The 93,150-nt window shown below is 43.5% G+C and carries 80 protein-coding genes, 2 tRNA genes and 5 pseudogenes; 54 read left to right on the top strand and 33 right to left on the bottom strand.

All coding sequences use genetic code 11. The features are described 5' to 3' along the window. The first annotated feature begins 6 nt into the window (after window positions 1-6). From D908_RS23195 to D908_RS0119430, 5 genes and pseudogenes are all read left to right on the top strand, one after another. The gene (locus D908_RS23195; protein WP_114813728.1) at window positions 7-63 is read left to right on the top strand and encodes a DUF645 family protein; all 57 of its coding nucleotides are present in this window, start codon (window positions 7-9) and stop codon (window positions 61-63) included. A 213-nt stretch (window positions 64-276) separates the two neighbouring features. Beyond that, window positions 277-816 carry a histidine phosphatase family protein gene (locus tag D908_RS08925; protein ID WP_005524732.1) on the top strand — a complete coding sequence of 180 codons (540 nt, stop codon included), beginning with the start codon at window positions 277-279 and terminating at the stop codon, window positions 814-816. Between the two features lie 198 nt (window positions 817-1,014). Next, window positions 1,015-1,257: a hypothetical protein gene (locus D908_RS08930; protein WP_000107461.1), complete on the top strand. Its 243-nt coding sequence runs from the start codon at window positions 1,015-1,017 to the stop codon at window positions 1,255-1,257. A gap of 318 nt (window positions 1,258-1,575) precedes the next feature. Continuing rightward, window positions 1,576-2,532: a hypothetical protein gene (locus tag D908_RS08935; protein ID WP_005524728.1), complete on the top strand. Its 957-nt coding sequence runs from the start codon at window positions 1,576-1,578 to the stop codon at window positions 2,530-2,532. A 165-nt stretch (window positions 2,533-2,697) separates the two neighbouring features. Further along, window positions 2,698-3,110: pseudogene (locus D908_RS0119430) on the top strand (GNAT family N-acetyltransferase). 136 nt (window positions 3,111-3,246) lie between these two features. Here D908_RS0119430 and D908_RS08940 read toward each other — a convergent pair. From D908_RS08940 to D908_RS08950, 3 genes are all read right to left on the bottom strand, one after another. After that, complete coding sequence (locus D908_RS08940) at window positions 3,247-3,564, bottom strand: CcdB family protein (RefSeq protein WP_000077451.1); 318 nt, start codon at window positions 3,562-3,564, stop codon at window positions 3,247-3,249. Beyond that, complete coding sequence (locus D908_RS08945; protein ID WP_001260796.1) at window positions 3,564-3,809, bottom strand: type II toxin-antitoxin system CcdA family antitoxin; 246 nt, start codon at window positions 3,807-3,809, stop codon at window positions 3,564-3,566. The genes D908_RS08940 and D908_RS08945 overlap by 1 nt, the downstream gene beginning before the upstream one ends. A 235-nt stretch (window positions 3,810-4,044) precedes the next feature. Beyond that, window positions 4,045-4,281 (bottom strand): RNA recognition motif domain-containing protein, encoded by a 237-nt coding sequence (locus tag D908_RS08950; RefSeq protein ID WP_005524717.1) that lies wholly within the window; start codon window positions 4,279-4,281, stop codon window positions 4,045-4,047. A gap of 245 nt (window positions 4,282-4,526) precedes the next feature. On the opposite strand from D908_RS08950, the gene D908_RS08955 reads away from it, so the two are divergent. From D908_RS08955 to D908_RS08975, 7 genes and pseudogenes are all read left to right on the top strand, one after another. Continuing rightward, window positions 4,527-5,015: a GNAT family N-acetyltransferase gene (locus tag D908_RS08955; RefSeq protein ID WP_001271730.1), complete on the top strand. Its 489-nt coding sequence runs from the start codon at window positions 4,527-4,529 to the stop codon at window positions 5,013-5,015. Window positions 5,016-5,159: 144 nt separating this feature from the next. Then, window positions 5,160-5,576: an antibiotic biosynthesis monooxygenase family protein gene (locus D908_RS0119425; protein WP_005524714.1), complete on the top strand. Its 417-nt coding sequence runs from the start codon at window positions 5,160-5,162 to the stop codon at window positions 5,574-5,576. 45 nt (window positions 5,577-5,621) lie between these two features. Then, on the top strand, window positions 5,622-5,972 hold the full coding sequence (locus D908_RS08960) for a DUF3147 family protein (protein WP_005524712.1): 351 nt from the start codon (window positions 5,622-5,624) through the stop codon (window positions 5,970-5,972). A gap of 152 nt (window positions 5,973-6,124) precedes the next feature. Next, window positions 6,125-6,766, top strand: a complete 642-nt coding sequence (locus tag D908_RS08965) for an FMN-binding negative transcriptional regulator (protein WP_005524710.1) — start codon at window positions 6,125-6,127, stop codon at window positions 6,764-6,766. A 153-nt stretch (window positions 6,767-6,919) separates the two neighbouring features. Next, window positions 6,920-7,527, top strand: a pseudogene (locus D908_RS0119420) (glutathione S-transferase family protein). A gap of 180 nt (window positions 7,528-7,707) precedes the next feature. Further along, window positions 7,708-8,361: a LysE family translocator gene (locus D908_RS08970; protein WP_005524704.1), complete on the top strand. Its 654-nt coding sequence runs from the start codon at window positions 7,708-7,710 to the stop codon at window positions 8,359-8,361. Window positions 8,362-8,514: 153 nt separating this feature from the next. Continuing rightward, window positions 8,515-9,393, top strand: a complete 879-nt coding sequence (locus D908_RS08975) for a DMT family transporter (protein ID WP_050557230.1) — start codon at window positions 8,515-8,517, stop codon at window positions 9,391-9,393. Between the two features lie 508 nt (window positions 9,394-9,901). Here the strand turns inward: D908_RS08975 and D908_RS22540 are convergent. Both D908_RS22540 and D908_RS22535 read right to left on the bottom strand, forming a co-directional pair. Next, window positions 9,902-10,327 (bottom strand): aminotransferase class IV, encoded by a 426-nt coding sequence (locus D908_RS22540; protein ID WP_235047359.1) that lies wholly within the window; start codon window positions 10,325-10,327, stop codon window positions 9,902-9,904. A 17-nt stretch (window positions 10,328-10,344) separates the two neighbouring features. After that, window positions 10,345-10,707, bottom strand: a complete 363-nt coding sequence (locus tag D908_RS22535; RefSeq protein ID WP_235047358.1) for an aminotransferase class IV — start codon at window positions 10,705-10,707, stop codon at window positions 10,345-10,347. A gap of 80 nt (window positions 10,708-10,787) precedes the next feature. On the opposite strand from D908_RS22535, the gene D908_RS08980 reads away from it, so the two are divergent. Further along, entirely contained in the window at window positions 10,788-11,141 is a 354-nt protein-coding gene (locus D908_RS08980) for a MerR family transcriptional regulator (RefSeq protein WP_005524700.1), read from the top strand. A 46-nt stretch (window positions 11,142-11,187) separates the two neighbouring features. Here the strand turns inward: D908_RS08980 and D908_RS08985 are convergent, their stop codons facing one another. After that, window positions 11,188-12,096 (bottom strand): LysR family transcriptional regulator, encoded by a 909-nt coding sequence (locus D908_RS08985; protein WP_005524699.1) that lies wholly within the window; start codon window positions 12,094-12,096, stop codon window positions 11,188-11,190. Between the two features lie 179 nt (window positions 12,097-12,275). On the opposite strand from D908_RS08985, the gene D908_RS08990 reads away from it, so the two are divergent. Further along, complete coding sequence (locus D908_RS08990; protein WP_235047357.1) at window positions 12,276-13,418, top strand: MFS transporter; 1,143 nt, start codon at window positions 12,276-12,278, stop codon at window positions 13,416-13,418. Window positions 13,419-13,535: 117 nt separating this feature from the next. Here the strand turns inward: D908_RS08990 and D908_RS08995 are convergent, their stop codons facing one another. Continuing rightward, window positions 13,536-14,087, bottom strand: a complete 552-nt coding sequence (locus D908_RS08995) for a TetR/AcrR family transcriptional regulator (protein ID WP_005524694.1) — start codon at window positions 14,085-14,087, stop codon at window positions 13,536-13,538. A 97-nt stretch (window positions 14,088-14,184) separates the two neighbouring features. Here D908_RS08995 and D908_RS09000 point away from each other — a divergent pair, with 97 nt between their 5' ends. From D908_RS09000 to D908_RS09010, 3 genes are all read left to right on the top strand, one after another. After that, window positions 14,185-14,637 (top strand): HPP family protein, encoded by a 453-nt coding sequence (locus D908_RS09000; protein WP_001089479.1) that lies wholly within the window; start codon window positions 14,185-14,187, stop codon window positions 14,635-14,637. 236 nt (window positions 14,638-14,873) lie between these two features. Continuing rightward, the gene (locus D908_RS09005) at window positions 14,874-15,335 is read left to right on the top strand and encodes a carboxymuconolactone decarboxylase family protein (RefSeq protein WP_005524692.1); all 462 of its coding nucleotides are present in this window, start codon (window positions 14,874-14,876) and stop codon (window positions 15,333-15,335) included. Window positions 15,336-15,375: 40 nt separating this feature from the next. After that, window positions 15,376-16,098 carry a helix-turn-helix domain-containing protein gene (locus tag D908_RS09010; RefSeq protein ID WP_172462070.1) on the top strand — a complete coding sequence of 241 codons (723 nt, stop codon included), beginning with the start codon at window positions 15,376-15,378 and terminating at the stop codon, window positions 16,096-16,098. Between the two features lie 164 nt (window positions 16,099-16,262). Here D908_RS09010 and D908_RS09015 read toward each other — a convergent pair whose 3' ends face one another. The 3 genes from D908_RS09015 to D908_RS09025 form a co-directional block, all read right to left on the bottom strand. Then, window positions 16,263-17,249: a sulfate ABC transporter substrate-binding protein gene (locus tag D908_RS09015; RefSeq protein ID WP_000916097.1), complete on the bottom strand. Its 987-nt coding sequence runs from the start codon at window positions 17,247-17,249 to the stop codon at window positions 16,263-16,265. A gap of 313 nt (window positions 17,250-17,562) precedes the next feature. After that, entirely contained in the window at window positions 17,563-18,090 is a 528-nt protein-coding gene (locus D908_RS09020; protein ID WP_005524688.1) for an RNA methyltransferase, read from the bottom strand. 332 nt (window positions 18,091-18,422) lie between these two features. After that, window positions 18,423-20,228: an amidohydrolase gene (locus tag D908_RS09025; protein ID WP_005524686.1), complete on the bottom strand. Its 1,806-nt coding sequence runs from the start codon at window positions 20,226-20,228 to the stop codon at window positions 18,423-18,425. A gap of 439 nt (window positions 20,229-20,667) precedes the next feature. On the opposite strand from D908_RS09025, the gene D908_RS09030 reads away from it, so the two are divergent. From D908_RS09030 to D908_RS09040, 3 genes are all read left to right on the top strand, one after another. Then, window positions 20,668-21,093: a hypothetical protein gene (locus D908_RS09030; RefSeq protein ID WP_005524684.1), complete on the top strand. Its 426-nt coding sequence runs from the start codon at window positions 20,668-20,670 to the stop codon at window positions 21,091-21,093. Between the two features lie 214 nt (window positions 21,094-21,307). Beyond that, window positions 21,308-21,703 carry a VOC family protein gene (locus tag D908_RS09035; protein ID WP_005524681.1) on the top strand — a complete coding sequence of 132 codons (396 nt, stop codon included), beginning with the start codon at window positions 21,308-21,310 and terminating at the stop codon, window positions 21,701-21,703. A 101-nt stretch (window positions 21,704-21,804) separates the two neighbouring features. Continuing rightward, a complete protein-coding gene (locus tag D908_RS09040; RefSeq protein ID WP_005524679.1) occupies window positions 21,805-22,344 on the top strand; it encodes a hydrolase in 540 nt (179 codons plus the stop codon). A 71-nt stretch (window positions 22,345-22,415) separates the two neighbouring features. Here D908_RS09040 and D908_RS09045 read toward each other — a convergent pair whose 3' ends face one another. Further along, window positions 22,416-22,595: a hypothetical protein gene (locus D908_RS09045; protein WP_000866093.1), complete on the bottom strand. Its 180-nt coding sequence runs from the start codon at window positions 22,593-22,595 to the stop codon at window positions 22,416-22,418. 493 nt (window positions 22,596-23,088) lie between these two features. Here D908_RS09045 and D908_RS09050 point away from each other — a divergent pair, with 493 nt between their 5' ends. Next, entirely contained in the window at window positions 23,089-25,866 is a 2,778-nt protein-coding gene (locus tag D908_RS09050) for an alkaline phosphatase family protein (protein WP_032467607.1), read from the top strand. A gap of 42 nt (window positions 25,867-25,908) precedes the next feature. Here D908_RS09050 and D908_RS09055 read toward each other — a convergent pair whose 3' ends face one another. Continuing rightward, window positions 25,909-26,754, bottom strand: a complete 846-nt coding sequence (locus tag D908_RS09055; protein ID WP_005524676.1) for an AraC family transcriptional regulator — start codon at window positions 26,752-26,754, stop codon at window positions 25,909-25,911. Between the two features lie 121 nt (window positions 26,755-26,875). Between D908_RS09055 and D908_RS09060 the strand changes: the two genes are divergently transcribed. From D908_RS09060 to D908_RS09080, 5 genes and pseudogenes are all read left to right on the top strand, one after another. After that, entirely contained in the window at window positions 26,876-27,409 is a 534-nt protein-coding gene (locus tag D908_RS09060; protein WP_005524674.1) for a carboxymuconolactone decarboxylase family protein, read from the top strand. A 455-nt stretch (window positions 27,410-27,864) separates the two neighbouring features. Then, window positions 27,865-29,984 (top strand): annotated as a pseudogene (gene nrdD / locus D908_RS09065) (anaerobic ribonucleoside-triphosphate reductase). Window positions 29,985-29,988: 4 nt separating this feature from the next. Beyond that, a complete protein-coding gene (gene nrdG / locus D908_RS09070; RefSeq protein WP_005524669.1) occupies window positions 29,989-30,456 on the top strand; it encodes an anaerobic ribonucleoside-triphosphate reductase-activating protein in 468 nt (155 codons plus the stop codon). Between the two features lie 119 nt (window positions 30,457-30,575). After that, window positions 30,576-31,757: an amino acid aminotransferase gene (locus D908_RS09075; protein WP_000457370.1), complete on the top strand. Its 1,182-nt coding sequence runs from the start codon at window positions 30,576-30,578 to the stop codon at window positions 31,755-31,757. Between the two features lie 57 nt (window positions 31,758-31,814). Next, complete coding sequence (locus D908_RS09080; protein ID WP_005524667.1) at window positions 31,815-32,495, top strand: ATP-dependent zinc protease family protein; 681 nt, start codon at window positions 31,815-31,817, stop codon at window positions 32,493-32,495. Between the two features lie 33 nt (window positions 32,496-32,528). On the opposite strand, the gene D908_RS09085 is transcribed toward D908_RS09080, so the two are convergent. The 4 genes from D908_RS09085 to fruB form a co-directional block, all read right to left on the bottom strand. Then, on the bottom strand, window positions 32,529-34,367 hold the full coding sequence (locus D908_RS09085; RefSeq protein ID WP_005524665.1) for a sensor domain-containing diguanylate cyclase: 1,839 nt from the start codon (window positions 34,365-34,367) through the stop codon (window positions 32,529-32,531). 136 nt (window positions 34,368-34,503) lie between these two features. Further along, window positions 34,504-36,240 (bottom strand): PTS fructose transporter subunit IIBC, encoded by a 1,737-nt coding sequence (gene fruA / locus D908_RS09090; protein WP_005524663.1) that lies wholly within the window; start codon window positions 36,238-36,240, stop codon window positions 34,504-34,506. Window positions 36,241-36,258: 18 nt separating this feature from the next. Continuing rightward, window positions 36,259-37,212 carry a 1-phosphofructokinase gene (gene pfkB / locus D908_RS09095; RefSeq protein ID WP_005524661.1) on the bottom strand — a complete coding sequence of 318 codons (954 nt, stop codon included), beginning with the start codon at window positions 37,210-37,212 and terminating at the stop codon, window positions 36,259-36,261. An 11-nt stretch (window positions 37,213-37,223) separates the two neighbouring features. Beyond that, window positions 37,224-38,366 carry a fused PTS fructose transporter subunit IIA/HPr protein gene (fruB, locus tag D908_RS09100; RefSeq protein WP_005524659.1) on the bottom strand — a complete coding sequence of 381 codons (1,143 nt, stop codon included), beginning with the start codon at window positions 38,364-38,366 and terminating at the stop codon, window positions 37,224-37,226. Between the two features lie 328 nt (window positions 38,367-38,694). Between fruB and cra the strand changes: the two genes are divergently transcribed. From cra to D908_RS09120, 4 genes are all read left to right on the top strand, one after another. Beyond that, window positions 38,695-39,675 carry a catabolite repressor/activator gene (gene cra / locus D908_RS09105; protein WP_000171129.1) on the top strand — a complete coding sequence of 327 codons (981 nt, stop codon included), beginning with the start codon at window positions 38,695-38,697 and terminating at the stop codon, window positions 39,673-39,675. Between the two features lie 165 nt (window positions 39,676-39,840). Beyond that, a complete protein-coding gene (locus tag D908_RS09110) occupies window positions 39,841-40,980 on the top strand; it encodes an exonuclease SbcCD subunit D (protein ID WP_005524658.1) in 1,140 nt (379 codons plus the stop codon). A gap of 1 nt (window position 40,981) precedes the next feature. Beyond that, window positions 40,982-44,023, top strand: coding sequence for an AAA family ATPase (locus tag D908_RS09115; protein ID WP_005524656.1), 3,042 nt, complete (start codon window positions 40,982-40,984; stop codon window positions 44,021-44,023). A gap of 173 nt (window positions 44,024-44,196) precedes the next feature. Further along, window positions 44,197-46,185, top strand: a complete 1,989-nt coding sequence (locus D908_RS09120) for a hybrid sensor histidine kinase/response regulator (RefSeq protein ID WP_167733108.1) — start codon at window positions 44,197-44,199, stop codon at window positions 46,183-46,185. A gap of 82 nt (window positions 46,186-46,267) precedes the next feature. Here the strand turns inward: D908_RS09120 and cqsA are convergent, their stop codons facing one another. The 3 genes from cqsA to clcA all read right to left on the bottom strand — a co-directional run bounded on the left by cqsA (window position 46,268) and on the right by clcA (window position 50,102). After that, window positions 46,268-47,437 (bottom strand): alpha-hydroxyketone-type quorum-sensing autoinducer synthase, encoded by a 1,170-nt coding sequence (gene cqsA / locus D908_RS09125; RefSeq protein WP_005524651.1) that lies wholly within the window; start codon window positions 47,435-47,437, stop codon window positions 46,268-46,270. Window positions 47,438-47,633: 196 nt separating this feature from the next. After that, complete coding sequence (locus D908_RS09130; protein ID WP_032467605.1) at window positions 47,634-48,596, bottom strand: TDT family transporter; 963 nt, start codon at window positions 48,594-48,596, stop codon at window positions 47,634-47,636. 99 nt (window positions 48,597-48,695) lie between these two features. Continuing rightward, the gene (gene clcA, locus D908_RS09135) at window positions 48,696-50,102 is read right to left on the bottom strand and encodes a H(+)/Cl(-) exchange transporter ClcA (RefSeq protein ID WP_005524647.1); all 1,407 of its coding nucleotides are present in this window, start codon (window positions 50,100-50,102) and stop codon (window positions 48,696-48,698) included. 481 nt (window positions 50,103-50,583) lie between these two features. On the opposite strand from clcA, the gene D908_RS09140 reads away from it, so the two are divergent. Next, window positions 50,584-51,573 (top strand): CobW family GTP-binding protein, encoded by a 990-nt coding sequence (locus D908_RS09140; protein WP_005524645.1) that lies wholly within the window; start codon window positions 50,584-50,586, stop codon window positions 51,571-51,573. A gap of 65 nt (window positions 51,574-51,638) precedes the next feature. Here D908_RS09140 and ylqF read toward each other — a convergent pair whose 3' ends face one another. From ylqF to D908_RS09165, 5 genes are all read right to left on the bottom strand, one after another. Continuing rightward, window positions 51,639-52,583, bottom strand: coding sequence for a ribosome biogenesis GTPase YlqF (ylqF, locus tag D908_RS09145; protein WP_000247907.1), 945 nt, complete (start codon window positions 52,581-52,583; stop codon window positions 51,639-51,641). Window positions 52,584-52,956: 373 nt separating this feature from the next. Next, entirely contained in the window at window positions 52,957-55,296 is a 2,340-nt protein-coding gene (locus D908_RS09150) for a sialidase family protein (RefSeq protein ID WP_005524643.1), read from the bottom strand. A gap of 422 nt (window positions 55,297-55,718) precedes the next feature. Then, the gene (gene nagA, locus D908_RS09155; protein WP_005524641.1) at window positions 55,719-56,855 is read right to left on the bottom strand and encodes an N-acetylglucosamine-6-phosphate deacetylase; all 1,137 of its coding nucleotides are present in this window, start codon (window positions 56,853-56,855) and stop codon (window positions 55,719-55,721) included. A 3-nt stretch (window positions 56,856-56,858) separates the two neighbouring features. Next, a complete protein-coding gene (locus tag D908_RS09160; RefSeq protein WP_005524639.1) occupies window positions 56,859-57,722 on the bottom strand; it encodes an N-acetylmannosamine kinase in 864 nt (287 codons plus the stop codon). Continuing rightward, window positions 57,710-58,432 carry a putative N-acetylmannosamine-6-phosphate 2-epimerase gene (locus D908_RS09165; protein WP_005524638.1) on the bottom strand — a complete coding sequence of 241 codons (723 nt, stop codon included), beginning with the start codon at window positions 58,430-58,432 and terminating at the stop codon, window positions 57,710-57,712. The genes D908_RS09160 and D908_RS09165 overlap by 13 nt, the downstream gene beginning before the upstream one ends. 214 nt (window positions 58,433-58,646) lie before the next feature. Between D908_RS09165 and siaP the strand changes: the two genes are divergently transcribed. The 7 genes and pseudogenes from siaP (at window position 58,647) to D908_RS09200 (ending at window position 65,809) form a co-directional block, all read left to right on the top strand. Next, window positions 58,647-59,612 carry a sialic acid TRAP transporter solute-binding subunit SiaP gene (siaP, locus tag D908_RS09170; RefSeq protein ID WP_005524636.1) on the top strand — a complete coding sequence of 322 codons (966 nt, stop codon included), beginning with the start codon at window positions 58,647-58,649 and terminating at the stop codon, window positions 59,610-59,612. 50 nt (window positions 59,613-59,662) lie between these two features. Then, window positions 59,663-60,184: a TRAP transporter small permease gene (locus tag D908_RS09175; RefSeq protein WP_005508754.1), complete on the top strand. Its 522-nt coding sequence runs from the start codon at window positions 59,663-59,665 to the stop codon at window positions 60,182-60,184. Window positions 60,185-60,192: 8 nt separating this feature from the next. After that, the gene (gene siaM / locus D908_RS09180; RefSeq protein ID WP_005516627.1) at window positions 60,193-61,476 is read left to right on the top strand and encodes a sialic acid TRAP transporter large permease SiaM; all 1,284 of its coding nucleotides are present in this window, start codon (window positions 60,193-60,195) and stop codon (window positions 61,474-61,476) included. A 38-nt stretch (window positions 61,477-61,514) separates the two neighbouring features. Continuing rightward, complete coding sequence (locus D908_RS09185) at window positions 61,515-62,411, top strand: dihydrodipicolinate synthase family protein (protein WP_000736954.1); 897 nt, start codon at window positions 61,515-61,517, stop codon at window positions 62,409-62,411. Window positions 62,412-62,540: 129 nt separating this feature from the next. Beyond that, window positions 62,541-63,377 (top strand): MurR/RpiR family transcriptional regulator, encoded by an 837-nt coding sequence (locus D908_RS09190; RefSeq protein WP_001052936.1) that lies wholly within the window; start codon window positions 62,541-62,543, stop codon window positions 63,375-63,377. Between the two features lie 192 nt (window positions 63,378-63,569). Further along, window positions 63,570-64,720: pseudogene (locus D908_RS09195) on the top strand (N-acetylneuraminate epimerase). Between the two features lie 9 nt (window positions 64,721-64,729). Then, window positions 64,730-65,809 carry a YjhT family mutarotase gene (locus D908_RS09200; RefSeq protein ID WP_005524631.1) on the top strand — a complete coding sequence of 360 codons (1,080 nt, stop codon included), beginning with the start codon at window positions 64,730-64,732 and terminating at the stop codon, window positions 65,807-65,809. Window positions 65,810-65,922: 113 nt separating this feature from the next. Here the strand turns inward: D908_RS09200 and D908_RS09205 are convergent, their stop codons facing one another. Beyond that, complete coding sequence (locus D908_RS09205; protein ID WP_005524629.1) at window positions 65,923-66,597, bottom strand: DedA family protein; 675 nt, start codon at window positions 66,595-66,597, stop codon at window positions 65,923-65,925. Window positions 66,598-67,243: 646 nt separating this feature from the next. Between D908_RS09205 and D908_RS09215 the strand changes: the two genes are divergently transcribed. Both D908_RS09215 and D908_RS09220 read left to right on the top strand, forming a co-directional pair. After that, window positions 67,244-68,866 (top strand): methyl-accepting chemotaxis protein, encoded by a 1,623-nt coding sequence (locus D908_RS09215; RefSeq protein WP_005524627.1) that lies wholly within the window; start codon window positions 67,244-67,246, stop codon window positions 68,864-68,866. Window positions 68,867-69,185: 319 nt separating this feature from the next. Beyond that, window positions 69,186-70,808, top strand: coding sequence for a methyl-accepting chemotaxis protein (locus D908_RS09220; protein ID WP_005524626.1), 1,623 nt, complete (start codon window positions 69,186-69,188; stop codon window positions 70,806-70,808). 63 nt (window positions 70,809-70,871) lie between these two features. Here the strand turns inward: D908_RS09220 and D908_RS09225 are convergent, their stop codons facing one another. Together D908_RS09225 and D908_RS09230 are read right to left on the bottom strand one after the other, a co-directional pair. Then, on the bottom strand, window positions 70,872-71,669 hold the full coding sequence (locus tag D908_RS09225) for an EAL domain-containing protein (RefSeq protein ID WP_000244524.1): 798 nt from the start codon (window positions 71,667-71,669) through the stop codon (window positions 70,872-70,874). A 393-nt stretch (window positions 71,670-72,062) separates the two neighbouring features. Next, window positions 72,063-72,698 (bottom strand): hypothetical protein, encoded by a 636-nt coding sequence (locus D908_RS09230; protein WP_000923235.1) that lies wholly within the window; start codon window positions 72,696-72,698, stop codon window positions 72,063-72,065. A gap of 388 nt (window positions 72,699-73,086) precedes the next feature. Between D908_RS09230 and D908_RS09235 the strand changes: the two genes are divergently transcribed. Together D908_RS09235 and D908_RS09240 are read left to right on the top strand one after the other, a co-directional pair. Next, complete coding sequence (locus D908_RS09235; RefSeq protein WP_001065872.1) at window positions 73,087-73,632, top strand: cytochrome b; 546 nt, start codon at window positions 73,087-73,089, stop codon at window positions 73,630-73,632. A gap of 12 nt (window positions 73,633-73,644) precedes the next feature. Beyond that, window positions 73,645-74,199: a YceI family protein gene (locus D908_RS09240; protein ID WP_005524624.1), complete on the top strand. Its 555-nt coding sequence runs from the start codon at window positions 73,645-73,647 to the stop codon at window positions 74,197-74,199. A 125-nt stretch (window positions 74,200-74,324) separates the two neighbouring features. Here D908_RS09240 and focA read toward each other — a convergent pair whose 3' ends face one another. Further along, a complete protein-coding gene (gene focA, locus D908_RS09245) occupies window positions 74,325-75,776 on the bottom strand; it encodes a formate transporter FocA (protein ID WP_005524622.1) in 1,452 nt (483 codons plus the stop codon). Window positions 75,777-75,992: 216 nt separating this feature from the next. Here focA and D908_RS09250 point away from each other — a divergent pair, with 216 nt between their 5' ends. Further along, window positions 75,993-76,898 carry a LysR substrate-binding domain-containing protein gene (locus D908_RS09250; protein WP_001270754.1) on the top strand — a complete coding sequence of 302 codons (906 nt, stop codon included), beginning with the start codon at window positions 75,993-75,995 and terminating at the stop codon, window positions 76,896-76,898. A 175-nt stretch (window positions 76,899-77,073) separates the two neighbouring features. After that, on the top strand, window positions 77,074-77,571 hold the full coding sequence (locus D908_RS09255) for a DUF1097 domain-containing protein (RefSeq protein ID WP_005524620.1): 498 nt from the start codon (window positions 77,074-77,076) through the stop codon (window positions 77,569-77,571). A 126-nt stretch (window positions 77,572-77,697) separates the two neighbouring features. Here D908_RS09255 and D908_RS09260 read toward each other — a convergent pair whose 3' ends face one another. Further along, window positions 77,698-79,329 carry an ATP-dependent endonuclease gene (locus D908_RS09260; protein ID WP_005524618.1) on the bottom strand — a complete coding sequence of 544 codons (1,632 nt, stop codon included), beginning with the start codon at window positions 79,327-79,329 and terminating at the stop codon, window positions 77,698-77,700. A gap of 262 nt (window positions 79,330-79,591) precedes the next feature. Between D908_RS09260 and D908_RS09265 the strand changes: the two genes are divergently transcribed. From D908_RS09265 to D908_RS09275, 3 genes and pseudogenes are all read left to right on the top strand, one after another. Then, complete coding sequence (locus D908_RS09265) at window positions 79,592-81,334, top strand: bifunctional metallophosphatase/5'-nucleotidase (protein ID WP_005524616.1); 1,743 nt, start codon at window positions 79,592-79,594, stop codon at window positions 81,332-81,334. Window positions 81,335-81,834: 500 nt separating this feature from the next. Next, a pseudogene (locus D908_RS09270) lies at window positions 81,835-82,790 on the top strand (TerC/Alx family metal homeostasis membrane protein). Between the two features lie 289 nt (window positions 82,791-83,079). After that, the gene (locus tag D908_RS09275; protein ID WP_000035886.1) at window positions 83,080-83,268 is read left to right on the top strand and encodes a hypothetical protein; all 189 of its coding nucleotides are present in this window, start codon (window positions 83,080-83,082) and stop codon (window positions 83,266-83,268) included. A 154-nt stretch (window positions 83,269-83,422) separates the two neighbouring features. On the opposite strand, the gene D908_RS09280 is transcribed toward D908_RS09275, so the two are convergent. After that, window positions 83,423-83,989, bottom strand: coding sequence for a PhnA domain-containing protein (locus tag D908_RS09280; protein ID WP_000102408.1), 567 nt, complete (start codon window positions 83,987-83,989; stop codon window positions 83,423-83,425). Between the two features lie 192 nt (window positions 83,990-84,181). On the opposite strand from D908_RS09280, the gene D908_RS09285 reads away from it, so the two are divergent. After that, window positions 84,182-85,264, top strand: a complete 1,083-nt coding sequence (locus tag D908_RS09285; protein ID WP_000421300.1) for a site-2 protease family protein — start codon at window positions 84,182-84,184, stop codon at window positions 85,262-85,264. 64 nt (window positions 85,265-85,328) lie between these two features. On the opposite strand, the gene D908_RS09290 is transcribed toward D908_RS09285, so the two are convergent. Further along, entirely contained in the window at window positions 85,329-85,514 is a 186-nt protein-coding gene (locus tag D908_RS09290; RefSeq protein WP_005524613.1) for a hypothetical protein, read from the bottom strand. 266 nt (window positions 85,515-85,780) lie between these two features. On the opposite strand from D908_RS09290, the gene D908_RS09295 reads away from it, so the two are divergent. Further along, window positions 85,781-86,116, top strand: a complete 336-nt coding sequence (locus D908_RS09295) for a hypothetical protein (RefSeq protein ID WP_005524611.1) — start codon at window positions 85,781-85,783, stop codon at window positions 86,114-86,116. A gap of 57 nt (window positions 86,117-86,173) precedes the next feature. Here D908_RS09295 and D908_RS09300 read toward each other — a convergent pair whose 3' ends face one another. Both D908_RS09300 and D908_RS09305 read right to left on the bottom strand, forming a co-directional pair. Beyond that, on the bottom strand, window positions 86,174-88,531 hold the full coding sequence (locus tag D908_RS09300) for a fatty acid cis/trans isomerase (protein ID WP_032467602.1): 2,358 nt from the start codon (window positions 88,529-88,531) through the stop codon (window positions 86,174-86,176). Between the two features lie 151 nt (window positions 88,532-88,682). After that, the gene (locus D908_RS09305; protein WP_000034183.1) at window positions 88,683-89,915 is read right to left on the bottom strand and encodes an L-lactate MFS transporter; all 1,233 of its coding nucleotides are present in this window, start codon (window positions 89,913-89,915) and stop codon (window positions 88,683-88,685) included. Between the two features lie 476 nt (window positions 89,916-90,391). On the opposite strand from D908_RS09305, the gene D908_RS09310 reads away from it, so the two are divergent. From D908_RS09310 to D908_RS09330, 5 genes are all read left to right on the top strand, one after another. Then, on the top strand, window positions 90,392-90,934 hold the full coding sequence (locus D908_RS09310) for a DUF3332 domain-containing protein (protein ID WP_005516641.1): 543 nt from the start codon (window positions 90,392-90,394) through the stop codon (window positions 90,932-90,934). 202 nt (window positions 90,935-91,136) lie between these two features. Continuing rightward, the gene (locus tag D908_RS09315; protein WP_005524605.1) at window positions 91,137-92,522 is read left to right on the top strand and encodes a transporter substrate-binding domain-containing diguanylate cyclase; all 1,386 of its coding nucleotides are present in this window, start codon (window positions 91,137-91,139) and stop codon (window positions 92,520-92,522) included. Window positions 92,523-92,646: 124 nt separating this feature from the next. Beyond that, window positions 92,647-92,721 (top strand) — tRNA-Gly (locus tag D908_RS09320). A gap of 13 nt (window positions 92,722-92,734) precedes the next feature. Continuing rightward, a tRNA-Thr gene (locus tag D908_RS09325) sits at window positions 92,735-92,810 on the top strand. 114 nt (window positions 92,811-92,924) lie between these two features. Next, window positions 92,925-93,150, top strand: a 226-nt coding sequence (locus D908_RS09330) for a GTP-binding protein (protein ID WP_005524604.1), incomplete at its 3' end; no start/stop codon positions are given.

The raw sequence follows: 93,150 nt of genomic DNA, 5'->3' as shown, positions 1-93,150 counted from the left end.
TTTGGTATGCCAACCTCACAGCTTTTGGCGTTGGACGTGTGTTTGTGTGATGCTTTTGCGTAAAATGCCTTTCAAGCAAATGTGTTAAAAAGCCATTGTGAAACAATAGGCTATGAAGCTAACAAACGCCTCAAGAGGGACTGTCAACGCGCGGCGTTTCCAGTCCCATTGAGCCGCGGTGGTTACGGTTGTTGTGTTTGAGTTTAGTGTTAATGCGTTGCCAGCCCCTTAGGCGGGCGTTAGCCCAATCCGGTAAAAATGGAGATTTAGAGACGAATGGAAGTCGTATTTGTAAGGCATGGCGTGCCTGACTACTCGTTATCTGACGAGCGAAAAATGAGCCAACTTGAAAAAGATTATGCTCCTTTACATCGAGACCACATACATGAATTGCACGCTGTTGCTCAAGAAATTCAACTCGAGAAAGCAGAAGTGATCATATCTTCACCGTATACAAGAGCTCTTCAAACTGCAGAAATTATAAACCGTAAACTCGGTTTAGAACTCTTTGTTGAACATGACCTACGTGAGTGGCGAGCGGACTTGGACGGTGGCTATGTAGATCTTCAAGAAAGAGATCGCCGTTGGCATGAGTATCGCGCTTCACTGAAAAATAATGCAGAGCCTAATAATGTCCCGTATGAGTCTTGGATAGTACTTAGAAACCGCGCTGAAAATGTGTTATCGCGATACAAGCATTATTCTAAGATAATAGTCGTATCTCATTTCAATGTGTTTGAAAGTTTGGCTGGCCATCAAGATAACGGTATCGGTTGCGGAAGTTATCGTTCGCTAACGTTGAATAAATTGGGCTAACAAAGCGTTTAAGACGGATTCACAACGCGTGGCATTTTTAGTTTAATTTGGCTTTAGTGTTTATGGCACAATAGGTTAGCTGCGGTGGTCGCGTTGTTCACCACTTAACGCGGCGTTAGCTCTCTTTCAAAGTTCATTGTGGAGTCAAAAGTCCAAGCTGGATTTGAAGTTCTTTTTAGCGATATTTCAGGAGATAGTATGAGCACAAGGTTTTGTGAAAAGTGTGGGAAGAACACTGAACATAAAGAGGTGATGAAGCAAAAGCCATCGAAGTACGGTAAGTCCAAAAGAGAGCAGTTCAAAGCATTTCTAGATGGATTTTTTAGTAGTTCGGCAGCCTCTTTACCTGGTGGCGTTTCGTTAGAATTAACAGATAGATATGTGGTTTGTGCTATCTGTGGCAGCGCAACTTTAGAAAATCATGGTGAACAATTTCAATAACCTATTCGCCAAGCAGAGAGCTAACAAACGCCTCAAGAGGGACTGTCAACGCGTGGCGTATCCAGTCCCATTGAGCCGCGGTGGTTATGGTTGTTGTGTTTGAGTTTAGTGGTTTGCGTTGCCAGCCCCTTAGGCGGGCGTTATGCATTTTAAGCGCTCTCATCACAATTCGCAGAGCACATCACGCTTCTATTATTGCGCTCAATTTCATACAAAAGTAGTATCATAAGGGCGATTTTGCTCTATGACACTGATATAGTTACTACTTTAGTTCGTTGCTATATCAGTCTCAAATCAGTATGACTTTGAGGTTTAACAATGGAACAAGAAAAGTACTTAGGTTATATAAAGTACGATGGTGAGTTAGTAGAAGACGGGTTAATGGATGCCAGAAGACAAGCTAAAGCTCTACTCGCATATGATGGCGCAATTAGAGAGCTTATTTCTAAACAAGCACCAGACTTGAAGCATATTGATTTTGAAATTCCAATGAGGGTCCAAAAGGGTTCTTGGGAAGCTTTAGTTCCAGAAACAGTTGCTGGGTGGGCGCAAGCTGGACTTGGGGTTGTTGCGACCGCTTATTTTAGTAAAGCTGCATCAAAAATGGCTGAGAAAGATTTTGAGAACTTCGGCTTCACCTCAATATTCTCGAAAGCACTAGATGGGTTAAAGTGGTTTGCACGAATCAGCAAACATCTAGGAGAAACGGGTAAAAAAGATCTTTCCAACCTTAAGTTTAAAAATAATAACGAACTTATCGGTATTCCCAACAATAGTGGAGAGTACATATATGTTCCAAAGCCTGCGTTAGATCTTTATCTAGATTCCAACTCAAAATTGCTAGAAGAATTGGCTCGTAATATAGCTGAAGGACGCTCGTTAAAAATTGGAACATACAGCGATGGGGTTAAGGACGAAGTTACTATTGGTAAACAAGACAAAGCAATCTTCTGTAAGGATGACGGTGAAGATGACGATGAAGTCTTAGTTTTACCTGAGCTAGTGCATGGTGCAACGGTTGTGATTGAAGGCGAAGTTACGAGGGAAAATAAAACATCCAACTCCTTAGGCTTTAAATATTTAGGGCACATTCTTACTGCTTATCCTGATGTGGGTAGTGTCGTTAAATATAAACCTCTTTTGTTTTTGCGCTGTAAGCTAGTCGGTACCGTTAGCCGTTTAGATGAAAAAGGTCGAATTGCAGCGAAACGACCAAAACTTATTGTGTCCTACTTGGAAGCGCTCGAACAAACCAACGGTGACCTATTTAGCTAAATGCATAACAAAGCATTTAAGAGGGATTCATGCCGCGTGGCATTTTTGGCATGCGGTGAATTTTGGTGATTAAGGTGGTTTGCGGAAAGCTGTTTTAGGCGGCATTCACCCCTTAACGCAGCGTTATAAGCAAGTTGAACTTTGGGCTTTAAAGGAAAGTAAAAAATGGAAGTTGAGTATTTTGTAAATCGCCCAATTACGCTAGAGCAGTTTGTTGACCTCCTCAATCAGACAACGCTTGGAGCTAGACGTCCAACCGATAATCACGAATGTATCAGTGGGATGTTGGCACATGCAGATTTGCTTGTTTCAGCTTGGATTGGTGAGTGGCTTGTCGGTATTGCTCGTTCGGTGACAGATTTTCATTACTGCTGTTACTTATCGGATTTGGCTGTCTCGGAGCAGATCCAGTCGAAAGGTATTGGTAAAGAATTGATCCGACAGACTTTCGCTAGTCTTAAAAAGGTTGTAAGTTGATTTTGTTATCAGCCCCACAAGCAACAGAATACTATCCAAAAATTGGTTTTAAGCAGCATAACAGCGCATGGTTAATGTCGGATTTAGAAGAGCTGCTGTAACGTTGGTATCTTGCTTATAACAAACGCCTCAAGAGGGACTGTCAACGCGTAGCGTTTCCAGTCCTATTGAGCCGCGATGGTTTCGATTGTTGTGATTGAGTTTAGTGGTATGCGTTGCCAGCCCCTTAGGTGGGCGTTATATGCCAGTAATCAAAAAGTCGATAGCAGCGATAATCTCATCTCTGAAAGTGCTTAAGTCTGCGACTGGCTCAACTAAGATTTTGGTCGGTACACTTGCCATCTGTTGAGTAAGAATGACAAAGTCACCTTGTTCAATATGGATCGTTGGACACAAATGGCTTGGTGCTTTCTTTTCTAGTAAACCAAATGGTGTAAGTGGGATCACCAATCGAGAATTTAGCGTACTGAGCAGCTCACTTTGTACGTCAACAAAATAGGGATAAGCGGTAGACGTACTTTTGTCGAGATTTTCGTAAAGGGTAAATTGAGACATCAGAACACTCGGTATGAATCAGAAAAAAGGCCATGTTTCTCAGTAAGTTCGTTACAAGCTTCAATGGCTTCGGCATTTTGATCTAGCCATTCAGCTTTCAATCGAGAGGAAACTTCTTTTTCTAAGGCTTTTTCCATCGTAGCGGATAGATTGATATTAAGGCGTTTAGCTTCAGCAAGTAACTCACTGTTTAAGCTAAGATTGGTAGCCTTTTTGGGTGCTTGTGTACTAAACGTGGTTCTCATGAAGTTACTCCGTGCGCATTTTAAATGCGCATTGATTATAGTGGTAAAAATGGCATATAACAAACGCCTCAAGAGGGACTGTCAACGCGCGGCGTTTCCAGTCCCAATGAGCTGCGGTGGTTATGGTTGTTGTGTTTGAGTTTGGTGGTAATGCGTTGTCAGCCCCTTAGGCGGGCGTTATCCAGTTTTTGGGGCAATAAAAAACCAGCATTTTCAGCTGGCTTTAGAATTTGTTTTATTGAGCTGCTTTGACTCGGATCTTGCTTTTGGCAACGTTTGCCATATTCAGCGCTGCAATTGCAGTTTTTGCTTCTGAAGCCTCTGGCATTTCGACGAAAGCAAAGCCTTTCGATAGACCGGTTTCTTGATCCAAAACGAGAGTGCATTCGGTCACAGAGCCGTGTTCAGAAAACAGTTTACGAATGTCGTGCTCAGTTGTGGTTCGAGTAAGGTTGCGAACTAAGAGTTTCATAATTGTCCGTTGATGTAGAAATAACGGTGAGGATTGTCTCAGCAAAGACCGTTGCCACCAAGAGATAGTTTGGTTTTACTGTAAAATAGCAGCATTTAGGGCAACCAACTGCATAACAAGCGGCTCAATAGGACTGTCAACGCGCGGCGTTTCCAGTCCTATTGAGCCGCGGTGGTTACGGTTGCTGTGTTTTAGTCTAGTGTTATGCGTTGCCAGCCCCTTAGGCGGGCGTTATAGGGATGTAAATGTCAGCAGAAATCAAAAGGGTTGATAAACACGATTGCCTTGATTTAATTGGGATCTTCATTGAACTTGAGCAGTACTATTTCGGTGATAAGGCTGCATCAGAACAGGACTTAGCCAACTATCTTAGTCATCAAGTATTTTCTGAGCACTCAGGCGTAAAAGTGAACGCAGCCTTTGAACACGATAAGGTTTTGGGTTTTGCAACTTACACAATAATGTTTCCGGCACCAAAATTATCAGGCCAGATGTATATGAAAGACCTGTTTGTATCTTACTCTGCTCGTGGTAAAGGTATCGGACTTCAATTGATGAAACACTTGGCTTCTATCGCTATTACTCATAACTGTCAGCGCCTAGATTGGACAGCAGAGAGTACGAATCCGACGGCAGGAAAGTTTTACAAATCAATCGGAGCCAGTTTGATTAGAGAAAAAGAGTATTACCGCTTTGAAGGTAGTGATTTGAATAAGCTGGCAAAATCCCTATAACAAACGCCTCAAGAAGGACTGTCAACGCGTAGCGTTTCCAGTCCCATTGAGCCGCGGTGGTTATGGTTGTTGTGTTTGAGTTTAGTGTTATGCGTTGCCAGCCCCTTAGGCGGGCGTTATAACCACGGTATACATGGAGTATTTATGATAGCAAGAGAATGGAAATCTACTTGCCCTAAAGAGTATGAAGAAGGATTTATTGCATACCTGTATGAGACAGGAATCAAAGATACATCCAGTACACAAGGTTTCCTCGGTGCTCAAATCCTAAATCGAGATTTAGGTGAGAATGCTGAAATAACGTTGTTGACCTATTGGGAAGATCTTGAATGTATCAAAGCATTTTCTGGTGAAGATATCATTGTCGCTAAATTGTATCCAGAGGATGAGAGGTACAAATTGAATCCAGATCGTCATGTTAGCCACTATGAAGTTCGTGAGAACATGTGGTTAAGAGGGACTGCCAACGCATGGCGGTTTCAGTTTAAATCAGCATTTGTGGTTACGGTTGTTATTTTGAGTTCAGAGTTTTGCGTTGTCAGCCTCTTAACCGGGCGTTAGGTTAAACAAGTTAAATCCAGAAGTTATGAGAAAGGAGATCTGATAATGCTTTGGATTGTCATTAAGTGCCTTACCACCGCCGCCATAGTTGTGTTGGTTTCTGAAGTTGCAAAAAGAAGCGACAAAATGGGGGCTTTGATCGCTGCTTTACCGACAGTGACAATATTGGCGTTGGTTTGGATGTACATAGAAGGGCAGGGAAACAGCAAACTTTCAAATCATGCTTTTTATACTTTTTGGTATGTGTTGCCAACATTACCAATGTTTCTGCTCTTTCCTTATCTACTAGCCAAGTATTCTTTTGGGTTTACGTTACTAATCAGTTGTGTAGTTTCGCTTTTTTGCTTCGGAATTACACATGTAGTGGTAAAGCAATTTGGGATAAATTTGCTGTAGAAAAGTTTAGCCTAACAAACAGCTCAAGAGGGACTGTCAACGCGTGGCGTTTCTAGTCCCATTGAACCGAGTGGTTACTGTTGTTGTGTTTGAGTTTAGTTGTGGTGCGTTGCCAGCCCCTTATCCGGGCGTTAGCATTCAAGGAGAGAAATTTGTATATTCCAGGGAAGTTTAAACAGGAAAAAATTGAAGAACTCGTGGGGTTGATACGCGAATATCCATTCGCAACAGTCATTACTTTATCTGAGGCGGGGATTGATGCTAATCATCTTCCGTTATGTCTGATGGAATTGGATGGGGAATTATATTTAAAAGGGCATATAGCTAAGGCTAACTCACTTTGGCAAAGCACGGAGCCACTATCCGAAGCACTAGTGATTTTTAATGGCCCCAACACCTACATATCCCCGAACAATTATCCGACTAAGAAAGAAAATGGTAAGGCTGTTCCCACGTGGAATTATGTTGTTGTACATGTGAAAGGAAAAATACGGTTCATTCATGATCCTCAGTGGATAATTGGAGTTCTTGAGCGGTTAACTTCCGAGCATGAGCGAGAGCAGGTAGTACCGTGGTCGATGTCGGACGCCCCTGAATCATATATTCAGAATATGCTATCAGCGGTAGTTGGTATTGAAATTGCCATAGACTCCCTCAGTGGTAAATGGAAGTTGAGTCAGAACCAGTCAGAGATAAATCAAAAAGGTATTGTCGATGGTCTATCGTCGAAAAGTGATACCAATTCGCAAACCATCGCTTCAATGATGTGCACTAATCTTCAGCAAGAATGCTAACAAACGCCTCAAGAGGGACTGTCAACGCGTGGCGTTTCCATTCCCATTGAGCTGCGGTGGTTGCAGTTGTTGTATTTGAGTTTGGTGGTAGTGCGTTGTCAGCCGCCTTAGGCGGGCGTTATGTGTTTTTGAGTGTACAAAAGGAGATTTGTAGTGAAGGTTTATGGAGATATCCAATCTGGAAACTGTTACAAGGTCAAGCTGTTGCTTGCTTTCTTAGGCATTGAGCATGAGTGGTGTCACGTCAATATTTTAAAAGGTGACACAAAAACAGCTGAGTTTTTATCCATTAACCCAAACGGAAAAATACCCGTAGTTGTTTTGGATGATGGCTGTTGTTTGTCAGAGTCGAACGCAATTCTTGGCTATTTTGCAGATGGTACAGCGTTGATCCCTAGTAACAAATATGAAAAGGCTAAATGTACGAATGGTTGTTCTTTGAACAATACAGTCATGAGCCATTTATTGCAGTGGCCCGTTTTATCCAAAAATATCAAGGTATGCCAGAGTCAAGGTTAGAGGAATATCACGCCTTACAACCTGGAGGTAATAAAGCCTTATCAATAATGGAAAGTCGCTTAGCTCAAACGGATTATCTTGTTGGTAAGCAACTCACGATTGCTGATATTGCACTGTACGCTTATACGCATGTTGCAGATGAAGGTGTTTTTAACTTATCTGATTACCCCAATATTCAAGCGTGGTGCAAAAGACTCCAAGAGCAAGCAGGCTACGTTGGTATGGCGGAAACAAACACATAACAAACGCCTCAAGAGGGGCTGTCAACGCGTGGCGTTTCCAGTCCCAATGAGCTGCGGTGGTTTTGGTTGTTGTGTTTGAGTTTGGTTGTAGTGCGTTGCCAGCCCCTTAGGCGGGCGTTATATTTTTATTTGGTTTTTATGGGTATCAAATCAACCACTATGGGTTGAAGGGAACGTGAAATGGATGTCGGTTTAACGAGTATTTTTGTTACAGTAGCAGTTGCTCATTTTCTTGCATTATTGAGTCCAGGGCCTGATTTTGTTTTGGTTGTAAAAAGTGCCATTCGCAATAAAGGGAAAAATGCAATTGGTATTGCAGTCGGTATCGCCCTAGCAAATGCTGTATACATAGGTCTTTGTCTGGTTGGTGTAGGCTCCATCCTCGCTGCATCAGTTTCAATCATGATTGCCTTAAAAATTGTTGGCGGTTTATTTCTCATTTATTTAGCCATTCAAGCATTAAAAGCACGAGGAAGTTCGTATGAAACATTTGAGGTTTCAGGAGCAGAAGGTGCTTCTACTCATTCGAGCTCTTTCCATTATGAATTAGTCACAGGCTTTATGTCTGGCATACTAAATCCTAAGAATTTGTTGTTTTACTTAAGCCTGTTTACAGTTGTCCTGACTAACGATGTTAGTTTCAGTTTTAAGTTAGGCTTAGGTATATGGATGACGCTTGTTGTGTTCCTCTGGGACGCAGCCATCATATTTCTACTCTCAACCAATAAAGTTCGAAGTCGTTTTACAAAATTGGCCTTCTATATAGATAAGGTCACTGGCGCTATCTTAGGACTTATTGGCTTTACAATTGTAAAGTCGGCTATAGTGCGTTGAAAAATATAACAAACGCCTCAAGAGGGACCGTCAACGCGTGACGTTTCCAGTCCCAATGAGTTGCGGTGGTTATGGTTGTTGTGTTTGGGTTTAGTGGTAATGCGTTGCCAGCCCCTTAGGGGGGGCGTTATGTTCCTAATAGGCATTTATTTGATGAAGACAGTAAATACAAACATCCAGACGATAGGATATACCGTCACAGCTCTAATTGCGTTTGCTGCAAATTCTGTGTTGTGCCGAATTGCACTGAAAGATGATGTTATTGATGCATCAAGTTTTATTGCAATTCATCTCTTATCTGGCGTTTTTATGTTTTTAGTTTTATTGAGTTTTAAGGCTAAGCAATCAGCAAGCACTCCCGACAAGAAAACGGGTAATTGGAAAACCGCATTAACGCTATTTATTTATGCTACTGCATTTTCATATGCGTATATCTCGTTGGATACCGGGACAGGGGCGCTGGTTTTATTTGGTGCCGTTCAGCTTACAATGATAGCTACCAGTGCCTTTAAGGGAAAAAGGTTGCATATATCTGAGTGGCTAGGGGTTCTCATTTCATTTTCAGGTCTTGCTTACTTAGTCTATCCAACGCTAACTACGCCTAGTCTCTCTGGATTTATTTTAATGGGGTTGTCGGGTATTGCCTGGGGAATGTACACATCAGTTGGTCGCGGTTCAACTGACCCGATGAGAGATACTGCCTCTAATTTCAAGTACACAGTTCCTTTAGTAGTAGTTTTGGTTTTAATTACTTTTCCAGCAATAAATATTTCATTTTATGGTGTGGTATTGGCTGTTATTTCAGGCGCACTTGCTTCAGCGCTCGGTTATACGATTTGGTATATTGCATTACGTGGATTATCAGAGGTTGAGGCTGCGGTTGTTCAATTATCAGTTCCTGTTATAGCGGCAATTGGTGGTGTTTTATTTGTCTCGGAATCTATCAGTATACGGTTGGTTATCGCATGCATACTTGTGCTTGGTGGAATTTTTACTGTCTTAATCAGTCGTTGGAAGTTTGTAAAGAAGTGAACATAACAAACGCCACAAGAAGGACTGTCAACGTGTGGCGTTTCTAGTCCCAATGAGCCGCAGTGGTTACGGTTGTTCTGTTTGAGTTTGGTGGTAATTCATTGCCAGTCCCTTAGCCGGCGTTATATTTTTATTTAGTTTTTGTGGGTATTAAATCAACTGTAATGGATTGAAGAGATCGTGAAATGGATGCCGTTTTAACGAGTATTTTTGTCACGGCAGCAGTTGCTCATTTTTTGCATTATTTATTCTAGGAACAGATTTTGTGTTAGTTGTAAAGAGTACCATTCGTAATAAGGGAGACAATACGATTGGTATTGCATTCTGTATAACTCTGGCAAATGCTGTATACATAGTCATTTTTCAGTTAGTGTTGGCTCTATTCTCGCTGCATCAGTTCCAACAATAGTTGTTAGGCGTTTAGAATGAAATGATTAATATTCAGCGTATATTTTATCTATACGCTGAATATTTTCATGGGTTTTTATATTTTGTCTAATAATGCAGATTATTCAGGTTCATAATCGTAAGCCTTACGAAGTATTGAAACTAGTTGATCTGAACTTTTGAATTTATTTGATGAAATTTCAGTAACACATATGCCCGGAGTCCATGAGTTCATAACTACAGCTCCTTTTAGTTTTGAAAGTTGATTCAGGTCAATGGATTCACAACGCTGTGGAATATTTAGCTTAGTTAACTGTCGTTTAATTATTGCCATCATTGTACCTTCGAGCATATCAGCTTTTGGCCAGATAACGCTTTCCCCATCCCAAAAAGCCAGATTCCAAATAGTTCCTTCACTTAGATTGCCGTTTTTATTTATAAATACAGCGTCGTCAAATCCTTGTCGTTTGGCCTGATGTAAGTAGTAGGTTTTGCCTATTTCTCCTACATGTTTAATTTCAGGTAATGTTCTTTCATGGTGAATCACGGCTAATCGAAGTGGGCCTAACGGACCATTCTCCGGAGGCTGGTACGGATGAGTATTGCGGGCTCACTGTGCATACTCTCAGTGGTAAATTCACCTTTAGGTGAAAATATGGTTATGGTAATGGATTGATTTTCAGGACCATTTTTAATAGCCAAGTTAATATGAGAAAGCACAAGATCATCAGATAATGCTCTTCCGTAGAGTTTTATGGAAGCAATGCGTAGTCGGCCTAAATGTAAATCAAGTCCCTTTATCCTTTTGTTTCTAACCTGTAGAGCAGTAAAATGCGCGAATCCTGAAAATGCTAAATTTGTCATTTCAGAACTTGGTACAAGTTGTCCATTTAATAAAGTTTGGTAGGTAAAAATTGAAGTTGTCATTATATTAAATCCTAATTGAACAAATTTTGTTTCGCTAATAGCATAAGCCCTCACAGTGCTGTGAGGGTCAAGGGGATAGTGTGAAAATAGGTGAATTGTCCAAGATAACGGGTATAAGCGTACGTATGCTTCGTTACTATGAAGAGCAAGGGTTGATTAAACCCAAGCGGTCTATTGTTGGATATCGAGAATTCGACCAGAGCGAAGTATGTACACTTGAAAGGATCAAATTACTCAGCTCTGCGGGGATGACTTTAGCCACTATTTTACAGTTTTTACCTTGTGTGAGAGGAGAAGAGCCAGTTATTGAACCTTGTGATGAACTTAGAAATCTCTTGCATGAGCAAGTTAGAATTTCTGATAAAAAGGCGATGGAACTGGCTGAGAGTCGAAAAATACTTGATAGGTTTTTACATGAAATAGAGCGACACTGAATCAGTGCCAGCCAGCAAACGAAGTTGTATAGTTTTCATTAAGTTATTAGTTCAAAGTTTTTCGCCCCCAAAGGAGTATAAGGGCTTCTCGTAGCACGGTAAGTTTGGCCGAACGTTGGCGTGATGGTGGATACAGCAAGTGAAAGCTATGAGCTTGTGGGCGAAAATCGGTTAATACTTCCTTTAACTCACCATTAGCTAGCTTATCAGCTATTACGCAGCGAAGGACTTGAACGACACCTAGACCTTGAAGCGCTGCATCGATCAGTGGATCACCATGATCAAAGCATACATTTCCAACTAACTGTCTATATTCTATCCCCTTGCCATCTATCCGAAATCTCCATGGAAGAGTGTTGGTTTGACCACGCGCTTTAACGTGTAAGCAGTTAAAATTTCTCAACTCATCAGGATGATGTGGGATTCCCTGTTTGGCCAAATATTCAGGGGATGCAACGGTCACCCATTCGGCATCTTGTAATGCAAATGCTACTAAACGTTCGTCGTCTATGCTGCCAAACCGCAACACAGCGTCGTAACCTTCATCAAACACGTGTACTTTTTGATCGGTTAACGATAATTCAATACGTAGGTCAGGATATCGTTCTGTTAATAATTTAACGACGGGCATTACTAGTGAATGTGAGAGAGCTGAAGGGGCGCTCAATTTTAAGCAGCCAACTGGTGTGGTTTTACTGAACTTTAATTCACTGTGAGCTTCTTCGAATCCGTAAATTAGTGGCTGGATACGCTTCATAAACAGCTGCCCGTCTTCTGTTACTCTAACTTGACGAGTACTTCGATGTATCAATTTTGCTCCAACTTGAACTTCCAGCCTGTTCACTGCTTTTGAAATACCCGGTTGGGTTAAGCCTAAGAGATTAGCCGCTTGGGTAAAGCTACCGAGTTCAACAACTTTTACAAAGCAACGAGCAGCATTTAAATCTAGTTCCATAATTTAAGTTATTAAACTCTTAACTTTGATTTATTTATCCCATCATAATTTATAAGTGATACTGGTCAAATCGTTTTATTTCATGAGTAATGACTATGAGATCTAGATTACCCGGTAGCATTTATTTATTGAGTGTTGGCATATTTTTGATGGTCTGTTGTGAGCTACAAGTGCTTGGTATGACTCAACAACTAACATACGACTTAGACATTTCCGTGGCAAAAGTGGGCTATTTGGTTTCTGCCTTTGCTGCAGCAATGGCGATTGGTGGACCAATTCTGACGTTACTGTTTAATAAGTTACCACCCAAAACTTTTGTAATTCGTTTGTATGGTGTGTTTGTATTCGGCGAAATAATGGGGGCACTCACACATCAATATTGGGTATTGATGTTATCGCGTTTGATTACGGGAGCTGTTGCAGGTGCCTTTTTCGGTGTTGCGATCAGCATGTGCCAGCAATTAACTGACAAAACACGTCAGCTTGACGCGGTCGCTTTGGTGCTGTCAGGCATTATGTTGGGAACAATTATTGGTCTGCCTATGGCCAAAATAATTTCAGAATCGTTTGCATGGCCAATGAGCTTTTACATTTTGGCTTTGCTTGCTGTGATCTTTGCTATTTTATCTGCTCTTAAGTTACCAAATATTCAACCTGAACAACCGAGAGCTGTGCAGCAGGAGATTGCAGCGTTAAAAAATGCCAAATTATGGTGGTTGTACGCGACTAGTTTTTTTGTAATCAGTGCTGCATATGCACCGTTTAGCTACATTGTTCCAATGTTGTCCGACCATTCTTCGATGTCGCAACATTCAATCACTCTTCTATTGTTGGTGTATGGTATTGCTATGTTAGTGGGCAACCAAATTGTCGCTAAACTCGCAACCAATCATGCAAAAGGAGTGATCATTACCGGTTTATCTCTAGTTAGTGCTGCTTTGGGTGTGTTCTATCTACTTGGTCATAATCCATATATTGCGAGTGCGGCCACATTGGCCATAGGTTTCTGTGGAGTTAGTTTAAATCCCGCGCTTGTTGCTCGAATTATGCAACTTCCGCAAGGGCAACGTACCTTTACCCATACTGTACATTCCTCACTGATCACCATGGGTATCATGTTCGGAAGCTTTATTGCAGCATTAGGGTTAGATCTTGGTTTTTCTGTTGTATCGCCGTTGTTAGTCGGTTTGGGTTTTGCGTTTGTCGCAATGTTGATAGTGCTGCGTACACCCCCATTACAAGTAGAGAATGTACACATTGATGCACCTTCTGAAATAGATATTTGTCCTAACAACCAGTGCAAGTTTTGGAGATGCCGGTGAACGTTACACAAGTGTATGAACTAAAAAGCATTGAATAAACAACCTTAATGGGACTGTTAATGCACCACGTTTTCAGTCCCTGTAAAGTATTTATCGCTGGTTAGTTTTAAGCTGACGCTAAACGTAAAACAAGCTGAGTACATCAAGGCATTTTGAAGTCACTTCTTTACCGTTACCGCTTAAATGGGCAGTAACAATTGCCCCTTCTTTCATAATGCAGATAGCATCAATCAACTTGTTATCAGAGTTTTTAAGGTGTTGTGCAATGAGTTCTCGAATCTGTTCTTTGTGGTAATGACAGAACCGCAATATATCACTGTTCAAATCGCTAAATTCAGCAGACGTATTAATAAAAAAACATCCCCTAAAGTCCCCTAAAGTGGGCTCTTGGTTTTCGAACCAGCTTGCCAATGCCGAAAATAATTGATGGATAACTTCTTTATCAGATTGAGTGCCAGATAGTTTGCTATCTAACCAAGAACTAAATATCTCATGTCGTTGTTGTAAAGCGGCTAGTATCAAAGCCTCTTTACTGGGAAAGTGAGAATAAAGAGTGCGTTTTGCTACGCCTGATATGGATAGTATTTCATTGATTCCAATGGAATTTATCCCATTTTTATAAAATAGGCTTAATGCTGTATCTATGAGTAACTGACGTTTAGGGTTCATCTGTTTTCTCCTTTTTAAAAGAGATATTGGCAAAAGTAGACCACTTTGTCTACATTGTTGCATGTAGACAAAGTGGTCTACCAATAAGGGAATATATATGAACAGTACGGTTATTTCGATTTTTGCGGGAGTGGGTGCCTTCTTGGCAATTGGGTTGCTTACTTTTTTAGATTCCACATTAACTAATGTTGCGTTGCTTATGGCACCATTTGGCGCGACAGCTGTGCTTGTATTTGGTGTTCCAGATAGTCCTTTAGCTCAGCCGAAAAATGTGATTTTTGGTCATTTGATAACAGCTTTTGTGGGGATATTTTTCACTCAATTTATTGGTGTGTCACCACTCTCATTGGCTTTGGCTACTGGGATTGCAGTGAGTGCAATGCTGCTTACTAAAACAACGCATCCGCCCGCAGGAGCAAACCCATTACTTATTATGTTAGCTGGGCAGAGTTGGACTTTTCTTGTAACACCAGTTTTATTGGGGGCTGTCTTAATTGTGTTAGTCGGTAAGAGTATGCAGGTATTGCATAAGCAATGGGTCAAAAACTGAGAGCTGAAAAAAGACACAGTAGGGACTGGCCACATTTAGGTGCTTGCAGTCCCTATTTGGTGAAGTGGCTACAGTTTTATGTATTGAGCATTCTAAATAGAGTGCTATCTCTTTAATTGTTCAGTGGATGTTTCTATACATTTATGAGTTGAACTTACGCAATGTCGGAATTATTCAATACTGGTTTTGCGCGAAAAGTTATCGTGATTCATAACAACCATAAAAGGAGACAAAAGATGGCTTTACGTGCAAATTATATGGGGGTAGCACCCAAAGCAATGCAGATTCTTATGGAACAAGAAAACTATTTACGAGTGCAGTTCCAAAATTCAGAAACGGTGACCGTTTCTGTATGGGAACTCATTAAACTGAGAATCTCACAGATTAATCAATGTGCTTTCTGTATTGATATGCACAGTAAAGATGCGATTGCTCAAGGGGAAACTCCAGAACGTATTATTGGTTTAAATGCATGGCGTGATATGCCATTGTATTCCGATATAGAGATAGCCTCGCTGGAGTTTGCCGAACATTTAACTAGCGGTAAAGCGGTAGATGATCGGAGTTATCAAAAAGTACGCGATACATTGGGTGAGCAAGCTTTAGTTGACTTAACGATTGCCATTAACGCGATAAATAGTTGGAATCGAATTGTTAAAACATTTAAACCAGAGGTAGGCAGCTATAAGCCACAATAGAGAGGCCAATCCAGAATTTGATTTTCAGCTGTCCCGACCTGTGGGACAGCTTTCTGTGTTGATACAAGGTATATGGTCTGCTTCTGTGCCTGATTTTCGAACCGAACCCATCACAAAATCTCTTTATTCTGATGCAGGCAGTGGGCTTCTATTCCATTTGGCTGGTGAAGTAAAAATAGGTGACAAGTGGCTCCCTCAAGGCATTGTCATCTTGCCTATCAATAAAATATCCGAAAAGGTCACCCTTTCACCCGGATCTCAGCTGGCTGGCTTACGTTTTCTTCCTGCTATTGGTTATGGTCTTGTAGAGCAGCATTTTACTAGTCCCACGTTATTAACCTCTGATATTGGTCATCTTCATGAACTCGATGTCCTTTACGCTACGCTACAACTTGAGACAGAGAATCAAGGTCGAATTGAGATGCTTCATAAATGGGCAAGTAAGAGTTTCCAACGTAGCAACATTATTCCCAACACCCTCAAACAGGTTCTGGAATGCATCGAACATGATGCGACGTTACAAGGTGTAGATGAACTGGTTGCATTGAGTCAGAGACAAATTGAACGGCTTTTTAAACATTGGATGGATATTTCGCCAAAACAGTATCAGCGTATTTTAAGAGTTCAAAGAACAGTCAACTATTTACGCCAAAACAAAGGCGCTAGTCTGGTGGATGTTTCGCAACAATTTGGCTTTAGCGATCAAGCTCATATGACGAGAGAATTTCGTGCAATTGCCTGTATCACGCCTGGGAAAGTATAGATTAAAGGACACCTAAGCATATGTGACCCTTGTGTGATCTATCCAAGCAATCAGGGTTTTATTTAGTTATCAGCAAGTAAGGTAGCAATTAAAAATTTAACATTAATTGCTACCACATTGATTAATGTAATCCAAGAATTAAAGAAGAGAGTATCTGCCAGTAGTTATTTTTGGCTTATTTGATCAAATATTCCACCTTGAGAAAAATGGACTTTATGTGCATTTTCCCAACCATTAAATAGTTCGATAGTGAATAAATTTAAGCTTGGGAATAAATTAGAATATTTTTCTGCAATATCTTTATCTCTCGGGCGATAGAAGTTTTTAGCTGCAATCTCTTGGCCTACAGGAGAATACAAGTATTCAAGATAGGCTTCTGCAACCTGCCTAGTGCCTTTTTTATCTACAACTTTATCTACGATAGCAACGGTAGGCTCAGCAAGGATTGATACACTTGGAACAACAATCTCAACATTGGCATTATTGAGTCTATTTATAGCAAGCAAGGCTTCATTTTCCCATGTGATTAATACATCACCAATCTGGCGTTCAATAAATGTATTGGATGAGCCTCTTGCACCAGTATCTAAAACTTTTACGTTGTTATAGATCGTCTTAACAAATTGCTTTGCCTGATTTTGATCTCCTTGGTTTTTCTGTAATGCGTATCCCCAAGCTGCTAAGTAGTTCCATCGAGCTCCCCCCGATGTTTTAGGGTTTGGGGTGATGATATCTATATTTTCTCTCGTTAGGTCATCCCAGTCTTTGATATTTTTCGGGTTACCTTTTCGAACGAGAAAAACAATAGTAGAAGTATATGGTGCTGAGTTATGTGGTAAGCGCGCTTGCCAATTTTTTACGATTTTTCCGGTGTTAGCAATTGCATCAATATCTTGTGCCAATGCAAGAGTTACCACATCAGACTCTATCCCATTGATGACTGAGATTGCTTGTTTTCCTGAGCCACCATGAGATTGCTTGATTTGGATACTTTGCTTGGTTGTATTTTCCCAATGCGTTGCAAAGGCCTGATTGTATTCTTGATAAAGTTCACGTGTAGGATCATAAGAAACATTAAGTAAAGTAATGTCTTTCGCAATGACATTATTAACAAAAGCTAATGTCGATAAAGTAAGCAGTAATTTCAGCATAGGTAAATCCTTATATGTGCGTAGTTGAAATCAAGTTAGCACATCTCTTATTCTTAAATCACTTGAATTATGTGATTTTATATTTCTTTGCGTTATATGCAGTGTCAGGCCGATACATAGATATCGAGTGGCCGTCAGTGGGGGGTATTTTAAAATCAATCAGTTGATTGTTATTGATTTTTTATGTTCATCGAGACTATTTCTGCTAAGAAATTCGATTCATTTAAGAGCATTGCTAATAATGCGGCCTGTGCATACAAGCCGCTTGAAAATCAGATGTGAAAGTAGTTGTAACTTTTTAGAGAGGAGAAGGTTAACTGATGGAAGTTAACTCTTTTACTTTTAAACGATTTTTGTTGTCACGATTCGCGAGCACTTGCTCACGGTCATCTATTGCCCCTAGAGATTTTGCCATGCGGTCGTACATTACTACGTTAACCGTTGCAGCGAGGTTCATACAACCATGTGTGGGGACATAAACGACGTGATGTGCTTTGTCGACCACGTCTTGAGGTAGGGAACCATCTTCAGGGCCAAACAGATAAATCGCTTTTTCAGGGTGCTCAAAGTGAGGTAGCGCCGTTGCGCCAACAACCAGTTCCACGCATACAATCTCTACGTCCTGATCGAGACCTGCTGTGAGATCAACCATTTCCACTAAGTCGATTCGCTCTTGAATGTTTTGCGTATCCGTTTGAAATCTTGCAGCACGATTGTAGCGGGTACCGTTATAACGTACTTGAGTTGCGCTATAGCAGCCAGCCGCGCGCATTACAGCGCCAACATTGGTGGGGCTTTTGGGGTTATGCAGTCCAATTATGACCGTTGACTGTGTTGTCATTTCTGTTGTTCTACTTCTGTATTGCTAAAATTCGAGCATAACGCCCGCGAATGGTGGGATTATCGCTCTAACAAAGGCGAAGCGCTAGGTCAGAGAATGTTTTTACTCTTCTTGCCAAAACCATAAGCTCAATAATTCACTTCAACAACGCAATCAATGACTCGAAGATGCTTACTTTCGATGAGGTTTTACCTAGATCAGGCAATGGGTTGAACAGAACTTCTGGTGAGTGAGATGCTGGTGGACGAAATTTAGGGATATACAGGAAGTTTGGAGCTGGAATTTGGCAGATAGGAGAGGTAAATCCCTATCTGCCTTTTCAATGGTGAAATTTAGTGCGCGTGGTGCAGCATGCCTGCTGAAATCATTGCTGTTGTGGCAATGGCCTGACAACGCACTGAATCAATACAACTTCCAAGGTTTGCATTGGTTTTTTCATCACGCTTATAGACAGTTTGGCCTTCCTTGATCGTTTCAAGTATTTGGATATCTGCCAACGTCTTAGGATCGGCTTTCAATGGGTTATCCGAAAGGATCACCAAATCTGCCAATTTTCCCACTTCTAGAGAGCCTTTATTTTTCTCTTCTTTGTATTGTGTGGCCGCCCAAAGCGTCTGGGCTTTTAACCCATCGATAGCTATGACTTTTTGCTGGGGGCCAAGCACTCTACCAGTGCGACTGATTCGGTTCACTGTCGCAGAATAGACGCGCATAGAGTTGGGTAATGCAACCGGTGAGTCATGATGAGAGGTGTATATCATATCGAGCTCGCGAGCCCATCCTGTTGGTGAAATGTTTTGCGCACGCTCACCACCAAGAACTGAATCCATATGCCAATCTCCCCAATAGAAAGTGTGCATTGGGAAGAAAGAGGGAAAGACGCCTAATCGTTTAAAGCTTTCAACCTGATCTTTGCGTGCGGTCTGAGCATGAATCGCCACAAATCCTCTGTCTGGTTTTCCGTGCATCTTCTCACTAGCTTCAATGCCTTTGAGAAGTTGGTCAATTGCTGCATCGCCATTGACGTGCGTTAACAGCTGCCAACCTTTGCTCTGAGCTAGCGCAATATACTCAGCTGCTTTCTCATCGCTCATGCTTGGGTAGCCTTTGTAACCCTGTTTTTGTCCTACAGGCGGTACGAGGTAAGGCTTGGTCAACCAAGCGGTTTTCCCTTGTGGAGAACCATCGAGGTTTAGTTTGGCGCCAGCGACACGAAAACCATTGGTGTACTGACTCGAATAATAAGGGGGAACAATTACATCTTGCGCAATTTGAATGTCGGGGTAAGCCGCAACATCAATGGGGAGCTTATGCTGCAAGGCCAAGTTGTACATGGTTTTTACCGCAGAACTTGATGCTCGGCCTTCTTGAGCTGTGGTGTAACCAAAGCTGGAGTAGAGTTGCATGCCCGCTTTGAAAATGGCTTCATTTTCTTTGTCATTCAGTTTTGAGAATAAAGGCAGCAATGTTCCAAAAAAGGCAGTTTCTTCTAAAACACCATTTGGTGTTTTGCCATCTTCTTCGCGGCGAATTTTCCCGCCATCGGGATCTTTCGTTTCGGCAGTAAAACCCGCAAGCTGTAGAGCCTTACTATTCAAAGTTGCTAAGTGACCTGACTGGTGGATGATAAGTACAGGAATATCCTTAGATACCTCATCGAGTTCTTGGCGGGTAGGATGCCTTTGCTCAGCCAGTTGTGAATCATCATAACCAAAGCCGATGATAATGCCGTGTTTCGTATTTTCAGGTTGACTCACCCAATCTCTCAGTTCTTTCTGTAATGAAGTGATATTACGCACATCGCCATCGGGGGCCGCTAACAGATTGGCCGAAAGTGCTTGAATTCCGGTATTGAACACATGACCGTGGCCATCAATGAAGCCAGGGATCAGGGTGTTACCATTCAGATTCACAACTTTGGTATTGCCATCACGTAGTTTCATGATCTCTGATTCTTTACCTACGGCCAGAATGCGCCCATTCTTCTCCGCCAATGCTTCAACGGTTGGCATCACATCATTAACGGTAATGATGTCCCCACCGATATAAATGGTTTGAGCATTGGGCTTTGTTGGACTTGTTGCTTGAGCGAGCGTGCTTACACTCAAACAGGCTACAGCAATTGGTAGAAACTTCATCGGGCTACTCCCAGTGAGTGATGTAGAGATAATGAATGGTTTTACATTAGTGTAGGTATGAACCCTGCGTAGAATTGTACTGTACTCACGCTGTTGCATTTGGCGTAAGCGTCAAAGTTCTTAAAAGCATCATCAAAGAAAAACGAATAAGTGATCACTTTTCAAACTCATGAGTTTGAAGGGTTCAATTAAGTCAAGAAATTCGCGTAATTTTGATTGCATGCTTCACAGCTTTAACTTTGTGGTATGTGTTTACTTATTGTAGTTATGTAAAATTCACATCTAAGCGCTTAGATGTGAATTGTTATAAAACAACATGCTCAATTCTGGCTTTCTAGTAGGCATTACCCTAATGAATAAAGAGAGTTTGGATTGTATATCCAGTCTCCTGCTTTATAGACCTTTAAGCTGGGCGATTTTTATTACTAAAGGATAAAATATGCATATAAAAAAAGTGGGATTACTTTTAGCCTTTACGCTAACTGGATGTCAGAGTCCTGAAGTAGTAGATGCTGGATATACATATGTCCCCAAACAGCTACATAGTAGTGTGATTGAATATTTAAAGAGTGAGGAATTTACTAACCTAAGTAGTCCTGAGGAATCGTATTACTTTAATGAGTCAGAATCATTAGTTGAAGTTACTCTAAATGCCGAAACAGATATGATGTTTGTTACACCATATCTTAGAAATGATCTTTTGAACGCTCTTTGCTCTGGTGATGATGAGTGGTCAATATTCATGCGAAACACAGGCTTAGGCGTTAAATATATTCTAAGAGACTCTTTAAAAAGGAAACAAATAGGGCCATGGAATACAGATGCCTGTGAATATTTAGAGAAAAATAAATCCAGTAGTGCATGAAAACTGAATAAAGATTGTAGTAATTGTTAGTTTAATGCTCAACAAACATATCCCCCAAAGTGATTGTCTGGGGGATATATTACCTTTGGTAATTTTACTCTCTTTAATCGTTTCATTCCTAAAATTTGGACGTCTTAATTTACCCGCTGATATTGTTGCATATGAGTTGCTAGTTTAGAGTGGTATCCAGTCTATAAAAAAGGAAGGGATAACAATGGCATTAACTAAAGGCATTCACCACGTTGGATTAACGGTTTCTAAACTTGAAGAAAGTGCAAATTTCTTTGTAGATCTTCTTGGCTGGAGTGAAGTGAAAAGAAACCCAGATTATCCGGCGATCTTCGTTAGTGATGGAAAAATAATGCTCACTCTCTGGGCCTCCCAAGTTGAAACTCCAACGAGCTTTGATCGCAAAACAAATGTCGGATTACATCATTTAGCCCTAATGGTTGAGAGTGAAGCTCAGTTACATACAGTGCATGAGCAATTAAAGAAGGCGAATGTTCATATTGAGTTTGGGCCTGAGTTAGTGAGGGAAGGTCCGGCAAAGCACCTCATGTGCTACGAGCCTAGTGGTATTCGAATCGAGTTCTTCTGGGCTGGAATGTAAAGGTTGTAATGAATCTGGTTTAAAACGCAGTTTGTTTTGAGTAGGAAATTTTATAAACCACTGCATGATGCAGTGGTTTTCATGTGAAATCAGGACTCTGTATGCTCAATAAACAAGACACTGGCCTTATCCTAGTGGATATCCAAGGTAAATTAGCACGTTTAGTTTCCAACAGTGATGAGGTCATCTCCAACTGTAAAAAACTCATTCAAGGGGCCCAAGCACTAGGATTACCGATAGTTTGGTTAGAACAGAATCCAGACAAATTGGGTGGTACTTGTGAAGAGCTAAAAGTGCTGCTCAGTGATCAACAGCCAATAGCGAAATTTACCTTCGATGCGTGTGGCGAACCAAAATTTAATCAGGCCATTCAGGCTTCAGGTAAAAAGTCTTGGCTGATTTGTGGGATTGAAGCCCATATCTGTGTTTATCAAACCACCAGTCATTTGAAACATATGGGGTATGATCCCCATCTCGTGATCGACTGCATTGCCTCTAGAATCGAAGCAAATAAAACTCTGGCAGTAGAAAAGCTGGTTCAGCAGGGCGTAAGCATTACTGGATTGGAAATGTGTCTATATGAAATGGTGCAAGACTGTCGAGCCACCGAGTTTAAAACCATACTGAATTTGATCAAATAACCGGAAATACTCGCCTGAATCAGACTGGCTCTACCAGAAATATTACTGACTGTTAGAGCCTAATTCTTTCCTTAACTGAGTACTAGCTCGCCATCTTCATTAATGTATAAGTGAGCTTGGTGGTTTTCTATCAACTCAACAGCGCAGATAGGTGTAACGGGAAAGAGTTCTCCTTTCGCGTGAAAAATGGGTTCATCCCAGAAACTGTCTTTATAGCTACCCGCTTGATCAAATTGAATGAGAACTTTCATAACTGCTTCCCTAATAAAACAAGGTGAGTTACTTAAAAGTAGAAAAGGTTGACATGTAACGTAAACGTTAAAATATGAAAGTTAAGGTTGCTAAATTGCACTGTGTAATTTTTATAGTGATGAGCTAGTCATTTTATTTATCTGATTAATATCGACAATTTTCATGAGGAATGTATCAGTATTTATGCCATTTGTTGGCTAGCGAGTGACAACAGAAGGAGTGTGAAGGGTGACTCAACTTTCAGTTTTTAAGTGCTACAAAACAGTTTCAATAAGAAAGAGAGATCGAATCCGAATTCCTAAAACTTGAGTTGATTCATTGAATTATCGCAGGCAGAGTATTTACCCCTAAAGCCTTAACATCTCTCACTCTTCTGATATTGGAATGATAATGAACTCGCCCAAAACACATCAATGGAAAAAACTGCCCTTAGCGATTGCCTTCGGGCTTCTGCCGTTTTCGGTCAATGCAACGGTTGAATCTATACCTGTTGTGGGGAGTGTTTATAACTCAGCGCAAGTTTTCAAAAAACAAATCGTTAACACGTTGAGCTACTCTACCGTTTTAACACGTGATACAGCTCTTTTCACAATCGCGGGCATTACCTTAGACAGTTACATTCTAACGCTACCACTGGATGTTAAGACCAAAGCTCGGGTTATTAAGCAGATCTCAGACCCGACATATGCCATTCCGCTGGGATACTTTCTTTATCAGTACTATGACCGTTACAGTGGAATGGCACCGGACGATCAATTCAAAAGCTATTTATCAAGTGTTTATGATGAACAGGTATTGAAAGGCTTTGAGCACAGCCTTTACCAACTTAGGGAAGAAGTGAAGAGTGAGCAGACCTCTCATGTGAAAGATCAAGCCCACCAGGAAGGGATCAAAGTCGATAGCCAATTCATTGCTACTATGGTGACCTTGTATGACGCACTCGTCCAAATCGGTGAGTGGCGAGATATAAAACAGTTACCAGCACAGTATCAATATTTATCCAACACCGATGCTGATAAAGCATTAGTTGCAAAAATCCAACCGCTGGTGGTGGATATTCTTCGCCAGACGGCCCATGGTATGGATGAGGGGGAGATGAAAAACGCACTCCTCGGTGTATTGGAGGATGCGAAACCAGAAAATGCGGATAAAGTTAATAACAAAGCGCAAGCGATCACGGTTAGCTTGATTGATTTTGTACGTTTGAATGTTCTAAAAGGCTATCGGCAATATCTCTATCAAGAAGAGCGTACAGCACGTTTGCAAGAGTGGTTGATAGAGAATTTAGATAATAATCCCGAGCAACTGGTCGCTTTCTTGCAATCACAGCAGCAGCGCCGTTTTGCTGTTCAAGTCACTGTCGATGGATTACAACAAGGTCTATTAGAAGGCTTGGTTGATCCGCAAAAGCCGTTTATCAAACTGGCTTACCAAAAACATCAGCAAGCAGATCAATTCATAAGCAAATTAGCGACCGAACAGCCAGAACACGAGCAGCAAGTGCGATTTATGGAGGTGCTTGCTGAGCAACCGTATCATGATCCTTACTATTTGCCATTTTTTAAACAGCTCTATCAGAACTACCGTTCAAGCATTGCGCAAGTAGGTATCTCATCAACACCAACTATCAGTGTGCGCAATTTACCGATCATCAAAACAGGGGCCAAAGTGTCAGGGGCTGGTGGAACGGGCATTCCCAATTTCCATTTTGTGGATCGTCAGCAAGATCGTGCTTATTACTTTTTTGGTAACGACGCCTTACAGCTCGATCGCTTAGTCAATGAACAAGGCGTTCGAACTATGTTTGATCGACTCGATTATTTCAAAACGCTCAACTGTAACGGGCAATATGACTGGAATGCACATGTTACATATGACGGACTCATTAACCTCGGCGCAGGTGAAGCACTGCGTGATTTTGGTGAAAAACGTTGTTTACGAGAGCTGAATGAGAGGGCGCAAGCGGAGTTGAAGTTAACAGAGCTTCGCTCCGATTTAATCGAATCCGTCCAGGCATATCGAAATACAGCAAAATGGGCGTTAATGACCCGAGTGACTCTGAAGCAGCGTCTTGGGCAAAAATTGAAAGAGTACGCTGAACTTGATATTCACGGCATGCCAGATTACACCTTGATTTATAACCCATGGCCTGACCATTTTGCGCACTTTACGGGGCCGTTTAGTGATGAAGTAATTATGCCGACCGGTGAATTAAATCGACTTGATTACTGGTTAAGAGAAACCGAGGCAGCTTACAAGAAAGCGGGAATTTATGATCGCACACTATGGGGTATGGCGGGTGATCATGGACTCGCCCCGGTTTATTACTCGCTCAATCCTGAAAAGCAAATCTTTGAACCTCTACAAAAGAAATTGGGAGTTCAGATCGTGGTGGATAAGATCTCTTCCGATGAAGGTGAAGGCCCTAAATTAACTAACGCACTCAATGCACCGAGCTATAAAGCCGTTGATGTGGTGGTGGCTTCCACTGCGGGGGGAAATTTCATGCTGGACTTTTTCAACTCCGCCTCTGGTTGGGCAACACAGCCAGTTTTTCATGAACTGACTCAATGGAAGCCAATAAACAGTGCTAAGCCAATTGATGTTATCAACGAAAGCATGATTCGCTTAGGCGACACACTGGACTACTTAGTGGTGAGAGAAGCGTCCTGCACGATTGGTGATTGTGCTGTGCGTGTGATTGGCATGCGAGATGGAGAAAGAGTGGATGAAATTATCCGCCAAGTGGGTGATAAACGGTTTTACTCTGCAGTAGAAGGCAAGCCGCAGCTATTGGATGTACAGGTTTTGAATCCATATCTTCCTGCACCTACAGCTCAAGAGTTTGAAAAGTTTGCACAGCTCGTGGATAAGTGTCTTTATCGAGCTCAGGAATCTGATATCGCCAGTTGGTGTGATGAATCAGAGTGGCGTGCACTCACGCGTTATACCCCTCGTCCAGATTCTGTAAATCAGTTAGCGGCTATTTATGAAGAGGATCGTGCTGGAACAATCAACCTCTTCCCGCGTGAGGGCCTTGGCTATAACACCAAAGTGCCAGGTCGTCATGCTGGTGAAAGCTATCTGGAAAAAGATGCATTTCTTGGTTTTTGGGGAACACCTATTGGGCGTAACCATGCTGCTTTGCAAACAGAGCAAAATGGCTCACTAGCTCCCACTCTTTATGAATATTTAACTGGTGAAACGGTTGTAGTGGGTGAGAATGGGTGGGGATATCCCTCACTGCTGAATAAACTCAACATCCAATAGTCCATCCCCCTGAAATACGAGAGTTTCAGTTGAACCAACAGTTTATTCTGTTGGTTCAATTGCCTCAGTACCTATGTTTTTCTGGTGTTGTAGCCAGCGTGTCGGGGTTAAACCAAACTGACGTTCAAAAGCACGAGAAAAAGCGACTCCACCACTGTATCCCACCTCTAAAGCAATAAATTTAACTGGCTGACCTGCCAACAATAGCTGCTGTGCGAGTAATAAACGTGACTCTGTCACGTAGCTTAGCGGTGGTTGGCCGATCACCTGATGAAAGCGAGCCGCGAATTGGGCTCGAGACATTCCCGCGAGTTTAGCCAAGTCTACAATTGTCCACGGTGTATCTGGGTTGGCATGAATCGCTTCGATAGCTTTGGCGAGTTTGGGATCCGTCATTGCCGCAAGTAGGCCCGACTCGCACAGATTGTGTTCGACCAAATGGCGTAAAAGCAGCAGTAAAAGTAAATCCAGCAAACTGGCGACAACAGCATTATGAGCATAGCGTTGGGAGAATGCCTCATCAAAGAGCAAGTTGATGGTTGGAGCAAGCCCATCAAGCTTGGCTAAGGGAATGATTAGGGCGTCTGGCAACGCGCGAAATAGGGGAGAGTCACGAAAAGTCAGTCGAGCACAGACCAAATCACAACCACTGAAATGCAGAGGCTGAAGGCGATGATGACGACCGCGAGGGTAGACGATGAGTGTGGGTTCACTGATGGTTTGTACCGAGCTGCCGGTTTGATGGAGCGCCAATTCACCACGGCGTAATAAGTGAAGTTGCCCACCATTCGCGTGCTCTTCACTCTCTGAGCTTTGGCAAAGATTGCCTGAGAAAAATAGGCTGGCTTTCGGAGCTGCATGTTGAATCAAGCTTGATAGTGCATCCATAAGATAAGACGTATTGTGTGTATTTGTGGATGTTTAGTGATAATTCGTATTTTCAATTGTGTCAATATGCACAGCGTTAATTCACTGAAACACACAAATCACAAACATAAAGGAGCTTATCATGAGCCGTATTACCCCTGTATCAAACCCACAAGGTGAAGCTGCTGCAACTCTTAATGCCATCAAACAAAAAATTGGCATGGTTCCGAACCTGTATGCGACAGTCGCGCATTCTTCAACGGTACTGAATGCTTACCTAGCATTCAGCGAAGCACTAAACCAAGGTCGTTTGACAGCTAAACAACGTGAACTAATTGCTCTGGCAGTTGGTCAAGCTAACGCATGCCAATACTGCTTGTCTGCACATACCATGATCAGCCGCAGCACTGGTCTTTCTGATGAGCAAATCATTACTGCACGTCTGGGTTCTGCTGAAAATGCACTCGACAATGCTTTGGTGAAGCTAGCCGTTTCTCTGGTAAAACAACGTGGCGTGATCACCGATGAACAACTGTCAGAAGCACGTACACAAGGTGTGGATGAAGGTCTGGTATTTGAAGTATTAGCACAAGTGAGTGCCAATACTTTCACTAACTACGCCAACCATGTAGCTGGTACAGACATTGACTTCCCAAAAGTGAATGTTCAACTGTAAGCTAAATTGGTTTGAATATGAGAGGGCACCCAAGCGGTGCTCTTTTTCATTTTGTGCAACCGATAAAGCACAGTTTTCAATGTTTGGTAACACTCCTTCAAAAATGAGAGATTAATCCGTATAAGAAACGTTAAATGTTTTCCTCTCTCAGCAAGATAAAGCATCAGTTCGCAGTGATCACTAAGCGGCAGCAATAAGCCGACTAAGGTTTTTGCAGCGTCAATTCGTTACATCACAAAAATCATCGTTTTCATCATTTCTTTCTGGTTTGAGATCTTCTGCAATAAGATCGAATTGATCTTGTTCATTGGTCGGTTTTCGTTGATCTAAATCAATACTCTCACTTGACGCATTTCGTTAAATACGCCACAACATATAGTGTCAGTCGCAGAATAATTAGCCCTATATAGTGTATTTGTGGATAACTCTGTGAGTATGCTGGGTAAGGAGAAAAGGTGAAACCTATCGTAATCAAGCGTGATGGCTCAAAAGCCCCGTTCAACAGGATCGTATTCAAGCTGCTGTGGAAAGTGCAGCGGACCATGCGGATCAAGAAATCGCCATTTATGCCCTCAATGTCGCGCTAGCGGTTGAGCTTAAGCTGAAAGGTTACGAAGAGGTACACATCGCCGAAATTCAAACGCTGGTAGAGAACGAGCTAATGCAAGGCCCGTACAAAGCATTAGCTCGTTCATACATTGAATATCGCCATGATCGTGATGTTGCGCGTGAGAAACAGAGCAAGCTAACTCAAGAAATTGAAGGTTTGATTCAAGAGAGCAATGCGGATTTGCTCAATGAAAATGCCAATAAAGATGGCAAAGTGATCCCAACTCAGCGTGATTTATTAGCTGGTATTGTTGCTAAGCATTACGCTAAAACCCGCATTCTTCCACGTGATGTCGTACAGGCGCACGAAGAGGGTGACATTCACTATCACGATCTTGATTACGCTCCTTTCTTCCCGATGTTTAACTGTATGCTGATTGATCTCAAAGGCATGCTGACACACGGTTTTAAAATGGGTAATGCGGAGATTGATACGCCTAAGTCAATTTCAACCGCAACCGCAGTGACTGCGCAAATCATTGCTCAAGTGGCAAGTCATATCTATGGTGGTACCACGATCAACCGTATTGATGAAGTTTTAGCGCCTTACGTGACCGCAAGCTATGAAAAGCATCTAGAGATTGCTCGTGAGTGGGATATCCGCAGCCCTGAAGAGTTCGCTAAAGTGCGCACTGAAAAAGAGTGTTACGACGCTTTCCAATCACTGGAATATGAAGTTAACACTTTACACACGGCTAATGGGCAAACACCGTTCGTTACTTTCGGTTTTGGTTTAGGAACGAGTTGGGAATCCCGTTTGATTCAACAATCGATCCTGAAAAACCGTATTGCTGGTTTGGGCAAAAATCGTAAAACAGCGGTATTCCCTAAATTGGTGTTTGCGATCAAAGATGGCTTGAACCATAAAGTGGGTGACCCGAACTACGATATTAAACAACTGGCGTTGGAGTGTGCTTCTAAGCGCATGTACCCAGACATTTTGAACTACGACAAAGTTGTAGAAGTTACAGGGTCATTTAAAACCCCAATGGGTTGCCGTTCATTCCTGAACACCTATGAAGAAAATGGTGAGTTGATCCATGAAGGGCGTAATAACCTTGGCGTGGTGAGCTTAAACTTGCCGCGTATCGCACTTAAAGCAAAAGGCGATGTGAAGAAGTTTTACGCACTGCTCGATGAAAAGCTGAAGTTAGCACGTCGTGCATTGGATACTCGCATTAACCGTTTGGAAAACGTGAAAGCCCGCGTTGCGCCAATTCTGTATATGGAAGGTGCGTGTGGTGTACGTTTAAAAGCTAACGATTCAATAGCAGATATTTTCAAACATGGCCGCGCATCTATTTCTTTAGGCTACATCGGTGTCCATGAAACCATTATTGCGCTGTTTGGCCAGCAAACGCATGTTTATGATGATGCACAACTGCGCGAAGAAGCAGTAAAAATCATCCAGCATCTGCGAAATGCAGTTGAGCAATGGAAGAAAGAAACAGGCTACGCCTTTAGTTTGTATGGCACACCAAGTGAAAACCTGTGCAGCCGTTTCTGCCGTATCGATGCCAAACAGTTTGGTGTGGTAGAAGGGGTAACCGACAAAGGTTATTACACCAACAGTTTCCATTTAGATGTGCAGAAGAAAGTAAACCCATACGACAAGATCGATTTCGAAATGCCGTATCCAGAAGTGTCGAGCGGCGGTTTTATTTGCTACGGCGAATTCCCGAACATGCAACGCAACGTTGAAGCACTCGAAAATGTGTGGGACTACAGTTACCACCGTGTACCGTATTACGGAACTAACACACCGATTGACGAGTGTTATGAGTGTGGTTTTACGGGCGAGTTTGATTGCACAAGTAAAGGCTTTGTTTGTCCACGCTGTGGCAACCATGAACCAACGAAAGTTTCTGTGACACGCCGTGTGTGCGGATATTTGGGCAGCCCGGATGCTCGTCCATTCAACGTAGGTAAACAGGAAGAAGTCAAACGCCGAGTAAAACACCTGTAACACTATGAATTACCATCAATATTATCCGATTGATGTGGTTAACGGTCCGGGGACACGCTGCACGCTGTTTGTCTCCGGTTGCGTGCATCAATGCAAAGGATGCTACAACCAAAGTACTTGGTCATTGTCATCAGGGCATCCTTACACCCAAGAGCTTGAAGATCGTATTATCGCCGATTTGAATGATACTCGGATCAAGCGGCGCGGGCTGTCACTTTCCGGAGGCGATCCTCTTCATCCAGCTAACCTTGAAGCTGTACTTAAACTTGTGCGTCGGGTGAAAGAGGAGTGCCCGACCAAAGATATCTGGTTATGGACTGGGTATCAGTTGCATGAGTTAAATGAGCAACAAAAGCAGCTCTTGCCTTATCTGGATGTGCTGGTGGACGGTAAGTTTGAACAAGCTCTGGCCGATCCCATGCTTGAATGGCGAGGAAGTGCCAATCAAATCATTCATCATTTCAAGCTGTAATCAAAATGGAAAAGCGCAGCCGTCTTTCTGCTGCGCTGTACTCAAAAATCCCTTTCTGTTTTTGCTCATCTGGTTTAACTTGAAGGTCGTTACTTGGATTTCAAAGGGTTGTGACTTTCATGTTTGCTCATTTACCAGCACCAGTTCTAGATCCCATTCTTTCGCTCTCCGTTGCCTTTCGAAACGATCCACGTCCAGAAAAAGTGGATTTAGGCATTGGTGTATATAAAAACAGTCTTGGCGAAACGCCTATCATGCGTGCGGTTGCGATGGCGCAAGATAAAGTGGTTGCAAGCCAGAAAACCAAATCCTACGTGGGTCTTGCAGGTTGTGAAGAATTCAACCAAAGCATGATGCACCTGGTGTTGGGTTCTACACTGGATAGTGAGCGTACTATTGCCATTCAAACTCCGGGAGCGAGTGGCGCGTTACGTATGCTCGGTGACTTAATGAAAGTTGCTCAGCCTGAAACCACAGTGTGGATTACAGATCCAAGCTATGTGAACCATAAACCTGTGATGGAAGCCGCAGGCCTGAAAGTACGGTACTACCGTTACTTCAGCCGTGACACCAAAATGGTTGATGCTGAACAAATGCTGGCAGATTTAGCGCAAGCGGGCCCCAAAGATGTAGTTTTGCTGCATGGTTGTTGCCATAACCCGACAGGCGCGGATATCGATTTTACTGCTTGGCAAGCGATCACGGATTTAGCGCAGAAAAACGGCTTTATTCCTTTTGTTGATATTGCTTACCAAGGATTTGGTGATGGTCTGGATCAGGATGCACAAGGCTTACGTTATATGGCTGAACGCATGGAAGAAATGCTGATCACCACATCGTGTTCCAAGAATTTTGGTTTGTACCGTGAACGAACCGGTGCCGCGATTGTAATTGGTAAAAATCAACAGGATGTCACCAATGCGCGTGGCAAAATGCTCACCTTGGCTCGTTCAACGTATACGATGCCGCCCGATCATGGTGCTGCTTTAGTCAAGACGGTGTTAAGGGACGAACAGCTAACGGCTATTTGGAAGCAAGAGCTGAGTGAAATGCAGCAACGTTTGTTAAGTCTGCGCAAAAATTTGTGTAATGAGTTGAGAAATCAACACAATACGCGACAATTCGATTTCATCGAAAGCCACAGAGGGATGTTTACTGTACTGGGCTTTTCGGCGGAACAGATGAGTCGTTTACGCGAGGAGTTTGCGATTTATGGCGTTGCAGACGGACGTATCAATATCGCAGGGCTCACTGAAAAAGACATCCCATACGTGGCTAATTCGATTATTCGAGTGTCATAAAAGAAGATGACAGAATCATACCCAATCAGGAAGGGTGGTATTTGATTAGGTGAAAATATGAGTCAACCACTAAAGTTGTTAGTGTCTTTAATGTTAAGTAGCGGGTTGGTGGCTTGTGCCACCACACCAACGACTAATGTATCCGAGCAAAAGCCGGAAACTTCTGAACAGCAAGTCAAGCCAGTAGAGGAATCAGCGGAAACGGCTTCAGCTGATGACACCACTTTGGCTGAGATTTTACCTGTTCTGGAGCCTGCACATACTCTGGAAACAGAAGATAAATCGAAGGGCGATTTTTCCACAGCGAAACGCACTTCCGATGGCAAAATCATTCTGGGTGAGAAAGAGTGGGCATACATTCCGGGCTTAAAAGAGAGTTTTAAAGCGCGTATTGATACCGGTGCAACAACTTCTTCAATCAGTGCAGTGGACGTTGTTCCTTTCGAACGGGATGGACAGGACTGGGTGAAATTCCGCATCGAGCATGACGATATTCGCAGTGAGGAAATGAGCTTGCCTGTCGAGCGCTGGGTGAGAATTCGTCAGTCCAGTACTGATAAAACGCAACGTCGTGCTGTTGTGGTGGCGTGGATTCAGATTGGTGATTTGAAAGAGCAAACGGAGTTTACGTTGGCAGATCGCACACACCTCACTTATCCATTATTGCTTGGTCGCAGTTTCTTTAAGGATGTAGCGGTGGTGGATGTGTCACGTCGCTTTATCCATGATAAGCAATAAACAGCATTCAAGCCTCTGTTATCAGAGGCTTTTTTATCGCAACAACATTTGATGAGTTAATTTTTCAAAGACTCGTTTAACACTTTCGATTTTTAATTGAATGGTAGGGAATTTTGGCTGTTGGCGGAGTTCACTGAGCACGGAAGGTATGAGTTCGGGGGTTAATGCTTTGGCGAAATACCAACCTTGTACTAAATCTATTCCAGCAGAACGTAACCAATCCACATCCTCTTGTTCTTCAATGCCTTCCACAAGTAGTGCGATGTTCAATGAATCTGCGGTACCTTTAATCAGTCTTAACAGCGCAGCAATATGCCCATTGGCTGAAACACCATGTGCAAATTGCCGATCTACTTTCAACAATTGGCTATCAATGTTCTTGAGCGTTGCGATGTTCGACATGCCGGTACCAAAGTCATCAATCGCAATGTTAAACTCAGCCTGACGCAAAGTGTTGATGCGCTCGAAGAGGATGCGATCTTCAAGCGGAACCCCACTTTCAGTAATCTCCAAGGTAAAGAGGTTGGGACTCAGACCATATTTTTCGGCAATCGTCAGTAGCTGATTGGTTAACTGGTTGGTCTGCAAAGTGGTTCTAGAAATATTGGTCGATATCTTAGGTAAAGTGAGGCCTGAAGCTCGCCATTGTGAGATATGCTCGCACACTTTCTTGAATATCAATAAATCGATGGCTGGCACTATCCCATTGATTTCAATGAGTTCAAAGAGCTGATGTAAAGGTACGTTTTGAAATTGCGGATTATGCCAGCGAAGTAATGCTTCAAATCCCACAAGCTCACCGCTCGCAATGTCAATCTGCGGCTGGTAATAAGGTGTAATGTAATTATCAAGGCTATCGGTGTGCAGACAGGCTCTAACGGCCATAATCATGGCATTGTTACAGTCGGCTTGCTCGTAGTGTACGTTTGCGATACCCGCTTTATTCCATTCATGTGAGGCCAATTCAGCAAGGTCAAGTAGCGCTACCGAGGAAGACTGGCCGGAGCTTGAACAAGTGATACCGATGTTAACGGTGATGGAGACCAGAGTGTCTTTGATTGGGATTGGTTCACACAGTGTTGCGAGCAGACGTTCTACATCGCTGCGTTTGTCTTCTCCAAACCAAGCAAAAGCAAAATTGCCCTCGCCAATGTGAGAAAGCAACGTCCAATTAGGGAAGCTTCTTAAACGTTGTGACATAGCTAATATCAGTGAGTTTTTCACTTCATTGTCGTAAATAATGCTTAAGTATTTCATCTTTTGAATATGTGCCGTGCCCACAAACACCTTTTGATCGGGATTAAGGTTGATCTGAGCTTGAAGGCGGCGGATGAATCCGAGTCGGTTTGGTAATTGGGTCACTTCACAACGATATTGGCTGTAGAGAATATGCGTTAAATAAGTGCTGAGACTGCGGAGAATGACGATGATTTCATCGGATATTTGCAGTGGTTTAGTATCCATGATCCAAAGTGTTCCAATCGCAAAACCCGTTGAGCTGAAAATCGGCGCAGCGGCATAAAACCGAATCTGTGGCGCACTTTGTACGAGAGGGTTATTGATAAAGCGAGAGTCTTTCAGCGTGTTTTCGACATAGAAAATATCTTGGTTACAATCCACAGCTGCGGCACAGAAAGCCCCTTCGCGAGGTAGGCATGAAGCTTCGATGCCGTAATGAGCTTTGATCCAAACTGTGTTGTTATCCACCACACTGACACCGCCAAAGGGTGTCTTACATAACTTGGCGAGCAGATTAACCAACGAGTGAAGCTCGGATTCTCCTTCTTCGATCACAGTGAGGTAATGTTCAAGCTCTTGAACACGAAGTTGTTCGGATTGGTTTGCACTAACTTCATAAGCTCTACTTTGCATGGTGGTCTTACCGCTGACTGAAGAAAATTAACTTAAGTTTAGTCGGTAATGGTTTCTGTGATGTTCTTAAATTGGATTTATCAAAAACAGAAAAGCCAGTGGGTTTCCACTGGCTTTTTGTCATCTCAGGTGAGGATTAAGCGGTAACTACTTTCGCTTGTGCTGAGCGTTTCACCATAGCGTAACCGAAACCTGTGATCGCAGTACCGACGGCAATCGCAACTAAGTAAAGCAATACAGGGCTAATGGCATTTGGAATCAAGAGTACGAATAGACCACCGTGCGGAGCCATTAGTTTTGCACCGAACAGCATAGAAAGCGCACCAGTCACTGCTCCACCTGCCATACAAGCTGGGATCACGCGCATTGGATCTTTCGCTGCAAAGGGAATAGCACCTTCAGAGATAAAACACAGACCCAGAACAAACGAAGCTTTACCGGCTTCACGTTCACTCGCTTCAAATTTATCTTTTGCGATGAAGGTGGCAAGCCCCATACCCAAAGCTGGAACCATACCTGCTGCCATGATGGCGGCCATTGGTGCATAAGTTTGCGAAGCAAGCAGACCCACACCAAAGGTGTAAGCGGCTTTGTTCACTGGGCCACCAAGGTCGAAACACATCATAGCACCCAGCACAATACCCAGAAGAACTGCGTTAGCTGAACCCATGTTGTTGAGGAAGGTTGTCATGCCAGACATGATGCTGGACATTGGACCACCCACCACATAAATCATCACAAGACCCGTGAATAAGCTCGCGATGAAAGGAATGATCAGGATAGGTTTAAGCGCAGCCATTGACTGTGGAAGTTGGACTTTATCCGCAATAAATTTCGCACTGTAACCTGCTAAGAAACCAGCCACGATACCCCCAAGGAAACCCGCACCAGTTGAGCTGGCGAGCATGCCGCCAATCAAACCAGGAGCCAATCCGGGACGGTCGGCAATCGAGAATGCGATGTAACCTGCTAAAACTGGGATCATTAAAGCGAACGCAGATCCACCACCAATTTGCATCAGAGCAGCAGCTAAGGTGCCTTCTTCTTTAAACGCTTCGATACCAAAAACGAAAGAGAGCGCGATAATAAGACCACCTGCAACCACTACTGGCAGCATGTGAGATACGCCCGTCATCAAGTGCTTGTACACACCTTTTTTCTCTTCTGTTTTTTCGCTGCTGTTGCTATTTGCTGTACTAGAGAAGGTTTTGGCTTGAGCAAATGCGTTGTTGATCTCTTGCGCCGTTTTTTTCAAAGCTAAACCTGTGCTGGTTTTGTAAAGCTGTTTGCCGTGGAAGCGTTCCAAAGGTACATCAATATCGGCCGCAATGATCACCAAGTCCGCTTCCGCGATATCTTGATCACTCAGTTGGTTTTTTGCACCCACTGAACCACGAGTTTCAACTTTGATTTGGTGGCCTTGACGCGTAGCTTCAGCTTCTAAAGCCTCAGCCGCCATAAAGGTGTGAGCAACACCCGTAGGACAAGCAGTAATAGCGACGATTTTCTTAGCAGTCACAGTGGCTGTAGTAGGGGATTCATAGCGTGTTACTTGATCAGCACTCAGTTCAGTAGCTTGTGCGGCTGCTTGAGTAAGGTAAGCCACAGGATCAGAAGTGCAAGCAGAGATAGTGCTTTGATAGACTTTTTTATCCACAAAACGTTGAGTATCCAGCGTGCTATTGGTAGCGAGTACCACAAGATCAGCGGTACGAATCTCGTCTTCAGTCAGGGTTTGACCTGAGATCACCGAGGAGTGACACTCAATGGCGGCTTCCCAACCTAATGTTTTACAAGCTTGCTGCAACAAACCTGCAGCGATGATGCTGTTAGCAACGCCACTTGGGCATGCGGTTACGATGGCTATTTTCATATTCACGACCTTCTGTCCTTAGGCACTCATCACAGGATGAAGTGCGGATATTTTGATTTGTTGTTGTAGAGTATTGAGTTGATCCCTATCGCTGATACCCACACCGACTTGCGTTACCGCAAGGGCAGATAGGGCAGTAGCGAAACGAAGCAATTGTTCTTTTTCCATATGTTGCATGTGTCCCCAACATAAGCCGGCAACAAGTGTATCGCCCGCTCCGACAGTGCTGACCACGTGCATTTTGGGTGGTTTGGCATGTAGCCATTCATTCTGGTTTAGCCACATCACACCCTCAGCTCCCATGGAGATGACGATGTTTTCAATCTCTTTTTGTGCCAGTTCAGATGCCGCATGTTGGCATTCCGCTAATGTCGACAGTTCGCGACCACACCATTGGGCGAGTTCTTCATCGTTAGGTTTGATGAGCCATGGTTTGGCATCCAACCCTGCCATCAAAGCATCGCGGCTACTGTCGAAAAGCACCTTCTTATTCATGCTACGCAATTGGGCAATCCATCCTGCGCAGCGTTGCGGTGATATTCCTTTTGGCAGACTCCCAGCGAGAACAAAATAATCATGATCTTGTGCTAAACGCAGTAAGGTTGCTTCAAAGGCTTCAATATCAGTCTGGGAGACTGAAATGCCGGGGAAATTGATATCACTGACAGCGCCATTTTGTTCAACCAATTTGACATTGATGCGTGTGGCTCCTGCAATACGGATGAACTCATCACGCACCCCAAGTTCATCAAACAATTGGCAAAACAGCTCTTGATTATCACGGCCAAGAAAACCGGTAACAGTCACATCAGCACCAAGCTCACTCAGTACTTTCGCAACGTTGACGCCTTTACCAGCCGCATGGAGGGAGCTTTGCTCTACCAAACTCACAGAGCCAACATTGAGCTGAGCCATACTGCCAGTTAAATCCAGAGCCGGGTTCAAGGTTATAGTGACAACTTTATTAGTCATAACGCTGCTCCTTAACCTTCACCTAAGCCTGCATTAATCGCAGCACCTATGGCTTGTAATGCAGCATCGGCATCAGGGCCTTCAGCACTGAATTGAAGCTGATGATTGTGCTTCACGCCCAGTGCGATCACTTTCATCAAGCTTTTCGCATTCACGACTTGGCCATCACCATCAAGATTGGAGACTCGGATCGTAGATTCAAATTTCTTCGCTTCTGCAACTAACATGGCACCCGGGCGAGCGTGTAGACCGTGAGCATTTTTGATTCGGAAAACCGCATTATGCTCAGCAGATGAAACCGACTCAGGTGTGGATTCTTCAGCATTCGCTGTAAATAGATTGAGCAGCTGACTAACATCAGCTTGCAGTAGTTTTTCTTGTTGCTGCTGAAACACCAGTTCGGTGATTTTGTTTAAAAGCGGTTGGTGTGCATCGTTACACACAGAGAAAGCGATTAACGCTTTAACGGGTTGCTGATCGTATTCACAATGGTTTGCTGTTGTAACGATCGACATGCCTGTGCGTTTCACTGCTCGGTCACTGGCAACCAGCCAAATACCGCGACCCAAGTGAGTAGGGGATTTAGTGACCAAGTCGGCAACAAATTCACTTTCTGCGCATCCGGTATTTCTCAGTAGGCCACCTGCTACAGCACTCATTTGCACCATATCGCTGGCAGGAAACTGCAGTTGAATTAATGAAGCATCAAAATCGGCACTCAGTTGAGCTTCACCTTTGATTACAGTGATGATCTGTTGTGCTGTTTTTGCTTGTTGCAAAGCTTGTTCAACACCTTCTGCAGATAAAACCTTGGTTAATTGTTTAAGAATGCCTAAATGTTCATCGGATTTTGCGGCAATACCAATTGCCACATACACACGGTTACCATCTCCCCAATCTAAACCTTGTGGGAAATGCATCGCTGTTACACCCGTTTGTTTAACCAGTTCACGGGTATCGGTGGTTCCATGCGGAATCGCAATACCATTCCCCAAGTAAGTAGAATGCTGTGCTTCGCGATTGAGCATACCTTGCGCATAACCTTCTGCGACCAAACCTTTTGCGGTCAGTGCTTGTGCGAGTCCTTGAATTGCAGCTTGTTTGTTCTCGAAATGCTGCTGCAATTGAATGTCTTGTGTGGTGAGTTCCAACATACTTAACCCCTCTCTGCCTATTTGGGCGGGATGACATCAGTCCAAACGACTTATAACCCTAAGTGCTTGGAGATCATGATCTCATCCTTCCTCTATCTTCCCGATGCTGAAACGATTCAGCATTAAGGGCAAAAAAATTCAGCAAAACCGCGATTCATCATGATCCTGCTGCTAAATGTAGTTCACAATCTCTGAGATTGTGAGGAAACGATACTTTTGCTGAATCCTTTCAGCTTTAATACTGAATCGATTCAGCGTATAATTCAACACCAAGCAGGGATCAAAAATTGCGTTCTATGATCAGACGCACATAAAACGAGTAACCACTATGACACTGGATGAAATCGCCAAATTGGCTGGTGTATCCAAAACCACCGCCAGTTATGTGATCAATGGAAAAGCGCAGAAGTATCGGATCAGTGAGAAGACACAGCAAAAAGTGATGGCTGTGGTCGAGAAGTACAACTTCCGTCCAGACCATGCTGCGTCAGCATTGCGTGCCGGTAACAGCCGTTCTTTTGGTTTGATTATCCCAGATTTAGAAAACACCAGTTATGCGCGTTTAGCTAAATTGCTTGAGCAAAACTCGCGGCAAGCGGGGTTCCAGATCTTAATCGCCTGCTCAGATGACGATCCGGAAATTGAAATTGCCGCGGCAGATGCTCTGGTATCAAGACGAATTGATGCTCTCTTTGTGGCGAGTTGTATCGCCAATGCCAGCGAGTTTTATCTCAAGATGCAGCAATCGGGTACCCCTGTCATTGCAATCGATCGAGCATTGGATGATGAATATTTCTCGTGTGTGATCAGTGAAGAATTTGGCGCAGCGTTTGAACTGACGCGCTCAGTATTAAATCATGAAGTAAAAAGTATCGGTTTGGTTGGCGCATTGCCTGAGCTCAACGTTTCTCGTGAGCGTGAACAAGGTTTTAGCATGGCAGCCAAAGAATTTGGTTTGCCAACGCTCATCAGCTATGGCGAGCACTTTAATCGAGAAGAAGGGCGTAAAGTTTTTGCGAAATGGGTGCGCAATAATCAACTGCCTGATGCCGTGGTTGCGACATCTTACACACTGCTTGAAGGTATCCTAGATGTATTACTTGAACAGCCAGAGCTGATGCAAAAAGTAAGATTAGCCACCTTTGGTGACAATCGCTTGCTGGATTTCTTGCCAATGCGGGTTAATTCGCTGCCACAACAATTTGAGTTGATTGCCGATAGCGCGTTAGCTTTAGCGCTTAATGCTTCTGCAAAACGGTATCAAGCCGGAATTGAGCTGATTCCTCGTCAGCTTAAGGTACGCAGTTAGCTTGAAATACGTGCTTTAAGCACAAAATTTCAGCCAGAAAAATCGCTTTTTTACACTTTGAGATGAAAACGAAAGATTTATCTCAACTTATCGAAGTGCAACATCGAAATCGCATGAAATAAAGGTATGATATGCGCCTGTTTTTGTTTCCCCGACAGGAAAGGCATGAAGTTTCTGCACACCTCAGATTGGCACCTCGGACGCCAATTTCATCAAGTCTCACTATTAGATGATCAACGCGCGGTACTCGAACAACTTATCGAGTTTCTGCGCCAAAATCCGGTGGATGCTGTAATTGTGGCTGGCGATATTTATGATCGCTCTGTGCCGCCAACCGCCGCGATTGATTTACTTGATGAAGTTGTGAGTGTGATTTGTGGAGAACTAAACACGCCTTTACTGATGATTCCGGGCAACCATGACGGCGCAAAACGGCTAGGTTTCGCAGCAAAACAGATGAAAAAATCAGGTTTACATATCTTTGCCGATTTTGAGCAGATGATGGAGCCTGTCGTTTTACATTCCGAGCAAGCCGGAGAAGTCGCTTTCTGGGGTATGCCGTACAACGATCCGGAATTGGTTCGCCACTATTACCAAAGCGAGATCAACAGCCATGATGCGGCGCATCAGCTACTGTGTGAAAAAATTCTCGCTCAAACCACAGCTTCCCAACGTAATGTTTTGATCAGTCACTGCTTTGTGGATGGTGCGATGGAATCGGAATCTGAGCGTCCTTTGTCTATAGGTGGTTCAGATCGAGTCGATCATCGCCATTTCTTGCCTTTCGATTATGTGGCTCTGGGGCATTTGCATCAGCCGCAAATGAAAGGGGCGGAGCACATTCGTTATTCCGGCTCACTCATGAAATACAGCTTCGGCGAGCAGCATCAGAGTAAAGGTGCAACTTTAGTTGAGTTTGATCATCAAGGTTTTGTTTCTGCAACCCATGTCCCTCTGCAAGCTCCACACCAAATGCGCATTATTGAAGGTGAACTTGAAGCGATCATTGCCGCAGGTGCGACCGCTCCCCAAGCACACGATTATTTGCTTGTCCGCCTTTTAGACAAGCATGCGATTTTGGACCCGATGGAAAAATTGCGTCAGGTCTATCCCAACGTGCTGCACATAGAAAAGCCGGGCATGTTAATCGGGGTGGATCAAGAAATGGGGAAAGCGCGATTGGCTCGTGGTGAGCTGGATATGTTCCGTGATTTCTTCTTAGAAGCGAAACGTGAGCCGCTCACTGACCAGCAAGAACAAGTGGTGATTGAAGTGATTCAGCGCCTAAAAGCGGAGGGGATGTAATATGCGTCCGCTAAAACTAGCACTGCAAGCTTTTGGCCCGTTTGCTGGCAGAGAGGTGATTGATTTTACTGAATTAGGTGATGCACCACTCTTTTTAATCAATGGTCCGACGGGGGCAGGTAAAAGCTCAATTCTCGATGCGATTTGTTATGCCTTGTATGGCGAAACGACTGGCAGCGAACGCACTGGCGATCAAATGCGTTGTGATTTCGCTGATTCTGAATGTTTAACGGAAGTTAGTTTTGAGTTTGAACTGGCCGGTGAGCATTATCAAATTACCCGTCAACCAGACCAAGAGATCCCCAAAAAACGCGGCGAAGGAATGACCAAAAAAGCGCATTCCGCCACCTTAGTTGCTTTAAAACAGGGCGATAACGATCTGATTGCCAACCGACCCAACCCCGTTGCTAAAGCGATAGTCGAATTGATTGGCTTAGATGTAAAACAGTTTCGCCAAGTGATGGTGTTACCTCAAGGTAAATTTCGTGAGCTATTAACTGCCAATTCAAAAGAGCGCGAACAGATTTTCGGGCAATTATTTCAAACCCAACTCTATAGCCAAATTGAACGCGGCTTGTTTGATCGTGCCGCGGGGATCCGCAAAGAAAAAGATGAGTTTGATCAGCAGATCAAAGGCACATTGAATGTGGTGGGGTTGGTCAGTGAAGAGCAGTTACAGGCTGAACTTGAACAAGTATCCCCGCTTCTTTTCGAAGCTCAGGAAAAGTTAAAAACTGAGCAACAAACGTTGGATCAATCTAAGGCTCAATATCAATCTGCGTTGGAATTAGAACAGCAGTTTGTACGCCAGAAGCAATTGGCCACTGAAATTGCTGTGCATCAACAGCAAGCTGAGCAAATTGAAGCGCTTCGCCAGCAACGCCAACAAGCCCAAAAAGCAGCACATTTAACGGCACCGTATCAGCAATGGCATCAAGCACATAAAGCTTTGCTTCAAGCAGAGCAAAAAATTGAACAGCAGAAACAATTGCAGCAGCAAGCTGAACTTCAGCAGCACCAAGCGCAGCTGGCCAGTCAACAAGCTAGCTTGGCTTGTGAACAATTGCCTGCATTGAATGAACAACGAATGCAATGGCAACGAGCGGAGCAAAAACTGTTAGCGCAAGAGAGTGTGCAGCAGCGAGTTGCGAAAGCGGAACGGGATCTTCAGCTTACCACTCAAAACACAACCAATTTGCAGCATGCTGGGGCTCAGCTAGAGCAGGAGATTCAAACCAAACGGCTTGAGTGGGAACAACAACAGCGCAAGTTAACCGATTTAGAGGCAAGGAAGGCGCAATTCAGCCAGTTGACGCTTCAAATACAAAGCCGTGAGCGTGAGCAAGCTCTGCTTGCTGAGTTGCAAAGTGTTCAGCAGGAGCTACAGCGCTTTGGGCAGTTATACCGTCAGGCACAAACCCACAGTGAACAAGCTAAGCAGTCGGCTGATAAGCTTGAACTTACATGGCATACACAACGCGCGGCGGAATTAGCACAAGAACTTAGACAAAATGAACCTTGCCCAGTGTGTGGTAGCCTAGAACATCCTAATAAAGCGCAGTTTTCAGGTGACGCTGTCACCAAGTCGCAGGTTGAACAAGCGCGAAATTTGCAGCAGCAAAGTGTTGAACGTCAACAAACCGCATTCAACCACTATCAACAACAGGGCTTTAAAGTACAGCAAGTCGAACAGAACCTCGCTAATCTGACCGCGGAATTGAATGAGCAAAAAATAGCTCCGCTGACTAACTTGTTACAGCAGCAGCAAACTTTGCGTAGTGAGATTCATGCTCTACAACAGCTCAACCCTGAACTATTACAGCGACAGATTGAGGACTTCGAACAACGTTTAGTGCAGAGTAAAGCGGCGTTGGAAAAGCAGTTGCTGAATAAACAGCAAGCGTGGCAAGTATTAACTCAAGCGCAGGCCGAACTGACTAGCTTGCAGCAAGATATTCCGGAAGAATTTTCCGACCTTAATATACTGCGTGCAGAAATTCAGCGTATACAGATCCAAACAGAAACGTTGCAAAAATCTGAGCAGTCCGCGCGTGAGCAATGGGTTCTGGCTCAAAAGCAATTGGCGAGTGTACAAGCAGCATATCAAGCGGCACTCGATCATCACAAAGAGTGTAAACAACAGCATGAGCAGGCCGTGCTCGCTTGGCAACAAGGGTTACAAAATTATGGGCTGCGTGATGAACAGCATTATCTGGCTGCACGTTTAACCGATGAAGTGATAGCGAAAATCGAAGCTCAAATTGCTCAATATGAAGAGCGGGGGGCGATGCTTAGTGGTGAGCAACAAGCGTTGTCTCGCAAATTAGCAGATCAAACGCAGCCTGATCTCGATCCGCTGGTCGCTTTGGTTAGCATAAACGAAGGGAAGGTGGCAGAAGCCTTGCAGCACTTTACCCAACTGCAATCGCGTATGGATGGCTTACAGCGAGTGGCAAAACAGCTTGCTGATTTGTACCAGAAAAACCGAGCGTTAGAAGCGGAATATCAGGTCGTTGGCACATTGAGTGATATTGCCAATGGTAAAACCGGAGCTAAAGTCAGCTTACATCGGTTTGTGCTTGGCGTGTTGCTGGATGATGTATTGCTGCAAGCCTCGCAGCGGTTGTTGAAAATGAGTCGCGGGCGCTATCTCCTCAAACGTAAAGAAGATCGCGCGAAAGGCAATGCGGGTTCCGGTTTGGACTTGATGGTGGAAGACAGTTACAGCGGAAAATGGCGTGATGTGGCGACATTATCAGGTGGTGAGTCATTCATGGCGGCGTTGGCTCTTGCGTTGGGTTTATCGGATGTTGTGCAATCCTACAGCGGCGGTATTCGACTTGATACGCTATTTATTGATGAAGGCTTCGGCAGTTTAGATCCTGAATCGCTTGACTTAGCGATTCAGACCTTGGTTGATCTGCAACAAGGTGGCAGAACGATAGGTATTATCTCTCACGTTACTGAACTGAAAGAACAGATTGGACTGAGATTGGATGTGTTGGCAACACGATTAGGCAGTACACTGCGTTTAGTGACATAAGATAGGCTAAAACCAAGGGCTATGATAATTATCACTGACCTTGAAGAGTGGAATCGGTAAAGTATGTGCATGTTGATGAGTAGCGAGAGAACGCAACGTTAGTGACGGTGAGCATGGAAGTGATAAAAAAAGTTTACCAGTACGCGGAACCCAATTTTTCTTTGGTGGGGTGGATGGGGATGCTCGGCTATCCTGCCTATTACTTCATTTGGGAATACTGGTTTCCGCAAACCTATGAAAATTTAGGTTTGCGTTTTGTTGCTGCTTTATTGTTCGCTGGGCTTGCGTTTCGGGAGTCATTGCCGAATAAGTGGAAGCGGTACATGCCGTACTACTTTTTGCTCACCATAGGTTTTTGCTTACCTTTTTTCTTTTGTTTCATGATGTTGATGAACAACTGGTCGACCATTTGGGCGATGTCGTTCATGGCATCCATCTTTTTACACATCCTCTTAGTGCACGATACTAAGGTGATGGCGCTGCAAGCCATTACCTCGATTTTGATGGCTTATGTGGCGGTGTATGGCTTCACGGATTTCCAACCGAATACCTTGATTGAATGGCCGTATGTGCCTGTTTTCTTGTTCACTTATGTCTTCGGCAATTTGTGTTTCTTCCGCAACCAAATTTCCCACGAAACCAAAGTCTCCATTGCTAAAACATTTGGTGCGGGGATCGCACATGAAATGCGTAACCCACTGAGTGCCTTGAAAACATCAATAGACGTCATTCGTACCATGCTTCCTAAGCCTCAGGCAGCCGTGCAATCGACTTATCCATTGGATGCACAAGAACTAGACCTTCTACACCAGATTTTGAATGAGGCGGATGATGTTATCTATTCAGGCAATAACACCATTGATTTGTTGTTGACCTCAATCGATGAAAACCGTGTTTCCACCGCAAGCTTTAAAAAATACGCTGCGGCTGAAGTAATTGAGAAAGCACTCAAGAGCTTTCCTTATAAAAATGCCGCTGATCAACACGCTATTCAGTTGGATGTTCGTCAGCCATTTGATTTTTTTGGTAGTGATACCTTGTTGACGTATGCCTTGTTCAACCTACTGAAGAATGCCTTTTACTATCAGAAAGAACAATTTTCCGTTTGTATTCAAATTGAGCAGAGTGCTGAACATAACCTGATTAAAGTGCGTGATAACGGGGTAGGTATTGCTCCTGAAATGTTGGAAGACATCTTTCGTGACTTTTATACCTTTGGCAAAAATGGCAGTTACGGCCTAGGATTACCGTTTTGTCGTAAAGTGATGACGGCATTTGGTGGCACCATTCGCTGTTTTTCTAAGCATGGTGAGTGGACGGAGTTCGTACTGACGTTTCCACGTTACGAGTCAAAAATCATTAGAGAAATTAAAACCGATTTATTAAAGTCCAAATCAGTTATTTACATAGGCTCGAATCAGTCGATTGTTCGAGAACTGAATCAGTTAGCGGCAGAGGAAGAGTTTGGCTTTACCGCACTTTCAGCCCAGCAAGCGGTAAGACGGCAAGACTATGAATTTGAATTCGATCTAATCTTACTGGACTTGGATGATGCCACTCAGCAAGGCGAACTTTTACCCAAACTTGAAGGAACGTTGAGTTTCGCGGAAGGTTGTATCGGGTATATCTATGACCCTAGCAAAGAGTATGCGGTGAACATCAACCGTTACCTACACATTCAACCGATCAGCATCCATTCTGTGCTGAAGAAAACCAGCAAAGTCATCGATCGTTTGCTCTTTGAGCAAGACTCTCTGGTGATGAATCGCAACATTATTCCGCTGCAAAAAAGTCGCCATGAACGGCGAATTCTCGTTGTAGATGACAACCAATCTATCCGTACTTTCACATCGATTTTGCTTGAACAACAAGGATATGAGGTTGTACAAGCGAATGATGGGTGCGAGGTGATCGCTTATATGGATACTCAGACTATCGACTTAGTGTTGATGGACATTGAGATGCCTAAAATCAGTGGCTTAGAAGCGACACATCTCATCCGAAGCTCTGATCGTGATTATAAAAACATTCCTATTATTGGATACACAGGTGATAACAGCCCGAAAACCTTAGCGTTGGTGCAAACATCCGGCATGAACGATTTCATTGTTAAGCCTGCTGACCGTGATGTATTACTGAATAAAGTGGCGGCTTGGGTATAAGGTGGGAGTGAATTCTCCCACCTTAATGATTTTATTCACAATTAAATGTGTTTTTCATTTTCTATCGATTAATTTTATTCGATTAACGAAAATAAAAATCCGAACATTTTACTGCATCAGTGCATATTTCAATTATCCGAGTTATTTGCTTTTCCGTCACATCACTATTGAGTGATAAGCGGATAATATTCTTGTTTTTTGATGTGGCAGGTCGACAAAAAACAGAACCAAATAAGCCATTGTTTTCTAAAAAATCACGGACTTTTTCTGTATTTCGCTCATCCCCCGTTTCTAAACCAATAATTTGGCTTTCACTACGAATGGTCATGCCTAATTGGGTTAACCCTATGCGCAGTTTTTTGGCCATTTTTTCTAAGTGCTGCCGTTTATCATCCACACATTCAATAATATCTAATGTGGTTTCTAAACCAGCCGCTTCATAAGGAAGTAAGGTCGAACTAAAAATCGCCGGATAGCTAATAAATGGCACGCAACGGTTGACCTCATTGTTACACCAAATCGCTCCAGCTCGATAAGCAAAGGTTTTAGCTAAGCTGGCGGTCATGAAATGCACTTCATGGGTGAGGTTCAACTCAGCGAGTAAACCAGCACCGTTAGGGCCGTGCGTCCCCAAAGAGTGCGATTCATCAACCAGTAAAGCGCAGCCGAACTCCTTACTGAGATTGACTAGCTCTGCCAGTGGCGCAACAGTGCCAAGAGTGCTGTAAATGGAATCGACAACTATGATTCCAGGCCCATGGCGCTGGATCAGCATACGTAAATGGTCACAGTTATTGTGCATAAAAGGGTGGGCTTGAGCGTTCGCATAGCGTGCTCCTTCCCACAATGACATGTGAGCGAAAAAGTCGATGTAGACATTGGTGTTAGGTTGGCAAATGGTTTGTAACAACCCTACGTTGGCATTCCAACCGGATTGAGACAGTAAACACTCATCAAAGCCTGTGAACTTGGCCAAGCGCTTCTCTACCATGGGTTTGTCATAATCATTTTGTAAGAATGAGGCTGACATAAATAAGCTCTGCTGTTCCTCAAGCAAAGACTTTGCTAAACGCGCTTTAATTAAAGGATGATTGGCCAGTGCGAGATAATCATTACTTTGCAAAATAATATCTTCACTTCTAGCTTGTTTTCCCAATACTAGATGTTTGCCGTTTTTGTTTATATCAAAATAATTTTCAATATAGTGAGTTATCTTATCCTGAATAAAATCAGGAAGATGTGTTCTATTCATCGCAATATATCCTAGTTCTAAATAATTTAACGCCAGCTGACGGGTGATATATTGCTTAATTAAAAAAGCCTGTCATCTAGGAAAAATTAAATTTATTAGTTGTCTAGAATAAATGATAATTTTCGGAGGCGATGTGGCGAATAATCATTAGGGGTAGGGGCTCTACCCCGAATAATATTCTAACATTAAAAATAATTTAAGAAGTAACTGAGTTATTTTTAAATATTTCCGGCCAATACATTTTTATGTACCCCCATGAAACCCACGCGACCAAAACAGTGGCAATCGTAATTTCTAAAAATCCGAAATAGTGTAACCAGTACCATTGTGGATGTTGCGTAGAGAAAAACTCATTGAGCCGCTGCATTGCCACGGCACTGATCACCGAAGGAAATGTAACTGCAGCGATAGATGGTTGAAATTGTAGACGCAACAAGCGCAGATAACAAAGGTAGATAAGCAGAGTCATGGTAATCGCAATACCCGCGAGGGCTCCAGTGAGGACGGGGTCCGGCTGAGAGAAGTTCACAAGGTAAGTGGCTAAAGTCAGGTTAATAGGAGCGGCCATAATGGCTAACGTAGGGCGTGCTCTTTTAGGTAATGTGCCAGCAAACACAAGGCGATAAAGAACCAGTGGCAGCATAACGAAATAAATAGCGATACATACATTCACAATCGCTTCTGAAAATAGGGTGTGTCCAAACTGGGTGCCCGCTAAAGAACTACTGATCACACCAACCGGATACAAAAACCAGCTTGGTACAATATTGGCGAGCTTGAACTGACGTAGCTGGAAATAGAAAAACAGCGTCATCATGGTTAAATGCAGTAACAAAGCCGCAACCCAAATCGGATAAGCTATAAATGGAGAGAGGATGGCAAGATAGTCACATAAGATAAGCAAAGCCATGCTCATCGGTGCCATTAAGCTACCTGATATGGGATGTTTGAGATCGGTAATGAAGGTGCGCCAATTGAGATATTTGAGTAGCACAGGCAACAGCAACAATGCTCCGCTGAATGCCCAATATGGCCGAATAAGTGTCCCAAGGGGAGGGTAATAGAGCACCCAAGCGTGGCCCAACCCTATCATTCCTAATGCTAATGCAGCTTGTGATGGTGGCACGTTTTGTACTTGGGTAAACCTATACCAATTCAATTTCTACTCCTTGGTGCATGATCCTAGATTGGATAAAAAAGCCGCTCCTTTAGCGAGCGGCTATTATCTGGTTTCACAATCGGTTAGGCAAATTGACTTTTATGTAATTGGGTTCTGAGGTGGAAGATCTTGCTGCTGCAACTTCTGATTCTTCAAAGTACGATGCAGAAGTTGACTGTAGATCGGTTGTCCGCCAAGCATTTGCGCGAAAATCACGGCACCTAGGCTGGTAATGATCAAAGGTAGAATCAGATGGTAGTTATTGGTCATTTCAATAACCAGCAAAATTCCAGTAATAGGAGCGCGTACTGTCGCAGCGAATAACGCGCCCATTCCAGCAATGGCAAACATGCCAGGTTCAATATTGAGTTCAGGAAACCACACTTTAGCGATTAAACCAAACGCGTAACCAAATAAAGTTCCGAGTGCCAACATGGGTGCAAAGATACCACCGGGAGCACCAGAGCCAAAACAGAGTAAAGTCGTGAAGATGCGGCCAACAAACAGCAGCAACAAGATGCCAGCACCATAGCCACCATTGGTGATGGTAGGAATTAAGCTAATGCCGCCACCGGTTAATTCTGGCAGGTAGAGTAGTAGTAAGCCAAAACAGCCACCAATCATAGAGCCAGTGAGCAGGTAGCGTTTGCGATCATTTCGATGAAATTTGACGAAAAGATCCTGAGCTAAAGTGATCAGATAATTGAACAACACCCCAAAGACACCGAATAAAGCACCAAGTAGTAAGAACAAGCCTAAGGTAGATAGTTCAGGAGCATCATATTGCGGCATAGTAATGACAGCCGCTTGGCCATTGACCAAACGAAACACAATGTTGGCTGACACCGCAGAAATGATGACCGCGCGAACTGAAATCAGCGTATAACGAAATTGCGGACGCATTTCTTCGATAACGAACATAATACCCGCCAATGGAGCATTGAATGCGGCGGCAAGGCCACCAGCAGCGCCTGCCGCTAGCAAAGAGTGGCGAGTATCTTCGTTTTTAACGCGGAAAATATCAGAAATCATGCGTCCGACAGCGCCACCCATTTGAACGGTTGGGCCTTCGCGACCAAGCACCATGCCAGAGCCTAATGCGCCCATGCCACCAAAAAATTTAACGGGGAGTACACGCCACCATCTCACTGGGCGCATACCATCCATTGCCCCTTCAATCTCAGGAATACCAGAACCCGCTGCTTCAGGCGCAAAACGGTGAACAAGAAAGTAGCCGATGGCCGCTAAACCGGCACTGATTAGAAAGGCTGCTATCCAGAGAGGTAAAAAACTGCCTAATTCACTTTTTAACCATTCCGTACGTGTTTCCGAAACCAGATGTACGGCTTGTTCAAAATAGGTACCAACTAGACCCGCTAAAACCCCGACGATCAAGGATAAAAAAAGTACAGATAAGGGTGTTTTGTCTTTAGAGAGGAACTGATTAATCGTATCTTTTGGCATTTTAGCCAGTAGACTGGTGATAAGTATCTCTCTTTTCGACATATTTATAATACCTTGTACTTACTAGGGAGGAGAAAGTGCGAGAATTATACGCTCAGCCAATTTCAACTATAGCGACAAAGTTGGAATATTGATTTTCATATATGGTTGATTTATTGAATAGTTCTAAAAATAGTGAGATCTACGCCAAAAAATCACACTGTTAACTTGATAATCCAGCACTATGTACCATAGTTAAAGCGTAAGGTTAGTGAGAACATTTCTGATGGAGGATATGGAACCTTACATACAATTTGGATGGAATCAAAACGTTCATATCAGTACCTCGGCAAAGAGACGCTTGCATACGAAGCCAAGCGAATTCGCAAAAACTCACGATTGAGTCTACGAGGAAAAAGGCGCGCTTTTCAGTGCGCCTTTTGCAATTTTAGTCACTTTCTATCTAAGCGATCTTCTCGACCTTTCTTATCAACGCTGTTACTTGCTTGGCTTTTGGATATACTGCCGCAAAAGGAGTATTAGCATGATGAATAGAGTTCCGACCAATATCATTACCGGTTTTCTTGGCGTTGGGAAAACTACGGCAATTTTGCATTTATTAGCAACCAAACCTGCGGATGAAAAGTGGGCTGTCCTTGTTAATGAATTTGGCGAAATTGGCATTGATGGCGCAATGATGAGCGAGCAGGGGGCGATGATCAAAGAAGTGCCTGGTGGCTGCCTGTGTTGCACTGCTGGGGTGCCTATGTCGGTTGGCATCAATACTTTATTGCGTCAAAAACCAGATCGCTTAATCATTGAGCCAACGGGGCTAGGGCATCCGAAACAAGTTGTGGCGACTTTGATATCCGAACAATATCAGCCCTATGTTGACTTAAAAGCGACTATCGCACTGGTTGACCCTCGTCATTTGAGCATTGAAAAGTATCGTAGCAACCAGAATTTTAATGATCAGCTTGCTAGTGCTGACATTATCCTTGGCAACAAGGTTGATCAGTGTAGCAGCAGTGATATCGATGCCTTTAATGATTGGGTTACCGATCTGGTCCCTGCGAAAGCGTTTAGTCAGTTAATAAAACAGGGCAATTTCCCGATTGAACTGCTGGATATGCCGCGTTTAACAGGTAATGCTTCAACTCACATTGAAGCGCACCACCATGATCACGCCGCCGATGAACCGCAATTTCAGCTTGCACCACAGCAACCTTTTTTACGCAAAGAGAATCGTGGTCAAGGTTACTTTAGCTGTGGATGGTTATTCGGTGCCGAATATCAGTTCAACTTCGATCTGTTATTCCAATTGCTGAGCGACCTAACCGCAGAGCGAGTGAAAGGTGTGCTTAATACTGACCGTGGCTGTTATGCCTTTAATGTGGCTAATGGTGTGGTTTCTGTGACCGAAATGAGCTTGGAAGGATTTGAATCGAGGTTAGAAGTGATTGATTCACAGCTAATGCCATGGGGTGATCTGGAGAGCATACTATTGAAACTGGCTGGTATTCCTCAAGCCTGAGTAAATGTACTCATGTAAAAAAGGCGAGTCTGAAACTCGCCTTTTTGTTTTTTAAGCCCAAAAAACTAGCGTTTGTTACGTAGGTAACGCTTACGGCGTTCTTCTTTACGCTTGGCTTTCTCTTCCGCTTTTAGCGCTTCATCAATTTCTACTTGCTGTAGCTCTTCGGTGATCATCTCTGGGCGCTCTAGAGTAATTTGTCCCAATACGCCTTGACGTAGTTCATGCAGTAGAATCTCAGAAGCCTTGTGTAGATCGACACGCGCACCTGCACGTAGTGCACCGCGCTTACGGCCAATCTCTTCCATCAATTCCACATCCGTTTCTGGAAGTTCATCGATCTGATAACGCTCTTTGAGTTTTTCTGGGTAATGCTTAGCTAGATATTCTACTGTGTAGAACGCTACTTCATCATATTCCATGGCGGTATCTTTCACCGCACCTGTTGCCGCCAAACGAAAACCACTGTGTGGGTTTTCTACTTTCGGCCACAAAATTCCCGGAGTATCAGAGAGCACAATCCCATTTTGGAGGTTAATACGTTGTTGACGGCGCGTGACTGCGGGTTGGTTGCCCGTTTGTGCGATCGCGCGTCCAGCCAAGGTATTGATAATGGTCGATTTACCCACGTTAGGGATGCCCATGATCATGGTGCGAATGTTTTTGCCTATTTCTTCACGCTGAGGGGCTAGCTTACGACACAACTCGAGGATTTTATGCACTTCTTGTGGATTAGAAGTGGTGATTGCCATGGCTTTCACCCCTTTTTCTTGCTCAAGGTGTGCAATCCACAGTTCGGTTAACTCAGGATCTGCCAAGTCACGCTTATTCAATACTTTCACACATGGCTTTTCGCCACGAATGTGTGAAATCAGCGGGTTTTCACTACTAAAAGGGATACGAGCATCCAATACCTCGATGATGACATCCACCTGAGGAATCGCTTCTTCGATCTCCTTCCGCGCTTTATGCATGTGACCCGGAAACCATTGAATTGAGTTATTAACCATTTGAAAAAATGCCTTTTTTATTTGTGTTTCATCTGTTTAGGAATGGAATGAGGACAACAAGGAGTAAGCATCACCAGAGTTAAAAACTCTCCTATTTGGCCCATTCATCGCCAGCACAGTATTTAATGCGCGGATTTTAACAGTTTATGAAGGATGCGGAAACGATGTAGACGTAAGGAACTCGATGTTCATGGCTTTGACTATCAAAACTGGAGGACGGGTTAATACACAAATGAGGTCGATTATCTTGAATAAGAAATGCGGTACCAAGACTATTGATACCGCATTTGAGTGATGCACTCTACTGTTTAGATTGTACTAGGCATGTCATTAATCATTGTTAGAGTGACTGAAATGACTATGACTATTCCTCCTACAGTGCAAGTGCTTTTTGTTTTAGCAATGTAATCGGTACGCGCAGGATCCGCATGTTGGAGTTATCCGTTTCAACAATGACAATCGCGTTTTCCGAATCCAACTGATAAATATCTGAATATGCGGATGCGCCATTGACGAGTTGAATTGGCCCTTTCCATGTCAAGCCTTCATCAAAGCTAAACCATAAGCCTAGATTTTGCCTGCCATTGGTTCCAGCTGGGTTTCCCTGTGGGTTGGTAAAGAGTAAGAAATGGCCACCGTCACTTTGCTCGAACCGAGTAATAGAGGCATCAACAGTGCCGGTACTGATATTGTTGAAGACGCTAGCGTTGTTACCCTCTAGCATGCTCCACGTGATCCCGCCATCTTTACTCAAGAATTGCTGGCGTGGGCCATAGTTCACACCATTGACGGTCTGGTTGAAATCAAGGCGTGCAGTGAGCAGTAAATCACCGTTTTGGAGTTCCACCATATCAGATTCACTAGGTTCGAGAGTTTCTAGGATGCTAGAACTCTTCCAGCGAAAGGGGATAGGGAGTGTTGAACCGGTTTGCCAGTTTGAACCGCCATCGTCACTGTAAATAGACATGACGTTGAGGAAGAAACGATCAAGCACAATCGCAGGATAGATCAAGCGGCCGTTTTGGCTACCACTGATATTTTGTTGTCGAGCAAGAGTGATGCCATGACCCGGTCCCGGATTGACGCTGGCATTCCCATACAAACTCATGGTGTTGCCAGTTTTAATTTTTGTCCAACCAAGCTTTTCAAGATCTTTCTCTACTTCAGGGGTTTGCTGTGTCAAATAGAAAGCATCAAACTCCACGAGGTTTTGGCCTTGCTGTTTGAGAGCAATGTTTTGCACATGCAGTCTGCCGTCAATTTGGGCATCCGCATTACCAAACTGAATGTTGCTCTCCTGCGATGCTTCACCAGTCCAAGTTGTGATTGGCTGACCATCAACGAATAACGTTGTGCTGCGGTTTAACGCCGAATATTGAAGTTCGTAGTCATGGAAAGAGTGTACCTTTGCGTGTTCAGATTGCAGGATAATCGGAGCACTAACACCGTTTAGATTAGCGACTAGACCACCTGATTCATCAATACTCAGTGTGACAACATATTTTCGGCTACCATCGGCAACTTGTATCTGGTTCGCTGCACCATCAACAATTCGGATCTTAGCGTTTGATTGCCAGTCTTGCTGGCTATTTAGGCTGGTATTTCGGCGATACAGCTCTGAACCACCCCAACCAGCGATTTGGAAACTGCGTTCTTTCACCTGATCGGTAACATCGATAGGTGCTTGCCAATTCCCAGACGCAACATCATAGACGCTGTAAAAAATACCGTTTGGCATCCATGGTTTTATTTGATCTCCATTTTGAGCGGCATCGGTCGGCCAACGAGCGTAGGAGACAAGAACTGTGTCGGTGGAAGGATCATAGATAGGCCGAGGATCCGAGAAATCAAATTCATCACTGACGTTGATTTGCTCAGTGAGGTTGAGCTCGGCATCCCAGGTTATGCCGCCATCTCGTGAGGTACGAGTGATGATGTCATTGGTATTACTCAGAGCACCGGGGTCGCCACCGCCCACACGTTTCTCTGCAAACGCGGTTACAACCCCTGGTGTTACACTACTTGCCACAATGGATGGTATACGGTCTGGGCCTCTGAAGATGACGTCGCCTTGAATTTCAAACTTAATATCACGATAGGCGGCGACACCATCCGTATTTGATGAGCCATTCCCCCATACGATCATATTTTGTTTTGATGCCGTTGGCTGGATGTTGTCACGAATGAGTTTGCCATCAAAGTAAAAGCTAGCGGATGGGTTACTTCCAGGAAGGAATACCAATTCAAATTTATGATATTCCGTTGCTGCTGTGCCAGTTGCCAAAATGGTACGTCCAGTTTGCCCTTCAAACTCAACAACTAAGTTACCACTGCTGTCTAATGAAATGATGGGTAAGACACGCTGAGTGCCGTTGGCGTAGTAGTTTGTGATCATTCCACCACTGAGCACTTTCATTTCTGTCGTCATTCGCCAACCGAAACTTGATGCTTGGGCATGTTGATTAGTAGAGAGAGAATATGTCCATTGAGCTCTCCCTCCATTACCTTGCACCAACCAAGCGGGCATTCCATCTGCATTGATTAAAACGCCACTGCCATTATTCGTGTTGTCTTGCATCCATCCCTGTTTGGCTGGACTGTCAAACTCAGTGTCACCCGTTGCGTTATAGTCAAAAAGTGCGGCGTTTGAGCTTGTCGCCATACCGAACATAGCAAGCATTAAAGCGGTTTTCTTTACGTTTTTGAAACGCATATCTACTCCCTTTATATTAGAATCTGTTTCCTTGTGAATCGATGCTCTTCTTCGTTGTGAAGTCATCTTGATTGACAAGTCTCCATCGAATGTAAGGCTTGGAAACGTTCACATTTCCAGCTGTAGATTCTCATTAAAAAATATTTTCTTCATGAACTATGATCGCAAAAAAAATAATTTCCATAAATGTTTTTGTGTGTTGTTTAATTGATGAGACATCAACACGTTGCAGTTATGTTCGTACTTAGATGTGTGTAGTTGGGTTAGAGGAGGCTACGGAAGTCGGAATAACGGTGACGGAAGTGCAGTTAATGCCTAAAGGCATATAAATTTTTTGGGAAGAGCTATTCCAATGATCTCTGCTGAACATTGGAATAGTGAAAGATCTGGTCAATAACGGATTGGCATGTTTGATCGGTAGCTCAGTTGTAGAGCACGCCTTCACTGACTACAGCCAAGCTTTCATATTTGGAGTTTAATACAGTGGCGGCGGCTCGATAATTGGGTTTTAGTTGCCCTAAATCATCACAATGGATTGCTTGAGCCGGATAAGACGAGGCCATTCTTAGTGCTTCATCTTCCGCGATTCCCCAACGAATAACATTGGCAACCGATTCATCCATCCCGATGTGGGCTCCCGCAAGATTGCCTCTGCTATTAACCAGTTTATTATCGATGACGCGAATGGTTTCCCCATCCAATTCAAACTGGTTAGTCACACTGCCAAGGCTAGCCATGGCATCGGTAACAATAAGAAGTTTGTCTTTAGGTTTGATTCGCTTAGCGAGTAAAAAGCTTTGTGGATGGACATGAATTCCATCAGTTATGACTGAACACCAAGCATGATCGGTATTCAATGCTGTACCGACAACTCCGGGTTCACGACTCTCAAAAGGCGACATGGCATTAAATAAGTGGGTAAATCCATCAATGAGAGCTAACTTCTCAGTGGTTAATTGGGCTGTAGTGGCATTACTGTGACCGCACGAGAGAGTAACATGATGATCCTTTAACCACTTTAGAGAATCGATGGAGAGGTTTTCAGCTGCGACCGTTACAAGAACTTTGCCTTTGGTTGGCCAGTGAAACTGTGAAAGTTGTTCGGGTGTCGGGGAATAGAACAGATCTGAGTTATGAGCGCCTTTCTTTTCTGGGTTTAACCAAGGTCCCTCTAAGTGAATACCCAACACCCCCGAAACTTGATGTTCGATTGCAGATTGAATGGCATCAAGTGCATGGTTGATGTGTTCCGGTGTTGCACTGATTAAGGTTGGAAGCAGATAGGCGGTTCCGTGAGTTCTGTGTGCTCGGCAGATCGAATCAATACCCGCCAGAGTCATGTCATTATTGAACATGACATCGCCACCGCCATTAACTTGTAAGTCAATGAATCCCGGAGCGATCAATGCACCATCAAAGTGTTGATGTTCAATATCCGCCGTCAGAGACTCAACAGGAACAATGGAGTGAATGTGTGAACCCTCCCAAACCATTGCCGCATTCTCGTAATACTGAACTCCATCAAAAAGCCGTGTGGCTGAAATTGCCTTTAATGCCATTGTTTACTCCTTAAATTGAAATGCTGCTCCGAGTAGGCAAGCATCATAATCGCCATGAGCAGGAGTGACAGGGATATGAAATACGGATGGCCTAGATTGAATAGCTTTGTTGAGGCGCTCAAGGTAGCCTTCTGCGAGACCAACTCCACCACCCAAAACTATAATATCCAGATCTAAGCATGCTTTAAGATTACAGCATAATGTGGCTACTGCTTGCACACTTCGATTGATGATCGCTTCTGCTTTCGGGTTGAATGCTGCTTGTTTAAATAACTCAATATTACTTACAGCCTCGGTAAAAATGGCTTCGCTCTCTCTTTGAATCGCGTTACCTGAAGCCATGGATTCAACACAACCTCGCTGACCACATCCGCATAATGGACCTTCAATGGCCACCGACATGTGACCTATGTGTCCTGCTAAACCTGTGTTTCCTTTGTGCAGCTTGCCATCAATGATGATTCCGCCACCAACCCCGGTTGAAACCGTAATAAAAGCCATATTTAAGCGAGGATTTTTTAACTGCACAAATTCAAACCATGCCGCGGCCTGAGCATCATTAAGAATGGAGACTGGTTTATTAGTGAGTTGTTCTAGCGTTTGAGCTAATGGAAAGGGCACTGGGAAATTAAGAGTCTCTGGATTTATAGATGTGATGCCTTCTGGCGTTACATAACCTGTTGTTGATACGCCTACATAATCGATAGAAGGGAGCCATTCAGTGACCTTTTCGAGAATCGATTGAACAAACTTGGTGACGTCTTGAACCACAGGCGTTGCCATCTGGTAACGCTGTATGATCGTACCTTCTTCTACAATCGCTAATGCTATTTTTGTTCCGCCGATATCGATGGCTAGAGTGCGCATTTCCTTTCTCCCGCAGCTTGGGTTGCGTTATTGAACCATTGAGTAACCACTTCTAATCGAGTCAATGCAGAACCAACCGTTACGGCAACCGCACCAGACTCAATAGCTTTCGCTGCTAACTCAGGCGTATTGTATCGACCTTCCGCCATGGTAAAAAAGCCGGCTTCAGAAAACGCTTTCACAAGTTGGAAATCTGGAACCGTGGGCTCAATATCTCCGACATAACCTGACAGAGTTGATCCAACAATTTCAACACCTTGTGAATTAGCCCATAATCCATCCTCGAATGTGGAGCAATCAGCCATCGCAAAACATCCCGTGTTTTTGATTGCTTGCGCAATACGTTCTCGACTTTCAGGGCGTGTTCTATCGGTGGCATCAAAAGCAATGACCGTTGCACCAGCACTCGCTAAGCCATCTACATCTGAAACAAAAGGAGTGATTCGAACGGGGCTATCAGGCAAGTCACGCTTAACGATACCTATAATCGGAATTGTTACTGCAGCGGATACAGCAGCTACGTTATTCACACCTTCAATGCGCAGCGCTTTTGCACCCGCTTGTTCGACGGCGATCGCCATCGCCACAATGAAATCTGTTTTATCGAGTGGGCTGCCTGTTACAGGTTGTATGGAAACGACAGTTTGGCCGTTTAAAAATCGCTTTAACTCTTCGATATTCAAAAAATTCTTTCTCACGACGGGCCTCATTTTTCTTTTCTAAAAACGTTTTTAATTCCTGACTTGGTGAACAAAAGGACTCTTGTAACCAAATTTTGTTCGCCATCACACTTTGAAAAAAGGTGGTTTGAAAATAATCTCCACCGCAATGATAATTCATAACGAAGATTTTTTTCAAACGAAATAAAAGTTTTTTTTGAAAATGGTGAGACAAGGCGTAACAAGAAAGAACAAAGGGAAAAATATGAAAACCATTAATAAGATTACTATCGCAATACTTACTTTGAGTGCTGCTGCTTCTGTCAATGCTGCGACGACTTTAAAGATGGGGATGCAAGCTTCTGTGGGCTCTGTAGAGTACAACTCTGCAAAAATGCTTGCTGACACATTAGAAGAAATGAGCCAAGGAGAGCTCAAACTCGCCCTTTATCCTAGCGCACAGCTTGGTGATGATCGTGCCATGCTTCAGCAACTGACTTTGGGTGATCTCGATATGACTTATGCTGAGTTTGGTCGCATGGGGCTTTGGATCCCACGAGCAGAAGCAGTCATGCTCCCTTATGTCGCGAAAGATTTTGATCACCTACGTCGTATGTTTGAATCCGACTTTGGGCAGGGCGTGCGTGGCGAGATGCTGCAGAAGTTTAACTGGCGCGCCTTAGATACTTGGTATAACGGTACACGTGAAACCACATCAAACCGTCCTCTCAACTCGATTGAAGATTTCAAAGGGTTAAAACTTCGTGTACCCAACGCCAAGCAAAACCTGAATTACGCGAAGTTATCGGGTGCCTCTCCAACGCCGATGTCTTTTTCTGAAGTTTATTTAGCACTGCAAACAAATGCTGTTGATGGGCAAGAAAACCCGTTACCAACAATTAAAACGATGAAGTTCTATGAAGTGCAAAAGAACTTAGCCATGACACATCATATCGTTAACGATCAAATGGTGATCATTTCTGAATCTACTTGGCAGAAGCTCTCTGATACGGACAGAGAGATCATTCAGAAAGCCGTGCAGAAAGTCGGAGAAGCTCATACACAGACCGTTAAAACCCAAGAGGAAGAATTGGTGTCCTTCTTCAAGAGTGAAGGCATCAACGTTACTTATCCGGATCTGGGGCCATTCCGAGAAGCCATGCAGCCGCTTTACAAAGAGTTCGACAGCAAAATGGGTCAGCCGATTGTGTCGAAATTGGCAGCAATGTAAAGGGTGGAATTCTCTGTCTCAACTGATTAGCTGGCCAGTACTGGTCAGCTATGGAGCCTAAGATGTTACGTAAGATAGTTGATAATATAGAAGAAATTATTACCGTCCCTTTAATGGCGGCCTTGCTTGTTGTTTTAACTTGGCAAATTGGCACTCGTTGGCTTCTCAATGATCCTTCTTTATGGAGTGAAGAACTTGCCAGATTGCTCTTCATGTATATGTGTTTGGTGGGATGTGCTATCGCAATTAAGCGAAGTTCCCACGTCAACATCACCTTTTTCTCTGACAAACTTCCCGAAAAAGCGCGCTTGTCATTAGTGATCTCGTTAGAGATTGCCGTGCTGGTTTCTATTGGCGCAATCATTGTGCTTGGTTATCAACACGCCCAACGCAATGCGTTCTTTGAATTGATCACATTAGGGATCTCGAGTAGTTGGATGAATTACAGCTTGCCTGTTGGTGGCTTGTTTATGGTGTTTAGACAACTCGAAAAAATTGTCAGCCTTTCGAAGCAGTTATTGGGTGTCAGTGCATCCGCTTCGATGACTGATTCGCAAGTCACAGAGAGGTAATGAGCGCTATGGTGGGTTCAATTTTTGGTTGGTTGGGACTGTTATTTGCTGGTATGCCTGTGGGTTTCTCACTTATTTTTGTGGCATTGGCATTCCTCATTTTAACCAATAGCACAGGGATTAATTTTGCCGCCCAGCAAATGCTGGGGGGGATCGATAACTTCACATTGCTGGCCGTTCCATTTTTTGTGTTAACTGGCCATCTGATGAATAGTGCTGGTATTACAGAAAGAATCTTCAACTTCGCGAAATCTCTCGTTGGCCATATTACAGGCAGCTTGGGGCATGTAAATATCATGGCAAGCTTGTTGTTTTCTGGGATGTCTGGCTCAGCACTGGCGGACGCGGGTGGGTTAGGTCAGCTTGAAATTAAATCCATGCGTGATGCGAAGTATCACGATGATTTCGCGGGCGGCCTGACAGCGGCATCTTGCATCATTGGTCCTCTGGTGCCGCCATCAGTACCACTAGTCATATACGGTGTGGTTTCCAATACCTCTATTGGCGCATTATTTTTAGCGGGCGCGATACCTGGTTTACTGTGTTGTATTGCCTTGATGGTGATGAGTTATTTCATCTGCAAAAAGCGCGGATATATGACATTGCCTAAAGCGAGCAGACGTGAACAACTGAAATCACTTAAAGAAGCGTTCTTATCGCTGCTCACGCCAGTCATCATTATCGGGGGGATCTTCTCTGGTAAATTTACTCCGACTGAAGCAGCTGCCGTTTCATCTCTCTACGCACTATTTTTAGGTACGGTTGTTTATCACACGCTAACTCTGCGTGGTTTTATTGAGATCCTAAAAGAAACCGTCAACACAACAGCGGTTGTTGCTCTGATGGTTATGGGCGTGACTGTCTTTGGGTGGATTGTGGCTCGTGAACAGTTACCACAGATGTTAGCTGATTATTTCTTAACAATCAGTGATAACCCACTCGTACTGCTTCTGTTGATCAACTTGTTGCTCCTCTTCTTGGGCACGTTTATTGAGTCATTGGCCTTGTTGCTACTGCTTGTTCCATTCTTGGTGCCAGTGGCTTCAGCGGTTGGGATCGATCCTGTTCACTTTGGTGTAATGGCGATTCTTAACCTAATGATCGGCATTCTTACACCACCAATGGGAATGGCTTTATACGTGGTTTCTCGAGTCGGAGACATTCCGTTCCATACGCTTACGCGTGGTGTTTTACCACTACTGGTGCCGCTGTTCATCGTATTGGCGCTGGTGGCTGTATTCCCTCAATTTACTCTGCTACTACCGGAATTATTCCTAGGATACGGACAGTAGTTGAAATAGCGAACTTATAGAATTTAAAGGTAAATAAAATGAAAAAACTAACAGGTTTGATTGCAGCTCCACATACGCCTTTCACAAAAGATAACAAGGTTAATTTTGCGGCGATTGACCAAATTGCTGAGCTTCTCATTGAGCAAGGAGTGAAGGGAGCTTATGTCTGCGGAACGACAGGCGAGGGGATTCACTGCTCTGTCGAAGAAAGAAAAGCCATTGCAGAACGTTGGGTGAAAGCCGTTGATGGGAAGTTAGATGTTATTTTACATACAGGCGCTTTAAGTATTGTTGATACCATCAATTTGACTGAACACGCTGAAACATTGGATATCTTCGCTACCTCTGCCATTGGTCCATGCTTTTTTAAACCGGGAAGTGTTGATGATTTAGTTGAGTATTGTGCTCAAGTTGCCGCCGCAGCTCCTTCAAAAGGTTTCTATTACTACCACTCAGGAATGTCGGGTGTGAATCTGGATTTAGAGCAGTTTTTGATTAAAGGCGAACAGCGCATTCCTAATCTTTATGGCGCAAAATTCAATAATGCTGATTTGTATGAATATCAGCGTTGTGTGCGCGTATCGAATGGCAAATTTGATATTCCATTTGGTGTTGATGAGTTTTTACCTGCCGGTTTAGCAGTAGGTGCGGTAGGTGCAGTAGGTAGTACTTATAACTATGCTGCCCCTTTATATTTAAAAATCATTGAAGCATTTAACAATGGGAAACACGATGAAGTTGCAGCATTGATGGATAAAGTGATCGCGATTATTCGGGTATTGGTTGAATACGGTGGTGTTGCCGCAGGTAAAGTGGCGATGCAATTGCATGGTATTGATGCAGGTAATCCTCGCTTGCCTATTCGTTCATTGAATGACAAGCAGAAAGCGGATGTTCTTGCGAAAATGCGCGATGCTGGATTTCTCTCGCTTTAAATAATGGTAAGGGAGGCGTTTTTCTCCTACCTTAAAAGAAGATTTAAGAACAAATTATCATGATGGTGTATTAATAGATGTAGGTCTTTGATACTTTTATGGTAGTCAAAATATTGTTAAGGACCCCAAGTGAATTTGCCGAAAAATCTGATGGTTCGATTGCGTTCGAATACTGAACCTTTGAGCAAAAAACTAAGAGTGGTTGCTGATTATGTGCTCGAAAATGCACACGAAGTGCAGTATCAAACGATCACCGATCTGGCGTTTAATACAAAAACGAGTGAAGCCACTGTAGTTCGTCTGTGTCGTGACATGGGCTACAAAGGTTATTCGGATTTTAGAATGGCATTGGCGGTTGATCTTAGTCAGTCTGCAAACCAATCTCAGCCAAAAATGGATGGTGATATTTGCGAAATCTCTGCGCAAAGTGCTGTAGATAGCTTAATGGATACTGCGAAGCTTATAGATAGAGCTTCACTGAACCGCATATGTGAATTAGTCCATAACGCTCAATTTATTGGGTGTGTTGGGGTTGGGGCATCCAGTATCGTCGGTCGCTATTTAGCTTATCGATTGGTGCGAATCGGGAAAAAAGCCATCATGTATGAGGACACCCATTTAGCCGCGATGAGTGCTGGCCGAAGTGTTTCTGGCGATGTGTGGTTTGCCATCTCAAGTTCAGGCTCAACGAAAGAAGTGGTTCATGCTGCAACACAAGCGCATCAACGTGGTGTCCGAGTTATCTCTTTGACAAACATCAGTCATAGCCCGCTTTCTTCAATTTCTGATGAAATGTTGGTTGCTGCAAGACCTGAAGGCCCTCTCACTGGTGGGGCGTTTTCCTCTAAAGTCGGCGCACTGTTGCTCGTTGATGTTTTGATCAACACACTTTTAGATGTTTATCCTGAATACTCGGCATCGGTATTTGGTACTGCTGAAGTGGTTTTACCTTTAATGGATAGCTAGCGGTTACTAAAGACGTTTTGAACCCATCAATACATCGATGGGTTTTTTTAGCAATATCAGTGAAAATATTCTTCAAAAATAATTTTTATATAAAAATAAATCTTCAAAAAATGCACCTGAAATATAAATGATCACGTTGCTCACAGAACATCTGTTTAGAGCATGGATAGCAATAAAAATAAGGACAAATCAATGAACATGAAAACGCTGCTCATCTGTACACCTTTGCTTGCTGTAACCACCTTTAGTCATGCTACATCAGGCAACCAATGGCCTGATTTACCCGCTGGATTTAAAGATGGGATTGGTGCACAAGTCGGAACAAGAATCTATGTAGGGCTTGGATCTCTGGGGAAAGACTTTTACGCGCTTGATTTAAAAGCGTTATCGCAAGGATGGCAAAAGGTCGCTGATTTTAATGGTGCAGCTCGAAGTGGAGCGACGGCATCTGTGGTGGGGGATGATATTTATCTCTTTGGTGGTTCTGGCAAAGCGGAACCGTCTGAACCATCGCCCATTTTGTTTGATTCGGTATATCGCTACGACACCAAGAAAGATTCATGGGAAAAAATGAAGACTACTTCGCCTGTAGGACTTCTTGGTGCTTCTTCTTATTCGCCAGACAATAAACAGATCCTTTTCTTTGGCGGTTATAACAAAGCCTATTTTGATCGCTATCTGCGTGACATATCAACCACTGACAAACAAGCAAATCCTGAAGCATGGCAACGTATTGTTGATGATTACATGGGCATGAAACCTACGGATTATAAATGGAACCGAAACGTCATTAGTTATTTGCCTGGAAAACAAGAGTGGCGTGATTTAGGTATCTCTCCGTATCTTCCTAACTGTGGTAGTGCAACCGTTGTTGAAGGGAACAAAGTGACCCTCATCAGTGGTGAAATAAAACCGGGTTTACGCACCGCTGAAGTTAAGCAATATGAATTTGGAACGGATCAACCGTGGCACAGTTTGTTGCCCTTACCAGCACTCAAAACGAGCAACACCCAAGAAGGTATCGCAGGCGCATTTTCCGGCAAGACGAATGGGGTGACGCTTGTTGCTGGTGGAGCGAATTTCCATGGCGCGAAACAAGCATTTGAAAACGGAAAAATGTTCGCACATGAAGGGCTACCTAAGGCGTTTAATTCCGAAATCTATGTAGAAAAAGAGGGCATTTGGTCAACGGTAAATTCGCTTCCTGAGGGCTTGGCATATGGGCTTCCTTTACAACATCAGAAGGCGTTTTGATTGTTGGCGGCGAGAAAAGTGGCAAAGAAATAAGCAATAAAGTTTACATGCTGGCCTGGAATGGTTCTTCTGTTGTCATTACTGATTGAGGGATAAATATGACGCTTAATATAAGCACGTTGCCAGAACTTCCTACGGGTGTAAAACATGGAGTAGGTGGCCGGATTGGGCAAAAACTGTATGCCGGACTCGGTAGTGCAGGAAACTCATTTTACGTTTTGGATTTAACACAACAGCATCTTGGCTGGCAAAATGCCGCTGCCTTCCCAGGTATCGCTCGCAATGATGCGGCATATACAGTCTGTGGTGATAGGATTTACGTTTTCTCTGGGGCTGGAGTGGAAAAAGGAAACAATCATCCCACTGTATTGATGGATGGTTATGTTTTTGATAGCGATACAAATTGTTGGGCTCAACTCAAAAGTCACCCTCCGGTTGGTTTTTTAGGTGCTTCTTGTTGCAGTGTCACTTCTGGGAGCCTAATTTTCTTTGGTGGATATCGAAAAGAAACATTCGATAATTTTCTTCGTGAGTTATCAAACGTTGACTCGCAATCAGATCCACTTAAAGCTCAGCAACTCCTTACACAATTTATGAACCAGCAAGTGGATGATTATGGTTGGAGTCAGCAAATTTGGGGATTTTCACCCACAGATGAACATTGGTTTGTTATGGGGGAGAATCCTTTCAAACCCAACTGCGGAGCCGGAATTATCCACCGCGATGGCGTTATTACTCTGATTGAAGGCGAGATTAAGCCGGGATTGAGAAGTTTAGAAACAAAATCCTATCAACTACAAGGCAATACCATTGTTCAATCGGGTTTATGCCCTGCGATTGTCGATGTTAACAGCCAACATGAAGGGCTAGCGGGTCACTACATTGCTGAAATCAAGAACTGTATTTATGCCATAGGTGGAGCGTACTTCATTGGCAGCCAAGGTAATTTTAAAGCTGGGAAGCTATACAGTCACCACGGCTTACAAAAGCATTACAGTAATGATGTTTGGAGTTTTGATGGTAGCGTTTGGCAACAACAAGGCAAGCTTGATTTCGGCATTGCTTACGGTATTGCTGCTTCCGAACACCAAAATATTTACCTAGTCGGCGGTGAAAATGCACAAGGTGATGCAGTGAAAGAGTGCTTTAGACTTAGCTTTTCAGAAGAGCATGCTTGAACGTATCAAGAGTAAAGAATTGCTTTCACACTAAGGTAGAACTGCTCGCTGCCGAGAGTTGAAAATAATAATGGCAGTGCCATACCACTGCCATTATTGACCACTCGATATGCTTAATCCTTCACTAGTACTTTCAACTTTCGCGCCCGTTTTTTAAGGATTGTGCTGGTAAGTAGAGTCAGCAAAGCCATCATTAAAGTGAATACGGGAGCTATCATCAGTATTTGAGTCGCAAGTTGCTCCAATCGCGTGGGTAGCAAAGAAATACCGTAACCAGTGCTGACCAAGAAGGCGACCCAAAACAACGAGCTTATCGCTGAAGCCGAAAAGAACTTCAGGGGTTTAACGCTATTGCGTAATCCCATGATCATCGGGAGCAGAGAACGGACGACAGGGAAAAAACGCCCAAAAAATAGAGCCACCAAACCATAACGGCTCATTAGTTTATCGGTAGCGACGAGCTGTTTGACGGGGACTTTGTTCAACCAACGGTTAATGATGCGCCAATGTTTCAGTTGGTGCCCTTGATAAAACGCGATTAGGCTACCTAACCAACCCGCTAAAAATAAAGTAAGTAACACCCAGTGCAACTGTAAAACTCCGGCAGCTGCAAGGGAGCCACTCAAAACAATCACGCTATCACACGGTAGTGGAGCGGCAGGTAAAAAGCCACTTTCAAGAAAAATCAGTAGGCCTAAGCAGAAGTATAAAAGCAGTAAATTGGCGTGTTGCAATGCCAAAGCATCTTGGTGCCACAGAGCAGCAAAAATAGAAATGATGGAATCCAAATCATGACCCTCTTTTGATTCATTAAGATGAGATAAAAATGAAAAGAGGTTGAGTTAAGCGTGCGCGTATCGAGAATAAAGGTTCTCAAAGAGCCATGCCTTACGAGCATGAGTCAGTGGAATTAAATTGAAAGTGGCAACTTTGCCCACATTAACCGAAGGTTCTGTACTATTGAACGGAAAGACTGCACTGCCAATATATGTGGGTGGTGGATCTACATCTTCTTCTTCCGGTTCAAAACCAAACTGAAAGCGAGGTTCCTGCAGCCGAGTGGGCAAAATAGCGAAATTGTTAGATGAAGAATGCTTTTGATGCTGAATTTGATGAGACGTAGTGCTTGTTGAACTGGAAAAAAATGGCGCATTTCCACTGTGCAGTAGTGAAACCACACAAAACATCATAAAACCAATGAATGACAAAGTAGCTTTAAACATTGATTGTCAACCAGACGCAAACACCGGGGGAGTATGCTGTCTATTGCCAGAAGTGTAAAGAAACACAAGAGATAAACTTTGTTGAATATGACATTTGGGTCAAAAGCGCCCCAGATTAGCTCTAAGGCTAGAGCTTAATCTTCATGCACCTCAAAGAAATAGTATCGAACAACATTGAAAATCGTGCAGTCATTCATTTTTGGAGGCTGTAATGAAGATTCAGTATAAATTAACAATTCCGTTGGGATTGATTCTGATGACTTTTCTCGTGGTTTCATACATCAACTTATCCCAATCCCATAAACAAAATGAGATCACAGGAGCATTAAATAACGAAATTTACCCAGTAATGATGAGTCTTGAAGATGCCTATCGAGACTTATATCAGACAAGTGACGCTGCACAAGGTCTGCTGCTTGCTAGATCGGCTGATGAGATCAGTTACCTTAATAATGAGTTCAAGATCAATACTGATAAAACTGTTCAACGAATGGCAAAGGTGAAGGAGTTAATTGACAGTGGCTTATTAGAGAAAGACAAAAGCTATCCATTAAATCAGTTGTTAGATAACACAACAAAATGGATTGACTTGTACCGGCCAATGTTTGAGAAGCCAGAACAAGCTGAGGTTTATTACCGAAAACACCAACAGCAAATCCATGATGAATTTGTAGTGATTCGGGCACTACTTAAAGAGTTCAGTGTCGCAATGGATGAGCTATTGGAAGCTTTAAACAATGATTACCAAGCGATCGAAGAATTCAACGATAAAGTACTATTTGTTGGATTAGCCGCTGTTCTGTTAAGCGCCATTATGGCTTATTGGGGAATTCAACGTTTTGTTGTTAAGCCTATAAAACATATTGAAAGCGCGATGGCTGATATTGCTCAAGGTGAAGGTGATTTATCTCGACGCTTAGATGTGGCCAGCAATGATGAATTGGGGCAACTATCCGCCGCATTCAACCAATTTGTATCTCGCATTCATAACACGATCAGTGAAGTGGTTGGTGTAACAGTGAGTCTGCGTGAAGAGATGCAGCACATTCTTAAATCAACTCAGCAGATCAACTCGTTTGCTTCTGGGCAGCAACAAGAAAGTGATGCTGTTGCTGCAGCTGTTAATGAAATGCAAGCAACCAGTCAATCAGTCAGTGACAGTGCGAATCAAGCAGCACAATCTAGCCAAAAAGCGGATCATCAAGTTGAACAGACTCAGCAAACTGTGCGACATACTGTTGAATCAATCGAACATTTATCAGCAGAAATTCAGAGCGCTACACAAGTTATCAATCAGTTGGATCACGAGGTAAACAGCATTGCTTCAGTGCTGGATGTGATTCGTGGGATCGCAGAGCAGACAAACTTGTTAGCATTGAATGCGGCAATTGAAGCAGCTCGTGCGGGTGAGCAAGGTCGTGGTTTTGCTGTAGTTGCTGATGAAGTTCGTTCACTTGCGAGTCGAACTCAAGACAGTACGGGTGAAATACAGCATATGATTGAGAAACTGCAACAAGGCGCAAGACAAGCGGTTGATGTAATGTCTCGCAGTGCTGAAAGCCGTAATAAAACCTTGGAAAATGCGGATAAGACGAAACAATCACTCCAACATATTGAGACGTCTATTACCCATATGAATGATATGAATACACAGATTGCGTCAGCTTCAGAACAACAGAGTGTGGTGAGTGCTGAAGTGAACCTGAACATTCAAAATATTGCGGACAGCTCAAAACAGATGGTGGGCATGGTTCGTCAGGCGCAATCAGCTTGTGAGAGTTTAAGCATGCAGTGTGAGCATCTCGATAAGCTGGTAGGAAGATTTAAAGTTTAATTCTTCTCATCAAAAATAGAAAAAGGCTGGTTCCGTGTTCAGATTTTTCGACAAAGAAAGATTCGTACCAACGGGACCAGCTGTGCATGAATGAGTATACTCATCCTGCATATCGATGATTTGTGGCCGAGTATGCTTTCTTTTGTACTATTGAAGATACAACTCGTTGGTTTTTTGGTCATTTTTGATTGTAAAATAATCGGTTGAGTCGAAAAGATCTCACAAAACATAAAATTAATGTGCAAATTATTGCATTCATCAGGGATTTGTTGGATTGTGTTTTACAAAATAGAATCTCATTCTAAAGTTGGATGCAATGATGAAAATTCAATACAAACTGACTATACCTGTTGCAATTATTCTAATAACTTTTTTATTGGTTTCTTTGGTGAATTTTTCACAGTCTCGTAAGCAAAGTGAGATTGCAGATGCGCTTAATCACAAGATCTACCCTGTCGTGTTGAGCCTTGAAGATGCGTATCGTGACCTGTACCAAACCAATAATGCCGCTCAAGGACTACTGCTTTCTTCTACTGATGAAGAAATTCGTTACCATTCAGAAGAGTTTGAAGACAATGCTTATAAAGCGATTCCTCGTATGGAGAAGGTACAAACTCTGATTGATGCGGGTATGCTGCCTAAATCGATGGCAGTTGAATTGAGAACTCTTACGGACATTACGGCTCGTTGGATTAAGCTTTACGAACCATTGTTTAAATCCCCTCAAACAGCTCACCAGTATTACGCTTCATCACAACAAAACATACTCGATGACTTTGTTGTTATAAGAGAGCAACTGAAAAAAATCAGCGGCTCGATAGAAGAAGAACTCGCCATTCTTAATAAAGAGTACTCAAAAAGCCAAAACTTCAGTGAAACCATATTATTCATTGGTCTCTTTGCCGTACTTGCCAGCGTGGCGGTTGCGTATTGGAGTATTCTACGCTTCGTAGCTAAACCCATTAAACAAATTGAAAGTGCGATGGCCGACATTGCGCTAGGTGAAGGGGACTTATCTCGACGCTTAGAAGTGACCAGCAACGATGAATTGGGACAGCTATCCGCCGCATTTAACCAATTCGTATCTCGCATTCATAACACGATCAGTGAAGTGGTTGGTGTAACAGTGAGTCTGCGTGAAGAGATGCAGCATATTCTTAAGTCAACTCAGCAGATCAACTCGTTTGCTTCTGGGCAGCAACAAGAAAGTGATGCTGTTGCTGCGGCTGTTAATGAAATGCAAGCAACCAGTCAATCAGTCAGTGACAGTGCGAATCAAGCGGCACAATCTAGCCAAAAAGCGGATCATCAAGTTGAACAGACTCAGCAAACTGTGCGACATACTGTTGAATCAATCGAACATTTATCAGCAGAAATTCAGAGCGCTACACAAGTGATCAATCAGTTGGATCACGAGGTAAATAGCATTGCTTCAGTGCTGGATGTGATTCGTGGGATCGCAGAGCAGACAAACTTGTTAGCATTGAATGCGGCAATTGAAGCAGCTCGCGCGGGTGAGCAAGGTCGTGGTTTTGCTGTGGTCGCCGATGAAGTTCGTTCACTTGCGAGTCGTACTCAAGACAGTACGGGTGAAATACAGCATATGATCGAGAAACTGCAACAAGGCGCAAGACAAGCGGTTGATGTAATGTCTCGCAGTGCTGAAAGCCGTAATAAAACCTTGGAAAATGCGGATAAGACAACGCAATCACTCCAACATATTGAGACGTCTATTACCCATATGAATGATATGAACACACAGATTGCGTCAGCCTCAGAGCAACAGAGTGTGGTGAGTGCTGAAGTTAACTTGAACATTCAAAATATTGCGGACAGTTCAAAACAGATGGTGGGCATGGTTCGTCAGGCGCAATCAGCTTGTGAAAGCTTAAGCATGCAGTGTGAGCATCTCGATAAGCTGGTCGGGAGATTTAAAGTTTAATCCTGCTCATCAAAATAGAAAAAAGGGAGATATAAATCTCCCTTTTTTAATCCAGTGTAGCTGTCAATTGGCATTCACAACTTTTACCGTTTGGGCTATCCCTTCAGGCAAAGCTAGGTAGTAGCCTTGATACATGTGAATATCGAGTTTTTGCATAGCGGCTAACTGTTCCGCCGTTTCTATACCTTCCACTACCGTGTGTGCCCCCGTATTATTTGCCAATTTCAGCCCTGCAAGCAAACCACAACAATCACCAGCCATAAAGTCTAACAAAAGTTGTCTATCAAATTTAATGATATTGGGGCACAACATGGCTACACGCGCTGGTGTAGAAGCTTTGCAGCCGAAATCGTCAATCGCGATTTGAAAGCCATTCGCTGCTAGTCTTTCTGTAGCAACTTGCAGCATATTTTCATCGCCAGATTCGACTTCAACCAATTCCATAACGATTCTTTGGTGCGGAATATTCAGTTCAGCGAGGCGAGTAGCAAGCAGGGTGGTACTGATATCGCAATAGGCAAACTGCTCACCCGCTACAGGTAAAACATTCAGGAATAAACGAGAGTCTCTATAAGGTGAAAGATTGAAGTTACGAATATGAATAGCTCGGCTAAGGCGCTCAACGTTTAATTTGTCATCATCAGAAAACGTATCTGAGTGAAAAAAAATATCAGGTCGAATTTGAGAATGTTGCGGAGTGAAGATACGAACTAACGCTTCAGCACCGACGATTTGATGCTGCTTATCGAAGATAGGTTGAAAGACACTACGGAGTGTAAATTCGTTATATCTTGCATAATACTCTCCGTCCTCATCGTAGTGGATGCAGTCGAGAAATTGTTGTTTATCAGTCAGAACCATACAAATTGAGCATCCTTGGGTAAGAACAGCGCAATGCTTCCCAGAAGTATTTTTTTTGACGTACGCCATGTTATTGGCGAAACGTTCATTCTGTCAAATAGGAAGTCATACGATAACATGAAGTGTAACAGTCGATTTTTGCGTTAAATTAAGCTTTATTTAATCTCAATCAAATGTACTAGTCCTTCAACAACACCTTAAATTACATAGCCTTAGTATGAGATGATAAGGGTCACATAAATATTCGCTGAAAATGCATTAATTGATGATATTGCGGTGCTCAATGGATATGGCTGTGTACAGTGAGCAAAAAGGTTTTATAAATATCGACGCGGTTCACTCTTTTCTTGTGATGCCAATGAAGAGACTACTTAAAAGCAAGAATGCAAACGATTAATTCCACTGTAAAACGGCATAGAGTTGAATGTATTTTCGTACTAGTTGCTGGTTCTTAGAGCGCTTGAGTGGATGCCCGAACTTAATAAAACAAGGGCTGATCTGGTAATAATGCTCCAACGTCTGAGTCAATTGGGAATCACTTTCTTGTAAGGCAATTCCTTGTGCATGGTATTCATCCATTTCATCTGGCAGTTGGCCAGTCCACCAATGCAGTAGTTCTCGACTTTTCTGGCTACGCCCCATCCAATGATCGCTTAACAGCAGCAGTAGATCGTTTGGTTGAATAGCAAATGCATACTCTTGTTTCCACTGGCTGATATCACGCATGAGTTTTGCTCGACAGGCCTTGCCAGCACTCATTAAATGGTGCGTTAAGATCCAGACCGTACCGGCATCACTTGAAACACGGAAATGATGTGGGAGATCGCGTTGAAACGTGGATTCAATCGGTGTGTATTCGCAGGGATGACCAAACTCACTCAATGTGCGCGCAAGGCGTCTAGCGAATGCTAAACCTAAATGGTGTTCACTCATTCCTTGGTTATGAATGGTGGGGTAGTGTTTCTCACATAATCTGAGGCAATCAACCTGAAATTCATTGACACTTTGCGTGACGATATCCAGTAGCAAGATGTTGTTCTCCCTTACAAAAGCCAAGCAAGATTAGCACAGTTACATTTTGTCACTAGTAGCAAACCGTGACTTCTTGATCTCAAGCGCCTTTCTTTAGCACAAACAAATATTTGTTATCAACGATGATGAAACATATCTGGTTTATATCTTGTTACAACTCTGCAATGAATCTTACAGGCATAAATAACTCATATTAAATGAACACGAAGCAAGAGCAGGCAAGCCTAGACAGCTTTTTTGCAAAAGTTCGTTCTAAATTTTTGATGTACTTCTTCAGTCTGGTTGGCTATGCGGAGCGTAAAATTTGGTAAATACTCTTTCGCGAAGAATTGTTAACCAATAAGCTACATGTGCGTAACCAAAATATTATATGAGTAATAGCGTAATGAATAACTCAAACAGCCAACACTATAACTTGGTAGCACGCAGTATCCATTGGGTATCTGCATTGGTCATTATCGGTATGTTTGCCGTTGGAATTTGGATGGTCGATCTTTCTTACTACAGCGAATGGTATCGCACTGCGCCACATTGGCATAAATCAGTGGGGTTATTGCTGGTTGGATTGACTCTATTTCGTCTTATTTGGAAGGCACTAACGTCATCACCAAAATTGGAAGGCGCACGTTGGGAAGTGTTAACGGCTAAAAGTGTTCATCATTTGATGTATGTCGGGCTCTTCGTGCTATTCGTTTCTGGTTACCTTATCTCAACGGAAGATGGTCGAGGAATTGAGGTATTCAATTGGTTCACTGTTCCCGGTGCGGGAGCTCTTTTTGAAAACCAAGCTGATATAGCAGGAGATATTCATTTCTATACTGCTTGGGGCTTGATCATTCTCGCGGTATTACATGCTGTCGCCGCACTTAAACATCACTTTATTAATCGCGATAACACACTACGTAAAATGCTGACAGGAGCATCAAAATGAAAAAAAACACTAATGGCAGTTGGTCTTGCTGCAGTCATGTCAATTCCATTCGCAGCCAATGCGGCTGACTATGTGATTGATACTAAAGGCGCGCATGCTTCAATCAACTTCAAAGTAAACCACTTGGGTTACAGCTATATCAAAGGACGATTCAATAAATTTGATGGTGAGTTTTCTTTTGATCCTGCCAACATCGCGGCTTCTAGCGTTATGGTTAACGTAGATACTCGCAGCCTAGACTCAAACCATGCTGAACGTGATAAACACATCCGCAGTGCTGACTTTATCGATGCTTCTAAATATGCAACTGCGACATTCAAGAGCACTGAAGTGGTTGATAAAGGCAATGGTCAGTTGGAAGTGAAAGGTGATTTGACCCTGCATGGTCAAACTAAACCTATCGTGATCAATGCTGACTTTGTTGGTGCAGGACAAGATCCATGGGGCGGCCAACGCGCGGGTTTCATGGGTACTACACGCCTAGAATTGAAAGATTTCGGTATTCAAGTAATGGGTGCTTCAAGCTATGTTGACATGGAACTCCATGTTGAAGGTGTTCAAAAGTAATCCATTTACATTCTGAATCTCAACTCATTGACTGGCTCAGGTGAGTTGATCAAAAAGCCCCCTAGCATGCTAGGGGGCTTGTTTTGGTTAAGCGACTTATTTCCTAACCAAAATGAGGGAGAAGATTAAGCGCGTGCCAGCTCTTTCTCTTTCACAACATGAACTCGCTCACCGTAAATGGGTCGTAGGGCATCCAACACATCATTGCGTTCTAGAACACCGACAAACTGACCATTTTGTAGTACCGGCAACATATGTGGTTTATTGACTTTTAAGCTTTTAGCACGCTCTTCGAGAGAGAGGGAGCTAAAGCGAGTAGCAATCCCCATGCTTGTAGTTGGGAATAATTGTTCTTTATCGATACAGAAGAATTCAGCCACATCAACCAACTTATCATTCACATCAATTGCGATTACGTCACGCGTCATCAGGTCAACCACTTTCTGATCTTTGCTTGGTAGATAGTCTTGGCACCATAAATCAACCATCACATCATGAGCTGACAGAACGCCAACCAAACGACCTTGAACATCAACTACCGGAGCCGCAGATAAATGGTGGTCGAGTAGGGTGTCGATCGCTGCTGGAGTTGTCATATCAACGCTGAGAGTCACAGGTTGAGTGTTCATCATATCTTTAACGGTAATTGTGTTTTTCATAATAGTTTCCTTGACTGACGTAAGTGCTTGGGTTTCAGTAATGGTGGCAATGTTGGCGGCTTTTAACTGAGGACGACGGTAAATACTCCAGTTCGCTAATCCCACCAGTACTGCGCCGCCGACAATGTTGCCGAGGGTGACCGGAATTAAATTGGCAGTAACAAATTGAGTGACATTCAAATCGCTGTATTGGCTGGCGGAAACGCCGACTTGTTGCCAAAAACTCTCAGGAGCGAAGTTTTGGATCACAATGCCCAGCGGTACCATAAACATGTTGGCGACACAGTGCTCGAAACCGCTGGAGACAAACATGGCAACTGGCATGATGGTCATTGCTGCTTTGGTCATAGCATTGGCAGAACTGAAAGTAAGCCATATTGCTAAACAAACCAGTAGGTTACACAAAACACCCAGTGCAAAGGCTTGTATCACTGTGTGGTGAAGTTTGTGTTGCGCGATATTCAGCGCATTCAATCCCCATTGGCCGTTATCGAGCTGGTAGAGTCCAGCTGCGGTTACCAGCAGCAGTAGAAAAATCGCACCGATGAAGTTACCGACGTAAACCTTGCCCCAGATTGACAACATTTTTCCGAAGCTGATTTCGCGGTTTGCCCATGAAATGCTGGACAACACAGAGCTCGTGAACAACTCGCCACCACAGATGACGATCAAAATCAGCCCCATACTGAACGCAACACCACCCGCAAGGCGACTCAATCCCCAACCAGCAGAAGCGCTGCCTGTGGTGACTGTGATGTAGAACAGAAAAGCCAAACCGATAAAAGTTCCCGCCATAACCGATAGACCTAAAATCATACCGCTGGTTTTTTTGGCTTTGCTCAGCGCGAACTTTTCTGCTTCCGCCATCATTTCTGTGGGTGAAAAGCAGTTTTGATTTTTAGAGTAGGCTGCAGACATATTCGCTCCCCAAACTCAATTTCATGTTTACCTCCGTTTAATCAACAACGCCTGATGCGTTGCTTCGACATCAGATTAGGGGGAGCGGACATTAAAGGTAAAATTGATAATTTTTAAAAACCTCATCAATTATGTTGATAAGGCAGTATGGAGGCGTACAATGAAACCGCTTGCTCATAGGGAGCGAAACGATTAATTAAAAGAATAGGATAGGCAGTGCGGTATTCATTAAAGCAATTAGCGGTATTTGATGCAGTTGCTGATTGTGGCAGTGTCAGTCAGGCTGCGGATAAGCTGGCTCTCACTCAATCAGCCACTAGCATGTCTTTAGCTCAGTTGGAAAAAATGTTAGGTCGTCCTCTGTTTGAAAGGCAAGGCAAACAGATGGCATTAACGCACTGGGGCATGTGGCTTCGCCCCAAAGCAAAACGCTTGCTACAAGATGCTCAGCAGATCGAAATGGGCTTTTACGATCAGCATTTACTCAGTGGTGAAATACGCTTAGGGGCAAGCCAAACTCCTGCGGAACATTTAGTTCCTGATCTCATCAGCATTATTGATAGCGACTTTCCGGAGATCCGAATTTCACTGGGTGTAAAGAGCACCAAAGGTGTGATTGAAGGCGTTCTTGATTATAAATATGACCTTGGCATTATCGAAGGTCGCTGTGACGATAACCGCATTTACCAAGAAGTGTGGTGTCGTGACCATTTAACTATTGTTGCGTCTGCACATCATCCATTTGCCAAACGTGAATCGGTTAGCTTAGCTCAGCTTGAGCAGGCCAAATGGGTTTTGCGTGAGCAGGGGGCGGGTACACGCAATATTTTTGATAGTGTTATTCATCCATTAATCGCTGACTTAGACGTATGGCGTGAATATGAACACGTTCCTGTACTGCGTACACTGGTCGCCAATGGCCCCTATCTGACCTGTTTACCTTATTTGGATGTGGAACGCTTTATCGAGAGTGGATTGCTGGTTGCGTTGAATGTTCCTGAGCTCAATATGGAGCGTACGCTTTCGTTTATCTGGCGAGCAGATATGGAGGAGAATCCTCTTGCGGAGTGTATTAAACGTGAAGGATTACGCATGATGAAAGGCAAACCAAGTGTCTTATAAGCATTATCATATTTTCTGAATCTGTTGATTTATCGGTTGCGTCACCAAATGATTGCAATGGAATGACCACTATTCATTTTAATGTGATTTTAGTCACCTATTGATGCGTTCTATTTCGTTAGCATATCGCCTTGATTCACGAACGCTGAATGACATTCAGCATCATGAGGCGGATATGAGCACATTGTTTGCGATTGCACTGACCACTGGCATTCTTTCCGGCGTTTGGGGCTGGGTTGCTGTTTCGCTTGGCTTACTTTCTTGGGCAGGTTTTTTAGGCTGTACCAGCTACTTTGCTTCACCCAAAGACGGGCTAAAAGGGTTGGGGCAAAGCTTACTGACTAACCTAAGTGGCGTTTTCTGGGCTATGGTGATTATTCATGCTAGCCAATGGGTTGGTTTGGAAATCATCGGTTACGTTGTGACGTCAATAGTAGCCTTTATGATGTGCATTCAAGCGAAAAAATCATGGCTTGCTTATATCCCAGGTACTTTTATTGGTTCTTGCGCCACATTTGCGGCAGATGGTGATTGGCAACTGGTTGTTCCGTCGCTGATTTTAGGGGGCTTATTTGGTTACCTGATGAAAGCCAGCGGACTCTGGCTATATCAAAAGCTCAATCAACCTCGCACCGTTCAAACTGAAGCAGCAAGTGAAATTGCTTCTCGATAGAAAGTAAAAACACAAATTACCCCTGATAATTCGTATCGACAGAATGATTGGATACCGCCACACCTGTAAAGGTGTGGCTTTTTTATTACTCAGTGAAAGAGGTCAAAAGAGTAATAGCCAAAATAGCTAAGTGTTGCCGTTGGCCATTGTGATCACACGTTTTAATGTCCAGCGTAGCAGCACAGGAATACATTCCATTCCGTTAGCTTCGCAATGTGAAACGATAGCCAAAGCCAAATCAGGTTTTGCATGTTTTTTGAGTACCTTAGATACCACTTTTTTAGCGGGAATAGGGTGATCGTGCGGGATTTTAACCAGCTCTTTAAAGAAGTACTCAAAACCGTGCGTGTATAGGAAATGCTCGATGTCTCGATCTGGCAATTCAGTCAGTCGATGGCGTTCTTGATCGTGGCCAAGCAAGCCTCGAACTGTCGCAGAGTATTTTTTTCCCGCAGGGTCGCCATCTGTGACCACATGCCAATCAATTCCAAAAGCGCGAGCCACTTTGATGAGTGATTTCAGCCCAGACTGAGCAAATTCGATGATCTGTACACCTTCGGCTGCCAAGTTATAACCACACTGACGTGCCAATTCGTTAAATAGCCAAACTTCCGTTTCCCCTTCAACGAGCAACCAACAGCGAGCAAACAGAGCGCCAGAACGGTGAAAACGGATATGAAAGCCAATTCGTCGTAATTCATCGCGGCTTAAACTGCGATGGGAAACTCGGGTCGCAATGGTGCGATCGGACTTTCTGACCAATCGACGAATTGAATGTAAAGGCACGGCACCAAGCAAATCACTACTGTTGGTCGTGAGGATTTTTTGCATAGGCAGCAAATCTAAGAAGCTCCATGCGCGTGCTAGATGAGTTGGGTGCAAACGACCTTCAGGATCTTCGATGATCAGAATTGGGCGGGCGCAGCGTCGTAACTCTTTGGGGCCTTTACCTTGCAAATAGGCGTTTAGCAGACCGAGCAGCAGGAGCTTAGTCTGTTTATTTTTAGTCTCATTAACAATTTGACTAAAGCTCTTTTCACTGGAAGAAGCAGCATAAAGCAGGCTATCTCTTTCTCGGCGTGGGTTTTTGCGAGTCTGACTTTTGAATGAGAAGTAGTGCTCAACCAGTGAATTCATTGCGCCAAGACTGCTGCGAATTTCTCCCTTATTAACATGACCCGGTGTGGCCATAAGACGTCGCCAAGTGTTACTGATCCGTTTTTCAACTCGAGCATTCTTACCATTACCGTTCGTTACTGCTTTTTCAAAGCGTCGTGAGTCCTTCAAGCGAATCACAGGATGCAGACTCATTAACTCTTGAGCCAATTTCTCCGAGTGATGTAAAGCAATAGGATTGCCTTCTAAATCCAAAAATGCGTATTGAGTGGTGATGTCGTACTTCACTCGAGAAGCACTGATTCGATAAATGATTTTATGCGAGCCTTGTTCATCCATTTGCCAGATCGGTTTGAGTTTGCGATATCGTCCAGCCTTAGGTTCATGAGGATCAGAGGCACTAAAGACAAGAATGATCTGCAAATGTTGGGTTTGCGGGTCTGCAATTGAATAATCAACATGGAAATCTTGCAAAGCAAACTGGTAGAGGGTTCCATCCGCAGGTAACACCACGGACAACGCATCAAGCAAGGAAGATTTACCCCAAGTGTTTTCCCCAATCAGGGTTGTAATCTCATCAAAGGTCAGTGATAGGCGGCGGATGCCACGGAAACCAGCGATTTCAATTCGCTCTAAATGCATAGGCTGCTCCTTAGATTCCTCAAAAGCGAGCGTGATACGTGCTATCTAATGAGGTTTTCTTTAAGAATAAAGGAAAAACCTAATATAAGCAGGGTGTTAAGCTTTGGTTTTCCTATGAGAAGTCACACTTTGGGTATGAATCATGCTCGGAAAATGTGACACAAGTAATTTAATGTCACTAAAATTTCAGAGAGGTTTCATAAAAGTCACGATTCTGTCATGATCGGTGAGCTAGGATAGGAGTGGATAAGAGAGAAGACGTATGCCTATGAGAAGAAAAAATCAGCCAGCGTCGATCACGTTGGCACACATTAATGACACCCATTCCTACTTTGAACCCACCTCATTACAACTGACCCTTGAACATGAAGCGGATACTCTAAGACCGTTTGTGAGTGCAGGTGGTTTCGCACGTATTGCAACTCGTGTTGCACAGTTACGCGATGATGCACAGCGCATGCAACGCAGCTTTCTATTTTTGCATGCAGGGGACTGTTTCCAAGGAACACTTTATTTTTCGCTATTCAAGGGCAAAGCCAATGCCGACATGCTCAATGCCTTAAAACTAGATGCCATGGCTGTGGGTAACCATGAGTTGGATATGGGCAACTACCCGGTAGCGCAGTTTGCGCAGCGAATTCAGTTTCCATTGTTAGCGGGTAACTGGGATTTATCTCAGGAGCGTGAAAGTAAATCACTGCGCTTAGCAACCAATCCTAAGGTTTACAGCTATAACGCTGAGCAAGGCCATGCGCGCTGGATAGAAAAGGATGTCAATGGTGAGAAAATTGCCATCTTTGGCCTGTCGATAGATAAAATGGCAGATATTGCCAACCCGGATAGCGATACTCCTTTTGTCAATGCCATTGCCACGGCTAAAGCCAGCGTATCAGCAATTCATAAAGCAGGTATCAATAAAATTATTCTGTTGAGTCACTTAGGTTACGAAGGCGATATCGCTCTAGCGGAAGAAGTATCAGGGATCAGTGTGATTGTTGGCGGGCACAGCCATGTATTGCAGGGGGACTTCTCTGCACTTGGTATTGCTAGCCGTGATGAGTACGGTCTACGCATTAACAATACTTACATCGTACAGGCCGGATTGTATGCTTTGACGATTGGACATTGCCAAATTGACTTTGCTGCCGATGGACATGTGACCAAATTTGAAGGCCGCAATGAACTGCTATTAGGCCGACGCATGTTTGTTGATGCCAGCATGAGCGAAGTGCAAATGAGCAAGCGTTATAGTCAGGCTCGGGATGAAGTGGATAACCACCCCAACGTCGTGGTATGCAAGAAAGATCCTGCATTGCATAAATTACTGCAGGAAAAATACATTCCTAAAGTTCGCCAGTTACAACAACAGATCATCGCGCATGCTGATCAAACGTTACGTCATGTTCGTATTCCTGATGCGGAAGGCGGCAGCGAAATCGCACCACTTGTGGCAAAAGCTTTCGTACACGCATTGAATAAGCGAGGTTTGGATGTTCAGTTTGCTATTCATAATGCCGGTGGTGTACGTACCTCAATTTTGCCGGGTTCTATTTCAGTTGCCGATGTGGCAGGAAAACTTTTGCCCTTTGCCGTGCCGATTGGGGTTTATCAGGTGACTGGGCGTGTTATTGCTCGTGCCCTCGAAGGGGCGATAAACAACGCATTAAGTAATGGTGTAGTTGGAACAGGGTCAGGAAGCTACCCTTACTGCCACCAACTGCGTTACCAATACCTTGCCGATAAACCTTTAGGGCAGCGGATCGAGCAGTTGCAGATTCAACAAGAAGGGAAGTGGCAGCCTGTTGATTTTGATGCTTTATATTGGGGAACCTCATCGGCTTATACCATGAAAGGAAAAGAAGGCTATGATGCTTTGTTGGATATGGAGGGCGAGGGCATGGTGACTCAAGTTTCGATGGCCGATGCTTTCATCGAACTTCTCACTGATTGTCCTGGGCTATTAACCCATGAGTCGAATAATGCTTGTGAATGCGTTCATCACTAAAACTGATACTCCCGAACGATTTGCATTGATCAATCAGTTGTAAAGCGTATTGGCACGTAGCTTGCTTTGTTCTGCCTGGTTTCTGCTCAATTCTGCCGAGCAAGAGGGGGAGAACATGTTAAGTAAAGATTGGTTTGACACATTAGTCGTTGTGGCTTGGGTTGGTGTATGGTCCGCCCTGATTTATCTTTTGCCTTTTGCGGGTGTATAGATGAAGCCAAACATAGAAAGGAGCCGATTTTAGTGGCTCCTTTTTTATTGGACTAGACACTCTTCGGACACAGGCATAGAATGGCGGCGTTTGGGGAGTAGTCGCCTTAGGTTTATTTGTCGTCATCACGTTGAGAAGTACTCAACCGGCAAATATAAGTGCTGAAATCAAAGTTCAATACTTCGACGAGACCAACGCATTCAATACTGCATCAGTTGCAGTGATCATTGGTATGCGGAAGGTCTTGAGATTTGGTGACTTACCAAGATCTTCCGTTTTCGGAGGAAATATGTCCCCAATCACTTATCTCGGCTTTGGCTACTTACGTTAACTCTTGTGGCAGTCGATCTCTGGCAGACCCGTGGTGGTAATGTCACGATCAAAAAGGCCGCTATCTGGAGTCTATTCTGGTTCCTTCTTGCGTTTGTTTTTGCGGTAAGCCTTTATTACGGCTGGCAGTGGTATGCTCCCGAAAGCAGTTATAGTGCAGAGAAGGCGACACTCTCGTTTATTACCGGTTATCTGCTCGAAAAATCGTTGAGTGTCGATAACTTATTCGTGTTTGCCATTATTTTCCATCAATACGCAGTGCCAGAACATTTACGCCCTCGTGCTTTGCTGTGGGGGGTGATTGGTGCTTTGGTGCTACGGGCGATCATGATTGCAGTTGGTGCTCAACTGCTCAGTCAATATCACTGGATTCTGTATGTGTTCGCCTTGTTCCTGATTTGGACTGGTATTCAATTGGCACGAGATAAAGGTGAAGAGGCAATCAACCCGTTGCCAGAGCGATTAATTCGCCGCTGGTTTAAAGTGACTGACGATTATCAAGGCAATGCGCTAATCACAAAACAACAAGGCCACTGGTGGGTAACCCCAATGTTCATTGTGATTGGTGTAATCGCCTTTATGGACGTGATGTTTGCGCTTGATTCTATCCCTGCAATCTTTGCAGTTACACAAGAGCCATTTTTAGTGCTCGCCGCTAACGTGTTTGCACTGCTTGGATTACGATCGTTGTATTTTGTATTGCAGGGCATGATGGATAAATTTTTCTATCTTAAACCTGCGCTTGCTTTCATCATGGTGTTTATTGGTGTGAAAATGATGCTAGTGGGATCTCCATGGGCAATTCCAACACCGATCTCATTGTGTGTGTTACTTATTACTATGACGGTTGCCGTTATCGCTTCGGTTCATCGTGAACGGACACGACATAAGCTCATCAGCGAAAAAGCATCATAAACATAGCAAGTTACCTTCTCGTGCTACAGCACGGGGAGGTAAAAATATTTTGGTAAATAACTTGTTAACACATCAGTGATGCATAAATCTTACTTAATAGTTATGCGTAAAAAATGCCTAATATTCGAGCGTTTTGATTCATTTTTGCATATCTAAATTATGCCTTGTTAATACATTGTTTTATTAGTTTAACTAATTCGAAAAGGTAAAATTAGTCATTTTCTAACCGCTAAGTCATTGACTAATATTCACACCAACAAAGTAAGTGACCGATTCAAGAGAGGCTACCATGGCTCAGGCAATGCAAATGGGAACAATGACAGTCCCAACCTCTAAGGATAACAAAACCTACGCGGTTAACTTCAAAGGATTGATTGCTCATCTGCTCGACATTCTGTTTGTAGATAATGCTCCACGTCATTACTACGCCGCTGAAATGTCAGCACACATCCAAAAAGATGTGGGTTTATACCGTTAAGCTAAATGTAAGAGATAGTGAAAAGTCGGCAGTGAGCCGACTTTTTTGTTTCTTGAAGAGCGTGGTTTGCCACGAATATGCTTCAAATAAGAAAAAGCGCCTAAAGCGCTTTTTCTTATTATCTTAATCAAGCTTTAACAAGCTCAATCATCGATTATTTCTTACGGCAGTACTCAGCAATGATGTACATGGTTTGGCCGTTTACTTTGCCTTGAATGTGCTTTGGATCTTCAGTCAGAGCGATACCGCGCACAGCAGTACCTTGCTTGATCACCATGCTTGAGCCTTTCACTGGCAGATCTTTGATTACAGTAACATCGTCACCTTTTTTCAATTCAACACCATTCACGTCACGTGGCTTCTCAGCATCATCATCCATGCCGATTTCTGCCCATTTAGCGGTCTCTTCATCCAGATACATCATATCCAGCAGATCACGAGCCCAGCTTTCTGTTTCAGAAAGACGTTTTAGTTGGCGCCATGCTTGAACCTGAACCGGTTGAACTTGGCTCCACATGCTGTCATTCAGACAACGCCAGTGATTCATATCCACGGTTTCTGGGTTTTCGATTTGTCCTTTACAGGTGTCACAGAGCATCACAGCGTGATCTACAGTGACAAGTGCATGCGGTGCAACCACAAAAGGAGAAAGAGGAGCAGAGGCAGCGCAAAGCTCGCATTGTGATTGACAGCGTTCAAGTAAAGTTGCTTCAGTAGACATAGTACCCACCTTGTAAATAAATGTAAGCGCGTATTATCCATTTTAAGCTCAAAATTTAAAGGGATATTCGGTAATTTCATCCAAATCACTGCATTTCCTCGTCAATATCCAAGCCTAGGGAGGGGAAATTTCTGCTTCCTTTCAAGGCTTTCGGTATAATGCCGCATCATTTGTTGACCACTGGATTGAAATTTGGAACTGCTCTGCATTGATTATTTAGGTAAGCCATTACGACTTGAAGGGACGATGGCTGGTTGGCAGCAACTGTTTTGGAACAACATTCTGGTTGCACAGCGTCCAGCACAAGAAAAGCACCAAGGTGATATTCAGCACCATTTTCAACTGACCCAAGGTGAAAATGTTCTGGATTGCAGTTTAGAACTGGAGCTTTCATGGCAGCCGTTTGAGTTGAAGTACCAAACCAAACTCAACGGTGAGGTTGTTGCGCAAGGCGTTCGTAGTGAAAAAGATATTGAGCGCCAAACACCTTACGAAGCGCCTAAAGCAGAGCGAAGATTCAGTGTTGTTGGATTAGCCTCCTTGGCAATGAAAGCCCTCAAGAGCGCGAAGATGATCAAAGTGGTGATGGCCTCTGCCAGCCTTGCGGCTTATTCATGGTTATTCTCGTTTCAATTTGCTCTGGCGCTGATAGGTTGCTTGGTTTTTCATGAGTATGGCCATGTGAGAGCCATGAAATACTTTGGCATGAAAACCAAAGGGATCTATCTCGTTCCTTTTCTTGGTGGCCTTGCACTCAGTGATGAGAAAATTAATACCCGTTGGCAAGATGTCGTGATCTCAATCATGGGGCCTTGCTTTGGTTTTCTATTGTCACTGCTTTTAGTTGGTGTGTATTGGATCACCGATTCGCCTTTCTGGGCGGCACTCGCGGTATTCAACGCTTTTCTCAATTTGTTTAACTTATTGCCAGTACTGCCTTTGGATGGAGGGCATGTACTAAAAAGCGTGAGCTTTTCGATGAACAGTAAAGCTGGCGTGATTTTGTGTGCGCTGGCTATCCTTGGGGGGATCGCACTCAGTTACAGTTTAGGCTTAACACTGTTTGGCTTTTTACTGCTAATGGGATCGTTGGATATTATTTTTGAGTGGCGACAACGTCATCAAAGCCATCTACTTCCACTTAACCGTTACGCTCAGATTGTGTCTACCGTTTGGTACTTTGCACTAGTGAGTGGTTTGATGGCCATCATCATTGGTTTTGCTTCGAGTGGGGATACTCTGCTCAGTTTACCGTTGTTAATCCTTGGTACTTAGGTCTACACAAAGAAGCCGAATCATTATTGATTCGGCTTCTTCCACAGCTAAATAGATTGCGCGATTAACGCCAGTCATTATCCCAGTAGTCGCGACCTTCTGGTGCATAGGGTTCATCTGAACTAGGAATTTCGTTACCGCGTAACTGATCTAGTTGCTTTTCAAGTAAATTAACCGTGTCTAAATCACCTTCCGAGCAAGCAACATAGATTTCTTGCTCAATAGCTTCGATGCGTTCTCGTGTATTCATCTCATACCTCCTCCGTGTAGCATGGTTGGGATTAATGATGCCAATAGTGCTGACGCATGACTTAACCTTATACTTGACTAAGTGTAGTTCAGCATTCAATAGAGTGGTTCATCTACATTTTGAAAACAAGGAAACCTGACCTAATTACTCTTGATAAGTTCATAGTTTTCCAATAGTTCGTAATCATAAAATGTATCCTTGGACCAGTTTGCATAAATATTTGTGATAGTGTCCGCAAATAATTATTAGTCAATCGAGATTTATTCATGATCATTTTCGACACCGCATCCCTTCTCTACGTAGCTCAGTTTTTAGATAGTCATAGGGTTCATTTGAACGGTAATGTTTACTATGACGACGGTAAAGCAAAGCGATTAGTGATCGATGTGGACAGGATCTATGAAGACTTCGATGTAAGCGGAATGTTCCAAAGGGTGCAATTAGGTTATCGACTGATTTTTTCCGATGCGGAACTGAAGCTATCCATACACGATTCGACGATTGAGTTTTACGAAAAGAAGACCACTTCATTTACTGAGCAAGAATTAGAGGATGATCTTGCAGCTTGGATACAAGCTGGGGTGAATGACTATATGTTCTAATTAACACACATTAGTGAAAGAAAGTGCCCCATAGTGGCTATGGGGCATGGCTTAAAACTAGCGATTTTCGAAACGATTGTAATCCAGAAGTCCAAACTCAATCGGTTGATCTTGGCGATACCATTGATGAACTTTATCACTGAACGACCAAAACTCCGGTGAGCTACGACGTACCGCGAAGCGATCGAGTAGTGAGACGTAATCTTTTTCAGATTTCATGCCTGCAAGGCGCTGATAAAGCTCAGGAATCTGGCTCTCTTTGAGCCTTAAATAGGCTGAAGGATAACTACCAACTACGCCGCGTACCAAAGTCAGATCATCATTTTTCGGATCACGATTATTGTGTTCATCAAACAAGCTGGAAATGTTGGTGTGCGCATTGTTATGGATAAGTGTAAACAATTGAGATTCACCGCTTTCGCTTTCAATCATCAGCATCATGAGTTGTGGAATAGGTAGCAGACCTTCTCCTTGAAGGTGGTCAATTTGGCGTAATGCAAATTCATTTTCCGCTTTAAAACCAGTTTGAGTAATCGCATATCGGTTGCTCAACACAGGTTGAACTTGTGCACGCAATTTCGCAAACAACTCCAATTTTGGGTTATCAGTGGTGTATTTAACACTGGTCGGTTGGTCAAAGGGTTTTACGTTGCGCTGTAAGAAATCGGAAAACTGTACGCTTTGATCTTGGTACCAGCTCGATAGCTCTTGGTGACGAATATCTCGCGGTAGAAGAGCGACAAAATTACTTTCGCCTTCCATACGCAGGAAATCCATAAACATGCGAGTAATAAGCTGGTGCCCAAAGTTTCCGTACACGTCAAAACCAGCCACGAGTAAGTAATGGATGCGCTCAAGCAACGCATAGTCCATCACCCAAGCAGTTTTAGGCGGCTCCCCAACCAATCCTTGCACTACAGAAGCGCTATCAAAATGGCGGAAAATGGTTAAAGCGGCATTTGGATTAGTCCCTGCACCGTCCCAAATAATATCGGTGGTTAGATGCGTCCCATCTTTAAACCATTGATTAATGAACTCAGATTTTGCTTCTAAGTATCGGGTTTGTTGCAAGGAATAGCGAACCCAGTTACTCAGTGGCAGCGCGGTATTTTCTTGTTCAGCAGGCAATTTTAAATTGTCGACTTGAGAGCGATAAAACTCATTAACCTCTGGCAGATCTGCCTTGTCTGGATCAAGGAAGAAAATCCAGAATCTGTCGTTAATTACGTTTAGCGCTAATTGACCGCGACAAACTGGTCCTTTGATAAAGGCCATGACTGTATTTTGCGCGTTATCAAGCAAAAACTTAAAACGTGCTTTCACTGGCAGGTCAATAAAGGCAGACATTGGGTTGGCCGCAATCTGCGGATCGTAACTCGGTAACTCTGCAACTTTGTAGTCGGCATCAATAAACCAAGCTTTCCAGTTTTCAATACGTTGCTGATTAAGAGCAAACGGCATGTGCGTTTTATCCACAATCGTTTCTTGCTCTGGAATCAGGCGATAATAAACTCGCTCGATGCCCGGATCGTCATAAGGACGGCGCGTAGCAATGCGCTTAACCGGTTGGCCTGGTGGAGTCGATGAACGCACTAAAGTGAAGAAGCGTGGACGCTCTTCTGCAGTCTCTGAGAAAAACAGGTGCGATAGGAATAAATGTTCGTATATGTAGCGCGCGGTGAGTTGATTTTTCCGTGCACTGTGATTAAACAAAGCTTCGTATTGATCAACCAGAGTTTGTTCTTGTTTGGTCAGTGGAAGATGCTGATTCATCACGGCACCATCTTGTAGCCAAGACATTAAGGTCGCGTACTCTTTGGCAGACAAATTCGGCATCCCAAACGGCATTCCCCAGTTGGGATTGGTCTGCTCGTAATGATCAAACTCATCAATCGTTGGACAAGTTTGTTCTCTATCAATTGAAAAATCGAAACCTTCCAGTTGATCTTGCTGCGGTAGTGGATGACGATCTTTTTGCATCAACAGACGAGCCATTACGCCCGCATCAAGGTTTGCTTGTGCGGTTTGATCTCGTTCATTGAGAACTGGATGAAAACCGACATCTCGCCACTCTTGCGTAAATTGAGCATCTTCATAAAGGCGAGTAGGGGCCGCAGCAGTAAGGCGAGTACCTTGATAAACCTGAGTTTTAGTCGCACCACGGTCAATACCTTCCGCTGAAGTCATTTTTAACTGGCAAGGTGCATCATAGCAGGCATGGCATACCACACATCGGTTATCGAGTATGGGTTTAACTTCATTTAAGAAATATTGTGCTTGGCTAGATTGCAGAGGAAGTTGTCTTTCTCGGACGCTTTGACTGCCAAACAACTGGTCATAATTGATACCTGCATACATGGCACAACCTGAAAAAAGCGTTACGACAAGCAGAAGAATTGAGGATTTGAAATTCATAATTGCAAAATGAAATAAGACAATGGGTGAATTAAAGCAAAGGAAGTAGGGAGATGTCCAACTTGCGGCACTTTTACAATGTAAATAGGGCAGAAAAGCAAAGAGCCTGACAACGTCAGGCTCTTTAGAAGAATCGAGATAACTCAGGAGCTTATGCTGTTTGCAGTTGCGCGACTTTCTCAGCAGAGATTGGCTTGGTGATCAGCGCGAGAACAATACAAACGGCCATCATGCCAGCTGAAATTGTGTAGGCTAAGGTATAACCGCCACCATGAGTCATTGAATAACCAACAACAGCAGCACCAATAGCGCCACCAATACCCCAAGAGGTATAAAGTACACCGTAGTTAGTGCCGTAGTTTTTCAAGCCGTAAAATTCAGCGGTGATCGATGGGAATACAGCCAGCAAAGTACCGTAACCAACTGCCGCAATAGCAGTACCAATGATTAATGTGAACTCAGAATCAAATGAGGCAAACAGCACCATATTCGCACCTTGCAACAAGAACGCGAGAAGTAGGGTACGTACACCACCAATCTTATCTGACAGGATACCAGCAGCAATACGGCCACCAGAGTTGAAAATGGCCAAAATTGACGCGAGGTAAACTGCGTTTGGCAGATTTGCCTGAACGCTTGCGATGTTCGTGATGTTACCGATGATCATCAAACCAACAGAAGCCGCTAGAGCATACATTAACCACAGAGCATAAAATTGTGGTGTTTTCAGCATGGCTTTCCAGCTTAGGTTTGCTGCTTTAGCAACAACTTTAGCTTCTTGACCCGCTTTCAGTTTTGGTTCAGCCGGTACATAACCCGCAGGTGGATTGTTAATGGTGCAAGCTAAAGGTACAGCAATCGCTAGTACACCAGCACCAAGAATCATGAAACTGGTTTGGATGCCAAGATGAGTGATCAGAGTTGAGGTCAGTGGAGCAAGGTAAATCGCTGCCAAGCCAAAACCTGCCGCAATCAGGCCGTTAACCATGCCTTTCTTGCTTGGGTGGAACCATTTCATCGCTGATGGCGAAAGACAAGCGTAGCCAAAACCGATACCAGCGCCTGTGATCACACCGAAAGTGATGTTGAGCATCAATACAGAAGAAGCAAAACCAGAGGCAATCATGCCAAGGCCTGTCAGGGTAGTACCTAGGATTAGGATATTACGTGGACCCATACGATCTTGCAGAATGCCGGCAACTAAAAGACAGACAGAGAAAGCGATGGTTGCGATAGCATAGGGAGAAGAGGCATCGGCTGCACTCCAGCCAAAGTCTGTAACTAGGGCTTTGTTAAATACGCTCCAGGCATAGAGAATGCCAAGACAAAGGTTGATACAGAAACCCGCCAGCAGAATGCGCATAGCTTTATCAATCTTGCTCATTGTTTGTGATACTCAATTAAAAATTAGGATAGGCAACCCCAGTTACGGGGTATTTGTTCAAAATAACTTTGCAAAATTCAACTCTTTTGGCAAAGCGCGCGGATTATAACCAATACCCTTGTGATTGGAATCACTTTTTTCAGACCAGTAAAAAATAATTTTTGCTTGTTTCAGCATTGTTATGCTTGTGAATAAATACTGTGTTTTTTTATCCTCAGGAAAAAGTTCTCAATTGTCCTGTACCAACAGAAAAGAACGCATCAACCTAACTAAATCGCGTATTGCCAGTGTTTATAATGAATAAATTTCATCATTAAAATCGATGTTATTGTGTTGTTTTCAATTATCACTACTTGATATTGGTGACGGCAAACATAAATCACTTAGTCAAAAAATGGTTAATTCACTTTTTCATCTCTTCCTAAACAATGAAAAAACCTTACCATCGCCCACCTTTTCAATTGCGTGGAGATGATATGAATAAGCAAGCATTAAAAATTGCACTTGTCGCAGGACTAGGTGTGACCTCATTGACTGGTTGTATGGGGCAAATGGCCGCTACAGGGCTGGTTAATAAATTCAACTTAGAAGTTGTTGACAACCGTTATGCACGTGAAGGTTTGTTTTTACTACTTTCGCCAGTGTATGGTTTAACCAGTGCAGCCGATCTGTTTATTTTCAACTCAATTGAATTTTGGACAGGTAAGAACCCAATTTCAGGAAAATCACCTGCGGTTGTTGATATGCCTGCAAACGCGATCATTAAAGTGAATGGCCAATTGGATCGTTCTCTGACTGAGGCACCTTTACAAACCAATGTACTGCCAATCGAAAAAGCAACCATGCAGCAGATTGATCCACAAACTCTGCAAATGGAAGTTACCTATGTTGATGGCACACATAAAGTTTTACGCGGAGAAAAAGGGCAGGATGATGTCTCTTTTTATCTTGATGGTGAACTACTGACTGTCGTGAGTAATCAAGAGCTCAATGCTTACATCGAAGCGAGCCAAATCTAATCGCTTTCTTTACCTCCTGACGACTTACTTTATTGGTAGATTGCATTGCTACCGTAAAAGTCTGAATGGGGGTATAACCTCTCAATTTTGAAGGGATATTTGTATTCTTTCATACTCAATTCCATACTTTCTATCAGTTAATATTCGTGAAAAACTGACAACCTTTTTCCCGTTGGTAAGAATTATCAAGGATATCATGCGGATGGATCATCGCCGTTCACAAAAACTATCACTCATGTTGCTTGTGTTTTGCAGCTTTCTGTTCAGTTCAGTTGTGAACGCTGCTGAGCAAGAAAAACTGATTATTGCAAACTCTAAAGCGTGGAAACCTTATTCCTATATTGATGATCAGGGGAAACCTTCCGGTATTCTGATCGATTTCTGGCTGGCCTTTGGTCAAGTCAACAATGTCGATATTGAGTTCAAATTGATGGACTGGAATGATTCTTTAGAGGCAGTTAAGTATGGTAAAGCTGATATTCAAGCTGGATTAATCCGTTCACCATCAAGAGAAAAGTACCTCGATTTTGGAGAACCCTTGCTCGAAATCGATACACAATTGTATGTTCATCAACGCTTTCTTGGGGAAAAATTGGGGCAGCTGTTGGCTGGTAATTTGGATGTCGCCATTGGCATCGTTAAGGGAGGTTTTGAACAAGAATTTGCTCAAGAGCATTTCCCGCACATCGCGCTAACCGAGTACGTCAATAATGAGCTTTTGATGCAAGCCGTAAACAGGGGAGAGTTGGATGCTTTTATCGCGGATTCGCAAGTCGCGAATTTCTATATTGTGATCGCCGATGGAGCTAAAGAGTTTATGCCGGCACAATTTCTCTATTCAGCCGAACTTCGCCCTGCGGTAGCTAAAGACAATATGAGATTGTTGAACCAAATTGATGAAGGGTTTACACGGCTTACCACGAGCGAAAAAAACCGAATTTTGAGTCGCTGGGTGCACATTGAAACTGTTTATCCCCGATACCTAATACCAGGATTAGTCACTGGTACATTAATGGTCGTAATACTTTATGCGCTGCAATTGCGTCGAACCGTGAGGTTAAGGACGCGGCAACTTGAAGAAGCAAATCATAAGTTGACTCTTCTGTCTCAGACCGACAGTTTGACCGGAATACATAATCGCCATTATTTCTTTAACCAATTAACTAAAGAACGTGACCACTCAAAAAGCCTAACGCTAATGGTGTTTGATATCGATGACTTTAAAAGGATCAATGATACTTATGGTCATGGCGCAGGTGACAGCGCAATCTGCCTTATTACTGCTTGCGTGCGCTCAGCATTAGAGCCTGATATGGAATTTGCCAGAATAGGTGGTGAAGAGTTTGCCATTTTGGTGCACGGAAAAACGTCCGAAGCATCGCAACTGTTGGCTGAGCTTATTTGCCAGCGTATTGCAGAGAAAGAACTGATGATTTCCTCAAATACTTTTGTGACATTAACGATTAGCTTAGGTTGCGCTTTTTACCCTTCACCCACGGAGTCGCCAACACTGCATATGGCAGACAGTTTGATGTATGAAGCAAAAGGTAAGGGCAAGAACCAAGTTGTTTTCCGAGAATTGCTCTGAAAACGCTCTTTTTGTACCCACCGCCACGTTATTTGCTCAAGTCGTAATCAAACAGCATGCAAATGATTAAAAAGGGGTTTTCTTTTCTCAAGAGTGTGGCATATTAGCGACGTCACTTCGATGCGCGGGCATCGTATAATGGCTATTACCTCAGCCTTCCAAGCTGATGATGCGGGTTCGATTCCCGCTGCCCGCTCCACTCATTTTAGAGTGCTGATATAGCTCAGATGGTAGAGCGCATCCTTGGTAAGGATGAGGTCGGCAGTTCGATTCTGCCTATCAGCACCAGCTCTAATCACTCTAAGCAACATTTTCCTTTTGATATATACTTTACTACCGATATTTTTTTGGTTGCGTGGTCATCTCAAAAGCCACCTAAATCCGTACCTAGAGGGACAACTCATGTCTAAAGAGAAATTTGAACGTACGAAACCGCACGTAAACGTTGGTACTATCGGCCACGTTGACCACGGTAAAACAACTCTAACCGCAGCTATCTGTACTGTACTTGCAAAAGTATACGGCGGTAAAGCTCGTGACTTCGCGTCAATCGACAACGCACCAGAAGAGCGTGAGCGTGGTATTACAATCAATACTTCTCACGTAGAGTACGATACTCCAAACCGTC

The organism is Vibrio mimicus CAIM 602 (genome assembly GCF_000338875.1).
GTDB classification, from domain to species: Bacteria; Pseudomonadota; Gammaproteobacteria; order Enterobacterales; family Vibrionaceae; genus Vibrio; species Vibrio mimicus.
This window is presented reverse-complemented; position numbering and strand designations above follow the sequence as displayed.

Bases quoted from the DNA above. Each gene is read 5' to 3' on its own strand.
- D908_RS09035 (WP_005524681.1), top strand. From the start codon at position 21,308: ATGGCATTAACTAAAGGCATTCACCACGTTGGATTAACGGTTTCTAAA.
- D908_RS09260 (WP_005524618.1), bottom strand. From the start codon at position 79,329: ATGCATTTAGAGCGAATTGAAATCGCTGGTTTCCGTGGCATCCGCCGC.
- focA (WP_005524622.1), bottom strand. From the start codon at position 75,776: ATGTCTGCAGCCTACTCTAAAAATCAAAACTGCTTTTCACCCACAGAA.
- D908_RS08985 (WP_005524699.1), bottom strand. From the start codon at position 12,096: ATGGAACTAGATTTAAATGCTGCTCGTTGCTTTGTAAAAGTTGTTGAA.
- cqsA (WP_005524651.1), bottom strand. From the start codon at position 47,437: ATGAATAGAACACATCTTCCTGATTTTATTCAGGATAAGATAACTCAC.
- D908_RS09120 (WP_167733108.1), top strand. From the start codon at position 44,197: ATGGGGATGCTCGGCTATCCTGCCTATTACTTCATTTGGGAATACTGG.
- D908_RS08955 (WP_001271730.1), top strand. From the start codon at position 4,527: ATGTCAGCAGAAATCAAAAGGGTTGATAAACACGATTGCCTTGATTTA.
- D908_RS08950 (WP_005524717.1), bottom strand. From the start codon at position 4,281: ATGAAACTCTTAGTTCGCAACCTTACTCGAACCACAACTGAGCACGAC.
- D908_RS09225 (WP_000244524.1), bottom strand. From the start codon at position 71,669: ATGGTTCTGACTGATAAACAACAATTTCTCGACTGCATCCACTACGAT.
- D908_RS09005 (WP_005524692.1), top strand. From the start codon at position 14,874: ATGGCTTTACGTGCAAATTATATGGGGGTAGCACCCAAAGCAATGCAG.
- D908_RS09000 (WP_001089479.1), top strand. From the start codon at position 14,185: ATGAACAGTACGGTTATTTCGATTTTTGCGGGAGTGGGTGCCTTCTTG.
- D908_RS09240 (WP_005524624.1), top strand. From the start codon at position 73,645: ATGGCAGTTGGTCTTGCTGCAGTCATGTCAATTCCATTCGCAGCCAAT.
- D908_RS09215 (WP_005524627.1), top strand. From the start codon at position 67,244: ATGAAGATTCAGTATAAATTAACAATTCCGTTGGGATTGATTCTGATG.
- D908_RS09115 (WP_005524656.1), top strand. From the start codon at position 40,982: ATGCGTCCGCTAAAACTAGCACTGCAAGCTTTTGGCCCGTTTGCTGGC.
- D908_RS22535 (WP_235047358.1), bottom strand. From the start codon at position 10,707: ATGACAACTTCAATTTTTACCTACCAAACTTTATTAAATGGACAACTT.
- clcA (WP_005524647.1), bottom strand. From the start codon at position 50,102: ATGTCGAAAAGAGAGATACTTATCACCAGTCTACTGGCTAAAATGCCA.
- D908_RS08930 (WP_000107461.1), top strand. From the start codon at position 1,015: ATGAGCACAAGGTTTTGTGAAAAGTGTGGGAAGAACACTGAACATAAA.
- ylqF (WP_000247907.1), bottom strand. From the start codon at position 52,583: ATGGTTAATAACTCAATTCAATGGTTTCCGGGTCACATGCATAAAGCG.
- D908_RS08935 (WP_005524728.1), top strand. From the start codon at position 1,576: ATGGAACAAGAAAAGTACTTAGGTTATATAAAGTACGATGGTGAGTTA.
- siaM (WP_005516627.1), top strand. From the start codon at position 60,193: ATGGTGGGTTCAATTTTTGGTTGGTTGGGACTGTTATTTGCTGGTATG.
- D908_RS08940 (WP_000077451.1), bottom strand. From the start codon at position 3,564: ATGTCTCAATTTACCCTTTACGAAAATCTCGACAAAAGTACGTCTACC.
- D908_RS09185 (WP_000736954.1), top strand. From the start codon at position 61,515: ATGAAAAAACTAACAGGTTTGATTGCAGCTCCACATACGCCTTTCACA.
- D908_RS09110 (WP_005524658.1), top strand. From the start codon at position 39,841: ATGAAGTTTCTGCACACCTCAGATTGGCACCTCGGACGCCAATTTCAT.
- D908_RS09160 (WP_005524639.1), bottom strand. From the start codon at position 57,722: ATGCGCACTCTAGCCATCGATATCGGCGGAACAAAAATAGCATTAGCG.
- D908_RS09025 (WP_005524686.1), bottom strand. From the start codon at position 20,228: ATGAAGTTTCTACCAATTGCTGTAGCCTGTTTGAGTGTAAGCACGCTC.
- nagA (WP_005524641.1), bottom strand. From the start codon at position 56,855: ATGGCATTAAAGGCAATTTCAGCCACACGGCTTTTTGATGGAGTTCAG.
- D908_RS09175 (WP_005508754.1), top strand. From the start codon at position 59,663: ATGGAGCCTAAGATGTTACGTAAGATAGTTGATAATATAGAAGAAATT.
- D908_RS09165 (WP_005524638.1), bottom strand. From the start codon at position 58,432: ATGAGGCCCGTCGTGAGAAAGAATTTTTTGAATATCGAAGAGTTAAAG.
- D908_RS09275 (WP_000035886.1), top strand. From the start codon at position 83,080: ATGGCTCAGGCAATGCAAATGGGAACAATGACAGTCCCAACCTCTAAG.
- D908_RS09235 (WP_001065872.1), top strand. From the start codon at position 73,087: ATGAATAACTCAAACAGCCAACACTATAACTTGGTAGCACGCAGTATC.
- D908_RS09290 (WP_005524613.1), bottom strand. From the start codon at position 85,514: ATGAATACACGAGAACGCATCGAAGCTATTGAGCAAGAAATCTATGTT.
- D908_RS09030 (WP_005524684.1), top strand. From the start codon at position 20,668: ATGCATATAAAAAAAGTGGGATTACTTTTAGCCTTTACGCTAACTGGA.
- fruB (WP_005524659.1), bottom strand. From the start codon at position 38,366: ATGTTGGAACTCACCACACAAGACATTCAATTGCAGCAGCATTTCGAG.
- D908_RS08925 (WP_005524732.1), top strand. From the start codon at position 277: ATGGAAGTCGTATTTGTAAGGCATGGCGTGCCTGACTACTCGTTATCT.
- D908_RS09060 (WP_005524674.1), top strand. From the start codon at position 26,876: ATGAGCCGTATTACCCCTGTATCAAACCCACAAGGTGAAGCTGCTGCA.
- D908_RS09315 (WP_005524605.1), top strand. From the start codon at position 91,137: ATGGATCATCGCCGTTCACAAAAACTATCACTCATGTTGCTTGTGTTT.
- fruA (WP_005524663.1), bottom strand. From the start codon at position 36,240: ATGAAAATAGCCATCGTAACCGCATGCCCAAGTGGCGTTGCTAACAGC.
- D908_RS09080 (WP_005524667.1), top strand. From the start codon at position 31,815: ATGAGTCAACCACTAAAGTTGTTAGTGTCTTTAATGTTAAGTAGCGGG.
- D908_RS09255 (WP_005524620.1), top strand. From the start codon at position 77,074: ATGAGCACATTGTTTGCGATTGCACTGACCACTGGCATTCTTTCCGGC.
- D908_RS09295 (WP_005524611.1), top strand. From the start codon at position 85,781: ATGATCATTTTCGACACCGCATCCCTTCTCTACGTAGCTCAGTTTTTA.
- D908_RS09150 (WP_005524643.1), bottom strand. From the start codon at position 55,296: ATGCGTTTCAAAAACGTAAAGAAAACCGCTTTAATGCTTGCTATGTTC.
- cra (WP_000171129.1), top strand. From the start codon at position 38,695: ATGACACTGGATGAAATCGCCAAATTGGCTGGTGTATCCAAAACCACC.
- D908_RS09020 (WP_005524688.1), bottom strand. From the start codon at position 18,090: ATGACAACACAGTCAACGGTCATAATTGGACTGCATAACCCCAAAAGC.
- D908_RS09305 (WP_000034183.1), bottom strand. From the start codon at position 89,915: ATGAGCAAGATTGATAAAGCTATGCGCATTCTGCTGGCGGGTTTCTGT.
- D908_RS08990 (WP_235047357.1), top strand. From the start codon at position 12,276: ATGACTCAACAACTAACATACGACTTAGACATTTCCGTGGCAAAAGTG.
- pfkB (WP_005524661.1), bottom strand. From the start codon at position 37,212: ATGACTAATAAAGTTGTCACTATAACCTTGAACCCGGCTCTGGATTTA.
- D908_RS09140 (WP_005524645.1), top strand. From the start codon at position 50,584: ATGATGAATAGAGTTCCGACCAATATCATTACCGGTTTTCTTGGCGTT.
- D908_RS08975 (WP_050557230.1), top strand. From the start codon at position 8,515: ATGAAGACAGTAAATACAAACATCCAGACGATAGGATATACCGTCACA.
- D908_RS09015 (WP_000916097.1), bottom strand. From the start codon at position 17,249: ATGCTGAAATTACTGCTTACTTTATCGACATTAGCTTTTGTTAATAAT.
- D908_RS09085 (WP_005524665.1), bottom strand. From the start codon at position 34,367: ATGCAAAGTAGAGCTTATGAAGTTAGTGCAAACCAATCCGAACAACTT.
- D908_RS09040 (WP_005524679.1), top strand. From the start codon at position 21,805: ATGCTCAATAAACAAGACACTGGCCTTATCCTAGTGGATATCCAAGGT.
- D908_RS09055 (WP_005524676.1), bottom strand. From the start codon at position 26,754: ATGGATGCACTATCAAGCTTGATTCAACATGCAGCTCCGAAAGCCAGC.
- D908_RS09075 (WP_000457370.1), top strand. From the start codon at position 30,576: ATGTTTGCTCATTTACCAGCACCAGTTCTAGATCCCATTCTTTCGCTC.
- D908_RS09280 (WP_000102408.1), bottom strand. From the start codon at position 83,989: ATGTCTACTGAAGCAACTTTACTTGAACGCTGTCAATCACAATGCGAG.
- siaP (WP_005524636.1), top strand. From the start codon at position 58,647: ATGAAAACCATTAATAAGATTACTATCGCAATACTTACTTTGAGTGCT.
- D908_RS09300 (WP_032467602.1), bottom strand. From the start codon at position 88,531: ATGAATTTCAAATCCTCAATTCTTCTGCTTGTCGTAACGCTTTTTTCA.
- D908_RS08945 (WP_001260796.1), bottom strand. From the start codon at position 3,809: ATGAGAACCACGTTTAGTACACAAGCACCCAAAAAGGCTACCAATCTT.
- D908_RS08970 (WP_005524704.1), top strand. From the start codon at position 7,708: ATGGATGTCGGTTTAACGAGTATTTTTGTTACAGTAGCAGTTGCTCAT.
- nrdG (WP_005524669.1), top strand. From the start codon at position 29,989: ATGAATTACCATCAATATTATCCGATTGATGTGGTTAACGGTCCGGGG.
- D908_RS08960 (WP_005524712.1), top strand. From the start codon at position 5,622: ATGCTTTGGATTGTCATTAAGTGCCTTACCACCGCCGCCATAGTTGTG.
- D908_RS09045 (WP_000866093.1), bottom strand. From the start codon at position 22,595: ATGAAAGTTCTCATTCAATTTGATCAAGCGGGTAGCTATAAAGACAGT.
- D908_RS09220 (WP_005524626.1), top strand. From the start codon at position 69,186: ATGAAAATTCAATACAAACTGACTATACCTGTTGCAATTATTCTAATA.
- D908_RS09265 (WP_005524616.1), top strand. From the start codon at position 79,592: ATGCCTATGAGAAGAAAAAATCAGCCAGCGTCGATCACGTTGGCACAC.
- D908_RS09310 (WP_005516641.1), top strand. From the start codon at position 90,392: ATGAATAAGCAAGCATTAAAAATTGCACTTGTCGCAGGACTAGGTGTG.
- D908_RS09200 (WP_005524631.1), top strand. From the start codon at position 64,730: ATGACGCTTAATATAAGCACGTTGCCAGAACTTCCTACGGGTGTAAAA.
- D908_RS08995 (WP_005524694.1), bottom strand. From the start codon at position 14,087: ATGAACCCTAAACGTCAGTTACTCATAGATACAGCATTAAGCCTATTT.
- D908_RS0119425 (WP_005524714.1), top strand. From the start codon at position 5,160: ATGATAGCAAGAGAATGGAAATCTACTTGCCCTAAAGAGTATGAAGAA.